This is a genomic window from Micromonospora haikouensis (genome assembly GCF_000876225.1).
Taxonomy (GTDB): domain Bacteria; phylum Actinomycetota; class Actinomycetes; order Mycobacteriales; family Micromonosporaceae; genus Micromonospora; species Micromonospora haikouensis.
Genome location: NZ_JXSX01000001.1, coordinates 2819481 through 2934823, shown reverse-complemented (window position 1 = coordinate 2934823; position 115343 = coordinate 2819481). Strand labels below are relative to the sequence as shown.

At 72.7% G+C, this 115343-nt stretch carries 88 protein-coding genes and 1 riboswitch (2 of these 89 cut by a window edge); of the genes, 40 read left to right on the top strand and 48 right to left on the bottom strand.

The genetic code is table 11. The features are described from left to right. From trmB to TK50_RS12095, 3 genes are all read left to right on the top strand, one after another. Window positions 1-518: the 3' portion of a tRNA (guanosine(46)-N7)-methyltransferase TrmB gene (trmB, locus tag TK50_RS12105; protein ID WP_374199624.1), read on the top strand. It extends 115 nt beyond the left edge of the window; the window shows 518 of its 633 coding nt (coding positions 116-633); its start codon lies off the left edge, out of view; it ends in the stop codon at window positions 516-518. 139 nt (window positions 519-657) lie between these two features. Beyond that, the gene (locus tag TK50_RS12100) at window positions 658-3171 is read left to right on the top strand and encodes a DEAD/DEAH box helicase (RefSeq protein ID WP_043962829.1); all 2514 of its coding nucleotides are present in this window, start codon (window positions 658-660) and stop codon (window positions 3169-3171) included. 8 nt (window positions 3172-3179) lie between these two features. Beyond that, window positions 3180-4151: a CehA/McbA family metallohydrolase gene (locus tag TK50_RS12095; RefSeq protein ID WP_199486008.1), complete on the top strand. Its 972-nt coding sequence runs from the start codon at window positions 3180-3182 to the stop codon at window positions 4149-4151. A gap of 6 nt (window positions 4152-4157) precedes the next feature. Here the strand turns inward: TK50_RS12095 and TK50_RS12090 are convergent, their stop codons facing one another. Next, a complete protein-coding gene (locus TK50_RS12090) occupies window positions 4158-4598 on the bottom strand; it encodes a VOC family protein (protein WP_199486007.1) in 441 nt (146 codons plus the stop codon). A 114-nt stretch (window positions 4599-4712) separates the two neighbouring features. Between TK50_RS12090 and TK50_RS12085 the strand changes: the two genes are divergently transcribed. Beyond that, window positions 4713-5360 carry a hypothetical protein gene (locus TK50_RS12085; RefSeq protein ID WP_043962828.1) on the top strand — a complete coding sequence of 216 codons (648 nt, stop codon included), beginning with the start codon at window positions 4713-4715 and terminating at the stop codon, window positions 5358-5360. A 780-nt stretch (window positions 5361-6140) separates the two neighbouring features. Beyond that, window positions 6141-6704 (top strand): endonuclease domain-containing protein, encoded by a 564-nt coding sequence (locus TK50_RS32910; protein ID WP_144420219.1) that lies wholly within the window; start codon window positions 6141-6143, stop codon window positions 6702-6704. Window positions 6705-6846: 142 nt separating this feature from the next. On the opposite strand, the gene TK50_RS12075 is transcribed toward TK50_RS32910, so the two are convergent. The 6 genes from TK50_RS12075 to TK50_RS12050 all read right to left on the bottom strand — a co-directional run bounded on the left by TK50_RS12075 (window position 6847) and on the right by TK50_RS12050 (window position 13441). Further along, the gene (locus TK50_RS12075; protein ID WP_043962825.1) at window positions 6847-7794 is read right to left on the bottom strand and encodes an ABC transporter substrate-binding protein; all 948 of its coding nucleotides are present in this window, start codon (window positions 7792-7794) and stop codon (window positions 6847-6849) included. 22 nt (window positions 7795-7816) lie between these two features. Beyond that, window positions 7817-8683, bottom strand: coding sequence for an ABC transporter ATP-binding protein (locus tag TK50_RS12070; RefSeq protein ID WP_043962824.1), 867 nt, complete (start codon window positions 8681-8683; stop codon window positions 7817-7819). An 86-nt stretch (window positions 8684-8769) separates the two neighbouring features. Beyond that, window positions 8770-9831, bottom strand: a complete 1062-nt coding sequence (locus tag TK50_RS12065; protein WP_241773975.1) for a FecCD family ABC transporter permease — start codon at window positions 9829-9831, stop codon at window positions 8770-8772. Then, window positions 9828-10874, bottom strand: coding sequence for a FecCD family ABC transporter permease (locus TK50_RS12060; RefSeq protein ID WP_043962823.1), 1047 nt, complete (start codon window positions 10872-10874; stop codon window positions 9828-9830). Before TK50_RS12060 ends, TK50_RS12065 begins: the two co-directional genes overlap by 4 nt. A 144-nt stretch (window positions 10875-11018) precedes the next feature. Next, a complete protein-coding gene (locus tag TK50_RS12055; protein ID WP_043962822.1) occupies window positions 11019-12971 on the bottom strand; it encodes a multicopper oxidase family protein in 1953 nt (650 codons plus the stop codon). Between the two features lie 95 nt (window positions 12972-13066). Further along, window positions 13067-13441 (bottom strand): cytidine/deoxycytidylate deaminase family protein, encoded by a 375-nt coding sequence (locus tag TK50_RS12050; protein ID WP_043962821.1) that lies wholly within the window; start codon window positions 13439-13441, stop codon window positions 13067-13069. A 112-nt stretch (window positions 13442-13553) separates the two neighbouring features. Here TK50_RS12050 and hrpA point away from each other — a divergent pair, with 112 nt between their 5' ends. Next, a complete protein-coding gene (gene hrpA, locus TK50_RS12045; RefSeq protein WP_082106266.1) occupies window positions 13554-17597 on the top strand; it encodes an ATP-dependent RNA helicase HrpA in 4044 nt (1347 codons plus the stop codon). A gap of 32 nt (window positions 17598-17629) precedes the next feature. On the opposite strand, the gene TK50_RS12040 is transcribed toward hrpA, so the two are convergent. Then, window positions 17630-18565, bottom strand: a complete 936-nt coding sequence (locus tag TK50_RS12040) for a LysR family transcriptional regulator (RefSeq protein ID WP_043962820.1) — start codon at window positions 18563-18565, stop codon at window positions 17630-17632. Window positions 18566-18636: 71 nt separating this feature from the next. Between TK50_RS12040 and TK50_RS12035 the strand changes: the two genes are divergently transcribed. The 7 genes from TK50_RS12035 (at window position 18637) to TK50_RS12005 (ending at window position 27888) form a co-directional block, all read left to right on the top strand. Then, window positions 18637-19326, top strand: coding sequence for a succinate dehydrogenase cytochrome b subunit (locus tag TK50_RS12035; protein ID WP_255699917.1), 690 nt, complete (start codon window positions 18637-18639; stop codon window positions 19324-19326). 2 nt (window positions 19327-19328) lie between these two features. Next, window positions 19329-21266, top strand: coding sequence for a fumarate reductase/succinate dehydrogenase flavoprotein subunit (locus TK50_RS12030; protein ID WP_043962819.1), 1938 nt, complete (start codon window positions 19329-19331; stop codon window positions 21264-21266). Then, window positions 21263-22024 carry a succinate dehydrogenase/fumarate reductase iron-sulfur subunit gene (locus tag TK50_RS12025; RefSeq protein WP_043962817.1) on the top strand — a complete coding sequence of 254 codons (762 nt, stop codon included), beginning with the start codon at window positions 21263-21265 and terminating at the stop codon, window positions 22022-22024. Before TK50_RS12030 ends, TK50_RS12025 begins: the two co-directional genes overlap by 4 nt. A gap of 496 nt (window positions 22025-22520) precedes the next feature. Further along, on the top strand, window positions 22521-23705 hold the full coding sequence (locus tag TK50_RS12020) for a zinc-dependent alcohol dehydrogenase (RefSeq protein WP_043962816.1): 1185 nt from the start codon (window positions 22521-22523) through the stop codon (window positions 23703-23705). After that, the gene (locus TK50_RS33655) at window positions 23702-25321 is read left to right on the top strand and encodes an SDR family NAD(P)-dependent oxidoreductase (RefSeq protein WP_082106264.1); all 1620 of its coding nucleotides are present in this window, start codon (window positions 23702-23704) and stop codon (window positions 25319-25321) included. Before TK50_RS12020 ends, TK50_RS33655 begins: the two co-directional genes overlap by 4 nt. 120 nt (window positions 25322-25441) lie before the next feature. After that, entirely contained in the window at window positions 25442-26608 is a 1167-nt protein-coding gene (locus tag TK50_RS12010) for a DegT/DnrJ/EryC1/StrS family aminotransferase (RefSeq protein WP_043962815.1), read from the top strand. Window positions 26609-26742: 134 nt separating this feature from the next. After that, a complete protein-coding gene (locus TK50_RS12005) occupies window positions 26743-27888 on the top strand; it encodes an MBL fold metallo-hydrolase (protein WP_043962814.1) in 1146 nt (381 codons plus the stop codon). Window positions 27889-27947: 59 nt separating this feature from the next. Here TK50_RS12005 and TK50_RS12000 read toward each other — a convergent pair whose 3' ends face one another. Continuing rightward, on the bottom strand, window positions 27948-29459 hold the full coding sequence (locus tag TK50_RS12000; RefSeq protein WP_043964337.1) for a deoxyguanosinetriphosphate triphosphohydrolase family protein: 1512 nt from the start codon (window positions 29457-29459) through the stop codon (window positions 27948-27950). A 114-nt stretch (window positions 29460-29573) separates the two neighbouring features. On the opposite strand from TK50_RS12000, the gene TK50_RS11995 reads away from it, so the two are divergent. The 4 genes from TK50_RS11995 (at window position 29574) to TK50_RS32900 (ending at window position 34636) form a co-directional block, all read left to right on the top strand. Continuing rightward, window positions 29574-32003 carry a Tex family protein gene (locus TK50_RS11995; protein ID WP_144420218.1) on the top strand — a complete coding sequence of 810 codons (2430 nt, stop codon included), beginning with the start codon at window positions 29574-29576 and terminating at the stop codon, window positions 32001-32003. Window positions 32004-32146: 143 nt separating this feature from the next. Next, on the top strand, window positions 32147-33220 hold the full coding sequence (locus TK50_RS32150) for a GNAT family N-acetyltransferase (RefSeq protein ID WP_052503700.1): 1074 nt from the start codon (window positions 32147-32149) through the stop codon (window positions 33218-33220). Between the two features lie 104 nt (window positions 33221-33324). After that, complete coding sequence (locus TK50_RS11985) at window positions 33325-34086, top strand: GNAT family N-acetyltransferase (protein ID WP_043962813.1); 762 nt, start codon at window positions 33325-33327, stop codon at window positions 34084-34086. Between the two features lie 76 nt (window positions 34087-34162). Beyond that, window positions 34163-34636 carry a hypothetical protein gene (locus TK50_RS32900; RefSeq protein WP_082106406.1) on the top strand — a complete coding sequence of 158 codons (474 nt, stop codon included), beginning with the start codon at window positions 34163-34165 and terminating at the stop codon, window positions 34634-34636. A gap of 15 nt (window positions 34637-34651) precedes the next feature. On the opposite strand, the gene TK50_RS11980 is transcribed toward TK50_RS32900, so the two are convergent. Then, entirely contained in the window at window positions 34652-35692 is a 1041-nt protein-coding gene (locus tag TK50_RS11980) for a polysaccharide biosynthesis protein (protein ID WP_043962812.1), read from the bottom strand. Window positions 35693-36149: 457 nt separating this feature from the next. On the opposite strand from TK50_RS11980, the gene TK50_RS11975 reads away from it, so the two are divergent. The 3 genes from TK50_RS11975 (at window position 36150) to TK50_RS11965 (ending at window position 40368) form a co-directional block, all read left to right on the top strand. Then, window positions 36150-37433, top strand: a complete 1284-nt coding sequence (locus tag TK50_RS11975) for a glycosyltransferase family 4 protein (protein WP_043964333.1) — start codon at window positions 36150-36152, stop codon at window positions 37431-37433. Window positions 37434-37574: 141 nt separating this feature from the next. Further along, window positions 37575-38774 (top strand): glycosyltransferase, encoded by a 1200-nt coding sequence (locus tag TK50_RS11970; protein WP_043962811.1) that lies wholly within the window; start codon window positions 37575-37577, stop codon window positions 38772-38774. A 73-nt stretch (window positions 38775-38847) separates the two neighbouring features. After that, on the top strand, window positions 38848-40368 hold the full coding sequence (locus tag TK50_RS11965) for a hypothetical protein (RefSeq protein WP_043962810.1): 1521 nt from the start codon (window positions 38848-38850) through the stop codon (window positions 40366-40368). A gap of 19 nt (window positions 40369-40387) precedes the next feature. Here TK50_RS11965 and wecB read toward each other — a convergent pair whose 3' ends face one another. From wecB to TK50_RS11940, 5 genes are all read right to left on the bottom strand, one after another. Then, on the bottom strand, window positions 40388-41521 hold the full coding sequence (gene wecB / locus TK50_RS11960; protein WP_043964332.1) for a non-hydrolyzing UDP-N-acetylglucosamine 2-epimerase: 1134 nt from the start codon (window positions 41519-41521) through the stop codon (window positions 40388-40390). Window positions 41522-41571: 50 nt separating this feature from the next. Continuing rightward, complete coding sequence (locus tag TK50_RS11955) at window positions 41572-42687, bottom strand: polysaccharide biosynthesis C-terminal domain-containing protein (RefSeq protein ID WP_043962809.1); 1116 nt, start codon at window positions 42685-42687, stop codon at window positions 41572-41574. Further along, entirely contained in the window at window positions 42684-43724 is a 1041-nt protein-coding gene (locus tag TK50_RS11950) for an SDR family NAD(P)-dependent oxidoreductase (protein ID WP_043962808.1), read from the bottom strand. Before TK50_RS11950 ends, TK50_RS11955 begins: the two co-directional genes overlap by 4 nt. Window positions 43725-43860: 136 nt before the next feature. Next, on the bottom strand, window positions 43861-45381 hold the full coding sequence (locus tag TK50_RS11945; RefSeq protein WP_082106262.1) for a lipopolysaccharide biosynthesis protein: 1521 nt from the start codon (window positions 45379-45381) through the stop codon (window positions 43861-43863). Window positions 45382-45383: 2 nt separating this feature from the next. Beyond that, complete coding sequence (locus tag TK50_RS11940) at window positions 45384-46328, bottom strand: NAD-dependent epimerase/dehydratase family protein (protein ID WP_043962807.1); 945 nt, start codon at window positions 46326-46328, stop codon at window positions 45384-45386. Between the two features lie 246 nt (window positions 46329-46574). Between TK50_RS11940 and TK50_RS11935 the strand changes: the two genes are divergently transcribed. Then, the gene (locus TK50_RS11935) at window positions 46575-47303 is read left to right on the top strand and encodes a sugar transferase (RefSeq protein WP_229404369.1); all 729 of its coding nucleotides are present in this window, start codon (window positions 46575-46577) and stop codon (window positions 47301-47303) included. Window positions 47304-47343: 40 nt separating this feature from the next. Here TK50_RS11935 and TK50_RS11930 read toward each other — a convergent pair whose 3' ends face one another. The 3 genes from TK50_RS11930 to glgC form a co-directional block, all read right to left on the bottom strand. Beyond that, entirely contained in the window at window positions 47344-48585 is a 1242-nt protein-coding gene (locus TK50_RS11930; RefSeq protein ID WP_043962805.1) for a glycosyltransferase, read from the bottom strand. A gap of 184 nt (window positions 48586-48769) precedes the next feature. Further along, window positions 48770-50413 (bottom strand): phosphoglucomutase (alpha-D-glucose-1,6-bisphosphate-dependent), encoded by a 1644-nt coding sequence (gene pgm, locus TK50_RS11925; protein WP_043962804.1) that lies wholly within the window; start codon window positions 50411-50413, stop codon window positions 48770-48772. Window positions 50414-50497: 84 nt separating this feature from the next. Beyond that, on the bottom strand, window positions 50498-51730 hold the full coding sequence (glgC, locus tag TK50_RS11920; RefSeq protein ID WP_043962803.1) for a glucose-1-phosphate adenylyltransferase: 1233 nt from the start codon (window positions 51728-51730) through the stop codon (window positions 50498-50500). Window positions 51731-51801: 71 nt separating this feature from the next. On the opposite strand from glgC, the gene glgA reads away from it, so the two are divergent. Then, window positions 51802-53016: a glycogen synthase gene (glgA, locus tag TK50_RS11915; RefSeq protein ID WP_043962802.1), complete on the top strand. Its 1215-nt coding sequence runs from the start codon at window positions 51802-51804 to the stop codon at window positions 53014-53016. A 98-nt stretch (window positions 53017-53114) separates the two neighbouring features. Here glgA and TK50_RS11910 read toward each other — a convergent pair whose 3' ends face one another. Beyond that, the gene (locus tag TK50_RS11910; RefSeq protein ID WP_043962801.1) at window positions 53115-54314 is read right to left on the bottom strand and encodes a helix-turn-helix domain-containing protein; all 1200 of its coding nucleotides are present in this window, start codon (window positions 54312-54314) and stop codon (window positions 53115-53117) included. A 16-nt stretch (window positions 54315-54330) separates the two neighbouring features. Further along, on the bottom strand, window positions 54331-54528 hold the full coding sequence (locus TK50_RS11905) for a hypothetical protein (protein ID WP_043962800.1): 198 nt from the start codon (window positions 54526-54528) through the stop codon (window positions 54331-54333). 198 nt (window positions 54529-54726) lie between these two features. On the opposite strand from TK50_RS11905, the gene TK50_RS11900 reads away from it, so the two are divergent. The 4 genes from TK50_RS11900 (at window position 54727) to glgB (ending at window position 60877) form a co-directional block, all read left to right on the top strand. Beyond that, on the top strand, window positions 54727-54954 hold the full coding sequence (locus TK50_RS11900) for a winged helix-turn-helix domain-containing protein (RefSeq protein WP_043962798.1): 228 nt from the start codon (window positions 54727-54729) through the stop codon (window positions 54952-54954). Window positions 54955-55539: 585 nt separating this feature from the next. Next, on the top strand, window positions 55540-56691 hold the full coding sequence (locus tag TK50_RS11895; protein WP_082106261.1) for a sulfotransferase family protein: 1152 nt from the start codon (window positions 55540-55542) through the stop codon (window positions 56689-56691). A gap of 59 nt (window positions 56692-56750) precedes the next feature. Continuing rightward, entirely contained in the window at window positions 56751-58787 is a 2037-nt protein-coding gene (locus TK50_RS11890) for an alpha-1,4-glucan--maltose-1-phosphate maltosyltransferase (protein WP_043962796.1), read from the top strand. Then, complete coding sequence (gene glgB, locus TK50_RS11885; RefSeq protein ID WP_043962795.1) at window positions 58775-60877, top strand: 1,4-alpha-glucan branching protein GlgB; 2103 nt, start codon at window positions 58775-58777, stop codon at window positions 60875-60877. The genes TK50_RS11890 and glgB overlap by 13 nt, the downstream gene beginning before the upstream one ends. Window positions 60878-60915: 38 nt before the next feature. Here glgB and asnB read toward each other — a convergent pair whose 3' ends face one another. The 7 genes from asnB to TK50_RS11850 form a co-directional block, all read right to left on the bottom strand. Then, window positions 60916-62742: an asparagine synthase (glutamine-hydrolyzing) gene (asnB, locus tag TK50_RS11880; RefSeq protein WP_158499166.1), complete on the bottom strand. Its 1827-nt coding sequence runs from the start codon at window positions 62740-62742 to the stop codon at window positions 60916-60918. A gap of 162 nt (window positions 62743-62904) precedes the next feature. Beyond that, the gene (locus tag TK50_RS11875) at window positions 62905-63867 is read right to left on the bottom strand and encodes a DUF6346 domain-containing protein (RefSeq protein ID WP_144420217.1); all 963 of its coding nucleotides are present in this window, start codon (window positions 63865-63867) and stop codon (window positions 62905-62907) included. Between the two features lie 142 nt (window positions 63868-64009). After that, window positions 64010-64282: a hypothetical protein gene (locus tag TK50_RS11870; protein WP_144420216.1), complete on the bottom strand. Its 273-nt coding sequence runs from the start codon at window positions 64280-64282 to the stop codon at window positions 64010-64012. A 241-nt stretch (window positions 64283-64523) separates the two neighbouring features. Then, complete coding sequence (locus tag TK50_RS34130; protein WP_158499165.1) at window positions 64524-64700, bottom strand: hypothetical protein; 177 nt, start codon at window positions 64698-64700, stop codon at window positions 64524-64526. Window positions 64701-64881: 181 nt separating this feature from the next. Further along, entirely contained in the window at window positions 64882-65358 is a 477-nt protein-coding gene (locus TK50_RS11860) for a hypothetical protein (RefSeq protein ID WP_043962790.1), read from the bottom strand. Between the two features lie 24 nt (window positions 65359-65382). Further along, complete coding sequence (locus TK50_RS11855) at window positions 65383-65586, bottom strand: hypothetical protein (protein WP_043962789.1); 204 nt, start codon at window positions 65584-65586, stop codon at window positions 65383-65385. A 64-nt stretch (window positions 65587-65650) separates the two neighbouring features. After that, the gene (locus TK50_RS11850; RefSeq protein ID WP_241773974.1) at window positions 65651-71995 is read right to left on the bottom strand and encodes an RHS repeat-associated core domain-containing protein; all 6345 of its coding nucleotides are present in this window, start codon (window positions 71993-71995) and stop codon (window positions 65651-65653) included. Between the two features lie 340 nt (window positions 71996-72335). Between TK50_RS11850 and TK50_RS35415 the strand changes: the two genes are divergently transcribed. Then, window positions 72336-76757, top strand: coding sequence for a LamG-like jellyroll fold domain-containing protein (locus TK50_RS35415; protein WP_043962788.1), 4422 nt, complete (start codon window positions 72336-72338; stop codon window positions 76755-76757). Window positions 76758-76829: 72 nt separating this feature from the next. Here the strand turns inward: TK50_RS35415 and TK50_RS11840 are convergent, their stop codons facing one another. After that, window positions 76830-77870: an App1 family protein gene (locus tag TK50_RS11840; RefSeq protein WP_043964328.1), complete on the bottom strand. Its 1041-nt coding sequence runs from the start codon at window positions 77868-77870 to the stop codon at window positions 76830-76832. Between the two features lie 162 nt (window positions 77871-78032). Between TK50_RS11840 and TK50_RS11835 the strand changes: the two genes are divergently transcribed. The 4 genes from TK50_RS11835 (at window position 78033) to TK50_RS11820 (ending at window position 82408) form a co-directional block, all read left to right on the top strand. Further along, the gene (locus TK50_RS11835) at window positions 78033-79649 is read left to right on the top strand and encodes a hypothetical protein (protein WP_043964326.1); all 1617 of its coding nucleotides are present in this window, start codon (window positions 78033-78035) and stop codon (window positions 79647-79649) included. Between the two features lie 64 nt (window positions 79650-79713). Further along, on the top strand, window positions 79714-80529 hold the full coding sequence (gene yaaA, locus TK50_RS11830; protein WP_043962787.1) for a peroxide stress protein YaaA: 816 nt from the start codon (window positions 79714-79716) through the stop codon (window positions 80527-80529). Window positions 80530-80635: 106 nt separating this feature from the next. Next, complete coding sequence (locus TK50_RS11825; RefSeq protein WP_043964325.1) at window positions 80636-81343, top strand: hypothetical protein; 708 nt, start codon at window positions 80636-80638, stop codon at window positions 81341-81343. A 108-nt stretch (window positions 81344-81451) separates the two neighbouring features. After that, window positions 81452-82408 carry a TAXI family TRAP transporter solute-binding subunit gene (locus tag TK50_RS11820; RefSeq protein WP_043964323.1) on the top strand — a complete coding sequence of 319 codons (957 nt, stop codon included), beginning with the start codon at window positions 81452-81454 and terminating at the stop codon, window positions 82406-82408. Window positions 82409-82412: 4 nt separating this feature from the next. Here the strand turns inward: TK50_RS11820 and TK50_RS11815 are convergent, their stop codons facing one another. Together TK50_RS11815 and TK50_RS11810 are read right to left on the bottom strand one after the other, a co-directional pair. Further along, window positions 82413-83831, bottom strand: coding sequence for a sensor histidine kinase (locus TK50_RS11815; protein WP_043962786.1), 1419 nt, complete (start codon window positions 83829-83831; stop codon window positions 82413-82415). 10 nt (window positions 83832-83841) lie between these two features. Beyond that, window positions 83842-84498: a response regulator transcription factor gene (locus TK50_RS11810; RefSeq protein ID WP_043962785.1), complete on the bottom strand. Its 657-nt coding sequence runs from the start codon at window positions 84496-84498 to the stop codon at window positions 83842-83844. A gap of 162 nt (window positions 84499-84660) precedes the next feature. Between TK50_RS11810 and TK50_RS11805 the strand changes: the two genes are divergently transcribed. Then, the gene (locus TK50_RS11805; RefSeq protein ID WP_043962784.1) at window positions 84661-84999 is read left to right on the top strand and encodes a DUF952 domain-containing protein; all 339 of its coding nucleotides are present in this window, start codon (window positions 84661-84663) and stop codon (window positions 84997-84999) included. A 163-nt stretch (window positions 85000-85162) separates the two neighbouring features. Continuing rightward, the gene (locus TK50_RS11800) at window positions 85163-85705 is read left to right on the top strand and encodes an acyltransferase (protein ID WP_043962783.1); all 543 of its coding nucleotides are present in this window, start codon (window positions 85163-85165) and stop codon (window positions 85703-85705) included. Between the two features lie 57 nt (window positions 85706-85762). On the opposite strand, the gene TK50_RS11795 is transcribed toward TK50_RS11800, so the two are convergent. From TK50_RS11795 to TK50_RS11780, 4 genes are all read right to left on the bottom strand, one after another. Continuing rightward, complete coding sequence (locus tag TK50_RS11795; protein WP_043962782.1) at window positions 85763-87520, bottom strand: CDP-glycerol glycerophosphotransferase family protein; 1758 nt, start codon at window positions 87518-87520, stop codon at window positions 85763-85765. Window positions 87521-87751: 231 nt separating this feature from the next. Further along, the gene (locus TK50_RS11790) at window positions 87752-90118 is read right to left on the bottom strand and encodes a DUF6077 domain-containing protein (protein WP_052503699.1); all 2367 of its coding nucleotides are present in this window, start codon (window positions 90116-90118) and stop codon (window positions 87752-87754) included. Between the two features lie 168 nt (window positions 90119-90286). Next, entirely contained in the window at window positions 90287-91249 is a 963-nt protein-coding gene (locus TK50_RS11785; protein WP_082106259.1) for a Gfo/Idh/MocA family protein, read from the bottom strand. After that, the gene (locus TK50_RS11780; RefSeq protein ID WP_043962781.1) at window positions 91246-92346 is read right to left on the bottom strand and encodes a DegT/DnrJ/EryC1/StrS family aminotransferase; all 1101 of its coding nucleotides are present in this window, start codon (window positions 92344-92346) and stop codon (window positions 91246-91248) included. Before TK50_RS11780 ends, TK50_RS11785 begins: the two co-directional genes overlap by 4 nt. 204 nt (window positions 92347-92550) lie before the next feature. Here TK50_RS11780 and TK50_RS11775 point away from each other — a divergent pair, with 204 nt between their 5' ends. Then, complete coding sequence (locus TK50_RS11775; protein ID WP_052503698.1) at window positions 92551-93624, top strand: lysylphosphatidylglycerol synthase transmembrane domain-containing protein; 1074 nt, start codon at window positions 92551-92553, stop codon at window positions 93622-93624. Between the two features lie 18 nt (window positions 93625-93642). Here the strand turns inward: TK50_RS11775 and TK50_RS11770 are convergent, their stop codons facing one another. From TK50_RS11770 to TK50_RS11730, 9 genes are all read right to left on the bottom strand, one after another. Beyond that, window positions 93643-94881: an acyl-CoA reductase gene (locus tag TK50_RS11770; RefSeq protein ID WP_043962780.1), complete on the bottom strand. Its 1239-nt coding sequence runs from the start codon at window positions 94879-94881 to the stop codon at window positions 93643-93645. A 46-nt stretch (window positions 94882-94927) separates the two neighbouring features. Beyond that, complete coding sequence (locus TK50_RS11765) at window positions 94928-95977, bottom strand: LuxE/PaaK family acyltransferase (protein WP_043962779.1); 1050 nt, start codon at window positions 95975-95977, stop codon at window positions 94928-94930. Beyond that, window positions 95974-97395 (bottom strand): AMP-binding protein, encoded by a 1422-nt coding sequence (locus TK50_RS11760; RefSeq protein ID WP_043962778.1) that lies wholly within the window; start codon window positions 97393-97395, stop codon window positions 95974-95976. The genes TK50_RS11765 and TK50_RS11760 overlap by 4 nt, the downstream gene beginning before the upstream one ends. After that, window positions 97392-98147 carry an SDR family NAD(P)-dependent oxidoreductase gene (locus tag TK50_RS11755; RefSeq protein ID WP_043962777.1) on the bottom strand — a complete coding sequence of 252 codons (756 nt, stop codon included), beginning with the start codon at window positions 98145-98147 and terminating at the stop codon, window positions 97392-97394. Before TK50_RS11755 ends, TK50_RS11760 begins: the two co-directional genes overlap by 4 nt. Then, window positions 98140-98379 (bottom strand): acyl carrier protein, encoded by a 240-nt coding sequence (locus TK50_RS11750; RefSeq protein ID WP_043962776.1) that lies wholly within the window; start codon window positions 98377-98379, stop codon window positions 98140-98142. The genes TK50_RS11755 and TK50_RS11750 overlap by 8 nt, the downstream gene beginning before the upstream one ends. A gap of 33 nt (window positions 98380-98412) precedes the next feature. Continuing rightward, window positions 98413-99045, bottom strand: a complete 633-nt coding sequence (locus TK50_RS11745) for an acyltransferase (protein ID WP_199486005.1) — start codon at window positions 99043-99045, stop codon at window positions 98413-98415. Then, window positions 99042-100232: a glycosyltransferase family 4 protein gene (locus TK50_RS11740; protein WP_043962774.1), complete on the bottom strand. Its 1191-nt coding sequence runs from the start codon at window positions 100230-100232 to the stop codon at window positions 99042-99044. The genes TK50_RS11745 and TK50_RS11740 overlap by 4 nt, the downstream gene beginning before the upstream one ends. 130 nt (window positions 100233-100362) lie before the next feature. Further along, window positions 100363-101295: an NAD-dependent epimerase/dehydratase family protein gene (locus tag TK50_RS11735; protein ID WP_043962772.1), complete on the bottom strand. Its 933-nt coding sequence runs from the start codon at window positions 101293-101295 to the stop codon at window positions 100363-100365. 27 nt (window positions 101296-101322) lie between these two features. After that, window positions 101323-102465: a DegT/DnrJ/EryC1/StrS family aminotransferase gene (locus TK50_RS11730; RefSeq protein WP_043962771.1), complete on the bottom strand. Its 1143-nt coding sequence runs from the start codon at window positions 102463-102465 to the stop codon at window positions 101323-101325. Window positions 102466-102595: 130 nt separating this feature from the next. Here TK50_RS11730 and lhgO point away from each other — a divergent pair, with 130 nt between their 5' ends. Next, the gene (gene lhgO / locus TK50_RS11725; RefSeq protein WP_043962770.1) at window positions 102596-103792 is read left to right on the top strand and encodes an L-2-hydroxyglutarate oxidase; all 1197 of its coding nucleotides are present in this window, start codon (window positions 102596-102598) and stop codon (window positions 103790-103792) included. A 42-nt stretch (window positions 103793-103834) separates the two neighbouring features. Here lhgO and TK50_RS11720 read toward each other — a convergent pair whose 3' ends face one another. Beyond that, complete coding sequence (locus tag TK50_RS11720) at window positions 103835-104470, bottom strand: TetR/AcrR family transcriptional regulator (protein ID WP_043962769.1); 636 nt, start codon at window positions 104468-104470, stop codon at window positions 103835-103837. 225 nt (window positions 104471-104695) lie between these two features. On the opposite strand from TK50_RS11720, the gene TK50_RS11715 reads away from it, so the two are divergent. The 4 genes from TK50_RS11715 (at window position 104696) to TK50_RS11700 (ending at window position 109790) form a co-directional block, all read left to right on the top strand. After that, entirely contained in the window at window positions 104696-105592 is an 897-nt protein-coding gene (locus TK50_RS11715) for an ABC transporter permease (RefSeq protein ID WP_043962768.1), read from the top strand. Then, complete coding sequence (locus TK50_RS11710) at window positions 105585-106403, top strand: ABC transporter ATP-binding protein (RefSeq protein ID WP_043962767.1); 819 nt, start codon at window positions 105585-105587, stop codon at window positions 106401-106403. The genes TK50_RS11715 and TK50_RS11710 overlap by 8 nt, the downstream gene beginning before the upstream one ends. A gap of 144 nt (window positions 106404-106547) precedes the next feature. Then, window positions 106548-108047 carry a bifunctional cytidylyltransferase/SDR family oxidoreductase gene (locus tag TK50_RS11705; RefSeq protein ID WP_043962765.1) on the top strand — a complete coding sequence of 500 codons (1500 nt, stop codon included), beginning with the start codon at window positions 106548-106550 and terminating at the stop codon, window positions 108045-108047. A gap of 42 nt (window positions 108048-108089) precedes the next feature. Continuing rightward, complete coding sequence (locus TK50_RS11700) at window positions 108090-109790, top strand: CDP-glycerol glycerophosphotransferase family protein (RefSeq protein ID WP_043962764.1); 1701 nt, start codon at window positions 108090-108092, stop codon at window positions 109788-109790. A 147-nt stretch (window positions 109791-109937) separates the two neighbouring features. Here the strand turns inward: TK50_RS11700 and TK50_RS11695 are convergent, their stop codons facing one another. The 4 genes from TK50_RS11695 to TK50_RS11680 all read right to left on the bottom strand — a co-directional run bounded on the left by TK50_RS11695 (window position 109938) and on the right by TK50_RS11680 (window position 114306). Then, a complete protein-coding gene (locus tag TK50_RS11695) occupies window positions 109938-110810 on the bottom strand; it encodes a C39 family peptidase (RefSeq protein ID WP_043962763.1) in 873 nt (290 codons plus the stop codon). 216 nt (window positions 110811-111026) lie between these two features. Next, window positions 111027-111169: riboswitch (cyclic di-AMP (ydaO/yuaA leader) on the bottom strand. Between the two features lie 458 nt (window positions 111170-111627). Continuing rightward, complete coding sequence (locus TK50_RS11690; protein WP_043962761.1) at window positions 111628-112395, bottom strand: hypothetical protein; 768 nt, start codon at window positions 112393-112395, stop codon at window positions 111628-111630. Window positions 112396-112541: 146 nt separating this feature from the next. Further along, the gene (locus TK50_RS11685) at window positions 112542-112970 is read right to left on the bottom strand and encodes a hypothetical protein (protein WP_043962760.1); all 429 of its coding nucleotides are present in this window, start codon (window positions 112968-112970) and stop codon (window positions 112542-112544) included. A gap of 178 nt (window positions 112971-113148) precedes the next feature. Further along, the gene (locus TK50_RS11680) at window positions 113149-114306 is read right to left on the bottom strand and encodes an acyltransferase family protein (RefSeq protein WP_229404344.1); all 1158 of its coding nucleotides are present in this window, start codon (window positions 114304-114306) and stop codon (window positions 113149-113151) included. Between the two features lie 198 nt (window positions 114307-114504). On the opposite strand from TK50_RS11680, the gene TK50_RS11675 reads away from it, so the two are divergent. Beyond that, on the top strand, window positions 114505-115343 hold the 5' portion of the coding sequence (locus TK50_RS11675) for a polysaccharide pyruvyl transferase family protein (RefSeq protein ID WP_043962759.1). It continues 484 nt past the right edge of the window; 839 of the gene's 1323 nt are visible here — the first part of the coding sequence; it begins with the start codon at window positions 114505-114507; the stop codon falls past the right edge of the window.

Below are 115343 nucleotides of genomic sequence, written 5' to 3'. Positions count from 1 at the left end.
CCCCGATCGTGCTGGAGATCGGGTCGGGAATGGGGGACGCCACGGCCGCGATGGCCGCCGCCGACCCAGGCCGAGACTATCTGGCGGTCGAGGTGCACACGCCGGGAATCGCCAACCTGTTGGGGCTGGTGGAGCGCCTCGGGCTGGGCAACGTGCGGGTCGCCCGGGGCGACGCGCTGGACCTGGTCCGGGCGCTGCCCGACGGGTCGCTGGACGCGGTGCACGTCTTCTTCCCCGACCCGTGGCCCAAGTCGCGGCACCACAAGCGGCGGATCATCTCCCCGACGCACGTGGCGCTGCTGCGCTCCCGGCTGACGCCCGGCGGGACGCTGCACTGCGCCACCGACTGGGCCGAGTACGCGGAGTCGATGCGCGAGACGCTGACCGCCGACCCGGGGCTGGTGGACGTGCACGGCGGGTACGCCCCGCGCCCGGCGCACCGGCCGGTGACCAAGTTCGAGCGGCGCGCCCTGACGGCGGGCCGCCCGGTGTTCGACCTGGTCCACCGCCGCGCCTGAGGGGTGCCGGCCGAGGCGCGGCGCGCGGCGCGCGTGCGGTGCGAGGAAGGGCCCCTGTCAACGCATTCTGTTGCACAGGGGCCCCTGCCAACCACCCGGTTGGCGCGGAGGGGCCTGCGACAGGCACGATGGACGGGCTATGACGCTCACCGCCGCGCTGCCGACAAGCGCCGACCCCGACACCCTCTTCGACGCGTTCGCCAGCTGGGCGAAGGAGCGCGGCCTCGACCTCTACCCCCACCAGGAGGAGGCGGTCATCGAGATCGTCTCCGGCGCGAACGTGATCATGAACACCCCGACCGGCTCGGGCAAGAGCCTGGTCGCGATCGCCGCCCACTTCGCCGCCCTGGCCGACGACCGGACGACCTTCTACACCGCCCCGATCAAGGCCCTGGTGTCGGAGAAGTTCTTCGCCCTGTGCGAGGTCTTCGGCGCCGACAACGTCGGCATGCTCACCGGCGACGCCAGCGTCAACGCCGACGCCCCGATCATCTGCTGCACCGCCGAGGTGCTGGCCAACCTCGCGCTGCGCGAGGGCGCGCGGGCCGACGTCGGCCAGGTGATCATGGACGAGTTCCACTTCTACGCCGAGCCGGACCGGGGCTGGGCGTGGCAGGTGCCGATCATCGAGCTGCCGCAGGCCCAGTTCGTGCTGATGTCGGCCACCCTCGGCGACACCAGCCGCTTCGTCGACGACCTGACCCGGCGCACCGGCCGGCCGACCGCCGTCGTGCGCTCGGCCGAGCGGCCGGTCCCGCTCCTCTTCTCGTACGCGATGACGCCGCTGCACGAGACCCTGGAAGAGCTGCTGGAGACCAGGCAGGCCCCGGTGTACGTCGTGCACTTCACCCAGGCCGCCGCCCTGGAGCGCGCCCAGGCGCTGATGAGCGTCAACGTCTGCACCCGGGCCGAGAAGGACATGATCGCCGAGGCGATCGGCCGGTTCCGGTTCACCTCCGGCTTCGGCAAGACGCTGTCGCGGCTGGTGCGGCACGGCATCGGCGTGCACCACGCCGGCATGCTGCCGAAGTACCGCCGGCTCGTGGAGACCCTCGCCCAGGCCGGCCTGCTCAAGGTCATCTGCGGCACGGACACCCTCGGCGTCGGCATCAACGTGCCCATCCGCACGGTGCTGTTCACCGGCCTGAGCAAGTACGACGGGGTGCGTACCCGGCTGTTGAAGGCCCGCGAGTTCCACCAGATCGCCGGCCGGGCCGGGCGGGCCGGCTTCGACACCCTCGGCCGGGTCGTCGTGCAGGCCCCCGAGCACGTCATCGAGAACGAGAAGGCCCTCGCCAAGGCCGGCGACGACCCGAAGAAGCGACGCAAGGTCGTGCGCAAGAAGCCGCCGGAGGGCTCGATCGGCTGGGGCCAGCCGACCTTCGACCGCCTCGTCGAGGCCGAGCCGGAGCCGCTGACGTCCAGCTTCCAGGTCAGCCACTCGATGCTGCTCAACGTCATCGGCCGCCCCGGCGACGCGTTCGCCGCGATGCGGCACCTGCTCACCGACAACCACGAGGACCGCGCCGCCCAGCGCCGGCACATCCGCCGGGCCATCGCCATCTACCGGGCGCTGCGGGCCGGCGGCGTGGTCGAGGAGCTGCCCGAGCCGGACGAGACCGGCCGCCGGGTGCGGCTCACCGTCGACCTCCAGCTCGACTTCGCGCTCAACCAGCCGCTGTCGCCGCTGGCGCTGGCCGCGATCGAGCTGCTCGACGCCGAGAGCCCGTCGTACGCCCTCGACGTGCTCAGCGTGATCGAGTCGATCCTCGACGACCCGCGCCAGGTGCTGTCCGCGCAGCAGTTCAAGGCCCGCGGCGAGGCGGTCGCCGCGATGAAGGCCGAGGGCATCGAGTACGAGGCCCGCCTCGAACTGCTCGACGACGTGACCTGGCCCAAGCCCCTCGCGGAGCTGCTGGACGCCGCGTACGAGATGTACCGGCGGGGGCACCCGTGGGTCGCCGACCACCAGCTCTCCCCCAAGTCCGTCGTGCGGGACATGTACGAGCGGGCGATGACCTTCACCGAGTACGTGCAGTTCTACTCCCTCACCCGCTCCGAGGGCCTCGTGCTGCGCTACCTCGCCGACGCGTACAAGACGCTCCGGCAGACCGTGCCCGAGGACGCCAAGACCGAGGAGCTGATCGACCTCATCGAGTGGCTGCACGAGCTGGTCCGCCAGGTCGACTCCAGCCTCATCGACGAGTGGGAGCGGCTGAAGAACCCCTCGGACGTCGCCGAGGCCGCCGAGGCGCACGCCGCCCTCGACGACCGGCCGCCGGCGGTCACCCGCAACGCGCGGGCGTTCCGGGTGCTGGTGCGCAACGCGCTGTTCCGCCGGGTCGAGCTGGCCGCCCTGCGCCGCTGGGACCTGCTCGGCGAACTGGACGCCGCCGACGGCTGGGACGCCGACGCGTGGGCCGACGCGCTGGAGCCGTACTTCGAGGCGTACGACTCGATCGGGACCGGGCCGGACGCCCGCGGCCCGGCGCTGCTCATGATCGAGCAGGGCCGGGACCGGTGGACGGTCCGGCAGATCCTCGACGACCCCGACGGCGACCACGACTGGCGCATCAGCGCCGAGGTCGACCTGGCCGCCTCCGACGAGGTCGGCGCGGCCGTCGTCCGGATCACGGACGTCGGCCAGCTCTGACCGTGGGCATGTCGCGTGGCCGGGGGCGCGGCTGGTACCGGGGCGACTGCCACGTGCACTCGGCGCGCTCCAACGGTGCGGACCTGACGCCGGAGCAGGTGGTGGCCGACGCCCGCGCCGTCGGCCTGGACTTCATCGCGATCACCGAGCACAACACCACGGACACGCACGGCGTCTGGGGCCCGCTCGCCGGCGACGACCTGCTGGTCATCCTCGGCCAGGAGGTCACCACCCGGACCGGGCACTGGCTGGCGCTCGGCATCGGCCCGGGGCAGGTCGTCGACTGGCGGTACGGCGTCCGCGACGGGGTGATCGACCGGCAGGTGGAGCAGGTGCACCGGGCCGGCGGGCTCTGCGTGGCGGCGCACCCCCACGCGCCGTACCCTTCCGGCGTCTTCGCGTACCCGTTCGACGGGTTCGACGCGGTGGAGGTGTGGAACGGGCGGTGGAGTTCGGAGCTGCCCTGGAACGCCGACAACGAGGCGGCGCTGGCCGAGTGGGGCCGGGGCCTGGCCGCCGGCATCCACGGCGGGCGGTGGCGGCCGGCGCTGGGCTGCAGCGACACGCACCTGGCGGGCCAGCTCGGGGTGCCGCACACCGTCGTGCTGGCCGAGGAGTTGACCACCGCCGCGATCCTCGCCGGCATCCGCGCCGGCCGGAGCTGGATTGCCGGCTCGGCCGCCGTCGAGCTGTCGCTCACGGCCACCACGGGCGATGCCAGCGCCGGGATCGGCCAGCGGCTGGACACCGGCGAAGGACCGATCGTCGTACGGGTGGACGTGCGCGGCGTGCCGTCCGGCACCGTCACCTTCCACACCGACCGGGGCGCTGTGCACCGCGTGCGCCTGCCCCAGGACGGCTCCGGTGCCCTGACGTGGCGCACCAGCGCGGCGGAGTCGATGTTCGTCCGGGTCGAGGTGCGCCATCCCGGCGGGCAGATGGCCGCGCTCACCAACCCCGTCGTCCTGGCCGGCCCGTGACGGCGGTCAGCCGAGTGGCTCGGCCAGGGCGACGATGATGCCCGCCGGGCCGCGTACGTAGCAGAGCCGGTAGCTCTCCCCGTACTGCGCAATCTCGCCGACGAGGGCGGCCCCGTGCGCACGCAGGCGGGCGAGGGCTTCCTCGATGTCGTCGACGGCGAACATGACGTTGCGGATGCCCAGCGTGTTCGCCGGCGCGTTGGGCGGCCCGGCGTCGACCGCCGCCGGGGCGTGGAACCTCGCCAGCTCGATCCGGCCGTGGCCGTCGGGGGTCCGCATCATCGCGATGTCGACCCGGACGTCGTCGAGCCCAACGACCTGGTCGACCCAGCGGCCCTCGACCGGCGTCTGCCCCTCGACCTCCATGCCGAGTTCGGCGAAGAACGCGATGGCAGCCGCCAGGTCCTCGACCACGATGCCGACATGGTCCATCCGCAGGATCGCCATGCCCAGAGCATAGGGGCAACCGGGCGGCGATGTGCCCCTCTTGTCCCTGGGCGATGTCAGACCCGTCGATTAGAATGTATGTACTAAACCAAGTCCTGACCTGGGAGGACTTCCGTGACCGCGCCCACCTCCAGCACCCTCCCGCCCTACGCCACCCTCCTCGGCTTCACCCGGTACGTCGACCGCACCGGGCCCACCAAGGCAAGCTTCGTCGGGGGCCTGCGCAAGCAGCGGGCCAGCAAGCACGGCTTCAACCCGCACGGTCAGTTCGTCAAGGCGCTCAAGGCCGACGTCGCGTTCCACACCGGCGGCACCCACCTGGCGCAGGTGGCCGACGCGGTCAAGCCGCGCTGGCAGCCGCTCTACCGGGCGCTCGTGCCGGGCGCGACGGCCTGGCTGCACTCCCTCGGCGAGCCGACGGGCGTCGACCTGGCGCAGACGCGTGACGCCCTGGCCATGCTCGGCGACCTGCCGGTGAAGATCAATCCGCACTTCGGCATCCGGCACGCGGCCGACGGCCGCGCCGAGGCCATCCGCCTGCACTTCGACGAGACCCCGCCCAGCGAGGAGGCGGCACTGGCCACCCTGCACCTGATGGCCCGGCACATGGACGCGGTCTTGCCGCACGCCGCGCCCGTCCTGGTCGACGTGCGACGGGGTGTGGCGCACCGGATGCCCGACGGCGTCAAGCCCGAGCAGGTCGAGCAGTGGCTGGCCGGCGAGGCGGCGGCGTTCCGCGCGATCTGGTCCACCGCCGCCTGACCCCACCCACCGCCGCGCCACCTCCCACCGCCCCACCGGGCAGAGGGAGGTGGCGCGATCGCGTACGGAGCAGAGCGGCCCGCCGCGACGCGGCGATACGGCACGACGCGGCGCGCCGTGTCGCGGCGCGGGCCGCATGATCGCGCTCAATATGGGAAACAGTGGCATCGATCGCATCGGGAGGCCACTCGATCCCGGATCGGGCACGCTCTTGAGCGGCGTCACCAGGGTTATCCACAGGGGACAGCGCGGTGTCCGCAGAACCGGCACGGTAAGGACATGCCGAAGAGCCCTCGACGACCTCCCCAACTGCGAGGTCGGATCTTCCGCGGTTCGGTGGCCCGGTCCCGGGGCCTGCTGACCCGCAACGACCTCCGCAGTTCCGCCTGGCGGCCGTTGTTTCGCGACGTCTACGCCGATGCCGAGATCACGGTCAGCCACCGGCACCGGTGCATGGCGGTCGCCCGCTGGCTGATCCCGCCCGGCACCGCGATCGCTGGCCGCTCCGCCGCAGCGCTGTACGGCGTGGGAAAGATCCCACCCGACGAGCCGATCGACGTGCTGACGCCCAGCCCGCCGCCCGGCACAACGCAGAAGCGGCAACTGCCGGCGGTAACGCCCAGCGTACCTCCCACCAGGAGACCGGACGTGCCACCCTCAATGCCCGAGCCCTCGGCTCCTGCGCCGGCCCCGCCGTCGGGATCACCGACGCCGGCGACGCCGCTACAGGGCAGCCGCCGGCTGGGGCCCATGGCGGGGCTGTGCGTACACCGGGGTCCGGTGCTTCCGGGGGACATCGTCGACCGGGCGGGCATCCCGGTGACCAGTCCGACGCGCACCTGCTGGGACGTCGCCCGCTGGCTGGACGTGGTGGAAGCGGTCGTCGTCATCGACGGCCTGCTGGCGCGACGGATCGTCGACATTCCGGCGCTACGCGAGTACGCCCTGGCACGGGCGGGGTGCCGGGGCTGGCGGTCGCTGCTGCGCGCCGTCGACCTCGCCGACGCCCGCGCCGAGTCGCCGCAGGAGTCCCGGACCCGGGTCCGGCTGGTGCTGGCCGGCCTGCCCCGGCCCCGTACCCAGTGGGTCGTCTCCGACGGTGGACGGTTCGTGGCCCGGCTGGACCTGGCCTGGCCGGAGTTCCGGGTCGCCGTCGAGTACGACGGGTTCTGGCACGATGATCCCGAGCAGTTCCATCGGGACCGTCGCCGCCTGAACCGGCTGCTCGGCGGGGACTGGCTCGTCCTGCACGTGACGGCGCGACGCCTCCGCGAGGACTTCGACGGCTTCCTCGCCGAGGTGCGCGCCGCCCTGCGCTCCCGCGGCCACCGCCCCGGGGACTGAGCGTCCCGGACTGCGCGTCGGAGATCACGCTCGATCCGGGAAACAGTGGCTTCCTACACGGACGGATGCCACTCGATCCCGGATCGAGCGTGATCTCGCGGGGACCCGCGCGGGGCGCGGGGCGGGGCGCGGGGTGCACGGGTCAGGCTGCCGGAACGTACTTCTCCAGGTCGTCGATGATCTTGTTGGCGGCGCCGACGCCGATCCCGGTCATCCAGGTCTCGTCGGAGACCACGTTCGCCCGGCCCGCCTTGACCGCCGACAGCCCCTTCCACAGGGTGCCGCCGGTGACGGTGGCCTGCTCGGCGGCGGCCTTCTCGCCGTACGCGGTCACGAAGATGACGTCGGCGTCGACCTCGTTGACCCGCTCGGCGCTGACCAGGTCGAACCGCTTGTCCTCCTTGCCGGCGAGCTGCTGCCGCTCGGGGCGGCCGAGGCCGGTGTCGCCGACGACGATGCCGGAGAACGAGTCCGGCCCGTACACCCGGATCGCGCCGGGGATGAAGCGCACGATGGAGACGGTGCGGTCGGCGGCGTCGCCGAGCTTCGCGCCGAAGTCCTTCGCCCGCTTCTCGTACGCGGCCAGCAGGTCCTTGGCCTGCTGCTCCTTGCCCAGGGCCTGGCCGTCGAGGAGGAAGTTCTCCTTCCAGGTGATGCCCACCTTCTCGGTGAACACGGTCGGCGCGATGGCGGCCAGCTCGTCGTAGAACTTCTCCTGGCGGAACTTGCTGCCCAGGATCAGGTCGGGCTTGAGGGCGTTGATCGCCTCCAGGTCGGGTTCGGTGAGCACCCCGACCTCCTTGATGCCGGCCAGCTTCTCCTCGCCGAAGTAGGTGGGCCAGCTCCTCGCCTCGCCGGCGGTCGCCGCGCCGACGGGTGTGACCCCGAGCGAGAGCGCTGTGTCGATCTTGTCGGTGTCGAGGACGACGACCCGCTTGGGCTCGGCGGGCACCTTGGTGGTGCCCATGGCGTGGGTGATCTCCCGGGTCTGTCCGGTGGCGGTGCCGGCGACGGGGTCGCTCTCACCGCAGGCGGTGAGCCCGACGCCGAGGGCGACGGCCGCGGTGAGCACGGCGGCGAGACGACGCATGGTGGGGTTCCTTTCGAGGGGTTCAGCCGGCCGACGGGCCGGCGGCAGAGGCAACGGAGGAGGCAGCGGAGGCGGAAGCCGCCGGGGCGGGGGCGGGAACGGCGGCCGGGGAGGGCGTGGTGAGGGCGGGCACGACCAGGGGCGCGCCGCTCACCGGGCAGGGCACCACCACGCAGTCGAGCCCGAAGACGTCGCGGACCAGCGCGGCGGTGAGGATCTCCCGGGGCGGGCCGGCGGCGACCACCGCCCCGGCGCGCATGGCGACGAGGTGGTCGGCGTAGCGGGCTGCCTGGTTGAGGTCGTGCAGCACGGCGACGACGGTGCGGCCCCGTTCGGCGCGCAGCCGGTGCAGCAGGTCCAGCACCTCGACCTGGTGGGCCAGGTCGAGGAAGGTGGTCGGCTCGTCCAGCAGCAGCGCCTCGGTGTCCTGGGCGAGGGTCATCGCGATCCAGACCCGCTGCCGCTGGCCGCCGGAGAGGGTGTCCACCGGGCGGTCGGCGAGGCCGGCCACGTCGGCGAGGGCCATCGCCTCGTCGACGGCGGCGCTGTCGGCCGCCGACCACTGCCGCCACCACCGCTGGTACGGCTGCCGCCCCCGGCCGACCAGGTCGGCGACCGTCACGCCCTCGGGCACCAGCGGGCTCTGCGGCAGCACCCCGAGCCGCCGGGCGACCTCCCGCGTCGGCAGGTCCCGGATGGCGGTGCCGTCGAGCAGCACGGTGCCCGAGCGCGGGGTCAGCAGCCGCGCCATGGTGCGCAGCAGGGTGGACTTGCCGCAGGCGTTCGGCCCGACGATGACGGTGAACGCGCCGGCGGGCAGCGTCACGTCGAGGCCGTCCAGGACGGTCCGCTCGTCGTAGCCGACGACCAGGTCGCGGGTGGAGAGCATCGCGGCTCCTCGGGAGGGGTCGGCGGGGTCCGGTGCGCCGGCGAGGGCAGGCGGGGCGGCGGGCCGGTCGGCGGGCGCGGGGGTCGTCACGACGCCCTCCGCCGGCCGCGCAGCAGCAGGAACATCAGGTACGGTCCGCCGATCGCGGCGGTCAGCACGCCCGCCGGCAGCTGGGTGGGCGCGAACAGCCGGCGGCCGGCGAGGTCGGCGAGGACCAGCAGCAACGCCCCGAGCAGGGCGGAGCACAGCAGCGGGGGCCGCTCGGCGCGGACCAGCCGGCGGGCCAGTTGCGGGGCGACGAGGGCGACGAAGTCGACGGCGCCGACCTGCGCGGTGACCATCGCGGCGGCGAGCACGCCGGTGCCGGCCAGCGTGACCCGGCGGGCCACGGGGCGCACCCCGATGCCCCGGGCCGTGTCGTCGTCCAGGGCGGTGCTGTTCAGCGCCCAGCCGGCCCAGAGCAGCACCGGCAGCAGCGCCAGCAGGGTCGCGGCGATCCACGCCGCCTCCGTCCAGCCCTTGCCGGCGAGGGTGCCGAGCAGCCAGATCTGGGCGCGCAGCCCGTCGATCGGGTCGGCGGTCAGCAGGACCACCTCGATGAGCGCCCGCAGGCCGAAGGCGACCGCCACCCCGGCGAGCACGAAGCGCTGGGCGGCCAGTCCGTGCCGGGCCCCGAGGGCGAACACCGCGACGGCGGCGGCCAGGCCGCCGAGCAGCGCCGCCGGGGCGACCAGCATGGCGGCGGCCCCGCTGGTGAGGGCCACCGTCGCGGCGAGCCCGGCGCCCTGGGTGATGCCGATGACGTCGGGGCTGGCCAGCGGGTTGCGGGCCACGCTCTGGATCAGCGTGCCGGCGACGCCGAACGCCGCCCCGGCCACCGCCGCGAGCACCAGCCGGGGCAGCCGCAGGTCGAGCACCACCAGGTCGTACGGGGTGCCCGCGCCGGCGAGCGCGCGCAGCACGTCGGGCGTGGCGACGTACGGGGTGCCGAGGGAGAGGCTGAGCAGCCCGGCGGCGACGAGCAGCCCGACCAGCGCGGCGGCGACCAGCACGGGGCGGCGGCGCACCGGCACCCGCAGCGGGCCGAGCCGCAGCAGCGACCGGCCGGCGGGGGCGACACGTCCACCGGTGGGGGCGAGCAGGTTCACGCGGTCACCACCCGGGCACGGCGCACCAGGAAGGCCAGCAGGGGCGCGCCGACCAGCGCGGTCACCACCCCGGCGGGCACCTCGCCGGGCGGGGCGACGAGCCGGCCCGCCACGTCGGCGCCGAGCAGCAGGGCCGGCCCGAGCAGCGCGGCGACGGCGAGGGTCCACCGGTGGTCCGCGCCGACCAGGGCGCGGGCCAGGTGCGGCACGGCCAGTCCGACGAACGCGATCGGCCCGGCCGCCGCCACGGCCGCGCCGGTGAGCAGCACCCCGGCCGCGCCGCCGCCGAGACGGACCAGCCCGACGCGGTGGCCCAGGCCCCGGGCCACGTCGTCGCCGAGGGCGAGCGCGTCGAGGCCCCGGGCGACCAGGACGGCCAGCAGCAGCCCGGCGAGGACGAACGGCAGCACCTGCCCGGCGACGCCGACGCCCCGGCCGGTCAGCCCGCCGACGACCCAGAACCGGTACTCCTCGAAGGTGCGGGCGTCGATGCTGAGCAGCGCGTACACGAGGGCCCCGAGACTGGCGTCGAGCGCCGCGCCGGTCAGCGCGAGGGTGACCGGCGACGCGCCGTCGCGGGCCCGGTTGGCGACGGCGAAGACCGCCAGGCCGGCCAGGAGCGCCCCGGCGATGCCGAACCAGACGTACCCGGCGAGGGTGCCGACGCCGAAGACGGCGATGGCGAGGACCACGCCGAACGACGCGCCCGCGCTGATGCCGAGGATGCGCGGCTCGGCGAGCGGGTTGCGGGTCAGCGCCTGGAACAGCACCCCGGCCACGGCGAGCGCGAGCCCGACGAGCAGGCCGAGGGCGGTGCGGGGCAGCCGCAGCTCGCGGACGATGGTGGTGGCGTCGCCGCCGTCGGGGGCGACCAGCGCGTGCCAGACCGCGCCGGGGGCGAGCGGGCGGCTGCCGAGGGCGAAGCTGGCGAGCACGGCGAGGGCGAGCACGGCCGCCGCGCCGAGGGTGACGGCAGCCCGGCGGCCCAGGCCCCGGGTCGTCGGTGTGCCGGCCCGGATCGGCCGCGCGGCGACGGTGGTCACGAATCTCCCTCGACTTAGGTACGCCTTACCTTAAACCGAAGGAGGCGGGTCACCCTAACCGGCGACCGTCGATCGGATCCGTCGCCACCCCCGCTGAGCAGGGCGGCCGTGCCGAGCGTCGCCCCGCCCGCAGGAGTCGGCCGGTCAGCCCGCGGCCCCCGCGCGCCGGGAGGAACCGTCCCCGCCCTCGGCGGCACCGGACGGCAGCACCTCGATGGGGCGCATCATCTCGTTGTCCTCGTGTTCCAGCAGGTGGCAGTGCCAGACGTAGCGTCCCGGCAGGTCGAAGCGGACCTTGATCCGGGTCAGCTGCCCCGGGTACGCGACCACGGTGTCGTGGAAGCCGCGCTCCGCGGGGCCGGGCGGGGTGCGGCCGTCGTGTCCCCGCCCGAGCACCTGGAACTGCACCTGGTGGACGTGGATCGGGTGGGCGTCCTCGGTGCAGTTGCGCAACTCCCACTCCTCGGTGACGCCGAGGGCGGGGGTCTCGGTCACCGGCGCGTCCCAGCCCAGCGGCACCGGCCGGCCGCTGGCGGCGACGACGCCCAGCAGGGCACGTACCGGGCCGGCCGAGGACTCCTGCTCGTTGAGCGAGAGCCGCCGGACGACCCGGGCGGCGGGCAGCGGGGCGCACTCCGGCAGGGACAGTTGCCCGGGCGGCACGCTGGCATCGGCGCCGGCCCGGTCGCCCACCACGAACTTGAGCACCTGCCCGGTCGTCCGCGGGTCGGCCGGGGGGAAGTCGGTCCCCGGCGCGCCGCCGCCGAACGGCTCGTCGGGGCCCTCGTTGACCAGGTACAGCTCGGTGCCGGCCGGCACGTCGGTGAAGTCGACCACGACGTCGGCCCGCTGGCCGTTGGCGAGCAGGATCCGGGGCGCGGCCACGGGCTCGGGCAGGAACCCGCCGTCGCTGCCGACCTGCCACAGCGGCAGCGCGGGCCGGCCCGGGCGGCGGGTCGGGTGGTCGGTGACCGACAGCATCAGGAACCTGGCGTTGCAGCCGTTGAGCAGCCGGAACCGGTAGCGCCGCCGCTGCACCCGCAGCACCGGCCAGGTCGCGCCGTTGACCACCATGGTGGCGGCGAAGAACTCGGGGTTCCAGATCGGCGGCACGTCGGTCCCCGGCAGGTACGGGCCGGGGTAGTCGTCGAAGTCGGCGCGGCTTTCGGGATACCAGAGCGAGCCGTCGGGGCGGAAGGTGCGGTCCTGGATCAGCAGCGGCAGGTCGTACGACGCCTGCTCCGGCAGCGAGCCGGGCAGCGCCCCGGACGGCAGGTCGTCGGGGCCGCCGCTCAGCCGGTAGAAGCCGGCCAGCCCGGCGTAGAGGTTCACCCGGGTCATGCCCAGGGTGTGGTCGTGGTACCAGAGGGTCGTCGGGCGCTGGTCGTTGGCGTACTCCATGCTTGTCGTGCCGGGGGCACAGCGGACGCCGGTCCGCTCGGCTGCCAGGTCCCGGAACTCGCTGTAGGCCGAGCCGCCGTCGGCGCACCCGGCGGGCAGGTCCCGGGCCACGGGGAGGAACCACGCCTCGGGGTGGCCGTCGCTCTCCTGCCGGTTGTGCCCTCCGTGCACGTGCATGACGGTCGGGACGGGCCCCCGGTACGGGCCGGGGGTGCTGGTGAAGTGCGGCCGGTGGTCCCGGCCGTCGACGCCGCCGGTCGGGTTGGCCCAGTGCAGCGTCGGGTCGACCGGCAGCAGGTGCGGCAGGTAGCGGCCCCGCTCGTCGACGAGCTGGTTGCACCAGGTCACCCGGACCGGGCGGCCGACGGTGGCGGCGATGGTGGGGCCGGGGTAGGCGAAGCTGCGCGGGTGGGCGGGCGAGCCGAAGCCCCAGACCGTCGTGGCCGGCAGCCCGGCCGGGAGGACCTGCTGGCGGAACTGGCGGACGGCGACCACGTACTCGTCGACGCCGCCGCTGGTGCGGGAGGTGGGCATGGTCGTCGGCACGGGCAGCGGGGTGACGTACTTGGGCACGGCACGGGGGTCGATCAGGGCGGTCGGGGCGGTCGGGGCGCCGGCTGCGGTGCGACCGGTGGGCAGCAGCAGGGCCGCGCCGCCGGCCGCACCGGCGGCGATGAGTCGTCTACGGGTCACCATGCCGCGAGGCTAGAACGAGCATTGCTCACCAAAGTGCCGAAACAGCGTCGTTACTCCTTTAAGAGGACAAAACGGTTTCTAACGGTCAGCTGACCCTACTCCCCGGGGAGCAGCTCGGCGACCGGCACCGCGCGCAGCGCGTCCGCCGGGCCGACGATGACCCGGATCGACGGGAAGTAGTCCCGCAGCACCTGCTGGCACGGGCCGCAGGGGGTCAGGACGTCCCGACCCCGGTCGCCCACCGCCACGATGGTCTCCAGCTCCGTCTCCCCCTGGGTGGCGGCGGCCCCGATCACCACCACCTCGGCGCACGGCCCGCCGGTGACGTGGTGGACGTTCACGCCGGTGAACACCCGGCCGGCGGCGGTACGCGCGGCCGCGGCGACGGTGTGCCGGTCGCTGCGGCAGCGCAGCTTCGCCACGGCCGTGGCCGCCTGCACCAGCGCCCGGTCGGTGTCTCGCATGCTCATCCCAGGCCCCCGTGGTCGGCGTCGATCGGCGGTCAACTCTAGACGGCGGCAGCCCTGGCGACCGGTAACCCGGGGGCGGTCCCGCACGCGGCTGCCTATCCTTGGCGACGACATGCAGAATCCAGCCGCTCCCGCCGCAGCCGCCGGGCCCACCGCCGCCGCCGAGCCCACCGACGGGCCCGCCGCGTCCCACCGCCTCCGCGAGCTGCACCGCCGCCTGCCCGCCCTGATGTTCCGCGACCAGCGCCGGCTCCAGCGGCGCCTCGACGGGGTGCGCCGGCTGCGCGACCCGCAGCGGCGCGAGGCCGCGCTGGCCGAGATCACCGCCGACGTCGCCCGGGCCGAGCAGCGGCTCGCCGACCGCCGGGCGGCGGTGCCCCGAATCACGTACCCGGCGGGGCTGCCGGTCAGCGAGCGCAAGGACGATCTGGCCGCCGCGATCCGGGACCACCAGGTGGTGATCGTGGCCGGCGAGACCGGCTCCGGCAAGACCACCCAGCTCCCCAAGATCTGCCTGGAGCTGGGGCGTGGCGTGCACGGGCTGATCGGGCACACCCAGCCCCGGCGGCTGGCCGCCCGCACCGTCGCCGACCGCATCGCCGAGGAGCTGGGCACCGAGCTGGGCGACGTGGTCGGCTACAAGGTCCGCTTCACCGACCAGGTGAGCGACCGCAGCCTGGTCAAGCTGATGACCGACGGCATCCTGCTCGCCGAGTTGCAGACCGACCGGATGCTGCGCCAGTACGACACGTTGATCATCGACGAGGCGCACGAGCGCAGCCTCAACATCGACTTCGTCCTCGGCTACCTGCGCCAGCTCCTCCCCCGCCGCCCGGATCTCAAGGTGGTCATCACCTCGGCGACCATCGAGACCGACCGGTTCGCCCGGCACTTCGCCGACGCCGAGGGCCGGCCCGCGCCGGTGGTCGAGGTGTCCGGGCGCACCTACCCGGTCGAGGTGCGCTACCGGCCGCTGGTCGAGATCAGCGAGAGCGAGGACGACTCCGGCGACGACGAGGAGAACGTCCGCGACCAGATCCAGGCCATCGGCGACGCCGTCGAGGAGCTGGCCGCCGAGGGGCCGGGCGACATCCTGGTCTTCCTCTCCGGCGAGCGCGAGATCCGGGACACCGCCGACGCGCTGGGCAAGCTGGTGCAGTCCAAGCGGTCGCTTCTGGGCACCGAGATCCTGCCCCTGTACGCGCGGCTGTCGGCCGCCGAGCAGCACCGGGTGTTCGCCCCGCACACCGCGCGGCGGGTGGTGCTCGCCACCAACGTCGCGGAGACCTCGCTGACCGTCCCCGGCATCAAGTACGTGGTGGACCCGGGCACCGCCCGGATCTCCCGCTACTCCAGCCGGTTGAAGGTGCAGCGGCTGCCCATCGAGCCGGTGTCGCAGGCGTCGGCCAACCAGCGCAAGGGCCGCTGCGGGCGCACCTCGGACGGCATCTGCATCCGCCTCTACGACGAGTCCGACTTCGACTCCCGCCCCGAGTTCACCGACCCGGAGATCCTGCGCACCAACCTCGCCTCGGTCATCCTCCAGATGACCTCGATCGGGCTGGGCGACGTGGCGGCGTTCCCGTTCATCGACCCGCCGGACCGGCGCAACATCGCCGACGGGGTCAACCTGCTGCACGAGCTGGGCGCGCTCGACCCGACCGAGACCGACCCGGCGAAGCGGCTCACCCCGCTTGGCAGGCGCCTGGCGCAGCTCCCCGTCGACCCCCGGCTCGCCCGGATGGTGATCGAAGGCGAGCGCAACGGCTGCGCCACCGAGGTCGTCGTCATCGCCGCCGCGCTGTCCATCCAGGACCCGCGCGAGCGGCCGGCCGAGAAGCAGGCCCAGGCCGACCAGGCGCACGCGAGGTTCGCCGACTCCGAGTCGGACTTCGTCGCGTACCTGAACCTGTGGCGGCACCTGCGCGAGCAGCAGCGGGAGTTGTCCTCCAGCGCGTTCCGCCGGATGTGCCGGGCCGAATACCTCAACTACCTGCGGGTACGCGAGTGGCAGGACATCGTCAGCCAGGTGCGCCAGGTGCTGCGTACGGCGGAGAAGGGTGACGGCCGGCGCGGGGCCGGCGCGGACCTGCCGGAGGAGATCGACACCCCGAAGGTGCACCAGTCGCTGCTGCCGGGCCTGCTGTCGCACATCGGCCTGAAGGACCCGCAGAAGCACGAGTACCTCGGGGCGCGGGGGGCGAAGTTCGCCCTGTTCCCCGGGTCGGCGCTGTTCAAGAAGCCACCGCGCTGGGTGATGGCCGCCGAGCTGGTGGAGACCTCCCGGCTGTGGGGACGGGTCGCCGGCCGCGTCGAACCGGAGTGGGTCGAGCCCCTCGCGCAACACCTGGTCAAGCGCAGCTACAGCGAGCCGCACTGGGAGAAGAAGCAGGCGGCGGTGCTGGCCTACGAGAAGGTCACCCTGTACGGCGTCCCGCTGGTCACCGCCCGGAAGGTCAACTTCGGGCGGATCGACCCGGCGCTGTCGCGCGAGCTGTTCATCCGGCATGCCCTGGTGGAGGGCGACTGGTCCACCCACCACCAGTTCTGGCGGGACAACCAGAAGCTGCTCACCGAGATCGAGGAACTGGAGAACCGGGCCCGGCGGCGGGACATCCTCGTCGACGACGAGACGATCTTCGCCTTCTACGACGAGCGGATCCCGGCCGACGTGGTCTCCGGCCGGCACTTCGACGCCTGGTGGAAGAAGGAGCGGCGGCAGCGGCCGGACCTGCTCACCTTCACCCGGGAGTTGCTGGTCAACGCCGGCCGGGGCGGGCTCGACGAGGCCGACTACCCCGACGAGTGGCGGGCCGACGGGGTCACCCTGCCGCTGACGTACACGTTCGACCCGGGCACCCCGACCGACGGCGTGACCGTGGACATCCCGCTGCCGCTGCTCAACCAGGTGCCGGCGGAGAGCTTCGACTGGCAGGTCCCCGGGCTGCGCGAGGAGCTGGTGATCGCGCTGATCCGGTCGCTGCCCAAGGCGGTGCGGCGCAACTTCGTCCCCGTCCCCGACTACGCGCGGGCCGCGCTCGCGGCGATCACCCCCGGGCAGGAGCCGCTGCTGGACGCGCTGACCCGGCAGTTGCGCCGGATGACCGGGGTCACCGTGCCCCGCGACGCCTGGGAGCCGGGGAAGCTCCCCGCCCACCTGCGGGTCAGCTTCCGGGTGCTCGACGAGGAGAACAAGCCGGTCGCCGAGGGCAAGGACCTGCCGGCGCTGCAACGCCAGCTCCGCCAGGAGGTACGCCAGGTGGTGGCCGCCGCCGCCCCGGACGTCGCCCGGACGGGCCTGACGCAGTGGGACTTCGGCACCCTGCCGCGCACCATCGAGCAGGTGCGCGCCGGGTACGCGGTCACCGCGTACCCGGCGCTGGTCGACGAGGGGTCCACGGTCGGGGTGAAGGTCTTCGACTCCGAGGCCGAGCAGTCCGCGGCGCACTGGGCGGGCACCCGGCGGCTGCTGCGGCTGACCGTGCCGTCGCCGGCGAAGTTCCTCCAGGGGCGGCTGTCCAACGAGGCGAAGCTGGCGCTGAGCCGCAACCCGCACGGCGGCGTGCAGGAGCTGATCGCCGACGCGGCCGGGGCGGCGATCGACAAGCTGGTCGCCGACGCGGGCGGCCCGGCCTGGGACGCCGACGGCTTCGCCGCCCTGCGGGACCGGGTCCGCGCCGACCTGGTGGACACCGTCGTCGACGTGATGGGCCGGGTGCGGCAGGTGCTCGCCGCCGCGTACGCCGTCGAGCAGCGCCTCGGCAAGACCCAGAACCTGGCCGTGGTGGCCGCCCTGGCCGACATCCGGGCCCAACTGTCGGGCCTGGTGCACAAGGGGTTCGTCACCGAGACCGGCTACGCCCGCCTGCCCGATTTGCTGCGCTACCTCACCGCGATCGAACGGCGGCTGGACCGGCTGCCGGGCAACCCGCAGCGGGACCGCCAGCAGCAGGACCGGGTGGCCGCGGTGCAGAAGGAGTACGCCGACCTGCTCGCCGCGCTGCCGCCCGGCCGGCGCGGGTCGGCGGCGGTGCGGCAGATCCGCTGGATGATCGAGGAGCTGCGGGTGAACGTGTTCGCCCAGGCCCTCGGCACCCCGTACCCGGTGTCGGAGCAGCGGATCTACCGGGCGATGGACGACGCCGAGGGTCGCTGACCAGTCGTGGTGACGAGAGGACGGGCGACGGGTCAGCGCGGTTCCACGCCGGGTGGCAGGTCGTCCTGCTCGGTGGCCGTGCGGACGTACTCCAGGAGGATGCGGCGCAGCTCGCGGCCGGCGTGGGTGGGCTCCACGTCGCGACGTCGGGCCACGGCGATGGTCCGGCGGACGCCGGGCGGGGCCAGCCGGGTGACCCGGACGCCGGGCCGGCGGGCCACCACCATGCCGGGCACCAGCGCCACCCCGAGCCCCGCCTCGACGAAGCTGAGCACGGCGTCCATCTCGCCGCCGTCGACCGACAGGGTGGGCTCGAAGCCGGCCTCCCGACACGCCTGGAGGGTGGCGTCACGCAGGTCGTAGCCCTCCCGGAACATCACCAGGGGCTGGCCCCGCAGATCGGTGACCCGCAGCTCGCCGGCGGCCGAGGTGCCGGGCACCTCGGCCAGCGAGGCCACCACCAGGCTCTCCCGCAGGATCTCCTCGGCGTGCAGCCCTGGGTCCGCGCCCTGGGCGGGCATGATGATCAGCGCGAGGTCGAGGTCGCCGCGCAGCAGGTCGCGGACGAGGTCCTGCGAGCCACCCTCCTCCACCCGCAGGTCGACGGCGGGGTGGGCGTCGCGGAACCGGCGCAGCACGGGCGGGGCGAGCGAGGTGGCCAGGCTCGGGGTGGCGCCGAGGCGGACCCGGCCGCGCCGCAGCCCGACCAGCTCCTGCACCTCCCGGGTGGCGGTGTCGACGTCGGCGAGGATGCGCCGGGCCAGCGGGAGCAGCACCTCGCCGGCGGCGGTGAGGGCGATCCGGCCCCGCACCCGCTCGAACAGCGGGGCCCCGAGGCTGGTCTCCAGCGCGTGAATTTGCTTACTCAGCGAGGGCTGGGTGATGCCGACGAGGTCGGCGGCTTGGGTGAAATGTCGTAGTTCCGCGACGGCGACGAAGTACCGGAGCTGGTGCAGCTGCATCGGCATAGCCTACGGCTATCGACACTGCGAGTTCGATGCATTGGACGACTGATCCCTGGTCTCCTAGCGTCGGTCAGGTGGTACTCACGAAATCCCGGTCGCCCATCCGGTCCAACGTCGGCCTGAAGGCCGTCATGGCGGTGACGGGCATCCTGCTGGTGCTGTTCCTCGTCGCGCACATGCTCGGCAACCTGAAGATCTTCACGGGCGAGACCGCGTTCGACCACTACGCGCACTGGCTGCGCGAGATCGGCACCCCGCTGCTGCCCTCGACCTGGTTCCTGTGGATCCAGCGCACCGCGCTGCTGGCGGCCGTGCTGGCCCACATCGGGGCCGCCACGGTGCTCGCGGTGCGCGCCCGCGCCGCCCGCCCGGTGAAGTACGCGCACCGCAAGAAGGTCAACGGCAGTTACGCGGCCCGCACGATGCGCTGGGGCGGCGTGATCATCCTGCTCTTCGTGATCTACCACATCCTGGACCTGACCACCGGCCACCTGAACCCGCAGGGCGACCCCGGCAACCCGTACGGCAACGTGGTCGCCGACTTCGCACCGGAGCGGTGGTACGTAACCCTCTTCTACACCCTGGCGGTCGTGGCGCTCGGCTTCCACCTGCGCCACGGCGCGTTCAGCGCGTTCCGCAGCCTCGGCCAGCAGACCCCCGCCGGGGAGCGCCGGGCGCGCGCCGCCGCGCTGGGCTTCGCCGTCGTGCTCTGCGCCGGCTATCTCGTGGTCCCCTTCGCCGTACTCACCGGATTGGTGGCCTGACCATGGACCTGTTCACCGAGGGCGACCCGATCGCCGACGCCCGGGCCCCGCAGGGGCCGATCGAGACCCGCTGGGACCGCCGCCGCTTCGAGGCCAAGCTGGTCAACCCGGCCAACCGGCGCAAGCTGACGGTGATCGTGGTCGGCACCGGCCTGGCCGGCGGCTCGGCCGCCGCCACGCTCGCCGAGCAGGGCTACCGGGTCCGGTCGTACTGCTACCAGGACAGCCCGCGCCGGGCCCACTCGATCGCCGCGCAGGGCGGCATCAACGCCGCCAAGAACTACCGCAACGACGGCGACTCGGTGCACCGGTTGTTCTACGACACCGTCAAGGGCGGCGACTTCCGCTCCCGCGAGTCCAACGTGCACCGGCTCGCCGAGGTCTCGGTCAACATCATCGACCAGTGCGTCGCTCAGGGCGTGCCGTTCGCCCGCGAGTACGGCGGTCTGCTCGACACCCGCTCCTTCGGCGGCGCGCAGGTGCAGCGCACCTTCTACGCGCGGGGCCAGACGGGCCAGCAGCTCCTGCTCGGGGCGTACCAGGCCCTTGAGCGGCAGATCGGGCTGGGCAACGTGGAGATGAACGCCCGCCACGAGATGCTGGAGCTGATCGTCGTCGACGGCCGGGCCCGGGGCATCGTCGTGCGGGACCTGGTCACCGGCGAGATCACCAGCGAGTTCGCCGACGCGGTGGTGCTGGCCTCCGGTGGCTACGGCAACGTCTTCTACCTCTCCACCAACGCCAAGGGCTGCAACGTCACCGCCACCTGGCGGGCGCACCGCAGGGGCGCGTACTTCGCCAACCCCTGCTACACGCAGATCCACCCGACCTGCATCCCCGTCTCGGGCGACCACCAGTCGAAGCTGACGCTGATGAGCGAGTCGCTGCGCAACGACGGCCGGGTGTGGGTGCCGAAGGCCAAGGGCGACGACCGCCGCCCGAAGGACATCGGCGAGGACGAGCGGGACTACTACCTCGAACGGATCTACCCGTCCTTCGGCAACCTGGTGCCCCGGGACATCGCCTCCCGGGCGGCGAAGAACGTCTGCGACGCCGGACGCGGCGTGGGCCCCGGCGGGCTCGGCGTCTACCTCGACTTCGCCGACGCCATCGACCGCCTCGGCCGCAAGGCCATCGAGGCCAAGTACGGCAACCTCTTCGAGATGTACGAGCGGATCACCGGCGAGGACCCGTACGAGGTGCCGATGCGGATCTACCCCGCCGTGCACTACACGATGGGCGGCCTCTGGGTCGACTACGACCTCCAGTCGACCATCCCCGGCCTGTTCGTCATCGGCGAGGCCAACTTCTCCGACCACGGGGCGAACCGGCTCGGCGCGTCCGCGCTGATGCAGGGCCTCGCCGACGGCTACTTCGTGCTGCCCAACACGATCGCCAACTACCTGGCGGCCGGCCCGTTCGAGCGGGTCGACGCCAGCCACCCGGAGGCCGTGGCGGCGCGGCGCGACGTCGAGGACCGGATCCGGCGGCTGCTCGCGGTCGACGGCGACCGGACGGTCGACTCGTTCCACCGCGAGCTGGGCCAGATCATGTGGGAGCACTGCGGCATGGAGCGCAGCGAGGCCGGGCTGCGCAAGGCGATCGACGAGATCCGGGCGCTGCGCGAGGAGTTCTGGAAGCGGGTCCGCGTCCCCGGCGACGGCGACGGGCTCAACCAGTCGCTGGAGAAGGCCGGCCGGGTGGCCGACTTCTTCGAGCTGGCCGAGCTGATGTGCGTCGACGCCCTGCACCGCGAGGAGTCCTGCGGCGGCCACTTCCGGGCCGAGCACCAGACCCCCGACGGCGAGGCGCAGCGCGACGACGACCGGTTCGCGTACGTGGCGGCCTGGGAGTACACCGGCGGCGACGAGCCCGCCGTGCTGCACAAGGAAGACCTCAAGTTCGAGTACGTGCACCCGACGCAGCGGAGCTACAAGTGAACCTGACCCTGCGCATCTGGCGCCAGTCCGGCCCCACCGACAAGGGCCGGATGGTGACCTACCAGGTCGACGACGTCTCCCCCGACATGTCGTTCCTGGAGATGCTCGACGTGCTCAACGAGCGGCTGATCCTCTCCGGCGAGGAGCCGGTGGCGTTCGACCACGACTGCCGCGAGGGCATCTGCGGCATGTGCGGTCTCATGATCAACGGTGACGCGCACGGCCCGCAGCGCGGCACCACCGCCTGCCAGCTGCACATGCGGCAGTTCTCCGACGGCGACACGATCGACATCGAGCCGTGGCGGGCCCGGGCCTTCCCGGTCATCAAGGACCTGGTGGTCAACCGGAGCGCCTTCGACAAGATCATCGCCGCCGGTGGGTACATCACCGCGCCGACCGGCAGCGCCCCCGAGGCCCACTCGGTGCCGGTCGCCAAGGCCGACGCCGACGCCGCGTTCTCCTCGGCCGCCTGCATCGGCTGCGGCGCCTGCGTGGCGGCCTGCCCGAACGGCTCCGGCATGCTGTTCACCGCCGCCAAGGTCACCCAGCTCTCGCTGCTGCCGCAGGGCCAGCCGGAGCGGTACACCCGGGTCGTCGGCATGGTCGACGCGCACGACGAGGCGGGCTTCGGCGGCTGCACCAACACCGGCGAGTGCACCGCGGTCTGCCCGAAGGGCATCCCGCTGAACACCATCGGCCGGCTCAACCGCGACTACCTGGCGGCCACCGCCAAGCGGGGCGGCACCCCCGGCTCCTGACCCCGCCGCCCGCCCCGACACGCCGTCACGCCGGTGCCCCGGCCGCCGCGCCCGCTCCGGGCCGGCGGCCGGCTTGGTTCCCGGCTGCCGCAGTCCACGGGGAGCGTCACCTGTCGCGGGTCCTAGGGAGCTGAGTCAGCTACGACATCACACCCGCGACCCGCCGCGTGCCGGATCCCGCCGCGCCGCGTGCGGCCTGCCGGATGCCGAGTGCCGGGCGTCGGGTGCCGGGTGCCGGATGTCGCGTGCCGACGCGCTGACGTGCCGCGAGTCATCTACGACATCAGCTCCCTAGCCTCCGAAGTCACCACGACCTCAGCTCCCCAGGCCCCGCCCTCCCCCGCCTCCCCGGCCTCCCCGGCCTCCCCGGCCCTGCCCGGCCCTGCCCGAGCGCGCGAGCGCGCCCGCGTCAGGTCCGCAGTCCATCGGAGCGGTTCAAGCCGCGAGAGCCGGGTAGCAGTCCGGGGACGGCACGCCGAAGAGGGGACACGCGGGCATGAAGGCACTGACCTGGCAGGGCAGGCGGGACGTCCGGGTCGAGGACGTCCCGGACCCGCGCATCGAGGAGCCGACGGACGCGATCGTCCGGATCACCTCCACCGCGATCTGCGGATCCGACCTGCACCTGTACGAGGTGCTCGGGCCGTACCTCAAGCCCGGCGACGTCCTCGGCCACGAGCCGATGGGCATCGTCGAGGAGGTCGGGACCGGGGTGACCCGGTTGAAGCCGGGCGACCGGGTCGTGGTCCCGTTCAACATCGCCTGCGGGGCCTGCTGGATGTGCGACCGGCAGCTCTACGCCCAGTGCGAGACCACCCAGGTCACCGCCGAGGGCAAGGGCGCGGCGCTGTTCGGCTACACCTCGCTGTACGGGTCGGTGCCCGGCGGGCAGGCCGAGTACCTGCGGGTGCCGCACGCCCAGTTCGGCCCGATCAAGGTCCCGCAGACCGGCCCGGACGAGCGGTGGCTGTACCTGTCCGACATCCTGCCCACCGCCTGGCAGGCGGTGAAGTACGCCGACACCCCGCCCGGCGGCACGCTCGCCGTGTTCGGGCTCGGCCCGGTCGGGCAGTTCTGCGCCCGCATCGGCCGGCACCTCGGCGCGGGCCGGGTGATCGGCCTGGACCTGGTGCCGGAGCGGCTGGAGATGGCCCGCCGGCACGGCGTCGAGACGCTCGACGTCAGCCGGCTCGACGACGTGCCGGGCGCGCTGATCGACCTGGTCGATGGGCGCGGCCCCGACGCCGTGATCGACGCCGTCGGCATGGAGGCGCACGGCTCCACCTCCGGCAAGCTCGCCCAGACCGCCGCCGGCCTGCTGCCGGACCGGCTGGCCGACGCGATGATCGACCGGGCCGGCGTGGACCGGCTGACCGTGCTCAAGGCCGCCCTCAAGGCGGTCCGCCGGGGCGGCACCGTCTCGATCTCCGGCGTCTACGGCGGCGAGGTCGACCCGCTGCCGCTGATGGAGATGTTCGACCGGGGCGCCCAGCTGCGGATGGGACAGTGCCACGTGCGCCGGTGGACCGACGAGATCGTCCCGCTGCTCGCCGGCGACGACGACCCGCTGGGCGTGGCGGACCTGCGGACCCACCGGGTGCCGCTGGCGCGCGCGCCGCAGGCGTACGAGATGTTCCAGAAGAAGGAGGACGGCTGCGTCAAGGTCGTGCTCGCGCCGTGACCCGCACGGTCGTCGTCACCGGCGCGACCAGCGGGATCGGCCGGGCGGCGGCCCGGGAGTTCGCCGCGCGCGGCGACCGCCTGGTCCTCGCCGCCCGCGCCCCGGCCACCCTGGCGCAGGTACGCGCCGAGTGCCTCGCCGCCGGCGGCCGGGCGCTCGCCGGGTTGGTGCGGGCCCTGCAGCAGGAGGGGCGGGACGCCCCCGGGGTGCACGTCTGCCTGGTCAGCCAGGGCAGCGTGGACACCCCGGTCTACCGGCAGGCCGCCAACTACCTGGGCCGGATCGGCCGCCCACCGCCGCCGGTCGGCGGGCCGGAACGCGTGGCCCGGGCCATCGTGGCGTGCGCCGACCGCCCCCGCCGCGAGGTGTCGGTGGGCCGGGCCAACCTCGTGCTGCGGTTCGGCTTCACCGTGCTGCCCGGCGTGTACGACGTGCTGGTCGGGCCGCTGATGCGGCTCGCCGGGTTGAGCCGCCGGCGGGTGGGGCGGCACGACGGGGTGGTGTTCGCGCCGAACCCGGCCGGCGAGGCGGTGCGGGGCGGCCGGAATCGAAGCCCTCCCATACGGTTGCGGGACGGGCGATCCGCTACCACCCACGGGGAGAGACGAGTGACGATCAGAGTGAACCGCAGGGCCGCGCTGGGCATCGGCACGGTGGCCACCGCCGGCACGGTGCTCGGCGCCGCCGCGCCCGCGTCCGCCGCCGGTCGGCCCCGGGTGGCGACCACCCCCGCCCGGGCCGCCGCCCAGGTCGCCGCGAGCTACGCGCGGCAGACCGCGCGGGCCGGGGGCAACTGGCAGGCCTACGTGAGCGTCGCCGACGGCACCGCCGCGCCGCTGGTGGCCGTCGCGGACGAGGCGGACCGGCGCATCGAGGCGTACAGCGTCAACAAGATCGCCGTGGCCGTGGCGGTGCTGGACAAGGTCGACCGAGGGCTGCTCACGCTCGCCCAGCGGGTCGACGTGACCGCGTCCATCGTGATCCCCGGCGGGGACGGGATCTTCAGCCTCGACGGCGCGTACCCGAGCAGCGTCACCCTGGGGCACGCCCTGGCGGCCCTGCTGACGGTCTCCGACGACACCGCCGTGCGGCTCTGCGGCCTGGTCTGCCCGGCCGCCGAGCTGAACCAGATCCTGGTCGCGAAGGGCTTCCCGAACACGCAGGTGCAGCCGGTGGCCAACCCGAACCGGTTCTACCTCGGCACCAGCACCCCACGGGAGACGCACGACCTCCTGCGGGCGCTGGTGAGCGGCACGCTGCTGTCGGCGTCCTCGACGGCGTTCCTGCTCGGCCTGCTGCGCTCCCCCATCGCGTTCACCGACGGGGTGCGGCGCGAGATGTCCTCGGCCGAGCGGGCCCGGGTCGCCACCAAGGCCGGCTGGTTCGACACCGCCCGGCACGAGGCCGGGATCGTCTTCGACGCCGCCGGTGCGCCGGTGCTGACGTACGCCCTGTTCGCCGACGGGCAGGCCGGCGCGGACGACTTCGGCGCGACCCACCCGGCGGTGCAGGCCCGGGCCCGGATGGGCCGCGTCTTCCTGACCGCCGTCGCGGGGCTGGCCGGCGCCGGCCCCACCCACCGAGCGGCCGCCTGGCAGCCCAGCAACGGCGGCTGATCCCCCGCCGGGCCGCAGGCACATCCGTAACGTCCTCCTCCCGGCACGGTTAAAGGATTGTCCGCGACACGTGGCACGCACGCGGGCCCAAGTCTCTGCCCCGTCGCCTCGGAGGTCCGCATGGTGGGTCAACAGTGCGGTGATCAGCTTGCGCCAACCGGGCGCATTCATCTGTCGCCGCCGGATGTGGGCGCCGCCGAGGAGGCTCTCGTCGTCGCGGCGATGCGGTCGGGATGGGTGGCTCCGACCGGGCCTGACCTAGACGCCTTCGAACGCGAGTTGGCCGCGCGGGTGGGCTGCGGCCACGCCGTGGGGGTCAGCAGCGGGACCGCCGCGCTGCACCTGGCGCTGCTGGGCGTCGGGGCCGGGCCCGGATCGGTCGTCGTGGTGCCGACCCTGACGTTCGTCGCGACGGCAAACGCGGTGACGTACACCGGCGCGGAACCGGTCTTCGTCGACTGCGACCCGGCGACCGGTAACCTCGACGTCGACCTGCTGTCCGACCTGCTCGACGACCTCACCCGACGCGGCCGGCGCGTCGCCGCGGTCGTGGCGGTGGACCTCAACGGCACCTGCGCCGACTACGACCGGCTGCTGCCGGCCTGCGCCGCAGCGGGCGTACCGGTCGTCGAGGACTCGGCGCAGGCCCTCGGCTCGACGTCCGGCGGGCGGGCCGCTGGCACGTTCGGCCAGTTCGGCGTCTTCTCGTTCAACGGCAACAAGATCCTGACCACGTCGAGCGGCGGCATGCTGGTCTGCGACGACCCCGCACTGATCGCCCGGGCACGGCAACTGTCCACCCAGGCCCGGGAGCCGGTCGCCCACTACGAACACCGCGAGGTCGGCTTCAACTACCGGCTGAGCAACATCCTCGCGGCACTCGGCAGGGCCCAGCTACGCCGACTCGACGCGATGATCGAACGGCGCCGGGCCGTGCGGGAACGCTACGCCAAGCTCTTCGCCTCCGTGCCCGGCACCCGCATCCTGGGCGACGGCCACCCTGGTTCGAACTGCTGGCTGACCTCGCTCGTGGTCGAGCCGGCAGCGGCCGGCTGGCGCGCGGACGAGCTGGGCGGACACCTGGCTGCCCACGACATCGAGAGTCGACCCATGTTCAAGCCCATGCACCAACAGCCGGCGCACCTGCACCACCACGCGGCGGTCACCGGCGCGGCCGACCGGCTCTTCGCCACCAGCATCTCGCTGCCGAGCGGCTCCACTCTCGTCGGCACCACGGCAGACCGCGTCTTCGGGGCCGTGGAGGAGTTCCTGACCCGACGCCGGTAAGGGCGGGGATCTTCGCCGGCGTCCTGCCGTCCCGCGATCCGAACCTCAGCGACCGCGCCGACCAGCACCCCACGCGCGGGGGCGGCGGCGGACTACGGTGTACTGCGGGACACCTGCGGAGGGGGCGGGACACGATGAGGGCACCAGCGGAACGGGCGGTCGAGCGGGCACTGGCGCGGCGGCTGCGCGGCGCGGCCGGCCTCGCCGCCCTGGTCGGCCTGGCCTGGGTGGCCCGGGACGTGCCGGCCGCCCTCGGCGGGCGGCTCAGCGGGGCCCGCGCCGAGCGGGCGGCCCGCTCCCCGCAGTTCCGCGACGGCGCCTTCCGGAACCGGGCGAGCACCCGGACGATGGCCGGTGCGCCCGACCGCAACCTGGTCCGCGAGCTGATCTTCGGCAAGCAGAAGCGCCGGCCGACCGCCGCCGTGCCGCTGGTGCGCCCGGCCGACCCGCCGGCCACCGCCGCCACCGAGCGCGAACTGGGCGTCGTCTGGTACGGCCACGCCTCCGCGCTCATCGAGATCGAGGGTCGGCGGGTGCTGGTCGACCCGGTGTGGAGCGACCGGTGTTCGCCGTCGGCGCTGGTCGGGCCGCGCCGGCTGCACGAGCCCCCGGTGGGCCTGCACGAGCTGCCCGCCGTGGACGCGATCATGATCTCCCACGACCATTACGATCACCTCGACATGGCCACCGTGCGGGCGTTGACCGCCGGCCAGTCCGCCCCGTTCGTGGTGCCGCTGGGGGTCGGGGCGCACCTGGAGCGGTGGGGCGTGCCGGAGGACCGGATCGTCGAGCTGGACTGGGCGGAGAGCCACCGGGTGGGTGGGCTGACGATCACCGCGACCGCCGCCCAGCACTTCTCCGGCCGTGGGCTACGCCGCGACGGCACGCTGTGGAGCTCGTGGGTGGTGGCCGGTGCCCACCGTCGGGTCTTCTACACCGGCGACTCCGGCTACTTCGACGGGTACGCCGAGATCGGCACCGAGCACGGCCCGTTCGACGTGACGCTGATGCAGATCGGCGCGTACGACCGGGCGTGGCCGAGCATCCACATGTTCCCGGAGGAAGCCGTCGCCGCCCACCTCGACCTGCGCGGCGGGCTGCTCCTGCCGGTGCACTGGGCGACGTTCAACCTGGCGCTGCACGACTGGTCGGAGCCGGTGGACCGGCTGTGGGCGGAGGCGAAGGCCCGCGACGTGCGGCTGGCGGTGCCCCGCCCCGGCGAGCGGGTGGTCGTCGACGCCCCGCCGGCGGTCGACGGCTGGTGGCAGTCCATCGCCTGACCGCACTCCGAGCCTGACCGCACTCCGAGCCTGAGTGCGTGCAGAGCCTGAGCGCGCTGTCAGAGCACGAAGGCGTCGGTCCACAGCGCGCCGGAGCGGCCCGACAGCGCGTCCAGCATCGCCACCGCCTGGCCGTCGGTGAGCTGCGCGACGAAGTCGATGATCGCCCGTCCCCGGGCCCGGCCGACCCGGTCCGGCGTACGCGGGTGCAGCTCCGCCTCGGCCAGCTCGACCAGGTCGTGCAGCCGACGCGGCAACCGGGACTCCTCCTCCGGGTCGAGCAGCCACTCCCACAGCGCCTCGACGAGGGTACCGAGCAGCCGCGCCTGGCCCCGCTGGTGCAGGGCCAGGTCGGGGCGGGCCAGCACGAACCGGTGGTGGACGAACTTGAGCACCTGCACCTCGTGCCACTGGGCCGGGGCGAGCAGCACGTGCCCGGAGCGCACCGACGGGGCCTGCGTCACGGTGATCGCGTCGACGAACCGGGTGGTCCACCGGGCGGAGAACCGGGCCACGTACTGCTCCGCCTCGATCGAGCCGTCGAACGGCAGCGCGAGCAGCCCCTCGACCAGTTCCTGCCGGACGTGCTCGACGGCGGCGGCGAACGCCTCGTCGTCGGCGATCCAGCCGTCCTTGCGGTGCAGCTGCCGGCGCAGCCGCTCGATGGCGGCCCCGGGCCGGCGGCCCACCCCGTCCAGCGCGGGGCCGGTGACCGCCCGCAGGTGATCGCCCTCCCGCTGCCAGGCCATCAGCTCGGCGGCGACGGCGCCCTGCTGGAGCACCCCGACCCGGTAGAAGTCCTCCACGTCGTGGATGGCGTACGCGATGTCGTCGGCAGTGTCCATCACCGACGCCTCGACGGTCTGCTGCCAGTCGGCGATCCGCCCGGCGAACGGCTCCCGGGCCTGGCGCAGGTCGGCCAGCTCCGTGCGGTACGCGCCGAACTTCGCCGACCCGCTGTCCGGGTCGTCGGCGGGCACGGCGGCGCCCCGGGGCGGCGGGACGAGGTGCCGGGGGTGCGGGTCCGGGTGGTCCAGCCGGGTCCACGGGTACTTCAGCAGGGCCGCCCGGACCGCCGCCGTCAGGTCCAGGCCGGTGGTCGCGGCACCGCGGATCTCGGTGCTGGTGACGATCCGGTACGACTGGGCGTTGCCCTCGAAGCCGTCGGCGAGGCCCAGCCGCTGGCGGGCCAGCCGGTCGAGCACCCGCTCCCCGAGGTGCCCGAACGGCGGGTGCCCGAGGTCGTGGGCGAGGGCGGCGGCCTCCACCACGTCGGGGTCGCAGCCGCCGAGGGAAGCCAGCAGGTCCCGCCACCGCCCGTCGGCGGTGAGCCGCTCGGCGATGGCGCGGGCGACCTGGGCCACCTTGAGGCTGTGGGTGAGCCGGTTGTGCACCAGCAGGCCGGAGCCGCCGGGGCTGATCACCTGGGTGACCCCGGCCAGCCGGGCGAAGAAGGGCGAGGCCACGATCCGGTCCCGGTCGGCCCGGAACGGGCTGGCGGCGAGGTCGCCGAGGGTCCGCGCGCTGCCGCCGAAGAGCCGCCGCGCCCGCGGGTCAGCGGGATGTTCCATGATCGCCACGCTAGCGCAGCCGGTGGCACTGCACGTCGGCTCGGCCCCGGCGGGGGTGCCGCGCGGCGTCGGGGGCGGGCGGCACAATGCAGGGCGGAACCCACACGAAGGCGGATGAAGATCGTGACCCAGTCTGTGCACCAGCGGATCGCCGACGAGCTCGGCGTCGCCGAACGTCAGGTCCGGGCGGCCGTGGAGCTGCTCGACGGCGGCGCCACCGTGCCGTTCATCGCCCGCTACCGCAAGGAGGCCACCGGCCTGCTCGACGACGCCCAGCTGCGCACCCTGGAGGAGCGGCTGCGCTACCTGCGCGAGCTGGACGAGCGCCGCGCCGCGGTGCTGGAGTCCATCCGCGGCCAGGGCAAGCTCGACGAGGCCCTGGAAGCGCAGATCATGGCGGCCGACTCGAAGTCCCGGCTGGAGGACATCTACCTGCCGTTCAAGCCGAAGCGGCGCACCCGGGCGCAGATCGCCCGCGAGGCCGGGCTGGAGCCCCTCGCCGACGCGCTGCTGGCCGACCCGGGCCAGGAGCCGAGGGAGCGGGCCGCCGGCTTCGTCGACGCCGACAGGGGGGTGGCCGACGCCGCCGCCGCGCTGGACGGCGCGCGGGCCATCCTGGTGGAGCGCTTCGCCGAGGACGCCGACCTGATCGGCACGCTGCGCGAGCAGATGTGGTCGCGGGGCCGGCTGGTCTCCCGCGTACGCGACGGCCAGGAGGCCGCCGGCGCGAAGTTCTCCGATTACTTCGACTTCGCCGAGCCGTACGCGAAGCTGCCCTCGCACCGGATCCTGGCGATGTTCCGGGGCGAGAAGGAGGGCGTGCTCGACCTGACGATGGACCCGGAGGCCGAGGGTGACTCCGATACCCCGGTCACCGGTCCGACCCGCTACGAGGCGGCGATCGCCGGCCGGTTCGGGGTGAGTGACCAGGGGCGGCCCGGCGACAGGTGGCTGACCGACACGGTGCGCTGGGCCTGGCGCACCCGGATCCTCATCCACCTCGGAGCGGACCTGCGGATGCGGCTGTGGCAGGCGGCCGAGGAGGAGGCCGTGCGGGTCTTCGCCACCAACCTGCGCGACCTGCTGCTCGCCGCGCCGGCCGGCACCCGGCCGACGATGGGCCTCGACCCGGGCCTGCGCACCGGGGTCAAGGTGGCGGTGGTCGACGCCACCGGCAAGGTGGTCGCCACCGACACGATCTACCCGCACGAGCCACGCCGGCAGTGGGACGCCTCGATCGACACCCTCGCGAGGCTGGCCGGGGCGCACGGCGTGGAGCTGATCGCCATCGGCAACGGCACCGCCAGCCGGGAGACCGACAAGCTCGCCGGCGAGCTGATCAAGCGGCACCCGGAGCTGACGCTGACCAAGGTGGTCGTCTCGGAGGCGGGCGCCTCGGTCTACTCGGCGTCGGCGTACGCCTCCCAGGAGCTGCCGGGCCTGGACGTGTCCCTGCGCGGCGCGGTCTCCATCGCCCGCCGGTTGCAGGACCCGCTCGCCGAGCTGGTCAAGATCGACCCCCGCTCGATCGGCGTGGGCCAATACCAGCACGACCTGTCCGAGGTGAAGCTCTCCCGCTCCCTCGACGCCGTCGTCGAGGACTGCGTGAACGCGGTCGGCGTCGACGTCAACACCGCCTCCGCGCCGCTGCTCACCCGGGTCTCCGGCATCGGGGCGGGGCTGGCGGAGAACATCGTGCTGCACCGCGACGCCAACGGCCCGTTCCGGTCCCGGGCCGAGCTGAAGAAGGTGTCCCGGCTCGGCCCGAAGGCGTTCGAGCAGTGCGCGGGCTTCCTGCGCATCCCCGGCGGCGACGACCCGCTCGACTCCTCCAGCGTGCACCCGGAGGCCTACCCGGTGGTGCGGCGGATCCTGACCCGCACCGGGCAGGACCTGCGCTCCCTGATCGGGCAGAGCGCCATCCTGCGCGGGCTGCGGGCCACCGACTTCGTCGACGACACGTTCGGCCTGCCCACCGTCACCGACATCCTGGCGGAGCTGGAGAAGCCCGGCCGGGATCCGCGCCCAGAGTTCCGCACCGCCACGTTCGTCGATGGCGTGGAGAAGATCTCCGACCTGGCCCCCGGCATGATCCTGGAGGGCGTGGTCACCAACGTGGCGGCGTTCGGCGCGTTCGTCGACGTCGGCGTGCACCAGGACGGCCTGGTGCACGTCTCGGCGATGTCCCGCACGTTCGTCAAGGACCCGCGCGACGTGGTCAAGTCCGGCGACGTGGTCCGGGTGAAGGTGCTCGACGTCGACGTGCCGCGCAAGCGGATCTCGCTCACGCTGCGGCTGGAGGACGACGCGGAGGCCGGGCGCGTTGGCCCGGAGGGCGGGCAGCGCCCGCGTGGCAGGCGGCCGGTCGGCCCGCAGGACGGCCAGAGCGGGCAGGGCGGCGGCCGGGACGGTCAGCGCGGCGGGCAGGAGCAGCGCAGCGGACGGGGCGGCCCACAGCAGCCGCGCCGGGGGCGGACCGGGTCGGCTCCTGCCCCGACCAACGACGCGATGGCCGACGCGCTGCGCCGCGCCGGACTGGCCTGACCAGCCCGCCGGCCGTCACTGTCCTCGGCGACGGCCGGCGGGCTCGGCCTCCCAGGGCCGTGCGGGAGCCGACACCCGTGGCCGTCGCACCTCGTTACCCCTGCTGAGGTGCCCGGGACGGGCCGCAGAAGGGCAGAGGGCGGATGAAGCTGGAAATCTGGGACGCGCGTCGGGAAGCGGATGCGGCCCGGTGGCGTGCCGTCCACGAGCGGTGGGAGGCTCGGGAGGTCTTCGCCCATCCGTCCTACGTTCGGCTGTTCGCGGGGGCACGGGACGAGCCGCTGGCCGCGTACGCCCGCACCGAGCACGGGTTCGTCCTGCTCCCGTTCGTGCTGCGCACCGTCGGCCCATCCGCCGGGGCAGGCGGCCGGGAGTACCGGGACGTCATCAGCCCCTACGGCTACGCCGGTGCGTTCCACCATCGGGCCGGCGAAGTCGAGGCCAAGGAGTTCTGGGCCGCCTACGACCGGTTCTGCACCAGCCGGCGGGTGGTGTCGGAGGTGACCCGGCTGTCGCTGTTCGAGGGGCAGCGGTTGGCCCACCCGGGGCTTGCCATCCGCACCTTCCCAAACGTCGTACGCGACCTGCGTGCCCCCGAGGACCAGATGTGGCGGGAGTTCGCCCACAAGGTGCGCAAGAACGTCAAGAAGGCGCAACGCAGCGGTGTGACGGTGCAGGTGGACACCGAGGGCAGGCGGCTCGACGACTTCCTGCGCATCTACCGGGCCACGATGGACCGACGGTCGGCGGCGGCGCACTACTACTTCTCCCGCGGCTTCTTCACCACGCTGGTCACCGAGCTTCCGGGGCAGTTCGCGTTCTTCCACGCGCTGCACGAGGGGCGGGTGGTTTCCACCGAGCTGGTGCTGGCGTCCGCCCGGCACGTCTACTCGTACCTGGGCGGCACCGAGGAGTCAGCGTTCGAGCTGCGCCCCAACGACCTGCTCAAATACGAGATCTGCCGGTGGGGAAGGGCGACGGGCCGGACGCATTTCGTGCTGGGCGGCGGATACCAGCCGGACGACGGGATCTTCCGCTACAAGCGGGCGTTCGCGCCCCACGGCGTGGTGGACTACCAGCTGGGCACGCGGGTGGTGCATCCGGATGCGTACCAGGAGCTGTGCGCGACGCACCTGGCCGAGGGCCGCCGACGGGCCCCGTCCTGGGCACCGGGCGACGACTTCTTCCCCCAGTACCGCTTCCCCCTGCCGGGCTGAGCGGACCGGGCCGCCACTCGGTACCGACCAGTCCCTGACGGAGGTTCGCGATGGATCGTCGCCCGTCCGGCCCTAGCCGGCATGCCGGACACCGCACGGCTCACATGCCCTCCCTCCTGAGCGCCGCCGGCCCGGTCGTCGGACTCGTCGCGCCGACCGATGCGGACCTGGACGCCGCCGCGCGGCTGCTCGCCAGCTCCGTCCCGGTCGGCTGCAACGGGACCGTGGCCTACCACGCGAACGGGTTCCGCGCCTTCCTCGCCGCGGCCCTCACGCCACCACCGGGACTACGCACCGTCCTGCTGCGCGGCGTCCACGTCGACGGCCGGCTCGTCGCCGTGGCCGACTGGCGACTGGTGCCGCCCGCCCTGCATCTCAACGGGATCGCCGTGGATCCGGCGACCCGTGGGGTGGGGCTCGGTGGCACACTGCTCGCCGACGGCCTGGCCCTGGCTCGCGAGCTGGGGTGCGACCGGGCGCTCCTCGACGTGTCGCGGGACAACCCCGGTGCCCGCCGCCTCTACCTGCATGCCGGCTTCGCCGACGTGTCGCACACGACCTGGACCGAGGTGACGCCGGCACCCGGCGGAGGTGGGGTCCGGGCCCTGGACTGGCCGGCCTTCGCCGCCCACCGGGCGGCGTACGGCTTCGGGGACCTCCGGGTGCGCGTCGGGCCACATTCGGCGACCCTGCGAGTGGTCGGCACGGTGCTGCGGGCACCCGCCGGCCCCCTGGGAGGCATCCTGGCTGGCGGGCTGGCCGGCCTGCTCGGCACGAGCCGCGCCTATGCGATCGAGGAGGGGACCGGGCCGGCGGGCTTCGCCGCGTTCGCCCGGATGAGCCGACCGGTCCCGCCAGCAGCCTGACATCCCAACGGTGCGCGCCCGGCGGTCGGCACATCGGCCGTGCGGCAGCTTGACCGGCGCGACGCGTATCGTCGTGATGGTGGGTGACGACAGTTCCGCTTGGCGCGAGCGGCAGCGGCAGGCGGTCCGCGCGCATGCCGAGGCGGAAGAACGGCGACGGGCTGCCGAACACGCCAAGGCGGCGGAGATCGTGTCGTGGTTCGCCGCTGAGGCGAACCGGCGGGCGCTGCCGACGACCCGCCTGCACGCCCGGCCCTACAACGGTCGGGGTCGTTACCGCACGCGGCTCTTCGGATGGTACGTCGACCGGAGCCGACTACTGGCAGTGGACGTCGCCGGACGGTGGTATCCGCTGACCGTCCCGGCAAGCCTACGCGCCAGGTTCCTCGGCGCGGAACCATCACCTGCGCCTGCACCGCTGATCGTCGGCGAAGGTGGACGCGACGGCGAGTCGATTCCGTTGCGTGTCCTGCTCGCCCGGCGACTGGACGAGCTCCGCTCTGATCTGCCGGCGGCCGGGGCGGGCGAACGGGACTCGCGGACCGGTTGACAAGGATCAACCCGGCTACAGCATCATTGCCGGCGCCCAGGACGCCAACTCCGCACGGATCTCGGGGATGGTGCGCAGCAACGCGACGAGTTGCGGCACGTCCAACCGTCGAGCGGTTGAGGAGTTGAAGTCGGACAGGTACCGGCAGTCGACCCTCTCCTCGGCGACGCGGGATGCATAGTTGAGCTCTCTCAGATCGGCCGACACCCGATAGAAGTCACCGAAGTCCTCGGCCCGGGCCAGTTCCTCGCCGCTGGCCATCGTCTCGTCGCGCTTCTCGCCGTGCCGCAGTCCGATGACGTCGTACTTGACCGGCACCTCGAACACCTGGCACAACGCTGCGACCAGATCCCCGATCGTGCACGCGGCGGCCTTGCGGACGAACACGTCACCGGCACGCGCATGCTGGAACGCGTGCTCCACCAACTCCACCGAGTCCGCCAGTGATATCAGGAATCGGGTCATCCCCGGATCGGTCACCGTGGGCACCACCCCGGCCTTGATCTGCTCGATGAACAACGGAATCACCGAACCACGCGAGTACATCACGTTGCCGTACCGGACAGACGACACCACGGTGCCGCTACGCGGCCTGTTCCGTGCGTGCGCCTGAGCGACCTTCTCCATCATCGCCTTGCTCAATCCCATGGCGTTGATCGGATGCACGGCCTTGTCGGTGCTGAGCACCACCACTGAACCGACGCCGTTGCGGTCTGCCGCCTCGATCACGTTCGCACTGCCCAGGACGTTGGTGCGGATGGCCTCCAGCGGGAAGAACTCACACGACGGAACCTGCTTCAACGCCGCGGCATGGAAGACGAAGTCGACCCCCCGGGTAGCCCGCTCCACGCTGTCGTAGTCACGTACGTCACCGATGTAGTAACCCACCCGCCCGTCAGCGAGGGTCCTGCGCATCACGTCCTGCTTCGCCTCGTCCCGGCTGAACACCCGCACCTCACCCACGCCGCGGTCCAACAGGCAGCGAGCCATGGCCCGACCGAAGGAACCCGTTCCCCCGGTGATCAACACACGGCGTCCCACCGTCGAAGCCCCCATCGATGTTCTCCCATGTGTTCAGCGGTCGCGGTCAGCCCCACGGCCCCGCGCATCGTCGACTACCCCCAGACAGCGGCAGCCAGGACGACGCAGCCGCACGGCACTCCCTTCAACGAACCACAGGAACGAGGGAAGCGCAGAGCTATGCCCGATTTTCCCTTTTAGTCCTGGTGACGTACGCCGCGGCACGTAACGTCCCTCTCCGGCAACCAGTTAGGGGCAATGCCGGCCACCATCGGCCGGCCGGGCAGCGGGCTCGCCGTCACCGGGGCGGGTGACCGTCACGCCGTTCCCGCCAGGCCGACACGCCACGTCACGGCCACCCAACGCGAAGCGCCGGAAGCAGGAGAGCAGCATCGATGATGATCGGAAGATCTGCGTCGCCGCGGAAGCACGCACGCGACCCACACCTTCCCCTCCCACCCCGCCAGTCAACGACGACGTGGACGGCAGCCGCATGAGGGTGGGCGTGGTTTCCCTGCACTACCCACCGGAGCCCAACTTCCTCGTCGGCGAGATGGTCGACGAGCTGGTCTCCCGCGGCCACGAAGTACGGGTACTCACCGGTTTTCCGCACTACCCGAAGGGCCGCACGTATCCCGGCTACCAGCAACGGTGGCGGGAACGGACGACGAAGGGCCGGCTCACCGTGCTTCGCACCCCGGTCTACCCGAGTCACGACGCCTCGCCTCTGCGACGCATCGCGACCTACACCTCCTTCGCGGTCAGCAGCCTCCCGGCCGGGCTCCACTACCTGCTCGACGTGGACGTGATCTATGTCTGGCATCCGCCACCGACCACCTTCGCCGCCCCCGCACTGGCCCACCTCCTTCGCCACGTGCCGGTCCTGCTGCACGTGCAGGACCTCTGGCCGGAGGCGGTGACCGAATCCGGGATGTCACCGGAGGGCTGGCGAGGCCGGGCCGTCCACCGACTGCTCGACTCGGGCGTGCGGCGCCTCTACCGGTCGGCGGATGCCATCGTCGCCATCTCGCCGTCCATGCGGGATCTCGTCATCCGACGAGGGGCCACCCCCGAGAAGGTGGAGGTCGTCCTCAACTGGACCGAGGAGAGCACATTCCGACCGAAGCCTCCAACACTGGCAGCTCGGACGGCGATTGGCCACCGGGGCCGCTGCACGGTCATGTACGCCGGAAACATCGGACCCTTTCAGCGGGTGGAAGTCGCCGTGCGCGCCGCCGCGGCGGCAGCGGCACGGATGGACCTGGTCGTCGTCGGCTCCGGCATCGACGAGGATCGGGTTCGCCGGCTGGCTCAAGACCTCGACGCGACCAACGTCCGGTTTCTCGGCAGGCTTGCACCCGAACGGATGGCGGACCTGTACGCCGGGGCCGAATACCAGGTCGTCACCCTGCGGAAGCTGGAGTCGTTCGCAGGGATCGTCCCATCGAAGATCCAGAGCGCCATGGCCTGCGGTTCGCCCGTCATCGTCTCCGCCGACGGCGACGCCGCCCAACTGGTCGACACCGCACAGGCCGGGCTCACCTGCCCGGCCGAGGACTGGAAGGCTCTGGCGGACCGGTTCCTGGCCGCCGCCGATCTGCCCGAGGCGGAGCGACAACTGATGGCGCGGCGGGCCCGCGACGCCTACCTCGAACGCATGTCCCGCGCCGTCGGCGTCGGCCGAATCGAGACCATCCTGCACAGGATCTCGGCCGCGCGCTCCGACCGGCGCCGGCAGGCTCTGGGCCGCGACAGGCGGCGAGCAGACCGTCGCTGACATCGGCGCGAAGCCGATGTCTTCCAATAACGCCTGAAACGCCTATCTCCTGGCAAAAACTGTCAGATCATTCTTCGGTACATGGAGCAACGCCAGTTGTCACCTGCCCAGGTGACGGCAATCGACGGAAGGTGGCCCACCATGAGGGTCGTCGTCAGCAGTGACTCCCGGTACGCCCGGACCCCCGACGGTCGGGTGTGGACCTGGCAGGTGCCCGACTATCCGGTCTGGCGGCGTTACCTGACCGCGTTCGACAAGGTCCGCGTGGTGGCCCGCGTGTGCGACCAGCCGGAGGTGTCAGCGGATGCGTTGCGGGTCGACGGGGAAGGTGTCGAAGTCTGGCCGCTGCCCTACTACATCGGTCCGTGGCAGTATCTACGGTGCCGCAGCAGCATCATCGACGTCCTCGCTGACGCCTCTGGCCCCACGGACGCGGTCATCGTCCGCGTACCGTCGTTCCTCGGCTCCCATCTCGCCAGGATCCGACGACAACGACGGCTGCCGTACGCGGCGGAGGTGGTGGCCGACCCGTACGACGTGCTCGCCCCCGGTGTCCTGCAGCCTCCGCTGCGACCACTGCTGCGCCACCGCTGCACTGCCCGGTTGCGACACGAGTGCCGCACCGCGGTCGGCGTCTCCTACGTGACGGAGTCGTACCTGCAGGCGCGCTACCCCTGCGCGCCTGGGGCCCCAACCGCAGCCATCTCCAGCATCGACCTGGTCGACGACGCTTTCGTCCCCGCCCCCCGCAGCATCGTCCGCCAGCCGGCCGAGGCGGTTCTCATGTCCGCCGGCACGATGGAGCAACTCTACAAGGGCATCGACACGCTCATCGAGGCGTTGGCCCGGCTGAGAGCGGCCGGCCTCGACGTCCGGCTCGTGCACCTCGGCACCGGCCGACTTCAACACCAGCTCGAGAAACTTGTTGCGGACCGTGGAGTCATCGACCGGGTGACCTTCGCCGGGTGGATCCAACCCGGTGCCCCCCTACGCGCGAAGCTCGACGAGGCCGACCTGTTCGTCATGCCCTCCCGCACCGAAGGGCTCCCGCGGGCGCTCCTCGACGCGATGGCCCGTGCCCTGCCGGCGATCGGCACCAACGTTGGCGGCATCCCCGAACTGCTCCCAGCCGAGGACCTGGTCGATCCGGACGACCCGGCGGCCCTCGCGTCCGCGATCGCGGCGATGCTCGCCGCACCCGAACGGATGGCAGCGGCATCCGCCCGCAACCTGTCGCGTGCACGCCAGTTCTCCCGCACCTGCCTCGACCCACGACGAACCGCCTTCTACCAGGCCGTCCGGGACGCGACGGCAAGCCGAACGGCCTGCCACGCCGGGTGAGTCCGGGCCGTCCCGGTCCAGTTTCGCCATCACCATTACCGAGCCCGATATCGGGCGCAGCTGGAGGAAGCACATGACAGCCTTGATCGGTCTCGCCCCACGACCCGTCCCCGCGGCCGAGGCGGTGGAAGCCAGAAGGCCGGCCGGCAACGGACTGATCGCCACGCTGCTCATCACCGCAGCCAGCATCGCACTGGTCGTGTGCGTACCGGTCCTGCGTCACTGGTTCATGGTGCCGACGACACTGGCCGGCATCCTCATCGGCACCGAGGCGGTCCGGTGGTTCCGTCGTGGAACCGACGTCTTCGAGCCCAGGGCATGTACAGGTCTGCTGGGCCTTCAGTTCCTCTATATCGCACCGATCCTGCAGGTCGCGACGGATGCATGGTCGGTGGGCATCTACGACCCGCCGGTCTGGCGGGACGCGCTCGGCGCACTCGCCATTCTCAACGTCGTCGGGCTCGGCATCTACCGGGTGATCCTCACGTTGCCCCGCAGGCCCCGTAACCGACCGCGACGGGCCCGACCGATGCACCTGCCCACCTTCTACGCGGCCGGCCTGGCCCTGACGGTGGCGAGCATCCTCGCCTTCTGCTATGAGATCGCCATGTTCGGCGGCGTCGGCGGTTTCGTCGCCGCCATGTCCGACCGAATCAATCCGGTGAAGATGGACGGGATGGGCGCGCTGATCATTCTCGCCGAGTCGTTCCCCACCATCGCCTTTGCCCTCGCCCTGGTCCGCTGGCGTCGGGCGCTCCGCAAGCACACCGCCCTGCTGGTGCTGCTCATCTGCGCCATGACCCTGACCCAGTTCTTCATCGGCGGGCTGAAGGGCAGCCGCAGCAGCACCCTCTGGCCCGTGCTATTGGCTCTCGTCCTGGTCCACGTGGTGCTCCGCCAAGTCTCGCGGAAAGCCCTCGCCATAGTGGCCGCACTCATGCTCGCCTTCATCTACATATACGCCTTCTTCAAGGTTGGCGGGATTGAGGCCATCGACGAGATTCGAGAGACCGGATCCATCCACAGCGCGGAGAAGGACACGGGCCGCGACCTGCCGGCGATGCTCACCGGGGACCTGGGCCGGGCCGACATCCAGAGCGTCGTGCTCTATCGCTACCTCAACGGCGAGTTCGAGCCGATGCTCGGCGAAACCTACCTGTACGGGTTCACCATGTTCGTGCCCGACGCGCTCCTTCCGGTCGTTCCGGAAGGCAAGATCGGCATCGGTTCGCGGATCCTCTACAACCCGCTCTACGAGAGGGGAGAGGGCTTCGCGAGCAAGATCTACGGCATGGCCGGCGAGGGAATCATCAACTTCGGCCTCGCCGGCGGCGTCCTGTCCTTCGTGGCCTTCGGACTCGTCATCCGGGCCCTCCAGTCCTATTACACGGCGGCCTCCCAATCGCCGGAACTGGCCCCCAAGCTGATCGCACCCATGCTGTGGGCACTGGTCAACATCAACGGCGCCGATCTCGACAACATCCTGTTCTTCATGACGAAGTACGCGATGCCGTTGATCCTGCTGGCCCTGCTGGCCCAGCAGTTCGGTCGGTACAGGCAGGAGGCGAAGCCCGTCATGGGCATGCGGCGGTAGCTGGTCTGTCGAGTCGGCGTCAGCGGGAGGCTCGCCGGATCCCCGCCCAGTCGTGGTGTCGTCGGACAGTGGACAGGATGAAGTCCACCACCCGGCGGGAGGTGTCCTCGACCCGGTAGTCCGCCGGGCACGGGACTCCGTGGGCGGCCACCTGGTCGACGGTAACCCCTACCGCCTCGACCACGCCCGACGGTTCCAGCCCGGTCATGATGATGCCGCCGGCGTCGAGGGCCTCCGGGCGCTCGATCGACTCCCGCAGCGTCACCGCGGGAAAGCCGAGGATCGCGGCCTCCTCGCTGATCGTGCCGCTGTCCGACAGGGTGCACCTCGCCTGGCTCTGCAGGCGTACGTAGTCGAGAAAGCCGAACGGCTCGTGGAAGGCGATGCCGTCGAGGACGGTGTCGTCGGCGGTGACCGCCTCCAGCCGCTTTCGGGTACGCGGATGGGTGGAGACCAGCACCGGCAGCCGCCAGGAGTCCCGGACGGCGCGCAGGCAGTCCAGCAGACGACGCAACCGTGTCGGGTCGTCGACGTTCTCCTCACGGTGGGCGCTGACCACGAAGTAACCGCCCGGCGTCAGTTCCAGCCGGTCGAGAACGGGCGAGGCGTCGATGGCGGCGCGGTGGTGCTCCAGCACCTCACGCATGGGCGAGCCGGTGTGCAGGATCCGGCGGGGGTGCAGGCCCTCGGCGAGCAGGTTGCGACGAGCGTGCTCGGTGTAGACCAGGTTGAAGTCGGCGACGTGGTCGACCAGGCGTCGGTTGGTCTCCTCGGGCACGTTGAGGTCGAAGCAACGATTGCCGGCCTCCATGTGGTAGACCGGCACCCGCATCCGGCGGGCTATCAGGGCGGCGATGCAGCTGTTCGTGTCGCCCAGCACCAGGAGCGCATCGGGGCGGAACTCCTCGATCGCGGCCTCCACGCCGACCAGGACCCCCCCGAGCACCCGGCCGAGAGACGAGGTGTCCACCCGCAGGAGACGATCGGGCTGGCGCAGCCTCAGGTCACTGAAGAACACGTCGGAAAGGGCGGGATCCCAGTTCTGCCCGGTGTGCACCAGGACGTGGTCCACGGTCTGGTCCAACCGGTCGAGCACCCGGGACAGCCGGATGATCTCCGGCCTGGTGCCCACCACCGTCATCACCCTGGTCATCAGGGCCACCTCCGTTGTTCGTGCGGCGCGCGGCGGTCCGCGGCCGGTCGTCAGGCGGAGGCAGCCGCGACCTCGGCGACCGGCTCCGGGTAGGTGTCCGGCCGAGCCGGGTCGAACAGGTCGTTGGTCCAGAAGAGCGTGAGCAGCTCGTCGTCGCCGGTGTTGGTGATGTCGTGCACCCACATCGTGGGCATGTCCACCAGGACCGGCTCGTTCCCGCTCACCGGAAAGCACACGACCTCACCATGGCCGACCCGGCGCAGTCGGATCTCGGCCCGCCCGCGCAGCACGACGAACCGTTCCACCTTGGCCAAGTGGAAGTGCTTGCCACGCGTGACGCCGGGACGGGTGGTCGAGCAGAACGTCTGCCCCCTACCGTGAGCCTTGACGGTCTCGACCAGTTCGCCGCGTCCGTCGGCCCGACGGACGAGCGGCATCGGGTAGCTCGTCGGGAACAGGTGCGACCGATAGCTGTTGAACAGCCGCACCTCGTGCCGGTCCCGCAACGGCGGGACATCCCCTCCACGGTAGGTGGCGGCGAACGAGGCTAGCCGGTCGGCGAGGGCGCGGACGCCGATCCGCAGCGCCGGCATCGAGGTGTCCCAGACACCGCTGGGTGGGGCGTCGAGCAATGCGGCAGCCGCGTCGGTGGCGTGGACGAGGTGCAACTCGCGGTCATCGCGAACCTCGGGATGCCCGCCGTCGGCAAGCACGCGACAGAACGTGGCGGTGACCGAGTTGTAGAACGGTCGCCCGTGCTCGCCGTACAGATGCGGCAGGCGGTGGTCGACGAGCTGGCAGCCGGCGGCGGCGTCGGCCAGGATCGCCGCCGCCGCCGCCTTCGAGTCGCCGTAGGGGGTGCCGTTGCCGGCCTGCACGGAGTTCGCGAACACGAGGGTCTTCGGCGGCTGCGCGCAGCGACGCAGGCTGCGGGCGAGGGCCTCTGCCACGGCGATGTTGCCGGCCGCGATCTCGGCCGGTTCTCCCCGGTTGACGCCGGCCAGGTGCACCAGCCGATCGACTCCCGCCAGGCGGTCGGCCAACGCAGCGGGTTCGGCCAGATCGGCTCGGCCAAGCAGGATGGGTTCGGGCCAGCCGAGCGCCCGGACGAGCACCCGAGTGTGCCAGCCGAGGAAACCGAAGGCGCCGGTTATCGCCACCCTCATGGCATCAGCGCCGGCTCGCGCAGGGCCAGTTCCGCACGAACCTCCGGCAACGCGCGCAGCAACGCGATGATCTCCGGCACGGACAGCCGTCGCGCGTTGGCTGACGTGAAGTCCTTGACCGGCCGCCCGCCGAGGTCCCCCTCGGTGACGTACAGCGCGTAGTTGAGGTCCCGCGCGTCCACCGGCACTCGATAGAACTCGCCGAAGTCCTCGGCCCGGGCAAGTTCCTCGCTGCTCGCCATGGTCTCGGTGCGCTTCTCGCCGTGCCGCAGCCCGATCACGTCGTACTTGACCGGAACCTCGAACAACTGGCACAGCGCGGCAACCAGGTCCCCGATCGTGCAGGCGGCAGCCTTCCGCACGAACACGTCACCAGGGCGGGCGTGCGCGAAGGCGTGCTCCACCAACTCCACCGAGTCGGCCAGGGACATCAGGAACCGGGTCATCCCCGGGTCGGTGACGGTCGGCACCACACCGGCCTTGATCTGATCGATGAACAGTGGAATCACCGAGCCACGGGAATACATCACGTTGCCGTACCGGACGCAGGACACCACGGTGCCGCAATGCGGGTGGTTGCGGGCGTAGGCCTGGGCGACCTTCTCCATCATCGCCTTGCTCATGCCCATGGCATTGATCGGATAGACCGCCTTGTCGGTACTGAGCACCACCACCGAGCCGACACCGTTGCGCACAGCGGCCTCGATCGCGTTGGCGCTGCCCAGAACGTTGGTACGGACCGCTTCCAGCGGAAAGAACTCACACGACGGAACCTGCTTGAGCGCAGCGGCGTGGAATACGAAGTCCACGCCACGGGCGGCACGCTCCACACTGTCAAAGTCACGCACGTCACCGACGTAGTAGCGCACCCGCCCGTCACCCAGGGCACGACGCATGAGGTCCTGCTTCGCCTCGTCCCGGCTGAACACCCGAACCTCGCCCACCCCACGGTCCAACAACCGTCGAACCATGGTCAGACCGAAGGAACCGGTCCCTCCAGTGATCAAGACGCGGCGCCCCGCTGTCGAAGTGTCCATCGCACATTCCTTGTCTTCTCCCAGCCCGGCAGTGCCGCCGTGCCACCCACACCAACGACTCGATACTCGACCAAGATACGCAAATTGGACACCTCCGGATCCTCTTCCGACGTGCCAGCCCCGCCAATACGCAGGCTCACCCCGGTGGGGGGTGGCTGCCGAGGGAACGCGGTCGCAGACGCCAGCGGTGCCGGCCCGCCCGAACTCGTCGTCCGACCCACCATCGACCTCGCCCGCCCGCTGACGAGGGAGGGTGCCGCCCCCCGTGCCGGGCGAGCGTTCGCCGGTAGCCGTACAGCCCGGCTGGCAACACCGTCAGCGCGTAGGCAACGGTGCCGACGAAGGGAACAGCGGCGAGACCGTAGGCCTTGACGGCGTACCACTTGGTCACCGTTGCGACGGCGAGATAGGCGGCCAGCCCGACCAACTGCGGGCGAACCACCCCAGCGGCGTTCTGCACCATCATCAGCGCCGAGAACGCACCGAGCAGCAGGAACCAGAGCGCGAGTCCGGCCAGCAGCCACCGGTTCCCGTCCAGCGGCACCGGCAGCCAGCGGGCGAAGATCCAGTCACCCGCCACCACCAGGCAGACCGACGGCACCACGGTCGCCAGCAAGGAGAGCAGCACCATCCGCCGCACCATCCGACGGATCCAGGCCAGGTCGCCCCGGGCCAGGGCATCGCCGTTGGCGGACCACAACGGCATGTTGATCAGCGTGACGAGCATGCCGAGCATCGCCGCCAGCCGCGCCGGCACGGCATAGGCGGTGACGCTCTGCGGCCCGAGGGAGTGCGCGATGATCAGGTTGTCCATGTTGCCGGACAGCCCGGTCAAGATGGTCACCAGGAAGAACATCCCGCTGAGACGGAGCAGCCCGGTGCTCAGCGCGCGGTCGACCGCAGCGATCCGTGGCCGCAGCTCGGCAAGCCGCCAACCATAGACCCAGATGCTGTTCGCCGCGTTGGCCAGCAAGGGCCCCGCCGTGCTGGCGACGACCACCGCGACGGGCGGCAGCCCACCTCGGGCGACCAGCAGCACCAGGGGGACCGCCAGCAGGGCACCCGCGCCCTGCCACAGGTTGCTCTCTCCCACCTGCTGGTAGGCATACTGCACCCGCACGACCAGGGCCAACGGCATGTTGAGCAGGAACGCGGTGACGCAGATCAGCACGATGTGCCTGGTCTCCGCGGAGCCCACCGCACCGGTGACGTTGAAGACCGACGTCCAGGGCACCACCCAGGCCAGCGCCCAGAGCAGGCCGCACAGCACCAGCGCCATGGTGGTCAGCACGGCGTAGGCGGTCGAGACGTACCCCCGGGCGCGCACGGTGTCGCCGTCGGCATAGCAGGCTGCCAGCTTGGTCATCAGGCCGGCACCCAGGCCCAGGTCGGCAAAGGTCGCCATCCCGGTCAGCGCGAGTACGGCCATCCACAGCCCGTAGCGCTCCGCACCCAACTCGGACAGGCAGATCGGAATGATCAACACCGGCGCCAACAGGCCCGTGCCCTTGGCGAGCCCGGCGGTGACGACGCCGGTCAGAAGGCGGCGGGTGCGGGTGGTGCCGGGGTTCCGGTCGACCGGCGACTCGCCCTGCCCACCGTCGTCCGCGAGTGCTTCGCGCGGTGCGGTCGTCGGTGCCGCGTGCCGCGCCGCCACGGTCAGCGGGCGGCGAGCACGCGACCGGACATCCAGTCCACGGTGGCCTCCAGGCCGGCCCGCAGAGGATGGCGACGCACAGCGGGGAACAGTTCGCGCAGCCGCGCACAGTCCGCCTGGGAGTCCCGTACGTCCCCCGCGCGCGGTGGGCCGTGTACCGTCTCCAGCCGGCGGCCGAGCACCGCCTCAAGCTCAGCCACCAGGTCCAACAGGGATATCCGTTCACCGAACGCGAGGTTGACCGTGTCCGGTGTGCAGACGCGCCGGCGGATCGCGTCCACGATCACGGCGGTGACGCTGCCGACGTAGGTGAAGTCGCGGGTCTGCAGGCCGTCGCCGAAGATCTCCAGCGGGCGGCCGGCGAGCGCCGCCGAGACGAACCGGGGCACCACCGCCGCGTACGCGTGGTCGGCGGCCTGCCGGGGCCCGAAGACGTTGAAGAACCGGAACGGAAGAACCGACAGCCCATAGCAGGAGGCGTACGCGTTGGCGTACGCCTCCGTCGCCAGCTTGGAGACCGCGTACGGACTCATCGGCATCGGGCGCAGGGTCTCCCGTCGGGGCAGGACCGGATTGGCCCCGTACACCGACGACGAGGACGCGAGGATCGTCTGCGGCACAGCGTGCCGCCGCGCCGCTTCCAGCACGGTCAGGGTTCCGGTGGCATTGGCGTGATGGCTACGCAGCGGATCCGCGATGGAACGCGGAACCGAGCCGAGAGCGCCGAGGTGGACGACGACGGCGGCACCGGCCATCGCCTCGTCCAGCAGCTCCCGGTCGAGGACGGAGCCGACCAACAACCGGACGGGCAGATCACCCAGATTGTCGAGCGACCCCGTCGAGAGGTCGTCGACCGCCACGAGATCGTGAGCTTCACCCAGGACGGCCAACTCGTGCAACAGGTTGGAGCCGATGAAACCGGCACCTCCGGTCACCACGATCTTCATCGAAGACATCCCCCTCTCGGCCAGCCTTCCGGCCTGCCGAACGGCTAACGCACCAGGCCGCGTCCGGTTACTAGAAGCCACACAAAAAGCCGCAAAAGGCGACTAAGGGGTATAACAGATCTTCGCGCATGGTAATTCACGTAGGCCCGCTTGGGTGCTTTAAACGGAAAATCGGGATGGAAGCTGCGATAGCAGGTAGAACAGTCACGTAGGTTACCCAAGGCACGAACCCGGAGGCACTCCCTCGTGAGCAGTCATCGCGGCACCTCCACCCGACCCGCGCGACCGCGTCCGCTGACCGCGACGACGCCGCAGAGCACCCGCCGACCCGGGACCTTCCGGTCGCTTGAGTTCCGGCTGCGTATCAAGCGCGTCATCGACGTGTTCGCCGCGCTGCTCGGGCTCATCCTGGCCACGCCGGTCCTGGCCGTGGCTGCCGCGTTCGTCGTCCTGCACTTCGGCAAGCCGATGCTGTTCCGGCAGGAACGGACCGGCCGCCATGGACGACGCATCCAGGTCTACAAGCTGCGGACGATGTCCGACGAGCGGGACGCCGAGGGCAACCTGCTCCCGGACGGCTTCCGATGCCGGGGAGTGGGACCGGTGCTGCGCCGGCTCAGCATCGACGAACTGCCGCAGTTGTGGAACGTCCTGCGGGGGGACCTCAGCCTGGTCGGCCCTCGCCCCCTGCTACCGCGATACGACCCGTGGTACACCAACCGGGAACGGCTCCGCTTCCTGATGCCACCGGGCCTGACCGGACTCCAGCAGATCAGCGGTCGCAACACTCTCGCCTGGGCCGATCGGCTGGAGCTGGACGCCCGATACGTCGAGACGTGGTCACTGAGGGAGGACCTGCGGATCCTGCTGCGTACCGTCGGCAAGGTGGTCCGGGGCAGCGGAGTGGTCGTCGACCCCTCCGCCCACATGCTCGACCTCGACAAGGAGCGGCAGCTCGCCTGGGCATCCTCGTGACACTGCGGTGACCCAGGGACGGTCGTCCGCCGCCCCTGGGTCACCGCCGGTTGAGTGCCCCGTCTCCGACCGGTTCCCGTCGCACCGTCGTGGCCGGCCGCCGCGTTTCGTCCAGGAACGCGGACAGCGGCCCGGTGAAGTTCCGATAGTCGAAGGACGCACGCGCCTGCCGGCGCGCAGCTTCGCGCATGGCACCCCGGCGGGCCGGATCCAGCCGCGCGGCCGCAGCAAGCACCAGCCGCAACGCATCCACCGAGTCATCCCGACACACCAGGCCCTCCTGTCCGTCCCGCAGGTAGCTACCCAGATCACTGGTCAGATTCGTGATCACCGGAGTGCCGTTGGCAAGGCTCTCGCAGAACTTGGTGGGAAAGCCAGCGTGGGCATACCGGGCGTCCCGCCTGAGGATGACGCTGAAGTCGGCCTGCCGGATGATCGCGGGGATCTCCTGCTGCGACAAGCTGCCCCGCAGCCGTACGCTCGGCGGAACGGCGCGACCACCGAGGAGCCTCCGCACCTCGTCCGCCGAGGGCCCACAGAGGTTCAGGACCACGTCAACGCCGTCCTGGGATACCCGATCGACGGCCTCGATCACCCTGCCGATCAGATCCTTCCTGCCCGGAACACCGCTGTAGACCAGGTGCAGGCCTGCCGGGTCGCCGCCCTCGCGCCGGCCGGCCACCTCCAGTGCTGCCACGTCGAGGGTGGGCGGAACCCGGATCACCCGGGTGCGCCGCCGGTAGTAGTTCTCCAGGTACGAACTGATGGCGATGACCCCGTCACAGCGGGGATGGTGATACCGCATCACCAGTTCGTTACTCAGACGCGACAGCCCTAACGGCCCTCCCGGGAGATGCCACGGGTCGTACCATTCGACCACGTCGGCGATGAGCGGGACGCGGTGGTTCCGGCACCACCTCCGCACCCGCGCGGTCCGGTCAGCGCCGACGCCATACAACAGCACGTGGGAGGGTGGCGTCGGCTGGGCCGCGAGCCACCGCAGGAGCGCACGATCCGCGACCAGCGACCGCTTCGCCCGACGAAGCATGCCAGCAGATGCGGGCACCGTCCCGCCGAAGCCGACGGTCGAGATCGATCCCGGCCCGTCCGGCCCGTCCACCCGGCTCAGGTCCGGCCCTCCGGACTGGCTGGTCAGAACCACGACATGGTGGCCCCCCGTCGCCAGGGAGGCGGCGATGCCGAACACCCTCCGTGCCGCCGCGCTCCCCCATGGAAAGGGAAAGGGGGCAATGTACGCGACCCATGGGCCATTGGTCGTCATCCAGCCTCACTCCAACTGCAGCGGGTACTCGTCAGGACCCGGCGGCAACACGCGGACATCGGACGACTGGACCAACGATGATTCGGCGGAGAGGGTATGCAAGTCCCTCTCCGCCCAGCTCCCAGCAGACCCGAGCACACTGCCGTCACCCGCGCCCAGCCCTGACCGTGCCCCAGGGCGCGACTCAGGCGCGCTTGAGCACCTCCGAGACCAGCTCCTTGGCCTCCTCCTGGATCCGGGCCAGGTGCTCCGGCCCCTGGAAGGACTCGGCGTAGATCTTGTAGACGTCCTCCGTGCCCGACGGGCGGGCGGCGAACCAGCCCGACTCCGTCGTCACCTTCAGCCCGCCGATCGCCGCCCCGTTGCCCGGCGCGGCGGTCAGCGTCGCCGTGATCGGCTCGCCGGCCAGCTCCGTCGCCGTCACCTGCTCCGGGGAGAGCTTCGCCAGCACCGCCTTCTGCCGCCGGTCGGCCGGCGCGTCGATGCGGGCGTACGCGGGGGCGCCGAAGCGCCCGGCCAGCTCCGCCCAGTGCTCGCTGGGCGTCTTGCCCGTCGTCGCGATGATCTCGGCGGCGAGCAGGCAGAGCAGGATGCCGTCCTTGTCGGTGGTCCAGGTGCTGCCGTCGCGGCGCAGGAACGACGCCCCCGCGCTCTCCTCGCCGCCGAAGCCGACCGACCCGTCGAGCAGGCCCGGGACGAACCACTTGAACCCCACCGGCACCTCCAGCAGCGGCCGGCCCAGGTCGGCGGCGACCCGGTCGATCATCGAGGACGACACGAGGGTCTTGCCGACCGCCGCGTCGGGGCCCCACTCCGGCCGGGTGCGGAACAGGTGCCCGATGGCCACGGCGAGGTAGTGGTTGGGGTTGAGCAGGCCCCCGTCGGGCGTGACGATGCCGTGCCGGTCGGCGTCGGCGTCGTTGCCGGTGGAGACCTGGTAGTCGGCGCGGGCGGCGATCAGCGACGCCATCGCGTTCGGCGAGGAGCAGTCCATCCGGATCTTGCCGTCGCCGTCGAGGGTCATGAACCGCCACGTCGGGTCGACCGTCGGGTTGATCACCGTGAGGTCGAGCCGGTGCCGCTGCGCGATCTCCCCCCAGTACGCGACGCTGGCCCCACCCAGCGGGTCCGCGCCGATGCGCACCCCGGCGGCCCGGACGGCGTCGAGGTCGAGCGCGGCGGGCAGGTCGTCGACGTAGTGGGCGAGGAAGTCGTACGTGCCGGTGGTGTCGGCGGCGCGGGCCCGCGCGTACGGGATGCGGTTGACCTCCTTCAGCCCGGCGGCGAGGATCGCGTTCGCGCGGTCCTGGATCCACCGGGTCACGTCGGAGTCGGCCGGGCCGCCGTGGGTCGGGTTGTACTTGAACCCGCCGTCGTCGGGCGGGTTGTGCGACGGGGTGATCACGATGCCGTCGGCGAGCCCCGAGGTGCGGCCCCGGTTGTGGGTGAGGATCGCGTGCGACACCGCCGGGGTGGGGGTGTAGCCGTCGCGGCTGTCGAGCAGCACGGTGACCCCGTTGGCGGCAAGCACCTCCAGCGCGTCGACTGCCGCCGGGGCGGACAGGGCGTGGGTGTCCCGGCCGAGGAAGAGGGGCCCGTCGAGGCCCTGCTGGCGACGGTAGTCGCACAGCGCCTGGGTGACGGCGAGGATGTGGTCGGAGTTGAACGCGTGGCGCAGGCTCGACCCCCGGTGCCCGGAGGTGCCGAAGGAGACCTGCTGCGCCGGGTCGTCCGGGTCGGGATGCTCGGCGTAGTAGGCGGTGACCAGCCGGGGCACGTCGACCAGGTCGGTGGGCTCGGCGGGCTGACCGGCGCGGGGGTGGGCCACTGCTGCAACCTCCAGGGACGCTACGGACGATGGGTCTTCCCGGCGCGGGCCGGGCTCACACGCGACAGGACAAGTGTGGGTGGTTCAGGGCTCGACCCGCTGCCCCTTGCCGATCACCACGATGCCGTTGTCGGAGACCGTGTAGCGCTGCCGGTCCTTCTCCAGGTCGACGCCGATCTCGGCCCCCTCGGGGACGATCACGTTCTTGTCGAGGATGGCCCGGCGGACCACGGCGTGCCGGCCGATGTCCACGCCCTCCATCAGCACCGAGCCGTCGACGTGCGCCCAGGAGTGCACCTTGACCTTCGGCGAGACGATCGAGTTCTCCACCAGGCTGCCGGAGATCACCGCGCCGGGCGACACCATCGAGCCGACGGCCCGGCCGACCCGCTCGCCCCACTGGTGGACGAACTTCGCCGGCGGGTACGGCGGCTGCTCGGTGTAGATGGGCCACTCGAAGTTGTAGAGGTTGAACACCGGGTGCACGTTGATCAGGTCCATGTGGGCGTCGTAGAACGAGTCGAGCGTCCCCACGTCCCGCCAGTAGCCGCGGTCGCGGTCGGTGCTGCCCGGCACCTCGTTGTCGCGGAAGTCGTAGACGTTGGCCTCGCCGCGCTCGACCAGCATCGGGATGATGCTGCCGCCCATGTCGTGCTTGCTGGTCTTGTCCTCCGCGTCCTGCTCGACGGCCTCCAGGAGCGCCTTCGTGGTGAAGACGTAGTTGCCCATCGAGGCGTAGATCTGGTCGGGGGCGTCGGGCAGGCCGACGGCGTCGGTGGGCTTCTCCCGGAACGCCCGGATCCGCCGGCCGTCGGGGCCGACCTCGATCACGCCGAACTGGTCGGCCATCGACAGCGGCTGCCGGATGCCGGCGACGGTCACCCCGGCACCGGAGGCGATGTGGTCGTCGACCATCTGCCGGGGGTCCATCCGGTAGATGTGGTCGGCGCCGAAGACGATCACGTAGTCGGGCTGCTCGTCGTGGATCAGGTTGAAGCTCTGGTAGATCGCGTCGGCGGAGCCGGCGAACCACCAGGGGCCGCGGCGCTGCTGCGCCGGCACCGGCGTGACGTAGTTGCCGAGCAGCGTCGACATCCGCCACGTCATGGTGATGTGCCGGTCCAGCGAGTGGGACTTGTACTGGGTCAGCACGACGATCTTGATGAAGCCGGCGTTGGCGAGGTTGGACAGGACGAAGTCGACCATGCGGTACATCCCGCCGAACGGGACGGCGGGCTTCGCCCGGTCCGCGGTGAGCGGCATCAGGCGCTTGCCCTCTCCACCGGCCAGGACGATCGCGAGCACCTTGTCAGCCATGCCCAGACGCTAACCATCCGCGTGCGACTTCACCACTCGTACGGACGGACTTCTGCACTAGGGTGCGGGGCATGACCGCCGCCACCCCCGCCACCGGAGCACTCCGCGTCGATCTGCTCACCCGCGAGTACCCGCCGGAGGTGTACGGCGGGGCCGGCGTGCACGTCGAGTACCTGGCCCGCGAGCTGCGCCGACTGGCCGACGTACGGGTGCACTGCTTCGGCGCGCCGCGCAGCGAGCCGGGCGTCACCGCGTACGCCGAGCCGGCCGGCCTCGCCGGCGCGAACGCCGCGCTGCGCACCATGGGCGTCGACCTGGAGATGGCCGCCGCGTGCGCCGGCACCGACGTGGTGCACAGCCACACCTGGTACGCCAACCTGGCCGGGCACACGGCGAAGCTGCTGCACGGGGTGCCGCACGTGGTTACCGCGCACAGCCTGGAGCCGCTGCGGCCATGGAAGGCCGAACAGCTCGGCGGCGGCTACGCGCTCTCCTCCTGGTGCGAGCGCACCGCGTACGAGGCGGCCGACGCGATCATCGCGGTGAGCGCGGGCATGCGCGCCGACGTGCTGGCGGCGTACCCGGCGGTGGACCCCGACCGGGTGAAGGTGGTCTACAACGGCATCGACACCGCCCAGTACGCCCCGGACCTTGGCACCGACGTGGTGGACCGGCTCGGCATCGACCCGGCCCGCCCCAGCGTCGTCTACGTCGGGCGGATCACCAAGCAGAAGGGGCTGCCGTACCTGCTGCGGGCCGCCCGGGAGCTGCCGGAGGACACGCAGCTCGTGCTGCTCGCCGGGGCCCCCGACACGGCGGAGATCGCCGCCGAGGTGGAGGGCCTCGTGACCGAGTTGCGGGCAAAGCGCTCCGGGGTGGTCTGGGTCGCGGAGATGCTGCCCAAGCACGAGGTCATCCAGGTGCTCACCCACGCCACGGTCTTCGTCTGCCCCTCGGTCTACGAGCCGATGGGCATCGTCAACCTGGAGGCGATGGCCTGCGAGACGGCGGTGGTGGCCACCGCCACCGGCGGCATCCCCGAGGTCGTCGCCGACGGCGAGACGGGGCTGCTGGTGCCCATCGAGCAGGCCGCCGACGGCTCGGGCACGCCGTTGGACCCGCAGCGCTTCGTGGCCGACCTGGCGGCGGCGATCAACCGGGTGCTGGCCGACCCGGCGAAGGCCGGCGAACTCGGCCGGGCCGGGCGGGTCCGGGCGGTCGAGCACTTCTCCTGGGACGCGATCGCCGCCCGCACCGTCGAGGTCTACCGCTCGGTCGGCGCGTAAGGAAGGGCCCCCTGTTAACGCCTGCGGTAGAGAAGGGTTCCCTTCTCACCAGCCACAGCAGAGGCGTGGCGCGCCGGGCAGTCGAATGAGGCGGCGGGTCAGGTGACGCCGAGGGTGGCGGCGAGCCGGGTCAGGGCGGCCGGGGCCGCCGCCGACCGCGCCAGGACGGCGACGAGGTCCCGGGCCGCCGGGCGGTCGTACACCTCGCCCCGGGCGGTGCGCTCCGCGTCCAGCACCGCCCGGCCGGCGCGCAGCCCGTCGCCGGCCGAGGCGTACAGGCGGGCCACGTCCAGCAGGTACGCGGCCCGATGCTCGGGCGGCAGCCACCGCCACCCGTCGTCGGCGACCAGGCTCTCGTGGCGTACCGTCGCCGCCGTGACCTGGCCGAGCGCGGACCCGGCGACCACCCGGGCGGCCTCGACCGCCGCCCGTCCGAAGCCCCCGCCGCCGAACTCGGCGGGGTCGCCGGGCTCGGCGGACCGGGCGGCCTCCCCGGCCCGGCCGAGCAGTTCGTCGGCGGCCCGCTCGTCGCCCCGGCCGGCGGCGGCCAGGGCGGCCTGGAGCAGCAGCGTCCCGCGCACGGCCGCGCCGTCGGCGGGCGCGGCACCGGACCGGCAGGGCCCGACGCGGTGGGCGGCCACGACCGCCGCCTCCACCGCCGACCGCAGCCGGCCGCTCGCCCGCAGGGCCTGACACAGCGGTACGGTCGCGGCGGCGGCCAGCCACGGATCGGCGGCGGCCGTGGCGACGGCCAGCCCCCGGTCGGCGGCCAGCCACGCCAGCTCCCCGTGGCCGACCTTCACGAGCACCAGCGCGACCAGCCCGTACCCGGACACCAGCAGACCGTCGGCGGCCCGGCCCGGATGGGCTGCGCGCGCCTCGCGGGCGGCGTCGAGCAGGCCGGGCAGCAGGGCGAGCAGCTCCGGGTACCGGGCGTGCCGATAGCTCTGCTCCGCATGCCCCAGCCGGGCCCGCACCTGGGCCACGTCGGGCGGCCGGGCCGGGGCCGGCACGTGGTAGCGGGCGAGGGCGGCCCGGACCCCCTCCACGCCCCGCGCCACGCCCGCCGCGGCCCGGTCCGCCGGCGCGGGTCGATCCGCCAGCAGCATCTCCAGGTCGATCCGGAGCGCCTCGGCGACCTCCCGCAGGCTGGACACCCGCTCCAGCCGGCGCACCCCGCGCTCGACCTTGTCCACCCAGCTCTTGGACTTGCCGAGGCGGTCGGCGAACTGCTGCTGCGTCATGTTGCGCCGCACCCGCCAGTGGGCGACCCTGCGACCGACCGGCAGCTCGTTCACCGCCGGGCCGTCCCGCTCACCCGAGGACCCCGAGAAGCAACAGCACGAGTACGACCACCGCGATCGTCGCGCCGTAGGCGTACTGCCGCCGGCTGACCGGAGCACGGGCGGGGCGGGACGGACCGGGCACCCGGTCCCCGTCGGGTTGCGGAGGTCGGCCGTCGGGCATCGGGTGCGCCGCCGGCAGCGGCCCGTCGTGCGGGCGCTCACGCATCTGCGCCTCCTTCGGGGTTGGGTGCTGTCAGGGGGCGGGGCGCACGGGGATCGCCCCGCCCAGGTGAGAGGCACTCCGTTTGCTGACGAGAGGCTCTCATCTGCAACCTAGAGTGCAGTGAGTACAGAGTCAACCCAACATGCACAGAATGCTGTGTCGAGTGGCATGCTCGAAGGGCTGACGAGAGGTGGCCCCGCCATGCCCAGACAACCCGTATACGAGCAGGTTATCGACGATGTCACCGCGTCGATCCGAGGCGGCACACTCAAGCCCGGCGACAAGCTGCCCTCCATCACCGAACTGTGCGAGCAGTACCGCGCCAGCGCGACGCCGATCCGACTGGCCCTGCGGATCCTCGACGAGCGGGGTTGGATCGAGGTGCATCAGGGCAAGGGGTCGTTCGTGGCGCAGAGTCCTCCGGCCTAGGCAACGCGCGGGACCGGATGAATCTTGGAAGATTTCGGCCCCCCGAGGGGCCTATTTCTTCCAAGATCGCCTATTTGCGGAGCGGTCGCGGCGACGCCGACCGACTCCAGTCGGCGCTGGTCCCGTCGGGCACGGTCGTGCAGGCGCGCTTCGTACCGGGCCAGCCCGACGGACGACGCGGCGCCCCGACTCCGGCTAGGACCGGGGCACCAAGCCGTGACCAAGCGTAGCGCCGGCTCGCCCCCACCACCCGTCGGTGAGCCCCTTTGCTCTGCACCCACATACGCAACAGCTCACGCACCGCGACCGGCTCCCGCGCCGCCCGCCAACCACGGCCCCGCAGAACCCCTGGTAGGCCAAGTGTTGCGCCCGTGGGTGCAGAGCAAAGGGGGCGCGTGTGGTGCTGCGGGGTCAGGGGACCGTGACGGTGAGTAGAACCAGCCGAACCTTCCGGCCCCCGTTCCGCACACATCACGCAACGCAACCAGCGCGGGCAACGCGGCGGGCCAGCAGCCACGGACCCCAACCCCAGCGCTCCGCGAGGGCTTGATCGCGCACCGTGATTCCACGTAGCGTCTAACATCGATGGATACGAACGGGTCCGCGCAGGTGCTGGACATCCTCGACAAGGTCGCGCCGGCCGAGTTCGTGCCGGCCAGCCCGCACAACTTCGTCGTACGACCGGGCGGGTCGGTGCCGGCGGAGAGCCTGCTCGGCGACCCCGACGTCAGCCTGCACTGCCTCGACGACGAGCACCGCCTCGCGTACTTCGTGCAGACCCCGCCGGGGGTCGACCTGGCCGGCGGGCCGTTCCTCTACCTCGACCAGTACCGGGCCGCGCAGCGGCTGGTCACGGTGCCCTACGACACCCTGCACCGGCTCGCCGACGGCCTGCCCGACCCGGCCAGGCTGGTCCTGGTCTACTCCGTCGGGCGCTGCGGTTCGACGCTGCTGAGCAGGGCGTTGGGCGAGGTGGCGGGGGTGCGCAGCTACTCCGAGCCCGACGTCTTCACGGAGATCGCGCTGCTGCGGCACGAGGACCCGGGCCGCGACGCGGAGTACGCGCGGCTGATCCGCAGCTGCGTCCGCGTCCTCGCCAACACCGGGAGTGGGAGCACCGAGACGCTGGCGGTCAAGTTCCGGGCCAGCGGGATACAGCTCGGCGACCTGTTCCACGAGGTGTTCCCCGACGCCCGGGGCGTGTTCCTGCACCGCGACGCGCGCCCGTGGCTGGAGTCGATGCACCAGGGCTTCACCCCGCACCTGCCCGACCCGGGGGCGCAACTGGCGTTCCTGAAGTACGTGCTGGCCCAGGCCCCGCTGATCATGCCTTTCGTCGCCCGGCACGAGCGGCAGCCGACGACGACGGAGGCGTACGTGTTGACCTGGCTGTCGGTGCTGGACCGCTACCGCGCGCTGCGCCGCGCCGGGGTGCCGCTGCTGCCGGTGGCCTACGAGGCGCTCGACGCCGACCCGAAGGCGACCCTCGCCGCCGTGCTGGCCCACTGCGGCCTGCCGGCCGACGACGTGGACGCGGCGTACGCGACCTTCTCGGCCGACTCCCAGGAGGGCACCGTGCTGTCCCAGGCGAGCCGCCGCAGCAACCCGACGGCGGCCCTGGCCGCGGAGGACTACGCGCAGGCGCGGGCGGTCCTCGCGGAGCATCCGGTCGTCGGCCCCGACGATCCGCTCGTGCGCGGTCTGGTGGAGCCGCAAGGCGGTCCGATCGAGCCGTAACGGGATCCGGGGAGAGCTTGCCCGCGCGCGAGACGATCTCGCACAGGTAGGTTGACAGGGTGACTGGACGGTTCCCGATCGAAGACGTCTCCCCCGCCGTCTCCTGCGGTCGCTACCCGGCCAAGGCGGTGGTCGGCGAGGCGGTGCCGGTGTCGGCCCGCGCCTACCGGGAGGGGCACGACGCGCTGGGCTGCAACGTGGTCTGGCTCGGCCCCGACGGGCGGGCCCGGCCGTTCACCCGGATGCGCCCCGGCGAGCCCGGCCACGACCGGTGGCACGCCACCATCCGCCCCGACGCCGTCGGCGAGTGGACCTTCACGGTCGAGGCGTTCCAGGACCCGTACCTGACCTGGCAGAACGCGGTCACCAAGAAGATCGCCGCTGGGCAGGGTGCGGCGGAGCTGGCCAACGACCTGGCCGAGGGCGTACGCGTGCTGACCGCCGCCCTGCCCGTGGTGCCGGCGGGCGACGTCGCACGGGTCAAGGCGGCGGTGGCCGCGCTGGACGACGACGGCCGGGAGCTGCCCGCCCGCGTCGCCCCGGCCCTCGACCTGGCCGACCTGCTCTGGGCGCACCCGGTGCGCGAGCTGGTCACCACCGGCGACGAACACCGGCTGTGGGTGGACCGCCCCCGGGCGCTCTTCTCCGCCTGGTACGAGTTCTTCCCCCGCTCGGAGGGGGCGATCCCGGCGACCGTGGACGCCCCGGCCCGCTCCGGCACCTTCGCCACCGCGATGGACCGACTTCCCGGCGTCGCGGCGATGGGCTTCGACGTGCTCTACCTTCCGCCGATCCACCCGATCGGCCGGGTCAACCGCAAGGGCCGCAACAACGCGCTCACCGCCGGGCCCGACGACGTGGGCTCGCCGTGGGCGATCGGCGCGGCCGAGGGCGGCCACGACGCCATCCACCCCGATCTGGGTACGCCGGAGGACTTCCGCGACTTCGTCGCCGCCGCCGCCGAGCAGGGCCTGGAGGTGGCGCTGGACCTGGCGTTGCAGTGCGCGCCGGACCACCCGTGGGTGACCGAGCACCCGGAGTGGTTCACCACCCGCGCCGACGGCAGCATCGCGTACGCGGAGAACCCGCCGAAGAAGTACCAGGACATCTACCCGCTGAACTTCGACAACGACCCCGAGGGCATCCGGGCGGAGATCCTGCGGGTGGTGCTGCACTGGGTCGGCGAGGGCATCCGGATCTTCCGGGTGGACAACCCGCACACGAAGCCGTTCGACTTCTGGCACTGGCTGATCGCCGAGGTGAAGAAGGTCGACCCGGACGTGCTGTTCCTCGCCGAGGCGTTCACCCGGCCGGCGATCATGCACGGGCTCGGCAAGATCGGCTTCACGCAGTCGTACACCTATTTCACCTGGCGCACGACGGCCGCGCAGATGCGGGAATACTGCGAGGAGCTGGTCGCCTCCGCCGACCACATGCGGCCCAACTTCTGGCCCAACACGCCCGACATCCTGCACGAGTCGTTGCAGCACGGCGGCCCGCCGATGTTCAAGATCCGGGCGGTGCTGGCGGCGCTGCTGAGCCCCTCCTGGGGCATGTACGCCGGCTACGAGCTGTTCGAGCACGTGGCCCGCCCCGGCGCGGAAGAATACCTCGACAACGAGAAGTACGAGCTGCGGCCCCGCGACTGGGCCGGCGCGCAGGCGCAGGGGCGGTCACTGGCCCCGTTCATCGCCACCCTCAACCGGGTCCGGCGCGACAACCCGGCCCTGCACCGGCTGCGCAACCTCGTCTTCCACGACATCGACAACCCGGCGCTGCTGTGCTGGTCCAAGCACGACCCCGACACCGGCAACACGGTGCTCGTGGTCTGCTCGTTCGACTCGCAGACCGTGCAGTGGGGCAACACCACCCTGGACATGCCGGCGCTGGGCCTCGACTGGGCCGACCGGTTCACCGTGCACGACGAGCTGACCGGCGCGGTCTACGACTGGGGGCAGCGCAACGCCGTGCGGCTCGACCCGTACCTCCAGCCCGCGCACGTGTTCACCGTGCGCCGGCCCGCCACCGCAGACACCGCCCCCACCACCGACGCCGTTGCTGCTGCTGACAAGGACGAGCCACGATGGACGAGCTGATCGCCGGCACCGCGCACGACCCGCACGCCGTGCTCGGCGCGCACCCCGCCGACGGGCGCACCACGATCCGCACCCTGCGTCGGGGCGCCCGGCGGGTGAGCGCCGTCGTCGGCGGGCAGCGGTACCCGATGACCCGGGTCCACGACGCGGGCGTGTTCGAGGTCGTCCTGCCCGGCACCGTGCTCGACTACCGGGTCGACGTCGACGGCGCGCTGCGCGACGACCCGTACCGGCACCTGCCCACCCTCGGCGAGCTGGACCTGCACCTGATCGGCGAGGGCCGGCACGAGCGGCTGTGGGAGGCCCTCGGCGCGCGGGTGCTCGACGCGGGCGTCGCGTTCGCGGTGTGGGCGCCCAACGCGCGCGGCGTGCGGGTCGTCGGCGACTTCACCGGCTGGAACCCCGACGACGGCTGGCCGATGCGGTCGCTGGGCTCCAGCGGCGTGTGGGAGATCCTCGTGCCCGACGTCCCGGCCGGGGCGAAGTACAAGTACCGGGTGCTGGGCGCCGACGGGCGGTGGCGGGACAAGGCCGACCCCCTCGCCGCGTACGCGGAGGTGCCGCCGGCCACCGCGTCGGTGGTGCACCGCTCGGCGTACGAGTGGACCGACGCCGACTGGCTCGCCCGCCGCGCGCGGCGGCAGCCGCACCAGGAGCCGATGAGCGTGTACGAGGTGCACCTCGGCTCGTGGCGGCCCGGCCTCGGCTACCGGGAGCTGGCCGAGCAGCTCACCGCGTACGTGACGGAGCTGGGCTTCACCCACGTGGAGTTCCTGCCCGTGATGGAGCACCCGTTCGGCGGTTCCTGGGGCTACCAGGTCACCGGCTACTACGCGCCGACGTCCCGGTTCGGCGACCCCGACGACTTCCGGCACCTCGTGGACACGCTGCACAACGCCGGCGTCGGGGTGATCCTGGACTGGGTGCCCGCACACTTCCCCAAGGACGAGTGGGCGCTCGCCCGCTTCGACGGCACCCCGCTCTACGAGCACCCCGACCCGCGCCGCGGCGAGCACCCCGACTGGGGCACGTACGTCTTCGACTTCGGCCGCCGCGAGGTGCGCAACTTCCTCGTCGCCAACGCGCTGTACTGGTGCGACGAGTTCCACGTCGACGGGTTGCGGGTCGACGCGGTGGCGTCGATGCTCTATCTCGACTACTCCCGGCCCGAGGGGCAGTGGGCCCCCAACGTGCACGGCGGCCGAGAGAACCTGGAGGCGATCGCCTTCATGCAGGAGGTCAACGCCACCGTCTACAAGCACCACGCCGGGGTGGTCATGGTCGCCGAGGAGTCGACGGCCTGGCCGGGCGTGACCCGGCCCACCGCCGACGGCGGGCTGGGCTTCGGGTTCAAGTGGAACATGGGCTGGATGCACGACACCCTGCTCTACACGTCGAAGGATCCCATCTACCGGCAGCACCACCACCATCAGCTCACCTTCTCCCTGGCGTACGCGTGGAGCGAGAACTACGTGCTGCCGATCAGCCACGACGAGGTGGTGCACGGCAAGGGCTCCCTGGTGGCGAAGATGCCCGGGGACACCTGGCAGCGGCTGGCCAACGCGCGGGCGCTGCTGGCGTACATGTGGGCGCACCCGGGCAAGCAACTGCTGTTCATGGGCTGCGAGCTGGGCGACGACCGGGAGTGGAGCGAGGAGCGCGGCCTCGACTGGTACCTGCTGCACGACCCGGCGCGGGCCGGCGTGCAGCGCCTCGTCGGGGACCTGAACCGCGTCTACCGGGACACCCCGGCGCTGTGGGCGCAGGACACCACGCCGGCCGGGTTCCGCTGGATCGCCGGCGACGACGTCGCCCACAACACGGTGTCGTTCGTGCGGATCGCCCCCGACGGCGCGACGCTGGTGTGCGTGGCGAACTTCTCGGCGCTGCCGCTGGAGGACTACCGGGTCGGGCTGCCCGCCGCCGGGACGTGGACGGAGGTGCTCAACACCGACGCCCACCACTACGGCGGCTCCGGGGTGGGCAACCTGGGCGAGGTGCACGCGCAGGGCGTGCCGTGGCACGGGCTACCGGCGTCGGTGGCGCTGCGGGTGCCGCCGCTGGGCGTACTCTGGCTGCGCCGGGACTGACCAGGGCCGGGTCCCCGGCCCCGTCGCGGCGGTGACCCTCACACGGTGGTGAGGGCATGGCCGGTCGCGTCGTCGAGCCGCACCACCTGTGGGTCGAGGGTACGCAGCCAGCCGTCCAACGCCACCACGATCCACGCCCTCTCCCAGCGCAGCTGTCCCTCGCGCCAGCCGGCCAGCAGCGTGTCGACGGCGGCGGGACGCAGCAGTTCCCGCACCGGGGCGTCGGGCGCGCCGGCGGCCCGCACCCACGGGGCCAACGGTCCCTCCCGCATCCACCGGTCCATCGGCAGGCCGAAACCCCACTTGGGTCGCCTGGTGCTCCGGATCAGCTCCTCGTCGCCCAGCCAGTCGGCGAAGCGCCGCTTGCCCACACCCCGGGCCGGGTCGACGGCCAACGCACGACGGGCGAACGGCACGTCCACGAACGGCACCCGCACCTCGACCGAGGACGCCATCGAGAAGGTGTCGGTGTCGGCGAGCAGCATCCCGCCGAGGTAGTGCTCGATGTCGAACCGCAGCAGTGCCTGACAGGTGCGGTCGCCGGTGCTCGCCCGCCCCGGACGGGGTTCGTACCAGGGGGCGAGTGCCCGCACGTCCGGGTCGAGCAGCAGCCGGCGGGCGACCTCGCCGAAGCCGGCGGCATCCCGCGGTCCGGTGGGACCGACCAGTTGGGCCACCTTTCGGTGCCGCAGCCGCACGGCCCGTTCCAGCGGTCGAGCCAGCCCCAGCCGGTCGGTGACGCGCAGCAGCCCGAGCCGCCGCAGTTGCCGGAACCACGGGTAACCGGCGAGCACCTCGTCGCCGCCGGTGCCGGAGAGCGCGACCTTCAGGCCGAGGCTGGCAATCGCGCGGTTGACCACGAAGACGTTGAGGCCGTCGATCGAGGGACGTTGCATCGCCGCCAGGTAGTGACGCACGTCCGCCTCGTCAGGACTGGACGTCACGATCTCGTGCCGGTGGCCGAAGCGCCGGGCGATGACGGCGGCGTTGCTTCCTTCGCCCATCTCCGTGCCCTGGTCGACCGTGACGCAGATCAGCGACTGCCCCAGTTCCCGGCAGGCCCAGGCGAGCGCCCCCGAGTCAAGCCCGGAGGAGAGCAGCAGCGCCACGGGAACGTCGCTGAGCAGGTGCAGCGAGACCGACCGCAGGAACTCGGCGCGCAGCTCGTCGGGGGAGGTTTCGGGCAGGTCGGTCAGCACGCCCCGGTGCACCGGACCCTCGGTTCGGCCCAGGCGGTCGTCCCACCGCACCCAGCCGTTCGCCGGCACTGCCCGGATGCCACTGAACGGGGACGCGGTGCGGCTCATCGAGCCGAACATGAGGTAGTGGGTGAGCGCCGCGCGGTCGACGGCGGGCCGGGGCACGAGGCCGATCAGGGGCCGGCACTCGGACGCGAACGCGATCGCGCCGTCGGCGGTGACCGTCCAGTAGAGGGGTTTGATCCCGAACGGGTCGCGGGCGAGGGTGAGGGCGTGCTCCCGGTCGTCGTACACGGCGATGGCGAACATGCCGCGCAGCTCGCGGAACATCGCCGTGCCCAGCCTGGTCCACAGTTCCGGCAGGATCGCGCCGTCGCAGCGGGCCGTGGTGTGCAGGCGGAACCGGCGGCGCAGCTCCTCGTGGTTGTAGATCTCGCCGTTGAACACCACGGAGACCTGGCCGTCGGGCGAGACGAACGGTTGGCGGCCCGCGTCGGACAGGTCGACGATGGCCAGGCGGGTCTGCCCGAGGGTCACTCTCTTGCCGCCCCACCGGTCGGCCGCGTCGGGCCCCCGGTGCTCCTGGGCAAGGTTGATCCGCCCCACGAGGGCGTCGTCACCCTCGACGCGGCCGGACGGTCGCACCACGCCGCACACACCGCACATGCCTGCTCCTCGCCTGATCCAACTGGCCAGAAGGAACTTACCCGATAAGACAGTCATACAACGCATTGATTTGCTAAACGGACACAGCGACCTTGCGGGGTGTCGCCATGGGCGCAGCCTTGCTCTCCGGGGCGAGCCTGGGCGCGTCGGCCCGTCCGGCGACTACCCGGTGCGCCCCGTCACGCGGATCCTGCCCGAGAGACCGAGCACCGTCGGGGCCACGTACTCCAGTTCCACGGTCTCGCCCACGCCGACCGTGACCTCGTGCTCGGCCACGGCGAAGTCGTCGGTGCCGCCGAAGGGCACGACGACCCGCACGCTGCTCGGGCCGGCGGACACTTCGAACTCGTGGCTGCCCCAGCCGGGCACAGGCACCTCGACACCGGCGAGCAGCAGCCGTGGCCCGGTGGACCGGTACAACTCAGCGAAGGGACCGTCGGGACAGGAGAAGGTGATCCGCAGGCAGGGGCGCGTTGGCCCCGGGTACGGGTCGGGTCGATTCGTCACAATGACCGGCAGCGGCACGACCCTGTTGCGCCGCGCCTCGCGGCGGTTCGCCCAGGCGAAGTACCGGGGAACACCGACCAGTGCGGTGATCAGGTAGACGCCGACGGCGAGGATCAGCACGATGGTCAGCCCGATCCGCGCCATGCCCAGGATCGTCACGGCCAGCGCCCACACCCGGGACACCGGCCGGCCGTACCGGCAGTCGGTGTTGCCCTTGCCGAAGCACGCCTCCCGGAAGTCGACCGGCCCGCCCCGGTCGGCCGGGGTGACGGCGGAGTTGCGGGTGACGATCCGCACCTCACGCCCGTCGCCGGTCCGGACGGTTACCGCGCAGTGCCACCAGTAGCCGAAGCCGTCGCCGCTGACCGGACCGACCCGTCGGCACGCCCCCACCGTGCCCTGCGCCGGACGCTCCGCCGGGGTGGACTTCACCACCCCCGTGCCCGAGTAGAAGCCCGTCATCGTGTCGAACACCAGCCACGAGACGACGATGGCCACGGCGCAGGCGACCGCCGCTCCGAACTTCGCCAGCCGACCCCAGAACGGCCCACGTCGCTCGTACGCGGCGATCAACTCGCGCTGTCTCGCCGCGGTTTCCTCGGGAGAGGTCCGGCTCACCACGGTCCCCCTGTCCGGCCGCCGCGGTCGGACGGTCGACCCGTCGCCTTCCCCGAGACTGTCCGCACGCTTCCGCCCTCGTCGACGAAAATCGCCAGGAGCCAGGTGACAGCCGAGGACGGACTCCCCCGACTGGGCACGCTCACGCCTGCGACGCGAGCAGGTACGCGCCGCCGGTCAGGGCCACCACACCCAGCAGCACCATCAACATCCCGAACGCCCGGTCGAACAGGATGAAACGATCCCGAGGTCGCTCGTCGGCTCGACTCGTCCTGCCGCCGAGACCGATCGGGCGCACGAGGCGTTGAGCAAGCTCGATGTGCCGGGCCGCGATGCCCCTGTAGTCGGCCGCGAGAGCCAGACCCGTCACGATCAGGAGCAGTCCGAAGGAGACTGCCACAATCGCTCGCCCCACGATGACACCTCCGCGTACGGGGGCGGGCTCCGGTGCCGGCCCCACATCGATCGACTCGTCAGGTTGAGCACGGCACAAGGCACCCGTCGCTCTACCCGGCGGACCCGTCTGCTTTGCGGGGGAACAGGCGGCCGTGCAGCCGAAGGTACCTCGGCGCACCAAGGGCAGCCCTGACGACGGCGGTCCCGCCAAGGATGATCATCAGGAACCAGCCCAGCTTGCCGACGGCCAGCAGCAGGCCCTACAGCGACTGGTTGGCGGCCCTGCCGACCCGCGCACACGCCCCGCCCGTGGCCTGCACGGCCCGGTCGCCCGGCCCGCGAACCACCGTCCCGGTGCCCGGATCGAGACTGACCAGGGTGGACAGCAGCAGGAACGTTCCCACCGCCGCCATCATCATCAGGATCGAAACGACCACGTTCCGCACGCAATACCCGACAGGGCCCAGACCCGCCGACATCCGCAGCTCGCGCTCACCGATGTCGGCGCTCTAGAGGCTCGTGTCGAACACCGCCCGGATCAAGCGCACAGCACCCCGGACGCCCGCCGATCACGCCAATCGCGTCGAACGAACACGCCGCACGTTGACAGTCCGCATGTCAGCACTTGAGGAACCTCACGGTATAGCCCTCGTCGGGGTCGCTCTCGTACCCGAAGAGCCCGACCTCCCCTTCATCCGTCCGACGAACGACCAGCTCACCGGACGGCGGACTCACGGATGATCCAAGCTTGTCGAACTCTAGGCGGACCCGGGGCGAAGTGGCAGTTTCACCGAAGGTCCAACTGCCGTTGCCTTCTTCGGGTTGCACGCCCCCGTAGTCCCGGTCAAGGAGGTAGCCCTCGACGAACTCGTCATCCTCGTGCAAGACCCCGAAGAAGTCGCGCGACAACATGACGAGATCGAACCTCCCACCAGCCTCCACGGTCAGAAGATCGCCACCGCCCGAACACCATTCTCCGGTCACTTCCTCCACCAGGATCGGCGTCGACGCCTGGCTGCAGGCACCGACAACCGCACCCACGGCCAAACAAGCCACCGACATGATCGAGGCACCGACCTTACCGACAGTCATCATCGTTTCACCCGCCGCGGTGGCGCATCAGCTCTCGATCGCGTAGAAGACGACCATCCTCGGCCACTCGCCAAACTCGTTCACTTCGCCGGCACTGTAGTTCAGGCCAAGGACCTCGACGTTTCCGTCGGCCCGCAGCGCATCGATCGATTCAGCGACATGGCGCAACAACCCAGCGACATCCCCCTGCCCCTCCCCGAAAGGAAGACCGATCGAATAGTAGTTGCACACCCAGTCCCTATTCGGGACATTCGAACCACCCAACTTAACCCCCGAAAACAGGTTCTACCGACGCTCAAGAAACGAGAGCGGGGTTGATCCAGCAAACCAATATGCAGACGACGACCGCGCCGACCGTGACCGCCACACCACCAGCCGCCGCCGCGCTTCCTGGCTCCGGTGCCTCAAACTTGACACCCTCGCCGCCCTCTTCTTTCTTCTTACCTCCCGCACCGTAGTGACTCTGCCTCTTCTGCCCGTTACGCGAGTCGATCTTCTCATTCGTGGTCTGCTTGGCCTTGGCTCTTTTGTAGACCTTTTCATCCACCGGAAGGCCATCCTTCCGGTCTTTGAGTGCCTGCCTCTCCTCCTCCGTCAACTGCTCACGAATATTGCGCTTACCACGCCCCCCGGATGCGGCCCAGCAGACATCCGAATCCCTACACTCTTCCATCTCCTGCACTTCTTGCTGGTGCGTACGCTCATTGGAAGCCAGCAGCTCCTGCGCCTCTTGCCGCTTCCGCCGCTCCTCGTTACTGAGGCACGAATCCGGGCGGGGGCATCCGCGGTGCCCTGGCCCCCGAAATCCGCCGGCATTGATGCCTTTTCGATACATCCTGGAACGAGTGGTGCTCTTGCGGTTCTTTCCGCCCCATTCTACGTTCCTGGTACTGCCGCAGCCGTATTTACAGCCCGTCGTGGGGCTATATCCATAACAGTCAAAATGCTTGCAGTCGTCAGGAATCATTCCGGTCGGGTCACTAAGGGTGACCGGGGTGTTGTTGGCGTAGGAGTAGCCGTTCCACTGTTGTGGTTGGCCGGTGTCCTGAAGCGAGTCGACGGAGGCGAAGCGTCCGATGGCCGGGTCGTAGGCGCGGGCGCCGACGATGGTGAGCCCGGTCGGGCTGATCGGCTTGTTGAGGAAGCCGCGGTTGTCGGGAACGGCCACCGCCGCGCCCCGGCCCGCGCCGTACGGCGTGTACTGCCGCCAGGTGGGGTTCTGCGCGGTGTTGTCGAGGTACAGGGTCGGGGTGCCCTGGTGGTCGGCGATGGCGAAGGCGTAGGCCGTGCCGCTGCCGGAGCGGATGCAACTGCCGCCGCCCGGGAGTGCGTGGTAGCGGTTGCCGTCGACGGCGTTCGTGGCGGTGTTGAGGGTGAGCTGCTGCCCCGGCAGGTAGAGGGTGGTCTTGCCGGGTTCCTTCTGGAGCAACAGGTTGCCGTCGGCGTCGTAGGTGAAGGTGTTGTTGCCGCTGGTGCCGCCGGTCACGCTGGTCAGCTTGCCGGCGTCGTCCCAGGCGAGGGTCTGGTTGCCCTGGGCGGCGTTACGGCCGGTGGTGTTGCCGGCGGCGTCGTACGTGTAGGAGGTGCTCCCGGTCGCCCCGCCGCTGGTGGCGGTGGACGTCAGGGTGTGGGGCTTGTTCTGCCCGTTGCCGTCGTACGTGTAGGTGGTGGTCGTATCGGTGCCGCCGGTCAGGTTGTGCTCGACCTGCTGGGTGCGGTTGCCGATCGGGTCGATGGTCCAGGTGGTCCAGTAGGCGCTGCCGGTGCTGAGGGTGTTGCCGACCATGCTCTTGTTGGCGTTGGTCGGAGTGGTGGCGCAGGCGTCGGTGGCGGTCCACGCGTCGGTGAGGCGGGCAAGGCCGTCGTAGCCGTAGCACTGGGTCTCCGCCGGGGTGGTGGCCCCGAGGCGCTTGCTGGTCTTGCGGGTGATGTTGCCGACCAGGTCGTACCTGTACTCCTGCTCGTCGACCGTGGCCGGGGTGGCCGTGGAGCGGGTGACGAGCTGGTTGGTCAGCCGGCTGGTGTGGGTGTCGTAGGTGTTGGTGACGTAGGCGGCGCTGGTGGCGGTGCCGATACTCTGCTGGTTGACCCGGCCCCAGGCGTCGTAGGTGACGCCGGTGGTGTAGGCGGCGAGGCCCGCGAGGGTGGTGGGCAGGTCCAGCAGGCCGGAGTAGCCGTGCAGCACAGTCTCGGCGGGCAGGCTGCCCTTGGCCGGGTAGGTGTCGGTCAGCGGCAGGCCCAGAACCGAGGTGTACGAGTGCCCGAAGACGTACGAGCCGGCGAGGGCGCCCTCGGTGGCGGGGATGGTGACGGTCTGCCCGAGGCTGCTGCCGAAGACGTTGAACGCCTTCTGCTGAGTGGTGTAGGCCTGCCCGTCCCGGTAGGCGATGGTGGTGGTGAGCTGGCCGACGGCGTTGGTGACCCCGGCGACGGCGTTGCTGTTGTCGTACGCCCAGGCGGCGCGTTGATTCGCCGACGACTGGCTGACCACGGTGGCAGCGTACTCGCCGGTCTTCCGGTCGAGGGCGTCGTAGGTGTAGGACAGGGTCTTGGCGCGGCCATCGGTGGACTGGACCAGGTTGCCGTTGGCGTCGTAGACCATGCTGCTGGTGCCGGCATCGGGGTCGGACTTCGCCACGACCTGGCCGAGCAGGTTGTAGGTCGAGGTCCACACGTTGTTGTCGGCGTCGGTGAGCGTCGCCTGGTTGCCGCGGCTGTCGTAGCCGTACGTGCTGGTCGTGGCGGTGCCGCCGGTGACGGTGAAGTCGCCGGTGAAGGTGTCCGCCGGGGCGGTCACCGTCGGGCGGGCCTGGTATTCGTGCAGCTCCTTCTCCCGGCCCAGCGGGTCGGTGACGGTGGCCTTGACCACGCCACCCGTGGGCGGCACGACCGTGGTGCGGTCCCCGGCGTGGATCGTCGTGGTGGTGGAGACGGTGACGCCGTTCTTCGCCGCCGTGGTGACGATGGCGCGGCCGAGGCCGTCGTAGGTGGTGAAGGTCTGGTGGGGCACCTGCTTGCCGAGGGTCGCCGCCGACACCGGCGTGGTGACGGCGGGCGTGGTCGCGTCGTCCCACCACCCGTTGTACGACGCCCTGGTCCAGCCCCGGGTGTCGTAGAACGTGTCGCTGATCATCCGGCCGCCCTGCGGGGTGACCGTCTGCGTCTGCCGGCTCCGCAGCAGGGCGTCGTAGAGGGTCACCGAGGTCTGGTAGCCGTTGGAGTTGTTCAGCTTCTGGCTGGTCACCGCCGTGACGCCGGTCTTGGACACCGTGTAGGTGAACTTCTGGTTGGCGTTGCTGCTAGTCGCCCGGTTGTGCAACCAGACGGCGGTGGCGCGGCCCAGGGCGTCGTACTGCTGCCGGCTCACCACGTTGTTGGCGTCGGTGCTGGTGAGCATGCCGCCGCGCTTCGGGTTGATCGTGGCGGACGACGTCTGGTTCAGCGCGTTCGTCGTCGACGTCCCGGTGACCAGGTTGGCGGCGTTCATGGTGTAGGCGGTGGTCGTCTTGTTGTTCTTGGCGTCGTACTCGTCGACGACCCGGCCGTACGTGTCGTAGGTGGTCTTCTCGCTGGTCTGCCAGACGTAGGCGCCGGCGGTGTGGTCCCTGGCGACCTGGGTGAGGGTGACGTCGCCCTTGGTCGGGGCGGCGGCCTGCGGGAACGTGGTGGCGAACGTCGGGTCGTCGTAGAAGTTCCGCTCGACCTTGACCACCTGCGCCGGCCGGCTCACCGTCGCCGGGGCGGTCAGCGTGTTGACGCTGCCCGGTTCGGAGGCGGGGCTGCCCTGGGTGAAGCCGCCGCACGCCACCGACACGGTCTCGGTCTGGCTGACCAGCCCGGCCAGGTTCGCGCCGGCGTTGACCGGGGCGTACGTGTAGCTGGTGCACTGGTCGTACGCGGTGTTGACCGGCACCGTGTAGGTGTAGGTGTGCTTCAGCTCGCCGAAGGTGGCGCTGGCGGTGTTCGCGTCATAGCTGTTGTCGCTGGCCGTGTAGCGCCAGGTCAGCGACGTGCCGCTGGTGACCGCCTGCCGCGCGTACGTCTTGATCGGCGCGACCCACTGCGCGGTCAGCGCCGACAGGCCGGTGCGCGAGCGGGTGGCGGTGGCCCCGGACACCCAGTAGGAGGTGATGGTGGAGGAGTCGACCCGGCCGCCCTCGCCAAGATACTGGGTCGTCTCCAGTTCCCTGCCGGCGAGTTCGTCGACGTCCTCGTGGACGCCGCCGGCGGAGTCGGTCAGGTTGACCACGGTGGTGGAGTTGTTCTTGCTCATGCCGCGGTGGTAGGCGACCTCGGACTGGGTGCGGCGGTCGTTGACGCCGTCGCCGGTGAAGGTGCGCACCTTGGCGTAGCCACGGAACTGCCCGTAGGTGCGGTACTTGGCCTTGACGACCTCGTTCTCGTCGTATCGCCAGGCCGCCCCGCCGAGGTAGCTGTAGCTGGTCGACAGCGCGGGCGCCCCGCCGGTCGGGTCGGTGGAGGTGACCCGGGTGACCGCGTACTTGTGGAACCAGTCAAGCTTCGGGTTCACGTACCCGTCGGGGGTCCAGTAGACCGGGTAGCACGACTTGGTGTTGGTGGCCGGGGTGGTCGTCACCGGGGCGGTGCACGGCACCGGCAGCTCGTAGCTCGGGGAGATCACCGAGCCGGTCTCGGTGGTGATCGTGCTGATCCGCTGCCGGTAGAAGTTGGGCAGCCCGCCGGTGGTGTCGACCCGGTTGGCCAGCTTGACCCCGGTGAACGACACCGACGGCAGGGTGATCGCCGCCGTCGAGCCGCCCGCGCTCGTGTCGTGGCCCGTGCGGGCGACCGACGTCAGCCACAGCGTCGGCGACGTGCCGTCACCGGTTGCCGGCATGGTGTGCGACAGGGCGTACGAGTCGACCGCTTCGTAGGCCGACGTGGCCGTGTTGTACTGCTGCGCCTCGATGGACGTCAGGCGGACCGTCGAGAAGAACGACGGGCTCCAGTCGTCACAGTCGGTGCCGGAGTTGCAGATCAGGTCGAACGGCACGTCCGGCCAGTTCGCCTTGTTCGCCGAGTTCAGCGGCTGGCACGTCCCCGACAGGCAGCGGTCGCCGGTGGTGAACACCACCCGGTTCGGCACGGTGCCGTAGGCGTTGCCGTCGGTGAACCCGTAGTCGATGCGCGCCAGGTTGCTGTCCCGCACGTACGACACGTCGGTGGCGCCCTTGTTGCGGCCGTAGAAGTTGGTGGCCTGCTGGTAGTAGTAGGCCATCGCGTTGCCGTGGACGTCCTTGACGTAGTCGAGGTTCCACCGGTATGCCATCGTGCACACCGACGAGGAGAACCCCGCCGCGTTGTAGCACGGGTCCCCCGAGTGCGGGGAGTAGACGGGGCTGTGGTCGACCGACTTCGTCTCGGCCTTGCCCGACGTCCAGCCCGGCAGGCGGTTACGGCCGAACTCGTACACCGTGCCGTCGCGCAGCGTCACCCGCCAGTAGTCGGTGTTGTAGGTGCCGGTGCCGTTGTTCGCGTTCACGACGTGGGTGATCACCTCGCCGTTGTCCGACTCCGGCTTCCACTCGCTGGCGCCCGAGTCCCACACCAGCGACGTCGACGACCCGTTCAGCGACAGGGTCAGGATCGGCCCGTCGTAGCACCGGTCGTAGGTCTTCACCGGCGACGCGCTGCCGCCCGGGTCGTCCATGCAGGAGGCGAACGTCTGCTCCACGTACGACCGGGGCGTCGACCAGCCGTCGCCCACCCACGACGACTGCGCGTTCGTCGACGCGGTCTGCCCGTCGACGCTGCCCGAGTCGTACGAGAGGGCCACCGTGGGCACCAGGTCCGACGCCGCCGGCGGCACCGTCACCGGGTACGAGTACGTGAACGAGCCCGTGCTCCCGCCGCCGGTCCACGAGCCGGACGGCTTGAGGTCGGTGGCCGCGTAGGTGCCGCCGTTGCCGCCCTCCTCGCCGGCCGCGGCCACCGCCGCCAGTACCACGCGCGCACCGGACGCGGAGGCGGTCATCGGCACCTCGGCCGAGACGGTCCGCGCCACCGGGTCGTTGGTGGACGCCAGCGGCTGCGCCGTGCGGCACGCCGCCGCCTTCGGCGTGGTCAGCGCGCACTCGGGCAGCCGGACTAGCCGCAGCCGCGACCCGTAGTTGCCGCCGAACGCCTCCGCGAAGCCCGCGTAGTCCACGCCGACCCGCGCCGCGCCCGACGACCGGTCCGGGGTCACCGACAGCAGCACGCCGTCGACGCCGGCCGCCTCGGCGGCCTTGCGGTCGGCCACCGTCACCGCGAGCCGCTTCGGCCCGGCGGGTTGTCCGCTTTTGACCGCCACCGGCTGCGCCCACACCGGGGTGCCCGCCGCCCGCGCCTTCGGCGACCCCGCCGACAACGCCTGCGGCGCGCCCAACTCGACCTGCGCCGACGCGGCGGTCGGCCACACCGTCCGTGAGGGGCGGTGGGTCGATTTCGCGTCGTCACGCGGCGTCACGAACCGCGTCGGCAACGGCTTGACGCCCTTCACCGCCGGGCCCGGCGACGTCGCGGGCGGCTTCGCCGGGCCCTCGCCCTTCGGCTTCGCGGCGGCCGGCGTGCCCGACCACAACCCCGCCACCAGCGCCGCCGACACGGCCACCGCGACCAACCGTCTCGGCCCAGTCAACAGGCGTGTTCCCCCGTGCCCGACCATGCGCGCTCCACTCCACAGAAGACAGAAAGCCACGCAGCGTGCCCGAACGAGCACCCACGTGGCGCGAACAATGTTTCACGTCCGCTCAGGCCGGAGGTCACGGCAAGGTAACGATAGGAGGATGACGCGCGGATCAAATGCTCCACAGGGAGTCCGAAAGGGACAACCCGGTGTGATGTTCGGCGTTCCCCGGGGCCGCGCGGGCTGATTCACTGTGCCCGCCCACCGGACGCGATTCCGCGTCCGCCGGACACAGTCACGGGGGAGGAACCACTCCATGCCCTTGAACAGCCCTCCTATCAGGACAACCGGGGTGAAGGCGATCGGGTCGATCGTCGCGACGAGTGTCGTCGCGGCGGGCGCGGCCATCGCTCTGGCCGCCCCGTCGGCCGCCGCCGCAGCCCCCGCGGCGCCCGCCGCAAGACCGGCCGCCGGCCCGCTCGGCGTGGACCGGGCCATGGCCGAGGCGCGGCGCACGGGCCGACCCGTCGAGGCGACCGCCGCCGGCAGCTCCACCTCCACCGTGACGGCCCGCCCCGACGGCACCGTGGAGCTGACCCAGACCGCCGTGCCGACCCGCACCCGCGTCGACGGGAAGTGGCGCAGCCTCGACCCGACCCTGGTCCGCCACGCCGACGGCAGCATCACCCCGACCGTGACCACGAACCAGGTCCGGCTCTCCCCCGGCGGCACCGGCCCTCTCGCCGAACTGACCAGCGGCGACCGCGCGCTGTCGCTCACCGCGCCGATGGCGCTGCCCGCGCCCACGTTGTCCGGGCCCACCGCCACCTACCCCGAGGTGCTGCCCGGCGTCGACCTCACCGTCCGCGTCACCGGCGAGGGCAGCTTCTCCCACGTCTTCGTCGTCAAGAACCGCCAGGCCGCCCGACACCCCAAGCTGGCCACCCTCGACCTGACCACCACCACCCGGGGCATCACCCTCACCGCCGACACGGCCGGCAACCTCACCGGCCACGACCGCTCCGGCCAGGCCGTCCTCACCGCCCCCGCCCCGACCATGTGGGACTCCACCACCGCCACGACCACCGGCCCCCACCAGCGAGGCACCGCCGCGTCCAGCGCCACCGCACCCGGCCACGCCGCGAAGAGCGCCCCCATCGGCGTACGCGTGTCCCCCGGCACGCTGCGCCTGGCCCCTGACCGGAAGCTCCTCGACGACCCGAAGACCGCCTACCCGGTCTACGTCGACCCCACGTTCAACTGGACACCCGTCGGGCCGAAGATGTCCGGCTGGGCCACCATCTCCTACCAACACCAGTCCACCAACTACTGGAAGGACACCCCCGACCTCATCGGCCGCATGCAGGTCGGCAACTCCGGCAGCCAACGCTCCCAGACCCTGATCAACTTCCCGATCCCCTACAGCACCCTCGCCGGGGCCGAGATCTACGACGCCATCTTCAAGATCACCAACACCAAGTCGTGGAACTGCACCGCCAAGACCGTCAACATCCACGCCCCCGCGACCACCCTCACCTCCGGCAACGCCACCTGGAACCACTGGGGAGGCGTCACCAAGGGCAGCGTCGTGGCATCCAGGAGCTTCGCCTACGGCTACAGCGGCTGCGACGCCGACGCCGCCTCCTTCGACGTCACCAACCAGATCGAAGCCGACGTCACCGCCAAGAAGCCCACCCGCACCCTCTGGATGGTCGCCGCGAACGAGGCCAGCGACACGCAGAGCTGGAAGGAGTTCCTCGAAACCAGCCCCACCCTCACCATCCGCTACAACCACAAGCCCAACACCCCTACGGGGATGACCACCTCACCCACCACGTCCTGCGCCGCCGCCAGCCCCACCGTCGTCGGCGACACCTCGGTCTCGCTCTACGCCCCGGTCTCCGACACCAACCGCGGCACCCTCGGCGTCACCTTCAAGCTGTGGAAGGCCAGCGCTCCCGGGACACCGCTGGTCAACACCAACCCGAACCTGCTGACGTACTCCTCCGGCAGCACCGCCGTGTACGTCGTGCCCCGCGCCACCCTCGCCACCGCCGCCGGCGTTACCGGGACCAGCAACGGCGTGCCGACCACCTTCGCCTGGCAGGTCCAGGCCACCGACTTCCGCACCCCCAGCAACTGGTCGGCCACCTGCAAGTTCACGTTCGATGCGACCAGGGCCGGGCCGCCGCGGATCTCGCCGCCCGCCCAGACCACCGTCGGCGTTCAGGCCAGCTTCACGGTCGCGCCGCCCGAGGCCGGCACGGTGCCGACCGCCTACACGTACCAACTGAACGCCGCGCCGCCGGTGACCGTCACCGCGGACGCCAGCGGCAACGCGACGATTCCCGTCCGACCCACCCGGCTGACGAACACGCTCTCGGTCACCAGCGTCACGGCGGCGGGCCAGAACTTCGGCGAGACCGACACCCTGACCTTCAACGCCGTCCCCCCGGCCACTCCGGCGTCCGACGGTGACCTCACCGGCGACGGCCGGGCCGACCTGCTGAACGTGGGCTCCGCCAACAACCTCGCGGCGGGGATCTGGCTGGCGGAGAACAACGGCGCGGCCGGCGTCAACCCGAACATCAGCAACATCGGCGCCCGGGGCAACGGGGTCTCCGGGACCAACTCGCCGGCCGACTTCGACGGCGCCCAGGTCGTCAGCGGTCGCTTCCTGGGCGGCAGCTTCCAGGACTTGCTGGTCTACTATCCGGCCGCCGACCCCGTCCGCGCGGAGCTGATCGCCGGCAACGGCGACGGTTCGGTGCTGCGCCCGGAGCGGGTCGAGAACCAGTTCGGCATCGAGGGTTCGCTGCTCAACGACCCGAACGGCAACCCGCCGATCCAGCTCGTCAACGCCGGCGACAGCCGGCAGGCCGGCTCCGGCTATCCCGACCTGATCGGGACCAGCGGGGACGCCACCAACGGCTACTTCCTCACCTACTATCCCAACTTCGGCATCACCGGTGGCTACCTCGGCACCCAGCACACCACCGCGTCCACCCCGACGGGTGGCACCGACTGGAACAACTGGCGCATCGCCACCGCCGAGGCGTCGGACGGCACCGCCATGTTCCTGTGGAACCGGACGACCGGCGCGCTGCACCTGTGGACCGGCCTCGCGTTCAACCAGGACACCGGGCAGCTCACCTACACCGCCCGCACCCTCGCGGCGTCCGGCTGGAACACCGGCGCGAGCCTGAGCCTGCGCGCGGGCGACGTCAACGGCGACGGCACCGCCGACCTGTGGACCGTGGGCGCCGACGCCGCCACCACGGCCTGGCTGGTGACCGGCCTCCAGGCCGGCAGCGCCACCGTGACCGCGCAGCCGAAGCAGACCCTGATCACCTCGGACCACACCTGGAAGTTCGACGACAGCGGCGACGGGGCGGTCACGACCGCGACGGACGTCACCGGCGGCAGCACGCTGACCGCCACCGGCGGCGACGCCCACTGGCGCAGCGACGACCTGTTCAGCCCGGCCCTGATCATGAACACCGACGAGACCGGCACCGCGGTGAACCCCTCGGGCGACGGGGCGCTGACGGTCAACAGTCCCCTGATCGACACGACGAAGTCGTTCAGCATCTCGGTGTGGGCCAAGCCGACCGCGGCGGGCGGGGTCATCGCCAGCGAGGACGGCGCAAACGCGTCGCGCTTCCTGCTGTGGAACAACACGAGCGACAACACGTGGCGCTTCGGCATGGGCAACGCCGACAGCGGCTGGTCGTACACCCAGGTGGTGACGCCGGCCGGGACGGCGCTCGGCGTCTGGACGCACCTGGTGGCGACCTTCAACGCCAAGACCCGGACGATCTCGCTGTACGTGAACGGGGTGCTCAAGGGCAGCGCCCAGTTCACCGCGACGCCGACGTGGCCCAGCGGCGGCAAGTTCGTCGTCGGCCGCTACCTCTACCAGGGCCAGCCCACCGCCTACTACGCCGGGATGATCAGCAACCTCCAGGTGTGGAAGCGGGCGCTCACCCCGACCCAGGTGGGGGCCACCAACACCGTGCCGGCGACCGGGGCACGCACCCCGTTCGGCGCGACCACCTGGACGCCGCCCGGCACCGGGACCACGGAGACGGACATCTACGCGGCCGACACCGGCGGCAACCTGTGGCGGTACCGCAAGCAGAACGCGCAGGTGGCCACCCCGCGGCTGATGTCGACCGGGTGGAACCAGTTCACCGTCTTCGGCATCGCCGACTGGGACCACGACGGCAACCAGGACATCGTGGTCCGCGACAACACCTCCTGCGAGCTGCAGGTCTTCCTCGGCACGGCCGACGACCTGAGCGCCACGCCGACGTTCCTGGGCAACCAGTGGTGCAACTACCGCCCGTACGGGGTGGCCGACTGGAACCGCGACGGCTTCCAGGACGTGATCACGGCGGGCTCCACCAACGACCTGTGGGTGTATCCCGGCGACCTCGCCGGGGGCACGAGCGCCCGGGTGGACATCGGCGACGGCTGGTCGACCGACTACACCCCGTACGGCATCGCCGACGTCGTCGGCGACCCCACGCCGGACGTCTACACCCGAGTGGTGAGCAACGGCACGCTGCGGTTGTACGACTTCCCGGCGGTGGGCATCACCCAGGTCGGCGTGGGCTGGGGCGGTTACACCTCGTTCGGCCTGACCGACTTCAACCGCGACGGCAAGCCCGATGTCGTCGCCCGGGAGAACTCGACGGGGATCCTGTGGCTGTATCCCGGCGCCTCGGCGGGCCTGCTGAGCGCCCGCAGCCAGATCACCACCGGCTGGTGACGTAGGGTGACCGGCTGGCCGGGCCCGTCGGCCCGGCCAGCCGGTGCCGGGCGGGGACGGGCGGGGACGGGCTCAGACCAGGCCCGCGTCGCGCAGCAGCTTCCACAGGCCCGCGCCGTCCGGCGCGGAGAGCCACTTCTGCCCCACGGGACCCGAGGAGGAACTGCCCGACGGGGTGGGCAGGCTGCCGGCGAGCACCGACTGGGTGGGTGACAGCCGGCGGATCGCCACGCCGGCCACGTTGTCGGGGTGCCCGGCGGCGAACTCGCGGTAGATCTCCGGGTCGTGCTGGCCGTCGTCGCCGATGAGCAGCCAGCGCACGTCGGGGAACTCGCGCGACAGCCGGGCCAGGGTCGCGCGCTTGTGTTCCCGGCCGCTGCGGAACCACCGGTCGGCCGTCGGCCCCCAGTCGGTGAGCAGCAGCGGCCCGGCCGGGTAGAGGTGCCGGGACAGGAACCGGGTCAGCGTCGGCGCGACGTTCCACGCGCCCGTGGACAGGTAGAACACGGGCGCGCCGGGGTGGGCGGTGACGAGGCGCTCGTAGAGCACCGCCATGCCGGGCACGGCGGCGCGGGCGTGCTCGTCGAGGACGAAGGTGTTCCACGCGGCGAGCAGCGGACGCGGCAGGGCGGTCACCATGACCGTGTCGTCGATGTCGGACAGGATGCCGAACCGGACGTTCGGGTCGAGGACGCGGATCAGTGCCTCCACCGGCTCGGCGTCGGCGACGCTGAGGCGCACCGACGCCCAGCCGGGGGTCAGGTCGGCCTCGACGACGGTGTCGACGAAGCCGCTGCGGTCGGCCTTCGCCTCGTGCGTCACCCCGCCGGCCTCGATGGTGACCGTCACGTGTTTGGCGGGCAGGGTGGTGAAGCTGCGCCAGCCGCGCACCTTCTCCAGCCGCTGCCGGGACCGGGTGTCGGGGCGGCCGAGCAGCACCCGGCACAGCACCCGCGCCCAGCCGGGGGCGCCGTAGCCGGCGTACGCGATGATGTTGGTCTGCCACCCGGTGCGCCGCAGCCGGCGCTCGACCAGGTTGTGCACGGCGTCCTCGAACCGCGCGGCCCGGTGCAGGTTCGGTACGGCCAGTTCGCCGGCGGGTGTCGGTGGCACACGGCAACCCTGCCACACCGCGGCGACGTCGGCCACGCGAGCCGCCGGCTCCGCGACGGCCGCACGGGCGACCGCGGCCCGCCTCCGGTCTGCGGCGATCCGGCCCGGCCCGCCCCGGTCGCGTGACACACTCCGGTCGGGGCGGCGACGGGGGCGTTGGTCGTGTCGACAGCTGTGCGGGACCGTGGGCGGTGGCGTCCGGCGCTCGACCGGCCGGCGCTGGCGGCGCTGCTGCTCGGGCTGGCCGGGCTCGGCTACCGGCTGGTCCTCACGCTGCTCACGGTGCCCGTGTCGAACAGCGACGAGGCCACCTTCGGCCTGGCCGCGCTGCACATCGCCGAGGGCCGGGAGCACCCGATCTTCCTGTACGGGCAGCGCTACATGGGCATGGCGGAGGCGTACCTGGCGGCACCGCTGGTCGCCGTCGCCGGGCCGAGCTGGCCGGTGCTGCGGCTGCCGGTGCTGGCGCTGTGGGCGCTGTTCGTGTTCCTGGCGTACCGGCTGACCCGCCGGATCTGCGCGCCGTGGTTCGCCGTGCTGGTCGTCGGCCTGCTCGCGCTCGGCCCGGAGCGGGTGCTGCGCGACCAGTTGCAGGCGGTCGGCGGGCGGCCCGAGGTGAAGCCGGCGGTGCTGGCGATCCTGCTGGTGGCGGTGGGGCTCGCCGACGGGCGGGTGCGGTCCCGGCCGCTGGCGGCGGGGGCGGCGGGGCTGCTGGCCGGGTTGGCCGTCTGGTCGGACTGGCTGATCGTGCCGTACCTGGCGGCGGCCGTCCTGCTGCTGGCCTGGGTGCTACGCCGGGAGCTGCTCGGTTGGTGCGGGGCGGCGCTGGCCGCCGGGTTCGCCGTCGGGGCGGTGCCGCTGATCGTCGACAGCCTGCGCGCGTCGCCGGGGCAGGACTCGCTGTCGGTGGTGCGGCGGATCAGCGGGGAGGCCGGCGCGGCGCCGCCGCTGGCCGGGCGGCTGCGCGGCGGGCTGCTGGAGGGGGTGCCGCTGGCCACCGGGCTGTGCCCGGCCGGCGGCTGCGCCCGCTGGCAGCAGTGGTTCGGGGTGGCCTACCCCGTGCTGCTGGTCGCCGCCGCGGTGCTCGCGCTGGTCGCGTACCGGCGGGCCGCCGCCGGGCCGGCCGGCGACCGGGTCGGGCCGGCCGCGCAGCTCGCCCTGGTCGCGGGCGCGGCGTCGACCCTCGCGGCGTACGTGCGCAGCCCGCTGGCCGCCACCGACCCGCTGAACAACGCCCGCTACCTGTCGGTGCTCCAGCTGTCGCTGCCGGTGGTGCTGTGGCCGCTGTGGGTGGCGGCCCGGCACGTGTGGCGGGGCCCGGCGGGCGCGGCCGGGCGGCTCGCCGGGGCGTCGGCGACGGCCGCGCTGGCGGGGCTGGCCGCCACGGCGTTGGCCGCCACCGGCCTGTTCGTGGCGGGTCTCGGGCCGCTGCGCGTCGAGGAGCGGCAGGCCCGGCAGCTGGCCGACGTGGTGCGCCGGGCGGGGCTGCGCGCGGTGTACGGCGAGTACTGGACCTGCAACCGGCTGGTCTTCGAGACGGCGGAGGAGGTGCTCTGCGGGGTGCTCGACGGGCGGCTGATGCCGGGGCAGAACCGCTACCGGCCGTACTGGCGGCAGGTGGCGCTGGCCGACCGGCCCGGGTACGTGCTGGTGGCCGGCAGCCCGGCCGACCGACGGCTGCGGGAGCTGCTCGGCCCGCGCGCCGGGGCGGCGCTGCGCGCCGAGGTCGGCCGGTATCGCGTGTACCACCCGGAGACGGCCGTGCGGCCGTGGCGCTGAGCGGGGTGCGTACGCTGGCCCGACCGGCGCGCACGTCGCCGGGTGCGCGAGGAGTCGTGAGGCGATGCTCATCCTGCTGCCGCCCTCTGAGGGCAAGGCCGACGCTGGGACCGGCCGGCGGCTGGACCTGGCCCGGCTGTCCCTGCCCGCGCTGACCGACGCCCGCGCGCGGGTGCTGGCGGCGCTGGTGGGGCTCTGCGCGGGCCCGGCCGGGGCGGGGGCCCCGGACGAGGCGGCGGCCCTGGAGGCGCTGGGGCTGACCCCGGGGCTGGCCGGCGAGCTGCGCCGCAACGCGCGGCTGGAGCGGGCGGCCACCGCCGAGGCGGGCCGGCTCTACACGGGCGTGCTCTACGAGGCCCTCGACCTGGCCACGTTGCCGGCGGCGGCGCAGCGGGCGGCCCGCCGGTCGGTGCTGATCAGCTCCGGGCTGTGGGGCGCGGTGCGGCTCACCGACCGCATCCCGCCGTACCGGTGCCCGATCGGGGCGCGGCTGCCCGGCGTGGGGGCGCTGTCGGCGTACTGGCGGCGGGAGCTGGGGCCGGCGCTGGAGGCGGCGGCCGGGCGCGGCCCGGTGCTGGACCTGCGCTCCGGCGCGTACGCGGCGACGTGGACCCCGCGCGGCGAGCTGGCGGAGCGGACGGTGACCGTGCGGGTGCTGCACGAGCGGGACACCCCCTCCGGGCCGGTCCGCAGCGTGGTGAGCCACTTCAACAAGGCGACGAAGGGCCGGCTGGTGCGCGACCTGCTCACCGCCGGGGCCCGGCCGCGCACCGCCGACGGGCTGGTGGCCGCCCTGCGGGAGGCGAAGTACACGGTGCTGGAGCAGCCCGTGGCGGCCGGGCGGCCCCGGGCGGTCGACGTGGTGGTGACGCAGTTGTGACGCTCTGAACTGTCGCAAGATTTCCTCAAGCCTGGCGGCCACGGGTACCACCGGGCCGTCCGGCGGGCCACGGTATGGGGTATCCGACGCCGACAAGGAGACTGTGGTGCCCCTCGAACCCACGCTGCTCGACCGGCCTCGTCTTCCGGCGGCCCCGGCCCCGCTGGACTGGGTGACCCTCGCCGACGCGTTCGAGGTGGCCTGCCTGTTGCGCTGCGTGTCCGCGCCGGCCGCCCCGGCCGCACCCGTCCGGGCCGGGCGGCGGCCGGCGGCCCCCGCCCACCCGCACGCCGGCCCCGCCGCCGAGTTCAACCGGGAGGACGCGGCGCACCGGATGCGCCAGCTCCTGGCCCGGCTGGAGATCCCGGTGCGGCACGAGGTGACCACCGGTGGCCTGCGCCGCCGCTATGAGCTGCACCGCCTCCAGGTGGCCCGCGAGCACCGGGCGGCGTACGCGGCGCTGGTGGAGACCGGCTGGCGGCAGGGCCGCCGGGAGCTGCTCGGCGGGCCCGCGTCGGGGGCGTCGGCGCCGCGCCGGACGTGGCGGCCCCGGCTGGCCGCCGCGGCGTGGCGGGCGTCGCTGCTGGCCGGCGGCCGGCACGTGCGCCGGCACATCCTCGGGATCCGGCTGACCGACCGGGAGCTGGCCGCCGTGCTGGTCCGGGGGGCCGCCCTGCTGGAGGTGCCCGCCCTGCTGCGGCCCGGCGCGGGCTGCTTCGTGGTGAGCGTGGCCGACGGCCCGGACCGGGACCGCATCCTGCACAGCGTCACCCTGGACCCGGCGACCGGGCCGGGGGTGGCCGCCGTCGGCTGACCGGCCCCGCGCACCGGCCGCCCCGCGCAGGCGGGTACGGGCTCGCACCGCGGCGGGCCCGGCCCGTGGGCTTGCGCGGGCGGCGGTGCACCGCGCAGAGTGCACCGGGTGAGCCGTAGCTGGACTGTGCCCCCGCGCGCCGCCGGCGTGGCGGCGCTGCTGCTGGTGCTGGTCGCGGCGGCGCCCGGGCTCGCTGGCTGCCAGGACTCGCCGGGCGAACCGGTGCCGATCCGCATCGCCACCGGCAGTCCCACGGCCGTCTACCACGCGTTCGGCCGGTCGCTGGCCGGCATCCTCAACCGGGAGCTGCCCGGGGTCCGGGCGAGCGTGGTGGTGACCGCCGCCTCGGCGGAGAACATGCGCCTGGTGGGCGCGGGCCAGGCCGAGCTGGGCTTCACCCAGGCCGACGTGCTGCCCACCGAGCGGGAGGAGCACCCGAGGGTCCTGGCGGTGGCGCGGGTCTACGACGATCTGCTGCACCTGGTCACCACGGCCGGCAGCCCGGTCCGCACGGTGGCCGACCTGCGGGGCCGGCGGGTCTCCGTCGGCGCGCCCGGCTCCGGCACGGAGGTCACCGCCACCCGGCTGCTGGAGGTCGCCCACCTCGGCGGCACCGCCGTGCGCCGGGAACGGCTCGGCCTCGACGACTCCGTCGCCGCGCTGCGCGCCGGCCGCATCGACGCGTTCTTCTTCTCCGGCGGGCTGCCGGTGCGCGGCGTCGAGGAACTCGCCGCCGGCAGCGCCGTGCGGATCGTCGACCTGGGCGAATGGACCGAGCCGCTGCGGCGCAGCTACCGCGAGGTCTACGTGTCCCGCGACATCCCCCGCTCGGTGTACGGGGTCGAGCCGGTCACGACCGTGGCGAACCCGAACTACCTGGTGGTCCGGGCGGACCTGCCGGAGCCACTGGTGCGCGAGGTGACCCGGCTGCTGATGGAGCGCCGGGCGGAGCTGGCGGCGGCCCACCCGGCGGCCGGGCGGATGAGCCCCCGGTCGGCGATCGCCACCGCCCCGTTGCCGCTGCATCCGGGGGCCGCCGCCTGGTACCGGTCGGCCAAGCCCTGACCGGTCAGCCGGCGTCGTCCGCGGCCGGGGCGGGCGCAGGCGCCGCGTCGACCGCGTCGGGGGCCGGGAACCACAGGCCGGCCACCAGCCCGCGCGGCTGCCCCGGCCGCATGGTGAGCCGGCCGTCGGAGGCGTCGACGAGGACCGCCACGATGGTCAGCCCGAGCCCCGCCCCGTCGACGTTCTGCACCTCCGGGGCCCGCCAGAACCGCTCGGTGGCCCGGTCGAGCTGGTCGAGGGTCATGCCCGGTCCGGTGTCCCGGACCTCCAGGGCCACCCCGTCGTCGGCCCGCCCCACGCTCACCGTCACCTCGCCGCCCGTACCGCTGAACTTCACCGCGTTGTCGATCAGGGCGTCGAGCGCCTGGTCGACCGCGGTCGGCACGGTCCGGGCGTACGCCGGGCCGTCGGCCGTGGCCAGGCGGAGGGTGACCGACCGGTGCCGGGCCAGCGGCTGCCACGCGGCGACCCGCGACGCGGCCACGGCCGCCGCGTCGACGGTGACCCGCTGGTTCTCCTCGCGCTCGGCGCGCGCCAGGGTGAGCAGGGCGTCGAGCAGCAGCGCCAGCCGGTCGGTCTCCTCCAGCGCGAGCCGGTGCTCGGCCCGCCCCTGCGGATCGGTCAGGCTCGGCCCCAGCTCCTCCACCCGCAGTCGCAGGGCGGTCAGCGGGTTGCGCAGCTGGTGGCTGGCGTGGGCGACGAACGCCCGCTGCCGGTCCATCACGTCGGACACCACGTCGGCCATGTTGTTGAAGCTCGCCGCCAGGCGGCGCAGCTCCGGCGGGCCCAGCCGGTGCTGGACCCGGGCCCCCCGGTCCCCCTCGGCGATCTCGTGGGTGACGGCGTCCAGCTCGGTGACCGGACGCAGCACCCACCCGGCCAGCCCGAACGCGGTGAGCACGCAGGCCAGCACGGCGACGATGCCGGTCGCCGCGAGCAGCAGCCACCACGCGGTGACGGTACGGCGCAGCGCGCCGGCCGGAGTGGTGATGACGACGGCGCCGAGCACCTCGCCGCCGTCGTTGATCGGCACCGCCACCACGACGGGCCCGTCCGCCCACGGCCACACCGAGCCCGGGGCGCTGAACTGCTGCCCGGCCAGCGCGTTGTCCAGCGCCGACTCGGTCCCGGCACCCGACCGCCAGCTGCGCGACGCCACCACCGTGCGTCGGTCCCGGTCGACCACCGCCGCGCCGATGCCGTACAGCTCGTCGTAGCTGCTCAGCTCGCCGCCGATGGGCCCGGGGACGCCGCCGCGCAGCGCCGGCCCGGCGAGCGAGGCGAACCGGGTGGCGTCGGCGAGCCGGTCGGCGCGCACCAGGTCGGTCTCCCGGGTGGCCAGGGTCGCCGCGAGCGGGGTCTCCAGCGCGACGAGCACCAGCACCATCAGCAGCAGGTAGCTGATGACCAGCCGACGACGCACGGGGCTCCCCTCACTCCCCGCGCAGCCGGTAGCCGACCCCGCGTACGGTCTCCACCAACCGGGGGTCGCCCAGCTTGCCGCGCAGCGACCCGACGTGCACCTCCACGGTGTGCCGGTCGGCCCAGGTGGTGCCCCACACGTCCAGCAGGATCCGGTCGCGGGACACCGCCACCCCGAGCTGCCGGGCCAGCGACACCAGGATGTCGAACTCCTTGCGGGTGAGGGTGACCTCCCGGCCCGCGACCGTGACGGTCCGGGCGGCGACGTCGATGCGCACGGGCCCCGCCTCGATCACGTCCCGCTCCGGGGCGGCGTGCGCGGCCCGACGCAGCACCGCCTCGATCCGGGCCTGCAGCTCGACCATCGAGAAGGGCTTCACCACGTAGTCGTCGGCGCCCAGCCGCAGGCCCAGGACGCGGTCGCGTTCCTCGCCCCGGGCGGTGACGGCGATGATGCCGAGCTGGGCGCTGCGCCGGCGCAGGGCGCGGCACAGGTCGGTGCCGTCGCCGTCGGGCAGGGTCAGGTCGAGCAGCACCAGGTCGCAGGGCGCGGCGCGCAGCGCCGCCGCGACGGTGGCCGCGTGCTCCACCTCGTAGCCGCGGCGGGTCAGGGCGGACGACAGGGCGGCGGCCACCCGACGGTCGTCCTCGACCAGCAGGATGCGCAACCCGCCTCCCCGGTTCCTCGTTCTCGACCGTGGAATGGTCGCAGACGTGCCGGCCGGGCGGGAGGGCCGCCCGGTCAGTCCCCGTGTGCCCGTCCCGCGCGGCCGTCCCGGCGGCCCGCCGGTCCCGGCCCGCCGGGACGGTCCCGGCCGTAGGCTGCCGGGGTGATCTACAAACTGCTGACCGGTACGGAGTGGGACGCCGCCCGCGCCGCCGGGCACTTCGCCGGCTCGGCGGTGGACCGCCAGGACGGGTTCATCCACCTCTCCGCCGCCGGTCAACTGGTCGAGACCGCCCGGCGGCACTTCGCCGGTGCCACCGGGCTGACCCTGCTCGCCGTCGATCCGGCGGCGCTCGGCGCGGCGCTGCGCTGGGAGCCGTCGCGGGGCGGCGAGCTCTTCCCCCACCTGTACGCGGCGCTGCCGGTCGCCGCCGTGGTCGAGGCGCACGCCCTGCCGGCCGACGTGCCGGCCGCCGACGCGGTCGCGCGCCTGCTGGGCTGACCGCTCGCTATGCTCACTCCCGGCCGACGCCCCGGCCGGGCCCTCCGAGCCCACCCCCGGGCGCGGCAGCCCCCGATCCCGCGCGGACGGCGGCGAAACACCCGCCGTCGTTCCGCCGCGCCCACCGCCGGCGCCCGGCGCCCCGAGCGATGCGAGTTGAAGGATGACTGACACCACCGAACAGCCTGCCGCGACCTTCGTCCACCCCAGCGCCGACGTGGAGGAGGGCGCCCGCGTGGGCGACGGCACCAAGGTCTGGCACCTGGCCCACATCCGGTCCAGCGCCCGGGTCGGCGCCGGCTGCGTGATCGGTCGCAACGTGTACGTCGACGCCGGCGTCACCGTCGGCGACCTCGTGAAGATCCAGAACAACGTGTCGGTGTACCAGGGCGTGACCATCGAGGACGAAGTCTTCGTCGGCCCGTGCGCCGTCTTCACCAACGACCTGCGCCCCCGGGCGCAGAACCCGGACTGGACCATCACGCCGACGCTGGTCCGCCGGGGCGCGTCGATCGGCGCGAACGCCACCCTCGTGTGCGGGGTCGAGATCGGCGAGTACGCGATGGTCGCCGCCGGTTCGGTGGTCACCCGGGACGTGGCGCCGTACCAGCTGGTCGCCGGCAACCCGGCGCGGCCGAAGGGCTGGGTGGACGAGAAGGGTGAGGTCGTCTCCCGCGACGTGACCAGCCCGCGCCGCCCCGACTGACGGTGGTACGGCGAAAGGGGGCGGCAGGTGCCGCCCCCTTTCGCCTGGCGTCGCCGATCAGCCGCAGAGGCGGCCGATCTCCTGCCGGAACCGCTCCATCGAGTTCGGCTCGTCCGGGCCGAGCAGGTAGACCTTCAGGTCCCGGCGGGCCTCGGTCATCGGGTCGTCGCCGGCCCGGGTGAGCGCGACGATCTTCTCCAGCTCGCCGCAGTCGCGCGACAGCAGGTACGCGCCCCGGGAGGTGGGGAAGTTGCGGCGGAAGTCGTCCTCGGGCAGGCCGCTCGGGTTCGCCACCACGTACGGGCGCTGGCTCTGCACGAAGTCGGAGACCACGCTGGAGATGTCGCTGATCAGCAGGTCCGTCTGGTTGAAGCAGTCGAACAGGGCCGGGACCCGGCCGGTGACGACCCGGTGGCGGGGGCCGTCGAGGGAGCTGGCGTCGACGTCGCCGCCGGCCGCGCCGATCAGCTCCACCACCCGCTCGTGGACGGCCTTCGCCTCCTTGGACCGGGTGCCGGTCAGCGGGTGCGGCTTGTAGATCAGCCGCAGCGACGGGCGGGCGGCGAGCAGGCCCCGGACGATCCGCTCCCCCATCAGCACCAGCGACGTGTGGTACGGGTCGTCGTCGAGCCACCCCTCCCACGTCGGCGCGTAGAGCACGGTGAAGGGCCGGTCGGGCGACTCCGAGCCGAACGTGTGCACGCCCGCGAGCTGCGGCCGTCCGATCTCGACGATGTCGGCGTCCAGCACGCCGACGCCGGCCCGCGCGTACCGCTCCCGGCCCGCCAGGCCGGCGACCCACACCTCGTCGTACACCTTGCTGTACGGGTTGACGCTGGCCTGCTTGTCGCTGTCGCCGTGCCCGACGAAGACGTGCTTCATGCCCGGCTCCCGGAGCATGTGGATGTTCGCGCCGACGTTCGCCGCGTACATGGCGGCGCGGACGCTGCCCAGCTCCAGGTTCATGAAGTCCACCCCGGCCGGCACGCAGATCACCGGCAGCCGGGTGTCGGCCAGCTCATTGAACGCCTCGCGGCTGCGCATCAGCACCACGGCCCGCCGTTCGAGGGCCTCGGTGGGAGCCAGCCACATGTTGGCCTGGTAGACGTCCTTCGCGGGGCCGGCGAAGTAGAGGGCGACCTCGGGCCGGTAGGAGTCCAGCCACTTCTGCACCGCCGGCAGCACCGGGCTCTTGCCGGTGCCCCGGCCCCGCAGCCAGGTCAGCGCGACGATGCCGCCGGCCACGGCCGCGGCGAGCACGGCGGCGGCAGCGCCGGCCAGCACCGGCGCGGCGTCGTCCCACAGCGCCGAGAGCACGGCCGCCGGGACCAGCAGCAGGTTGCACATGGCGAGCCGCTCACCGGCGACCCCGGCCGCCCACTCGGGCGGGCGCGGCGCCGAGCGCATCGGGCCGAGGTCGATGTTGCGTACCAGCGCGGAGACCGGGTTGCGCCGGTCGATCATGCGGTTCAGCGCCCCGGCGAAGACCGCGATCACCCAGGTCACGGCGGGCAGCAGCAGGATCGCGGTCAGCTCGACCGAGCTGGGCCGGATCGCCGAGACCACGAGCAGCACGGCCGAGAGGTCGCGGGTGAGCTGCCGGTAGCCGCGGCCGAGGCCGACCTTCTCCAGCAGCGTCATGGTGGGCGTCGACCACCGGGCGAGGGCGAACTCACCGGCGATCGCGGCGATCCCGCTCACCGCGAACACCCAGACCGCGCCGAGGGCTCCCGCGGCGAGCGCGATCAGGTAGAAGAGCAGCAGCACGGCCCCGCGAGCGGCCACGCCCGCCGGTCCCATCAACTTGCCGAACAACGGTTACTCTCCCCCAACGAGATCGGCGACGGGGCCGGGCCCCGTGCGGGACCGGCCTCCTCGTTCAGTGCGGCTAGCGGCGGGGACCCCCCGTGCGTCGTCCTGGTCCCACTCGCCCCCAGACCTTAACGCGAGACGAACGGCGAGCCATATTCGGGTATTACGGGCTTCGTCCCGTTGCTACCCGATCGGCCCCCGACCGCGCCGTCGGGCGGGTCGGGGACCGGCCGTTCAGGGCTGCCGGAAGCAGCGGACGGCGCCGGGGGCGAACCGCCGGGCGTACATCTCGTAGCCGAGCCGCTTGAGGGCGGCCTTGGCCTCCAGGTTGACCCAGTAGACGCAGATGGTAGTCACGTCGAGCCGCTCGATGGACGCTTTCACCTCCGCGTCGGGGGCGATCGCCGTGCCGTCGGCGAACGCGGCCAGGCGCTGCCGGTCGCGGACGAAGTCGGAGTTCTGGTCGTACTCGACGAGGTAGCCGTCGCGGGGCATCACGACCCGCAGCCGGCTGCTGACGATGGGCGCGACCCGCATCAGCGTCGACGGGGCGAGCAGCAGGCCCGGCTCGCGGGGCAGCCCGTCGATCCACTGGACGATCTCCAGGCGCTGCTGCGGAAGCTTCCACAGCGGGCGCGGCGCCACCTCCATGAAGCTGTCCCTGCTCCACATCGGCACGCCGAACGTCGCGAAGCAGAAGATCAGCGAGCTGGCGACGATGAGGCCGACCAGCCGGGACACCCACGGCAGCCGGGGCAGCCGGACGGTGCAGAGGATCCCGATCAGGCCGGGCAGGGCGAGGATCCAGGGCACCCGCCACAGCACCGCGGACACGCCGCTGGCCTCGGCGAGCGCCTCCAGCACGCCCGGCACGAACAGCACGCTCATGGTCAGCGCCGCGCCGGCGGCGAGCAGCCGGGGCGCGCGCCCCCGGACGAGCAGGGGCGCCAGCCACAGGGCGAGGCCGCCGATGACGCCGAGCACGCCCACCAGCAGGGTGCGGCGGTAGGTGCCCTCGGCGTCGAAGAACTGGGTCTCGCCCCCGGCGGTGGCGACCGGCCCGAGCACCAGCCGGGACACCAGCACCCCGCCGATCGGGTAGGCGAGCGCGGCGACGCCCGCGGCCAGCGCCGCCCCCCAGCGGCCCACCAGGAGCATCGCCAGGCCGGCCGCGCCGACCAGCAGCGGCAGGATGATCGCGGACGTCGTGGACAGCCCGGTCGCCACCACGGACAGCGCGGCGATCAGGAACAGCTTCCACCTCGACCGGGACTCGAACCAGTCGGTCAGGTAGACCCACATGAGCGGGACGACCGCCGAGACGAACATGCCCTTGCCCTCGTAGAGCCGGGGCAGGTGGAAGGTGCCGAGCGCGGCGTCCGAGCCGACCACCAGGTAGAGGTAGGTGACGGCCACGACGAACGCCAGCACCGGACGGCGGGGCGCCCAGCGGTGCACCAGCCGCCACAGGGCCAGCACCGCGAGCACGGCCAGGGCCGGCAGCAGCACGAACCAGGTGGCGTCGGCGGCGTGCAGGCCCAGGAACCGGGCGAGCGCACCGGCGAAGACCTCGATCGAGGCGGTCGGCGGCTGGGTGCTCAGCGGGGCGGCCACGTTCTCGGTGAACAGGAAGTCGCGCACCGGGACGATGTCCCGCTCGGCCACCCACACCGACTTGCCGACGTAGAAGACGTCGTCCTTGCTGTTGCGGGCCATGTAGAGCGAGGAGACCGCGACCCCGGCCGAGACGAGCAGCACGAAGAGCGCCTGCCAGCCCGTGGCGGTCGGCTCCGGCGGACCGGTGCGGGCCAGCCAGGCCCGGCGGGCCAGCAGCGCCGCGCCGACGGACGCGGCGAGCCCCAGGCCGGTCGGCACCCACCACGACGCGAGCCCGCCCATGCCGGCGGTGACGGCGGCGCCGATGCCGACCCCGGCGGTGACCACGCCGACGGCGAGCCACCACCAGCGCGCCCTCCCGGCCGGCGCGGGGTCGGCGGGTGTGGCCGGCGGCGCAGGCGCGGCGCGGCGACGCCGTAGGGCGCGGACCACCCCGAGCACCACGGCGAGGACGGCGAGGACGCCACAGCACCACAGCCAGCTCAGGAACATCACCGACGGTCGCAGCTCGGCCAGGAAGCCCGCGTGGTAGATCACCGTGAACAGCGCGAACGCCAGCACGGCGGCGTCGGTGATCCGGCGCGGGAGGGCACCGAAGGCGGCCCCGAACCGCCGGGGGAAGGACAGCCGCGCGGGGGCGGTCGGGGCGTCGGGGGCGCGCTCCGGCGCGGGCGGCTGCTCGGCCGGGTCGGCGGGCTCGGCGCTCGCGGCCGGCTCGTCGCGCGGTGTGCCGGGCTCGTCCTGCGGTGTGCCGGGCTCGTCGCGCGGCGTGCCGGGCGGGTCCTGCGGTGTCGCGGGCTCGTCCTGCGGTGTGCCGGGCTCGTCCTGCGGTGTCGCGGGGCGGTCGTCGGGCGTCTCCGGCTGGGCCTCGCGCGTGCCGGGCGGGTCCTGCGGCGTCTCGGGCTGGTCGTCCGGGGCGCGGGGCAGGTCCTCCGGCGCGCGCTGGTCCTCCACTGCCAGGGCGTCGTCTGCGACGTTCGGCACAGGGGATTCCTTGATTTCTGTCGAGGATTCTGTCGAGTCGGAAGGCGGGCCGTCGGGGCTCGCCCTCGGCGGGCGGCGGCGGCCGGCCGGGCGCACGGTGGGCAAGCCTACCCGAACGCGATCGCCGGCCCGGCCGGCGACACGAGGCCGCCGCCCGGGCCCGCGTGGTCAGCCGTGGTCGGCGAAGAGCCGGCCGACGGCCCGGTGCGCCGGGAGGATCGACCGCCGCTCCGCGTCGGCGTCGGCGGTGCCGGCGAGGAGGTCCAGGAAGTGGTCGAGCTGGGCGGCCAGCGGCTCCCGGCCGGAGACCAGCTCCGGCACCTCCATGATGCTCTGCTGCCGGTAGCCCCGGCCGTCGGGCGTCGCCGCGTCGAGCGACACGTGCCGGTAGATGGTGACGTCCCGCCGGATCAGGTCCGCCTCGATCAGCCGATCCACCTCGCTGACGACCAGCGTCCGCACCTTCCGCTGGCCGATCCGGCTCGCCGAGACGTTGGCCAGCGCCGCGCCGCCGAAGGTCAGCAGGGCCTCGGCGACGTCCTCCGCGCCGGGCAGCGAGGACGGGTGGAAGTGGCCCAGCACCCCGCGTACGTCGGTCGGCTCCTGGCCGCCGAACGCCCGGATGGCCAGGTCGACGTCGTGGATCAGCAGGTCCCAGGCCACGCCGGTGCGGATCCGCGGCGCGTACGGTGAGTGCCGGGTGACCGTGAGGTGCACCGGGTTGTCGACCAGGGCGAGCGCGGTGAGCACCGCCGGGTTGAACCGCTCCAGCAGCCCGCACAGCAGCGGGACCCCGCGCTTCTCGGCGGTGGCCACGATGTCCTCGGTCTCGTCGAGGCTGCCGCAGACCGGCTTCTCGATCAGCAGCGGCTTGTCGGCGGCGAGCACCTCACCGGCGAGCGCGTGGTGGAACTCGGTGGGGGCGGCGATCACCACCGCGTCGACGCCGGACAGGTCCGACCCGTCGGGCGCCCACCGCGCGCCGTACCGGTCGGCGACCTCCCGGCCGACGGCCTCGCGGGGCTCGACGACCCGCACCAGCCGGGCCCGGTCGGACTGGGCGATGACCCGGGCGTGCAGGGCCCCCATCACACCCGTGCCGACGAGGGCGAAGCGCACCGGGGCCGTCACGCGCCCGCCGCCTTGCGGACGGCCTCGACGACCCGGTCGACGTCGCCGTCGGCGAGGTGGTGGTGCACCGGCAGGGACAGGCACTGCCGCGCCACCCGCTCGGTGACCGGGGCGGGGTCGGCGACCACCTGGGGGTGCTCCCGGTAGCAGTCGTAGTCGTAGACCGCCTTCGGGTAGTAGATGCCGCAGCCCACCCCCTGCTCGCCCAGCCGGGCGGCCACCTCGTCGCGGCTGACCGGCGCGGCGTCGGTGACCAGCACGGTGTACTGGTGCCAGACGTGCGTCCGGCCCGGCAGCTCGGCCGGCAGGCGCAGCCCCGGCACGTCCGCCAGGCCGGCGTGCAGCCGGGCCGCGTTGGCCCTGCGCCGCGCGACGGTGTCGGCGTAGCCGGCCAGCTGCGGGATGCCGAGGGCTGCCTGCAGGTCGGTGAGCCGGTAGTTGTGGCCGGCCACCTCGTACTGGTAGCGCTGGCGCATGCCCTGGTTGCGCAGCACCCGGAGCCGGTCGGCGAGGACGGCGTCGTCGGTGGTGATCATGCCGCCCTCGCCGGTGGTGAGGTTCTTCGTGGCGTACAGGGAGAAGGTGCCCAGGCCGAAGCTGCCGGCCCCCCGCCCGCCGACCGTCGCGCCGAGTGACTGCGCGGTGTCCTCGACCAGGCCCAGGCCGTGCCGCTCGACCAGGGGCACGATCGCGCCCATGTCGGCCGGCTGGCCGTACAGGTGCACCGGCATGACGACCCGGGTGCGCGGGCCGATCGCGGCGGCGAGGGCCGCCGGGTCCAGGCAGAAGTCGTCCTCTCGGATGTCGGCGAACCGCGCGGTGGCGCCGGCCTCGAGGATCGCGTTGAGGGTGGCGACGAACGTGAACGGGCTCGTGACGACCTCGTCGCCGGGCCGCAGGTCGAGCACCTCCAGGGCGGCGACCAGCGCCGTCGTGCCGTTGTTGACCGCCACCGCGTGCTCCACCCCGACCAGGTCGGCGAACTCGCGTTCCAGCCGGGCCACCATCGGGCCCTGCGCCAGCACGCCGGAGCGGATCACCTCCACCGCCAGCTGTTCGGCCTTCTCGTCGAGTTTCACGACGGAAATGGGGATCACAGCACGTCTCCTCGGGGTCGGTGGCAGCGAGCACGGTAACAGCGGCGGACGTCGACACGACGGGCGGTGGCCGGCGTCGCGGTAGGAATTCCGCGCGGGCGCGCCGGACGAGTGGGGGCGCGCGGCCTGGGCTAGTGTAGTGCCCTGCTCGGTCCGTCCTCACTTTCCGCTACGGACGAAACGCGACGCGGAGGCACGTTACGCATGGTTCAGACCGTCACGCGGAAGGATGTCGTCACTTCCGGTGCCCCGGAGTCGACCGACGTTCCCGCTGCCCCGGCCGGCCCGCTGAAGCGATGGCTGTCGCTGGGCGTCCGCGTCGCCGTCGTCGTCGCCATCGCCGCCGGGATGGTCTGGAGCGTCGTCGACCAGTGGCCGCAGGTCCGGTCGACGTGGCTGGGCCTGGCCTGGCAGTCGGTGGTGCTGTCCGTCCTCGCGGCGCTCGCCGGAATGGTGGCCAACACGATGGCCTGGCGGGCCGCCGTGCGCGACCTGGAGCACCGGGTGTCCGTGCCCGCCGCCCTGCGCATCTGCCTGGTGGGTCAGCTCGGCAAGTACATCCCCGGCAGCGTGTGGGCGTACGTGCTCCAGGTCGAGCTGAGCCGGCGGGCCGGCCTGCCCCGGGCCCGCGCCTTCCTGGCCACCCTGGTCTCCCTGGGCCTCGGCGTGACGGCCGCGCTGGGCCTCGGCCTGCTGAGCCTGCCGGCGCTGCGCGACGCGGCCGGCGGGGGCGACTCCACCTACGCCGACTCGGTGCGGGTCGCGCTGTGGATCGTGGCGGTGCTGTTCCCGGTCGCGCTGGTCTGCGCGGTGCCGCGGGTGCTCACCGCGCTGGTGCAGCTCGCCCTGCGGGTGCTGCGCCGCCCGCCGCTGGAGCACCGCCTCACCTGGCCGGGTGTGTCGCGGGTGGTGGGCTGGAGCGCGCTGGGCTACGCCCTGTTCGGCGTGCACCTGTGGCTGCTGGCCAACGCCCAGGCCACCCCCGGCATGGAGGGGCTGCTGCGCAGCGTCGGGTCGTTCGCCATCGCGATGACCGTCGGCATGTTCGCCTTCCTCTCCCCCTCCGGGCTGGGCGTACGGGAGGCCGTGCTGGTCGCCGCGCTGGCCCCGTTCCTGGAGGGCAACGGCGGCGTCGGCGCGGCGATGGGCATCGCGCTGGCGTCCCGGCTCATCTTCACCATCGCCGACGTGCTCGCCGCCGGCCTGGCCGCCCTGTCCGGGGTGCGCCAGCTCCGCCGGGCGGCCCCGGCCGAGGCGGCCACCACCTCCGCCGGGTAGGACGCCCGGAGGCAGGGGTCAGCGGGTGACGACGCTGGTGATCCGGGTGAACTCGCGCATCAGGTCGTACCCGTCCCAGGTCGCGGCGAAGCTCAGCGCGTCGCCGACCGGCACGATCCGGTCCACCCCGCGCCCGCCCAGCGCGCGGGCGAAGGCGACCAGCTCGTCGGCGGCGAAGCCGAAGTGGGTGACGGTCTGGTCGCGGCGCACCACCACCGGCGCGAGGTCGGCGAGGCTGTCGAGGCGGGCCTGCGGGAACGTGCCGACGCCGAGCCAGCGGCGCGGGATGTCGCCCGGCCCGGCCAGCTCCACCGTCGCCAGGTCGTTGCCGTCGAAGTGGATGGCCGTCGCCACCCCCTCCACGGCCAGGCCGTAGGTGGCGACCCGCTTCTCCACCGCCATCGCGGCGTCCACCTCGGGCCGCTTGCCGTCGAGCACCGTACGCAGCCGGGCCAGCAGGTCCGCGCGGGCGGCTTCGGTGGTGGCCGGGTCGCCGACCCAGTAGACGGTGCGGGGCGAGGCGCAGGCGGCCTGGTCGAACCAGTACGAGTCGTTGTAGAGGCCGAGGGCGGCGGCGTCGCGCTCGGCCTCGGCGGCGGCGAGCCAGCCGGCCGCCCCGATCACCGTGAACGACGACCGGTCCGGGAAGGTCAGGTCCCGGGCGTGCGGGGCGAGCGGGTGCCGGCGGATCTCGCCGACGGACCGGTCGCCGCCCCAGATCACCCGCAGGTCCGCGGCGGCCGACAGCGCGGCGGTCACCGCGTCGTCCCGCCCGTACGTGACCATCCGCTGGGTCTGCCGGACCACGTCGTCGGCGTCTGCGAGGGTGTCGTCGAGCGCGTCGAGCACCGCGTCGGCGGCACCCGCCGACCGGGACGAGATCCGTACCACGTTGGCGTTGCCGGCGAGCGCGGACAGCGCCCACGAGTAGACGAAGATGGTGTCCACGTTGGCCGGCGGCACGTGGAAGACCAGCCCCCGGGGGAAGCGGAGTTGGCCGGGCTCGTCCGCGACCCGGGCGAGGGTCTTGGCGATCTCGCCCCGGCGCAGGAAGAAGCCGAGGGAGGCCAGCTCCGGGTGCCGGCGGGCCACCGCCGGGCGCAGCAGCCGCCGGGCGAACGCCACCAGGAACTCGACGATCCGGTCGTCGCCGACGGTCAGCGGGCCGCCGGCCGGCACCGCGCGCAGCGCGCCGACCAGGTCGTCGACGGCGGTCGCGCCGCCGGCCGGGAACCGCTCGACGACCTTGCCGCTCATGCCCGCCCCTCGCTGCGCCCGCCCATGCCGCTGCCTCCGTGCCCGCTCATGCCGCCGCCTCCGCGAACGTGTCGCTGCACCCACGCGCCTCGGCGCGGGGTAGCCGGCCCAGGATGGAGAACCGCTTGCCCGGCCAGGCCCCGTCGTCGACGCCGTGCACGACGCCCCGGTCCTCGGTGAGCAGCAGGTGCCCCGGGTACGACCGGGGCATCGTGCTGACCACCTGCACCACCCCGGGGGTGCCGACCGGCACCTCCGCCCAGGTGTGCGGGTCGCGGACGATGACGTCGGCGAACTCGGGGCAGTAGAGGCCGCCGCCGTCCGGCCCCTCCAGGAACGTCGTGCCGATCTGCTCGACCATCCCGTAGAAGTTGTGGATGCGCCGCAGGCCCGTGTCGGCGGTGAAGCGGCGGCGGAACTCCGCGTTGTCGACCGCCCGGTCGACCAGCTTCTTCCAGCCGCCGCTGTGGATCAGGATGCCGTTGCTCAGGTCGAACCGGTGCTCGCGGGCCAGCTCGTAGAGGTAGAGCCAGGTCATGAACGTGAAGCCGAAGATGAGGAACGGCTGGTCGCCGTGGCGGCCGAGGAAGTCGCGCACCGCGTCGGGGTCGGGCCGCTCCTGCTCGTCGAGGACGAAGGTGTGGTCGCGGCCGAAGTTCATCAGGCCCAGCACCCCGGCGCCCCGGGCGGAGAACGACGTGCGGTTCTTGAACAGGGCCTTCGTGTCGACCAGCAGCATCGGCAGCCGCTTCGTGCCGATCACCGCGCTCAGCGTGGCCGACAGCATCTTCTGCTGCACGCCCGCCGCCTCCCTGTCCAGGTAGATCCGGCTGACGTCGCCGGTGGTGCCGGAGGAGGTGAGGACCTTGAAGACCTCGTCGTCGCCGATGCTCTTGAGGACGTGGTGCTTGAACAGCCGCACCGGCAGCCAGGGCAGGTCGGCGACGCGGTCGTAGCGGCGGCCGGGCAGGTGGCCGAGGGAGGCGAGCAGGCGGGCGTACTCGGGGCTGTGGGCCCGGTGGTGCTCGGTCAACTCGACCAGCTCCGGCAGGAGCCGGGCCTCGCGGGCCGCCTGGGCGAGGGCGAACAGGGTCATACCAGCGCCTCCAGGGAGCGGTAATCGATCTTGCCGTTGGGCAGCTGCGGCAACCGCTCGACGGTACGCACGTCGAAGCCGGACCGGTGCAGCCGCAGCCGCTCCGCCAGCCGCCCCGCGAGGGCCCGCGCGCCGTCGTCGGTGCCGCCCTCGACGAAGACGACGACCCGGTCCGGGCCGGACACGGCGACGACGGGCCCCTGGTCGCGGGCCAGCTCCTCGATGTCGTGCAGGTTGACCCGGATGCCGAAGACCTTGCCGAACCGCTTGAGCCGGCCGCGCAGCCAGACGAACCCGTCGGCGTCGAGGCAGCCCAGGTCACCGGTGCGCAGCACCCCGCCCTGCTCGTCGCCGCGGGCCAGGTCGGCGGCGCTCTCCGCGTACCCCATCATGACGTTGGGGCCGCGGTAGACCAGCTCGCCGACCACGCCGGGACGGTCGGTCTCCGCGCCGTCGGGGCCGAGCACCGTGAACGAGCCGCCGGGCAGGGCCGGGCCGACCGAGCCGACCCGGTCGGGCAGCGCATCGGCCGGCAGGGTGCTCATCCGGGGCGCCGCCTCGGTGCAGCCCCACATGACGTGGAACCGGCCGCCCGTCTCGGCGATCCTGGCGTGGAAGGCGAGGATCGTCTCGTCGCGCAGCTTGCCGCCGGCCTGGGTGAGGGTGCGCAGCGTCGGGTACTTCGCGGGGCTCCACCGGATCCGGTGCAGCATCTCGTAGTTGTGCGGCACCCCGGCCAGCGACGTCGCGCCGTACATCGACACGGCCTGCCAGAACTCGCGGGCCAGCACGCCGCCGTCGACCACCAGGACGGTCGCGCCGGCGGCGAGGTGGCTGTTGAGCACGGACATGCCGAAGCTGTAGTAGAGCGGAAGGCTGGTCGGGGCGACCTCGTCCGGGCCGATGGCCAGCACCCGCGCGATGGCCGCCGCGTTGGACTCCACGGCGGCGCGGGAGAGCCGGACGAACTTCGGGTCCCCCGTCGAACCGGACGTGGCCAGCAGCACCGCGAGATCCGGGTGCGGCTGGTCGGCGCAGGCCCGCTCGCGGACCCACACCGGGCCGAGCACCTCGTCGTCGACCGCGCGGTAGTCCCCGGGCCGCTCGCCGGGGTCCGCGCCCGCGCCGCCCTCGGCGAGGCCCACCACCACGGCCGGGGAGAAGCGCCGGACGAAGTCGGCCAGCACCGCTGGGTCCAGCGCCGGGTCCAGCAGAGCCACCGGGCGCTGCGCGCGCAGCGCGCCCGCGTACCGCAGCACCGCGGGCACCGACGTGCCGCTGCGGGCGAAGACCACCCCGGGCGGAAACCCGGCGTACGCGGCGGCGTGCCGACCCACCTCGGCGGCGAGGCCCGCGCCGCCGAGGACGGCACCCGTGGCGGCGTCGATCAGCCGGGCGCTCGGGGCGACCAGGTTCACGGGACGAGCCCCCCGTCGACGCCGAGCACCTGACCCGTCACGTAACGGGCCGCGTCGCCGGCCAGGAACCGGATCACGTCGGCCACCTCGTCGGGGTCACCGAGCCGGCCGAGCGCGGCGGCTGCCGCCTGCCGGTCCAGCACCTCGGCGGGCAGCGACGCGGTGAGGTCGGTGCGGATGACCCCGGGCGCGACGGCGTTGACCCGGATGCCCCGGCCGCCCAGCTCCCGCGCGGCCGAACGGGCCAGCGCGGCCACGGCGGCCTTCGACGCCGCGTAGACGGACTGGCCGGCCGCCCCGTACGTGCCGACGACCGAGGCGAGCAGCACGATGGAGCCGCCCCGCCGCTCGGTGCCGTCGGCGCTGCGGCGCTTGCGGGCCATCGCCCGACCGGCGGCCTGCACGGCCGCGACCGCCCCGGCGACGTTGACGTCCAGGGTGCGGCGGACGTCGTCGGCGCGCAGCATGCCCAGCAGGCCGCTCTCCATGATCCCGGCGTTGGCGACCAGCACGTCCAGCCCGCCGTGCGCGGCGGTGACCTGCTTGACCGTGGCGCCGACGGCGTCGAAGTCGGCGACGTCGAGCCCCAGGCCGTGCCCGCCGAACTCCTTGGCCACCGCCTCGGCCCGGTCGGCGTCGCGGCCGGTGACGACGACCGTGGCCCCCGCCTGCGCGAGGGCGCGGGCGGTGGCGAGGCCGATGCCGCGGGTGCCGCCGGTGACCAGGGCCACCCGGGCGGTCAGCTCACTCATCGACGCTGAGGCCCCGCAGCATGTCGAGGGCGACCTTGAAGCTGCTCATGTCGATGACCTGTTCGGTGTCGAGCTGGACGTCGAACTCGTCCTCGATGGCGGCGACGAGGGTCATGTGGCCGAGGGAGTCCCACTGCTCGATACCCCGGTAGGTGAGGTTCTCGACGTCGGTGCCCTCGGGCAGTTCCAGGGCGTCGACGAAGACGCCGCGCAGGCGGTCGGTGAGGCTCATGATCGTGCTTTCTCCGTACGTGCTAAGGGGTGGTCACTGCGCGTCGCGGCGCCGCGCGGGCGCCCCCCAGACGGGGGCCTCCCCGCGCGCCTGCGCCTCGGCCCGCAGGGCGGCGTTCTCGGCGCGGACCCGCTCGGCCTCCGCCCTGAGGTAGTCCTCGTCGTAGCGTTGGAAGACCCGCGCGGGGTTGCCTGACACCAGACTGTAGGCCGGAACGTCTTTCGTGACGACAGACAGCGGGTTAACGGTGGCACAATCACCGATGGTGACACCCATCATGATCACGCTGTTGCCGCCGATGAAGCAGCCCTTGCCGATCCGCACGGGCTTGCGCTCGATCAGGTCGCTGCCGGGGTGATTCTCCAGCATCATGTTCGCCAGCCAGCTGGAGTGGGTGAACACCAGGCAGTTGAGCCCGATGCTGGTGTGGTCGCCGATCTCCAGGCCGCCGCTGGCGTCCAGGACGGTGTTCTCCCCGATCCAGCAGTGCTCGCCCATGACCAGGTTCTCCGGGCTGACGATCTTCGTCCGCTCCCGGATCCGGGTGGTCTCGGGCAGGCCGAGGTAACGGGCGCGCTCGACGTCGTTGAGCAGCCCGCCGACGAAGTCGTCGAGGATGCCGGTGCGCAGCCGGTTGCTGCGCTCGTCGGCGGAGAACACACTCATGCTCGTTCCTTCACCATCCGGTCGAACGCCGCCAGGTGCTGGCGGGTGACCACGTCCAGCGTGAAGTGGGAGTAGACCAGGTCGCGCTGGCGCTTGGCGATCCACTCCCGCTCCTGGGGGTCGTCAAACAGCCGGATCACGGCGTCCGCGAGGTCGGCCGGGTCGTCCGGCCGGGCCAGCACGAAGTTCTCCCAGTTGCGCAGGTGCACGGCCGGGAAGTTCGTCTCGGTCACCGTGCCGATCGTCGCCCGGCCGGCGGCCATCGCCTCGAGGCTGGCGGTGCCGAACCCGCCGCCCTGCAGGTCGTGGGCCACCACGTCGGCGGCGGCGAAGTAGGCCGGCACCTCGGCCGACGGGACGACCCCGGTGCTGATCACGGCGTGGGCGACGCCGAGCTCGGCGGCCCGCTTGGCGTACGCGTCGTAGTAGACCCGGCCGATGATCAGCACCCGCGTGTCGGGGTGCTTGGCCAGGATGGTCGGCAGCGCCTCGACCAGGGCGATCCGGTCGCGCAGCGGGATGACGTGCCCCAGCGAGACGATCAGCGGCGCGTCGCCGATGCCGTGCCGGGCGCGCACGTCCAGCTCCGGCGTGCCGTCGAAGCGGCTCGGCTCGACCGCCACCGGAATGTACTCGAAGTCGGCCGTGGTCGCGCCGTAACGCTGCGCGCAGTAGCGGGCGGCCAACTCGTCCATGATGACGTAGCGCGGGTGGAACCGGCGGATGAGCGGCCTGACGAGGAACCGGTCCAGCAGCCGGAACAGGGCCGCGTACTTCGGGTCGGGGCTCTCCAGGCGGGTGTGGATGGACAACAGCACCGGGGTCCGGTGCCGGCGCGCGTACTGACCGGAGATCCAGCTCAGGTCGAAGAACTGCCCGTGCTGGTGGATGACGTCGGGGGCGAACTCGGTCAGCAGCCGGGACACCCGACGCAGGTTGCCGGGGCGGGCCAGGGCGAAGGCCATGTCGAAGTCGATGGAGAGGCCGAGCTTCGGCATCGGCATCGCGGGCAGCCGGACCACCCGGTAGCCGTCCCGCTCCTCCTCGTCCGGCGCGCCCTGGTAGGCGGCCGTCAACACCAGCACCTCGTGGCCGGCGGCGGCGTAGCGTTCCGCCAGGGCCGCGGAGAGGTGGGAGCTTCCGCCGGGACGGGGCGGGAAGAAGTTGTTGACGACCGCGATCCGCACAGCGGGGACTCCTGTCGAGGTCGGTGTGAGGGCGGGGGCGGGGGCGGGGTGCGAGAGCCGGGGGGCTCACCGATGGATCGTACGGGCGGGCGGGGATGGGCGCCGGGAGCCGACGCCCACCCCGGCCGCGTCAGGCCACCTCGACCTTGATCAGGTCGGTCATCCCGTCCTCGACCGCGATGGTCGGCTCCCAGCCCAGCACCTCGCGGGCCCGGGTGATGTCCGCCGCACGGCGGCTGACCAGCACCTCGCGCGGGTTGAACTGCGGTTCCACGTCCACCCCGACGGCCTTGATGAGGATCTCGGCGAGCGTGGCCACCGAGGTGTCGATGCCGGTGCCGATGTTGACCGGCACGTTGCCCTGCTCGGCCTCCAGCGCGGCGACCACCGAGCGGGCGATGTCGTGGACGTGGATGAAGTCCATCGACTGCTCGCCCCGGCCGTCGATGATCGGCGGCTGGCCGGTCTTCAACCGCTTCACGAAGTGGTTGATGACGGAGGTGTAGTACGCGGTCGGCTTCTGGCCGGGGCCGTACACGTTGAAGAAGCGCAGGGCGATCCAGTTGAGGCCCTTGCTGCGCTGGTAGAAGGCGAGCAGGTCCTCGCCGGCCCGCTTGGAGATGCAGTACGGGGTGAGCGGGTCGAGCCGGTCGTCCTCGTGCATCGGCAGCTTCTTCGGATCGCCGTACACGGAGGCGGAGGAGGCGAACACGAGCCGCTTCACGCCGTGGTCGGCGGCGGCCGCGAAGACGTTGTGGTTGCCGACCATGTTGATGTCGATCGACTCGTACGGGTCGGCCTGGCTCTTGTTGATGGAGACCGCCGCGAGGTGGACGACGAGGTCGCAGCCCTTCATGGCCGCGTGCACCGCGCCGCCGTAGCGCACGTCCTGGTCGACGAGTTCGACGTCACCGGTGGCCGCCAGCTTGGCGACCTGGTCCCGGTCGCCGCGGAACATGTTGTCGAAGATGCGGACCCGGTAACCCTTGTCCAGCAGGAGCGGCACCACGTGCAGGCCGATGAAGCCCGCACCCCCGGTGATGAAGACGGTCTGCTTCGACATGTCGTGCGATGTCCTTCCTGAAGGAGATCAGCGGCCGGTGGCGGCGCTGGCGACGACGTCGACCAGAGTGGCGACGACGGTCTCGACCTGGGCGTCGGTGAGGTTGGCGTGCATCGGGATGGCCAGGTGCCGGGCGAACAGGTCCGCCGAGACCGGGCACGGCGCCGACTGGCCGTAGAGCGGCTGCACGTGCGAGGCGTACGTGCCGAAGGTGCACTGCACGCCGCGCCGGCGCAGCCCGAGGGCGACCGCGCCACGGTCGATCGAGGGATCGAGGGTCACCACGTACGACTGCCAGGGGTGCTCGCGGTCCGGCGCCTCGTGGGGGGTGGTGATCAGCTCGTGGTCCTTGAGCAGTTCGCCGTAGCGGGCGGCGGTGCGCCGCTTGGCGGCGAGCAGGTCCGGCAGCCGGTCGAGCTGGGCGAGCATGATCGCCGCCGCCACGTCGGAGAGCCGGTAGTTGTAGCCCAGCTCGGTGAAGGCCGGAATCGGCAGGTCGGACAGCTCGGCCCGGGTCAGCGCGCCCTCCACCCCGTACGTGTGCAGCTTGCGGGCGTGCGCGGCGAGGTCGTCGCGGTCGGTGACGTAGGCCCCGCCCTCGCCGGCGGTGATGCCCTTGCGGCCGTGGAAGCTGAAGGTGGCGACGTCGGCCAGGCTGCCGGCGGGGCGGCCCTTGTAGGTGGCGCCCGCCGCGCACGCGGCGTCCTCGACCAGGAACAGCCCGTGCCGGTCGGCGATGGCCCGCAGCTCGTCGTAGTCGGCCGGCTGGCCGAAGGCGTCGACGGCGATGATGCCGACGGTGCGGGGGGTGATGGCGGCCTCGACGGCGGCCGGGTCCACGGTCCAGATGTCGGGCCGCACGTCGGCGAAGACCGGCTTCGCGCCGGCCCACATCACGGCGTGGCCGGTGGCCGGGAAGGTGTAGTCGCCGACGACGACCTCGTCGCCGGGTCGGACCCCGAGGGTGAGCAGCGCGAGGTGCAGGGCGGAGCCGCAGTTGGCGGTGGTCAGGGCGTGTCGGGTGCCGGTGGCGGCGGCGAAGCGCTCCTCGAAGCGACGGCAGGTGGGACCGGCGCCGGCCAGCCAGCCGGAGGCAAAGACCTCGGCGATCGCCGCGAGCTCCGCTTCGCCGACGGTGGGCTGGCCGAGCGCGATGACGTCGTCTGACATGAGGCTCCCTAGAAGACGGACCCGGTGAGTGTAGGCACCCCCGGCCGGCAGCGACGAATCGGGCACGCCGGGCGCTGGTTACCATCGGTGGTCGCCTGGCGGAGGCGACGACCGGGCAGGGGAGAGCGAGATGACGAGGTTCGTGGTCGTCGGCGGCGGCATCGTCGGCCTGGCGGTCGCCCACCGGCTGGTGACCGACCGGCCGGGCGACTCCGTCACGGTGCTGGAGAAGGAGGCCGGCTGGGCGGCGCACCAGACCGGGCACAACTCCGGCGTGATCCACGCCGGGGTCTACTACAAGCCGGGCAGCCTCAAGGCCACCCTGTGCAAGGCCGGCAGCGCGTCGATGGTCGAGTTCTGCGCGGCGCACGGGCTGCCGTACGAGGTCTGCGGCAAGCTGATCGTCGCCACCGACGCGGCGGAGCTGCCCCGGCTGCGGGCGTTGCACGAGCGGGCCGAGGCCAACGGCCTGCCGGTGCGGCTGATCGGGGCGGCCGAGGCCGCCGAGCACGAGCCGCACGTGGCGGCCGTCGCCGCGCTGCACGTGGCCTCGACGGGCATCGTCGACTACGGCGCGGTCTGCCGGAAGCTGGCGGAGCTGCTCGCCGCCGCCGGGGCGGACCTGCGCACCCGCGCCGAGGTGACGGGGGTGACCGACCGGCCGGGGGGCGTGGTGGTCACCACCACGGCCGGCGAGGTGGTCGCGGACGTGCTGATCAACTGCGCGGGGCTGCACGCCGACCGGGTCGCCCGGCTGGCGGGGGTGCCGACGCCGGTGCGGATCGTGCCGTTCCGGGGCGAGTACTACGAGCTGACCCCGCAGCGGCGCGGCCTGGTGCGGGGGCTGATCTACCCGGTGCCGGACCCGCAGTTCCCGTTCCTCGGGGTGCACCTGACGAAGATGATCGACGGCAGCGTGCACGCCGGCCCGAACGCGGTGCTGGCCACCGCGCGGGAGGGCTACTCGTGGGGGCGGTTCAGCCCGCGCGACGTGTGGGACGAGCTGACGTACCGGGGGCTGTGGGCGCTGGGCCGGCGGCATTTCCGGTACGGGCTGACCGAGGTGGCCCGGTCGCTGTCGAAGGCGAGGTTCGCGGCGAGCCTGGCCCGGCTGGTGCCGGAGCTGACGCCGGCCGACATCGTCCGGGCCGGCGCGGGGGTACGCGCGCAGGCGATCCTGCCCGACGGCGGCCTGGTCGACGACTTCCTGATCGTCGAGGCGGACCGGCAGGTGCACGTGCTGAACGCACCCTCCCCCGCCGCGACCAGCTCGCTGGAGATCGCCCGGCACATCGTGTCCCGGCTACCGGTGGACACCGCCCGCTGAGGCGATCAGTCGGGCGGGCGCGGCGGGCCCGGACGGGGCGGCTCAGGCGGGGGCGGCGTCGCGCTGCCGGGGCACGGCGCCGGCCGCGCCGAGGCCGGTGGCGACGGCCTCCACCAGCGCGTCGAGGTACGCCTCGGTCGGCATCGTGCGGGTGATCGCCAGCCGCCAGTACAGCGGCCCGACGATCAGGTCCACGGCGGCGCCGGGGTCGGTGTCGGCGGCCAGTTCGCCACGGGCGACGGCGCGGGCGACGAGCGACCCGCCGACCTCCTGCTGCTGGGCCCGTAGCGCCGCCTGGAGGGTGGCGTCGATCTCGGGGTTGCGGGCGGCCTCGGCCAGCAGGTCGGGCACGATCTGCGCGGCCAGGGGGTGGCTCAGGGCGTGCGCGACCACCCGCAGCAGCAGGCCGAGGTCGCCGCGCAGGCTGCCGGTGTCCAGGCTCGGCAGCTTGCTGCCGGCGGCGGCGCCGACGACCTCGACGACCAGCTCCAGCTTGGAACTCCAGCGCCGGTAGATCGCGGTCTTGCTGACCCCGGCCCGGCGGGCGACGGCCTCGATGGAGAGCCGGCCGTAGCCGACGGCGGCCAGCTCCTGCATCAGCGCGCGGCGGATGGCCGTGGTGATCTCGCCCCGCAGCACCGCCGCGCCGGCCGGCGCGCGCCTCTTCTCGGTGGTCACGGCAGACTCTTCTCGCGCGTCACGGCAGACCCTCCTCGGCTGTCACGTGGGACAATGTACCGCAACGACGCTACGGTTGCGTCCCGACGTGGTTATGGACTACCTTCCACGCAGCGACGAGGCGGCGCTCCCACGCACCGGCCACCGGCGAACCCGTCGTCGCACCCACCCCGTTGGTACAACAGACGCACCCCGCTGGCACGACAAGATCGGAGCGCCCATCCCATGGCCAACACCGCGCTGGCCGACCCCGACGCAGGCCTGACCCAGGCGCAACTGGCCGCCCGGTACGGGCTGCGGGTCGCCGGCGAGCGGCCGTCCCTGGCGGAGTACACCCGCCGCCTGTGGGCGTACCGGCACTTCATCGCCGCGTACTCGAACGCCAAGCTGGTCGCCTCGTTCAGCAACGCCCGGCTCGGGCAGCTCTGGCAGGTGCTCACCCCGCTGACGAACGCGGCGGTCTACTACCTGATCTTCGGCCTGGTGCTGAAGCAGAACAGCATCCCGAACTTCATCGCGTACCTGACCGCCGGGTTGTTCATCTTCAACTTCACCCAGACCGCGGTGCAGAACGGCACCCAGTCGATCACCGGCAACCTGGGGCTGATCCGGGCGCTGCACTTCCCCCGGGCCTGCCTGCCGCTCGCCGTCATGCTCACCCAGTTCCAGCAGCTGATGGCCTCGCTGGTCGTGCTGATGGGCATCGTGCTGGTCACCGGCGAGCCGCTCACCGTCGAGTGGCTGCTGCTCGTGCCGGTCGTGCTGCTCCAGGCGCTGTTCAACGCCGGGCTCACCATGGCCGTGGCCCGGATGGGCTCGAAGGTCGCCGACCTCAAGCAGGTGATGCCGTTCCTGGTGCGCACCTGGATGTACGGCTCCGGCGTGCTCTACAACGTCGCGCTGTTCGAGGAGAACCTGCCGGGCTGGGCGACCCGGATCGTCGAGGCGAACCCGATGCTGGTCTACATCGAGCTGGCCCGGCACGCGCTGCTGGAGGGGGCGCCGCTGCTCAACTCCTCCATGGTCCAGGCGTGGACGTACGCGGTGGCCTGGGCGGTCGTGATGGGCGTGGGTGGTTTCATCTACTTCTGGCGGGGCGAACAGGAGTACGGCCGTGGCTGAGCACATCGAGGCGTCCAACGACGTCACCGTGACGCTGCCGAGGATCGTCGAGCGCATCCCGACCGTGGTGGTCGACGACGCGCACGTGATCTACCGGGTGCACAAGGGCGCCGCCGGCGGCACCAGCCCGGTGGCCGCGCTGAAGCGGATCATGTCCCGCACGTCCGCGCCGAACATCCGGGAGGTGCACGCGGTCAAGGGGGTCAGCTTCACCGCGTACCGGGGCGAGGCGATCGGGCTGATCGGCAGCAACGGCTCCGGCAAGTCCACCCTGCTGCGGGCCATCGCCGGGCTGCTGCCGGTCAACCGGGGTGCCGTCTACACGCAGGGGCAGCCGTCGCTGCTCGGCGTCAACGCCGCCCTGCTCAACGACCTGCCCGGTGAGCGCAACGTCACCCTCGGCTGCCTCGCCATGGGCATGCAGCCGGCCGACGTGGCCCGGCTCGCCCCGGAGATCATCGAGTTCTCCGGGATCAACGAGCGCGGCGACTTCGCCTCGCTGCCGATGCGGACGTACTCCTCCGGCATGGCCGCCCGGCTGCGCTTCTCCATCGCGGCGGCGAAGAAGCACGACGTGCTGCTGATCGACGAGGCCCTCGCCACCGGCGACAAGGGCTTCCGCAAGCGCAGCGAGCAGCGGGTGCGGGAGCTGCGGGAGGGCGCGGGAACGGTGTTCCTGGTCAGCCACCAGCTCTCCTCGGTGCGGGACACCTGCGAACGGACGATCTGGCTGGAATCGGGCGTGCTGCGGATGGACGGCCCGACCGACGAGGTGCTGCGCGCGTACGAGGACTTCTCCAACAAGAAGTAAGGTTGCGGCATCCGTACGGTGTCGTGCGGGTGTCTTCCCCACCGCGTCGTCCCTGGGGGGCGGCGCGGTGGTTGCGTTATGGTTCACCCGGCCGCCGTGCGGCCGTCACCCCCTGTTCGCAAACCGTGAGAGTGAGGATCGGCAATGACGCAGGACCACACCACTGGCCCGGACGCCACACCGGAGACCCCGGCGCCGTGGCGGCCCTCGCGGACGGTGGCGGTGGTGCTGGCGGGCGGGACCGGGACCCGGCTCGGCCTCGGCATCCCCAAGCAGCTGCTGAAGATCGCCGGCAAGCCGATCATCGAGCACACCCTGGCGGTCTTCGAGGCGGCCCCCGAGATCGACGAGATCATCGTGCTGATGGCCGACGGGCACGTCCCCGACGCCCAGCAGATCGTCGACAAGGCCGGCTTCCGCAAGGTCAGCAAGGTCATCGCCGGCGGTGACACGCGCAACGCCACCACCCGCATCGCGCTGGACGCGGTCGGCGAGGGCGACGTCAACATCCTCTTCCACGACGCGGTGCGCCCGCTGCTCAGCGGCCGGATCGTGCGGGAGTGCGTCAACGCGCTCTGGACGTACTCGGCGGTCGACGTGGCGATCCCGTCGGCCGACACGATCATCCAGGTCGACGACAACGACTGCATCACCGACATCCCGGTGCGCTCCACGCTGCGCCGGGGGCAGACCCCGCAGGCGTTCCGGTCCGGCACGATCCGCGAGGCGTACCGGATCGCCGCCGGCGACCCCGACTTCGCCGCCACCGACGACTGCGGCGTCGTGCTGCGCTACCTGCCGGGCACCCCGATCAAGGTGATCGACGGCTCGGACGAGAACATCAAGGTCACCCACCCGGTCGACGTGCACCTGGCGGACAAGCTGTTCCAGCTCGCCGCCGCGCAGGCCCCCCGGCTGACCGACCGGGGCTACACCGAGGAGCTGACCGGCCGCACGATCGTCGTGTTCGGGGGCAGCTACGGCATCGGCCACGAGCTGACCGAGCTGGCCCGCCGCCACGGCGCGCAGGTCTTCCCGTTCAGCCGCTCCACCACCGGCACCCACGTCGAGCGCGCCGAGGACGTCGAGGCCGCGCTGAAGACCGCCTTCGAGGCCACCGGCCGGATCGACCACGTGGTCGTCACCGCCGGCATCCTGGAAAAGGGCGAGCTGGCCGAGATGGACCAGGAGACGATGGACCGGGTCCTGCACGTCAACTTCGTCGGCCCGGTCACCATCGCCCGGCAGTCGCTGCCGTACCTGCAGCAGACCAAGGGCCAGCTGCTGCTCTACACGTCCAGCTCGTACACCCGGGGCCGGGCCCGCTACGCGCTCTACTCGGCCACCAAGGCCGCCCTGGTCAACCTCACCCAGGCGCTGTCCGACGAGTGGGCCGAGTTCGGCGTACGGGTCAACTGCATCAACCCGGAGCGCACCGCCACGCCGATGCGCACCAAGGCGTTCGGCGAGGAGCCGGAGCACACCCTGCTGGCCGCCGAGACCGTCGCCCAGTCGTCGCTGGACGTGCTGATCTCCGAGCTGACCGGGCAGGTCATCGACGTACGCCGGGCGCCGGGCGAGCTGCCCGCCGCGGGCGTGCCCGCCCAGGCCAGCCGGGCGTCCGCCCCGGCCACGGCCGGCTGACGGGTCGACGGCCACCGCGACGGGCGAAGGAAGCGAAGCGACATGCGTGGTGACCTGGTCAGGAAGCTGGCCGCCCGGGTGGCGGCCACCGGCCTGGCGGTGCTGGCGTTCCTCACCCTCGCCCTGACCGGGGCGACGGGCTGGGGCCTGGCGCTCGCGGTGGCGGCCCTCGCCGCCGCCGGCTGGGAGCGCCGGGTCCGCCCGGCCGCCGACAGCACCGCCGAGGCGGTGCTGCTCGCCGCCGGCATCCTCGTCGGGTACGCGCGACGGCTCGACGCCGGCTTCGACCCGGCGCTGGCGGCGACGGCCCTGGTGCTGCTGGGGCTGGTGCTGCTGGTGGGGCCGCTGCGGCAGGCCGGCGACCTGGAGATCCGGGCGGCGAACCTGCCCGTGCGGTCGTGGACCCCGTTGATCGCGGCCCGGCTGGGCGACGCCCTGCTGGTGCTGCTCGCCGTGGTGGCGCTGGCCGCCGCCCTGGTGCTGCCGGCCTGGGTCGCCCTGCTGGTGGCCCTCGCCGTCGGCGCGGGGGCCGGGGCGGTCGCGGCCGACCTGGCGAAGCGACGGTTCCGGCCCGGGGCGGGTGGCTCGGCGGTGGCCCGAGCGCTGCGGGCGCACCGGCCGGAGTTCCTGCTGCACTTCTCCGCCCCGCCCGGGTCGGAATACCAGGTCACCATGTGGCTGCCGTACCTGGAGCGGATCGGCCGGCCGTTCTTCGTGATGGTGCGGGAGCCGGAGTTCCTCGCCCCGATCGCCGCGGCCACCAGCGCCCCGGTGGTCTACTGCCCGACGCTGAAGGCGATGGACGAGGCGCTGGTGCCGAGCCTGAAGGTGGCGTTCTACGTCAACCACGGGGCGAAGAACAGCCACTGCATCCGGTTCTCGCAGCTCACCCACGTGCAGATCCACCACGGCGACAGCGACAAGGCACCGAGCGCCAACCCGGTCACGGCGCTGTTCGACCGCAACTTCGTGGCCGGGCGGGCGGCGATCGACCGGTACGCCCGCGCCGGGGTGGACATCCCGGCGGAGAAGTTCGTCGTGGTCGGCCGCCCCCAGGTCGAGTCGATCGAGGTACGCCGCGCGCCGGCCACCGGCCTGGCGAACCCGACGGTGCTCTACACCCCGACCTGGACGGGGCACCACGCCGACGCGAACTACTGCTCGCTGCCGGTGGGCGAGACGATCGTGCGGGGCCTGCTGGCCCGGGGCGCGACGGTGATCCTGCGCGCCCACCCGTACACGGGGCAGAACCCGGCGTCGGCGCGGCAGCTCGCCCGGCTCACGGAGCTGCTGGCGGCGGACCGGGCCCGCACCGGGCGGCAGCACGTCTTCGGCGCGGCGGCCAGCCGGGAGCTGTCCCTGGTCGACTGCGTCAACCGCTCCGACGCGCTCGTCTCGGACGTCTCCGGCGTCATCTCCGACTACCTCTACTCCGGCAAGCCGTACGCGGTGACGGACATGGTCGGCGACGGCGACCGGTTCGTCGAGCGGTTCCCGCTGGCCGGCTCGGGTTACGTGCTGCGGAGCGACGCGGGCAACCTCGACGAGGTGCTCGGCCTGCTGCTGGACACCGACCCGAAGGCGGCGGCCCGCTGGGGCACCCGGGCCCACTACCTGGGCGACTTCCCGGCCGAGTCGTACGCCGAGGCGTTCCTTTCGGCGGCCCGCCGGGAGCTGGAGCCGGGCTGGAACCCGCCGGCCCCGCGCGCCGCCGACGCGATGACCCACTCCCCCACCGCCTGATCGTCCCGCCTCCGATTCTTGGACAGTTGCTGTTCGCCTTGAACCGCAACTGTCCAAGGATCGAGGCCGCCCCCGCCTACCCGGAGACGGCACCGGCCCCGGCTCTCTGCGGAGGAGAGCCGGGGCCGGTGGGGGGGGAGGGTGATGTCAGGCCGAGTAGCCCCGCGTCGCCGCCCAGTGGGCCAGCGCGGCGGTGCTGATCCAGTACGCCGGGACGGCCGGGTCCGCCGAGTCGGCGATCCGCACGGTGCGCCCGGAGTCGCGGTAGCCCACGACGGCGATGTAGTGGCCGCCGGGGAACGAGTGCCAGCCGCCGTCGACGTCGGTGGCGTCGCCGGCGATGTTGACCACGACGCCGCGACCGGCGCTGACCGCCTTCACCACGTCGGCCCGGAGCCGCTCCGTCTCCGCCGGGGTGGCGGCGCCGCCGGGGATCAGCCGGGTCCGGTACGGCTCGCCCTTGACCATCTCGTTGAGCACACGGGTGGTGTCGTAGGCCGAGTTGGTGCCCATCTCCGTGGTGCCGAGGCGCGCGGCCAGGTCGTCCTGGGTGCCGTCGACACCGGTGGCGGAGAGCGCGTTGCGCACCGCAGCCGGGCCGCAGTAGTAGTAGGTGCTCTGGGCCTCGTAGTCGTAGTCGAGGACCTTGGACGACGGCGGCTTCGGGGCCGCGGGCTTCGCCGTGGTCTTCTTCGGCGTCGCCGAGGCCGTCAGGTCGGGGTTCGGGGCCGCCGAGGTGGCGCTCGGCGACGGCGCGGCGCTGCTCGGGGCAGCGAGCGGCGCGGCGATCCGGGCCTGGGCGCGGCTGGCCGCGCCGTCGAGGCGGGGTGCCACCTCGGCCACGGCGGCGTTGGTGGTCCGCTGCGGGGCGGGGGCGTCGTCGTCGACGGCGGCGAGCAGCGCGCCGGTGCCGGAGGCCAGCAGCAGCGCCGCGGCGGAGCCGGCGACGACCTGGTACGGGCGTTCCGTGGCGAGTCGCCGCAGGTGCCGCTTGAGCTGATCGTTCACGTGTTCCTCCACGGGACGGGGCGGAAGCGGAGGCACCCGGGCGCGCGTCGGCGCACGGCGGCGGACGGTGTCCGCGGCCGGTGGGGTCCGCTTTCTGGGGCGCCCGCTCAGGCGGGCGTACGCAGGGGTGCGACGGTCAGTGCGCCGGCTCGGCGGCGGCGGACACGGGCACCGGGCTCCGTGGTGGAGGAACAACCCGGGGGGTGGGGTCGTGCTGCACGAGGATGGAACTCCTTCCGATACCGCCTACCGGGTTAGCTGACGGATTCGGGCGGGAAGATCGCCCTACCGCAGGCCGTGGCCCGCGGATTCACCCCGGACGTGCAATGGGTCCCCGGTTCGTGATCTTCACGATTGAGCGGGTCGGCGCGGCGTCGCCTCTTGCGATCGGGTACCGCACCAGACGGGCCGACACTACTGGCCGACGGAAGTCCTGCCAACCCCCCGCCACCTGCTTAAACGTCCGCTGACCGACCCATTTACGGGGCATTCGGAGACTGACGCGACTCAATGGGACTGCCGACCCATCCGACGCCAGCGGACCCGCAACGGGACGACGCGCCGCGAATCTCGGCGATTACCGCCCCCGATCAAACCGAATGGCCCCGCCTGCCCGATCCCACCCCACCATGACCCGCCTCACACCCCCGCCCTGCCCCCGCCCTGCCCCCGCCCTGCCCCCGCCTCGGTGATCAAGAGAAAAGCGTCAGAGTTGATCTCCACGATGACGCAAACCTCTTGATCACGGCGGTCACCGCAGTGACCACGGTCACGACGGTCACGGCGGTCACGGCGGTCACGGCGGTCACCACCACCGCGGTTTCCGCGGTTACCGTGCCGGGGCGGGGCGGGGTGGGCGCCAGCCGGTGATCCCGAGGACCCTGCCGGAGGCCGTGGCGCTGGTCGCCGGCGCGTGGGCGGGCCGGGCGCGCTCGGCGGCGGCGTACGCCTCGGCGGCCAGCGCCCGGGCGGCCTCGGCCGCCAGTTCGGCGTCGCCCCACGCGGCCCGCTCGCGTGCGGCGGCGGCACGGTAGCGGGCCAGCCTGCCGTCCCGGACGGCCCGGGCCAGGACGACCTCCTGCTCCACCGGGTGCAGCCGGGGGTCCCAGCCGCCCCGGCGGGCGAAGACGTCGCAGAGCTGCCCGATGGACAACTCGCCCCGCAGGTGGGCCGCCGTGGCGGCGTGGTGCAGCCAGCGCTCCCGGGCCGCGTACTCGGCGGGGGTACGCGGGGTGTGCGGCGTCGGCAGCGCGCCCGCGTCGCGGAAGCGTCGGGCGGCGGTCTCCGCCTCGTCGTACGCCTGCCAGGCCCGCTCGGCGGCGTCCTGGGCGGCCGTCCAGGCGGCCCGTCGGCGGCGGGCGTTCTGCGCCGCCCCGGCGGCGGCCACCGCCACCTCCTCGGCGTACCGGCGCAGGTCTGCGGCGGCCGGGGCGGGCGGGGCGGCGGGCCGGACCGGGGGCTCGACGGCGGGCGGGCGGTCCCGCTCGGGGCGGGCGACCAGCACGGCGAGCACGGTGAGCGCCAGCACGAGCAGCACGGACCAGATGGCGGCGGCCAGCGGCACCTCGGTCAGGAACTGGTAGAGAACGATGTCCATGGTCGGCACCTCGCGGGCAGGGGAGGCGGAAAGGGATCCGGGCCGCCGCCGGGCGGGACGCCTACGGCGTACGGGCCCGGCGGCTGGGGCGGCGGTGGGTGAGGGTCGTCGGCGACGGTGGTGGCGGGCGCGGCCCGCCGCGTGGCTCAGGCGGCCGGCGGCGCGCGGGGGCCGACGGCGGCGGGGACGAGCCCGGTCGGCACCCGCTGCGGGGCCGGCGCGGCGACCTGCGGGGGCCCGGCCTCGGCGGGCGGCGGCACGTCGGCGGGCGGCCACGGGCCGGCGGCACCCGCTGCGGCGGTGGAGCCGGCGGCGATGGAGCCAGTGACGGTGGACCCGGCGGCGGATGCCGCGACGGTGCGGGCCTCCGCGACGGCGACGGACCCCGCAACGGAGGCGGCGACGGCAGGGCTGGAGCCGGCCTGGCCGGGGTCGACGCTGGCGGGGAGCATCGTGCCCGGCGGCAGCGACGCGGCACCGAGGGAGAACGCGACCACGACGGCGAGGGTCGCCAGCATCCGCGCCGTCCAGCGCGCGACCCACCACAGGGGACAGGTCAGCGCGACGGGAAGCACCCGTCCACGCTACCGCCACCGGCCGCGCCACGCACCGCCGGCGAGCGTGTCACCTGCTGAACGCGGCGTGGCGCACCACGGACGACGCACCACTGGCCACGCACCACCGCCACGCGTCACCGGCGGCGGGGTCAGGGGCCGGGTCGGCGGCGGAGCAGGGGCAGGGGCAGGCGGCGGGTCAGGCGGCGGCGGCCGGGGCGCGGGGTCGGCGCGGCGGCCCGAGCCGGCGGGTCAGCGGCATCTCCACCCACCGGTGCAACAGCGCGGCCAGGCCGAGGTTGACCAGCAGGAAGCCGACCGCCGCCAGCGGGCCCCACCAGCCGGGCAGCCCCGTGCCGAGCCGGTCGGCCAGCCGCAGGACGGTGATCATGACGAAGACGTGCACCAGGTAGAAGGCGAAGGAGACCTCGCCGAGCCAGACCATCGGCCGGGACCGCCACGGCGTCCGCGCGCCGCGCACGTCCGCGTCGGCGGCGGCCACGATGACCAGCAGGTACGCCGCCGCGAGCAGCGCCGCCCACAGCTCGGCGCGGATCCACTGGGCGGCGACCACCCAGGTGACGACGAACATGACGCTGGCGGCGGTGAGCCCCGGGCCGCGCCAGCGCCCCCGGCGCAGCAGCTCGGCGGCGGCCACCCCCATCCAGAACTCCAGGGACCGCACGACCGGGAAGATCTGGGTGAACCACCAGGTGCTCTCCTGCGGCACCAGGCGCTGCCCCGGCCAGAGCGCCACGATCAGCAGCGGCACGGCCGCCACCACCGCCCACAGCGCCCCGACCGGGGCCCGGCGCACCAGCGGCAGCGCGAACGGCAGGCAGACGTAGAAGAACAGCTCGCAGGAGAGCGACCAGCTCACCGAGTTGACGCTGTAGAAGTAGCCGGGCGTCGGGTCCCACGCCTGGACCAGGAACAGGTTCTCCACCGCGGCGCGGACGTTGACCGGGTCGGCGAAGACCCACACCCCGGTCACCAGCACCACCGCCCACATCAGCAGGTGGTTCGGGTAGATCTTGGCGAGCCGGCGGCGCAGGAAGTCGCGTCGGCGGTCCCCGTCGCGGGCCGACCAGACCAGCACGAAGCCGCTGAGGATGAAGAAGAACTCGACGCCGGACAGGCCCAGCGTGAACAGCCAGTCGACGACGGCCTTGGCCTCGGGCTGGCCGACGATCCGCATGGTGCCGACGTGGTAGCCGAAGACGAGCAGGGCGGCGACCCAGCGCAGCCCGGTCAGCGAGGGCAGCCGGCTGGCCGGACGGGCCGGCGCGTCGGGGCGTACGACGGTCGGGGCGCCGGGGAGGCCGGCGGCCCGACCGGCCGCAGGGGTCACCAGCACCGCTCTCCTCCTCGCGGACGCCCCGGGCCGACGCCGCCGCCCCGGTGGCGGCGGGCCGCGCGGTGCCGCCCCGCCGGCACCCTACCCGGTGCGGCCGGGCGCGCCGCCCGCCGTCGGCCGGCACGTGACGCGCCTGGCGGCGGCACGGGCACGATGGCCTAATATCGCGGTCTCGGCCACGACGAGGGGACAACACGGATGCACCAGCGGATCCTGCTGCGGGCCAAGAAGGGGCCGTTCGACGTCTACTCGCCGGAGGAGACGTTCGAGCGCAACTGGATCGGCGAGAACGCCGGCAACCTCGTGTTCAGCCACGCGGCGCACAAGCTGCTGCGGACGTCGACGGCGGAGGTCACCTCCTCGGAGTTCCGGGTCAACCCGCGCGAGGCCGACGAGATCAACGAGCGGTTCGACGTGTTCGTGGTGCCGTTGGCGAACGCGTTCCGGCGCAGCTACGCCCACCGCCTGGTCGCCATGACCCGGCTGATCGAGCGGCTGAAGATCCCGGTGGTGGTGTTCGGGGTCGGCGCGCAGACCAACGTCGACGCCGACCGGGAGTACCTGCGGCCGATCGACGACGCGGTGAAGGCGTTCGTCTCGGCCGTGCTGGACCGGTCGCACACCATCGGGGTGCGGGGCGAGATCACCGAGGGGTACCTGCGGACCCTGGGCTTCTCCGCCGTCGACGTGATCGGCTGCCCGTCGATGTTCCTGCACGGCGACAGCCTGCGGGTCGACAAGCGCAAGACCACGCTCACCGTCGAGGACCGGGTGGCGCTGACCGTCTCCCCGTACGTGAAGTCGATGGCGAAGGTCATCGCCTCGCACCACCGGCGGTACCCGAACCTGCGCTACCTGCCGCAGGACCTCAAGACGCTGGGCACCCTGCTCTTCGGCGACGCCCCGGAGGACCGGGGCAAGAAGGCGGCCATCCCGATCCACACCTCCCACCCGCTGTTCACCGAGGACAAGGTGCGGATGTTCGTCGACCCGTGGACGTGGATGGACTACCTGTCGCGGTTCGACTTCAACTTCGG

What these genes read in the sequence shown, in the direction of transcription:
- TK50_RS11965 (WP_043962810.1), top strand. Translation starts at nt 38,848, where the DNA reads ATGACAGCCTTGATCGGTCTCGCCCCACGACCCGTCCCCGCGGCCGAG.
- TK50_RS11735 (WP_043962772.1), bottom strand. Translation starts at nt 101,295, where the DNA reads ATGTCGAAGCAGACCGTCTTCATCACCGGGGGTGCGGGCTTCATCGGC.
- TK50_RS12090 (WP_199486007.1), bottom strand. Translation starts at nt 4,598, where the DNA reads ATGGCGATCCTGCGGATGGACCATGTCGGCATCGTGGTCGAGGACCTG.
- TK50_RS12020 (WP_043962816.1), top strand. Translation starts at nt 22,521, where the DNA reads ATGAAGGCACTGACCTGGCAGGGCAGGCGGGACGTCCGGGTCGAGGAC.
- TK50_RS11955 (WP_043962809.1), bottom strand. Translation starts at nt 42,687, where the DNA reads ATGAGGGTGGCGATAACCGGCGCCTTCGGTTTCCTCGGCTGGCACACT.
- glgC (WP_043962803.1), bottom strand. Translation starts at nt 51,730, where the DNA reads ATGGCTGACAAGGTGCTCGCGATCGTCCTGGCCGGTGGAGAGGGCAAG.
- TK50_RS11690 (WP_043962761.1), bottom strand. Translation starts at nt 112,395, where the DNA reads ATGGACATCGTTCTCTACCAGTTCCTGACCGAGGTGCCGCTGGCCGCC.
- TK50_RS11970 (WP_043962811.1), top strand. Translation starts at nt 37,575, where the DNA reads ATGAGGGTCGTCGTCAGCAGTGACTCCCGGTACGCCCGGACCCCCGAC.
- TK50_RS11950 (WP_043962808.1), bottom strand. Translation starts at nt 43,724, where the DNA reads ATGGACACTTCGACAGCGGGGCGCCGCGTCTTGATCACTGGAGGGACC.
- TK50_RS12010 (WP_043962815.1), top strand. Translation starts at nt 25,442, where the DNA reads ATGGTGGGTCAACAGTGCGGTGATCAGCTTGCGCCAACCGGGCGCATT.
- TK50_RS11700 (WP_043962764.1), top strand. Translation starts at nt 108,090, where the DNA reads ATGCGTGGTGACCTGGTCAGGAAGCTGGCCGCCCGGGTGGCGGCCACC.
- TK50_RS12100 (WP_043962829.1), top strand. Translation starts at nt 658, where the DNA reads ATGACGCTCACCGCCGCGCTGCCGACAAGCGCCGACCCCGACACCCTC.
- TK50_RS11715 (WP_043962768.1), top strand. Translation starts at nt 104,696, where the DNA reads ATGGCCAACACCGCGCTGGCCGACCCCGACGCAGGCCTGACCCAGGCG.
- TK50_RS11930 (WP_043962805.1), bottom strand. Translation starts at nt 48,585, where the DNA reads ATGACGACCAATGGCCCATGGGTCGCGTACATTGCCCCCTTTCCCTTT.
- TK50_RS11940 (WP_043962807.1), bottom strand. Translation starts at nt 46,328, where the DNA reads ATGAAGATCGTGGTGACCGGAGGTGCCGGTTTCATCGGCTCCAACCTG.
- TK50_RS11745 (WP_199486005.1), bottom strand. Translation starts at nt 99,045, where the DNA reads ATGAGTGTGTTCTCCGCCGACGAGCGCAGCAACCGGCTGCGCACCGGC.
- TK50_RS11755 (WP_043962777.1), bottom strand. Translation starts at nt 98,147, where the DNA reads ATGAGTGAGCTGACCGCCCGGGTGGCCCTGGTCACCGGCGGCACCCGC.
- TK50_RS12000 (WP_043964337.1), bottom strand. Translation starts at nt 29,459, where the DNA reads ATGGAACATCCCGCTGACCCGCGGGCGCGGCGGCTCTTCGGCGGCAGC.
- TK50_RS11895 (WP_082106261.1), top strand. Translation starts at nt 55,540, where the DNA reads ATGGATACGAACGGGTCCGCGCAGGTGCTGGACATCCTCGACAAGGTC.
- TK50_RS32900 (WP_082106406.1), top strand. Translation starts at nt 34,163, where the DNA reads ATGGTGGGTGACGACAGTTCCGCTTGGCGCGAGCGGCAGCGGCAGGCG.
- TK50_RS11980 (WP_043962812.1), bottom strand. Translation starts at nt 35,692, where the DNA reads ATGGGGGCTTCGACGGTGGGACGCCGTGTGTTGATCACCGGGGGAACG.
- TK50_RS32150 (WP_052503700.1), top strand. Translation starts at nt 32,147, where the DNA reads ATGAAGCTGGAAATCTGGGACGCGCGTCGGGAAGCGGATGCGGCCCGG.
- glgB (WP_043962795.1), top strand. Translation starts at nt 58,775, where the DNA reads ATGGACGAGCTGATCGCCGGCACCGCGCACGACCCGCACGCCGTGCTC.
- TK50_RS11900 (WP_043962798.1), top strand. Translation starts at nt 54,727, where the DNA reads ATGCCCAGACAACCCGTATACGAGCAGGTTATCGACGATGTCACCGCG.
- TK50_RS11765 (WP_043962779.1), bottom strand. Translation starts at nt 95,977, where the DNA reads ATGACCCTGTTCGCCCTCGCCCAGGCGGCCCGCGAGGCCCGGCTCCTG.
- TK50_RS12070 (WP_043962824.1), bottom strand. Translation starts at nt 8,683, where the DNA reads ATGCTCTCCACCCGCGACCTGGTCGTCGGCTACGACGAGCGGACCGTC.
- TK50_RS12095 (WP_199486008.1), top strand. Translation starts at nt 3,180, where the DNA reads ATGTCGCGTGGCCGGGGGCGCGGCTGGTACCGGGGCGACTGCCACGTG.
- glgA (WP_043962802.1), top strand. Translation starts at nt 51,802, where the DNA reads ATGACCGCCGCCACCCCCGCCACCGGAGCACTCCGCGTCGATCTGCTC.
- lhgO (WP_043962770.1), top strand. Translation starts at nt 102,596, where the DNA reads ATGACGAGGTTCGTGGTCGTCGGCGGCGGCATCGTCGGCCTGGCGGTC.
- TK50_RS12050 (WP_043962821.1), bottom strand. Translation starts at nt 13,441, where the DNA reads ATGAGCATGCGAGACACCGACCGGGCGCTGGTGCAGGCGGCCACGGCC.
- TK50_RS11705 (WP_043962765.1), top strand. Translation starts at nt 106,548, where the DNA reads ATGACGCAGGACCACACCACTGGCCCGGACGCCACACCGGAGACCCCG.
- TK50_RS11775 (WP_052503698.1), top strand. Translation starts at nt 92,551, where the DNA reads ATGGTTCAGACCGTCACGCGGAAGGATGTCGTCACTTCCGGTGCCCCG.
- TK50_RS11905 (WP_043962800.1), bottom strand. Translation starts at nt 54,528, where the DNA reads ATGCGTGAGCGCCCGCACGACGGGCCGCTGCCGGCGGCGCACCCGATG.
- TK50_RS11750 (WP_043962776.1), bottom strand. Translation starts at nt 98,379, where the DNA reads ATGAGCCTCACCGACCGCCTGCGCGGCGTCTTCGTCGACGCCCTGGAA.
- TK50_RS12040 (WP_043962820.1), bottom strand. Translation starts at nt 18,565, where the DNA reads ATGCCGATGCAGCTGCACCAGCTCCGGTACTTCGTCGCCGTCGCGGAA.
- TK50_RS11995 (WP_144420218.1), top strand. Translation starts at nt 29,574, where the DNA reads ATGAAGATCGTGACCCAGTCTGTGCACCAGCGGATCGCCGACGAGCTC.
- TK50_RS11985 (WP_043962813.1), top strand. Translation starts at nt 33,325, where the DNA reads ATGCCCTCCCTCCTGAGCGCCGCCGGCCCGGTCGTCGGACTCGTCGCG.
- TK50_RS11860 (WP_043962790.1), bottom strand. Translation starts at nt 65,358, where the DNA reads ATGATGACTGTCGGTAAGGTCGGTGCCTCGATCATGTCGGTGGCTTGT.
- TK50_RS11800 (WP_043962783.1), top strand. Translation starts at nt 85,163, where the DNA reads ATGACTGACACCACCGAACAGCCTGCCGCGACCTTCGTCCACCCCAGC.
- TK50_RS11730 (WP_043962771.1), bottom strand. Translation starts at nt 102,465, where the DNA reads ATGTCAGACGACGTCATCGCGCTCGGCCAGCCCACCGTCGGCGAAGCG.
- TK50_RS12055 (WP_043962822.1), bottom strand. Translation starts at nt 12,971, where the DNA reads ATGGTGACCCGTAGACGACTCATCGCCGCCGGTGCGGCCGGCGGCGCG.
- TK50_RS11770 (WP_043962780.1), bottom strand. Translation starts at nt 94,881, where the DNA reads ATGAGCGGCAAGGTCGTCGAGCGGTTCCCGGCCGGCGGCGCGACCGCC.
- wecB (WP_043964332.1), bottom strand. Translation starts at nt 41,521, where the DNA reads ATGACCAGGGTGATGACGGTGGTGGGCACCAGGCCGGAGATCATCCGG.
- TK50_RS12075 (WP_043962825.1), bottom strand. Translation starts at nt 7,794, where the DNA reads ATGCGTCGTCTCGCCGCCGTGCTCACCGCGGCCGTCGCCCTCGGCGTC.
- TK50_RS12005 (WP_043962814.1), top strand. Translation starts at nt 26,743, where the DNA reads ATGAGGGCACCAGCGGAACGGGCGGTCGAGCGGGCACTGGCGCGGCGG.
- yaaA (WP_043962787.1), top strand. Translation starts at nt 79,714, where the DNA reads ATGCTCATCCTGCTGCCGCCCTCTGAGGGCAAGGCCGACGCTGGGACC.
- TK50_RS11975 (WP_043964333.1), top strand. Translation starts at nt 36,150, where the DNA reads ATGAGGGTGGGCGTGGTTTCCCTGCACTACCCACCGGAGCCCAACTTC.
- TK50_RS12030 (WP_043962819.1), top strand. Translation starts at nt 19,329, where the DNA reads ATGGACCTGTTCACCGAGGGCGACCCGATCGCCGACGCCCGGGCCCCG.
- asnB (WP_158499166.1), bottom strand. Translation starts at nt 62,742, where the DNA reads ATGTGCGGTGTGTGCGGCGTGGTGCGACCGTCCGGCCGCGTCGAGGGT.
- hrpA (WP_082106266.1), top strand. Translation starts at nt 13,554, where the DNA reads ATGCAGAATCCAGCCGCTCCCGCCGCAGCCGCCGGGCCCACCGCCGCC.